78 protein-coding genes and 3 pseudogenes (1 of these 81 running past the window's edge) are annotated in these 115,343 nt (G+C 70.0%); 25 read left to right on the forward strand and 56 right to left on the reverse strand.

Going from position 1 to position 115,343, the window contains the following annotated elements; genetic code table 11:
- Nucleotides 1-238 (reverse strand): annotated as a pseudogene (locus tag ACWD5D_RS26475) (ABC transporter substrate-binding protein); the annotation flags it as partial.
- Nucleotides 239-504: 266 nt separating this feature from the next.
- Nucleotides 505-1,500 carry an ROK family protein gene (locus tag ACWD5D_RS26480; protein WP_451375242.1) on the reverse strand — a complete coding sequence of 332 codons (996 nt, stop codon included), beginning with the start codon at nucleotides 1,498-1,500 and terminating at the stop codon, nucleotides 505-507.
- Between ACWD5D_RS26480 and ACWD5D_RS26485 the strand changes: the two genes are divergently transcribed.
- A complete protein-coding gene (locus ACWD5D_RS26485) occupies nucleotides 1,399-2,601 on the forward strand; it encodes a cytochrome P450 family protein (RefSeq protein ID WP_451375243.1) in 1,203 nt (400 codons plus the stop codon). The two genes, ACWD5D_RS26480 and ACWD5D_RS26485, sit on opposite strands and share 102 nt — an antisense overlap.
- Before the next feature lie 88 nt (nucleotides 2,602-2,689).
- Here the strand turns inward: ACWD5D_RS26485 and ACWD5D_RS26490 are convergent.
- A pseudogene (locus ACWD5D_RS26490) lies at nucleotides 2,690-2,922 on the reverse strand (DUF308 domain-containing protein); the annotation flags it as partial.
- A 300-nt stretch (nucleotides 2,923-3,222) separates the two neighbouring features.
- Between ACWD5D_RS26490 and abc-f the strand changes: the two are divergent.
- Both abc-f and ACWD5D_RS26500 read left to right on the forward strand, forming a co-directional pair.
- A complete protein-coding gene (abc-f, locus tag ACWD5D_RS26495) occupies nucleotides 3,223-4,857 on the forward strand; it encodes a ribosomal protection-like ABC-F family protein (protein WP_451375244.1) in 1,635 nt (544 codons plus the stop codon).
- Nucleotides 4,858-4,935: 78 nt separating this feature from the next.
- Entirely contained in the window at nucleotides 4,936-6,618 is a 1,683-nt protein-coding gene (locus tag ACWD5D_RS26500; protein ID WP_451375245.1) for an ABC-F family ATP-binding cassette domain-containing protein, read from the forward strand.
- Here the strand turns inward: ACWD5D_RS26500 and ACWD5D_RS26505 are convergent.
- A complete protein-coding gene (locus ACWD5D_RS26505) occupies nucleotides 6,593-7,039 on the reverse strand; it encodes a VOC family protein (protein ID WP_451375246.1) in 447 nt (148 codons plus the stop codon). The two genes, ACWD5D_RS26500 and ACWD5D_RS26505, sit on opposite strands and share 26 nt — an antisense overlap.
- Before the next feature lie 134 nt (nucleotides 7,040-7,173).
- Nucleotides 7,174-7,380, reverse strand: a complete 207-nt coding sequence (locus tag ACWD5D_RS26510; protein ID WP_451375247.1) for a hypothetical protein — start codon at nucleotides 7,378-7,380, stop codon at nucleotides 7,174-7,176.
- 417 nt (nucleotides 7,381-7,797) lie between these two features.
- On the opposite strand from ACWD5D_RS26510, the gene ACWD5D_RS26515 reads away from it, so the two are divergent.
- Both ACWD5D_RS26515 and ACWD5D_RS26520 read left to right on the forward strand, forming a co-directional pair.
- Nucleotides 7,798-9,006, forward strand: a complete 1,209-nt coding sequence (locus ACWD5D_RS26515) for an Ig-like domain-containing protein (protein WP_451375248.1) — start codon at nucleotides 7,798-7,800, stop codon at nucleotides 9,004-9,006.
- Nucleotides 9,007-9,239: 233 nt separating this feature from the next.
- A complete protein-coding gene (locus tag ACWD5D_RS26520) occupies nucleotides 9,240-10,142 on the forward strand; it encodes an RNA repair domain-containing protein (protein WP_451375249.1) in 903 nt (300 codons plus the stop codon).
- 216 nt (nucleotides 10,143-10,358) lie between these two features.
- On the opposite strand, the gene ACWD5D_RS26525 is transcribed toward ACWD5D_RS26520, so the two are convergent.
- The 11 genes from ACWD5D_RS26525 to ACWD5D_RS26575 all read right to left on the reverse strand — a co-directional run bounded on the left by ACWD5D_RS26525 (nucleotide 10,359) and on the right by ACWD5D_RS26575 (nucleotide 28,547).
- The gene (locus ACWD5D_RS26525) at nucleotides 10,359-13,748 is read right to left on the reverse strand and encodes a S8 family peptidase (RefSeq protein ID WP_451375250.1); all 3,390 of its coding nucleotides are present in this window, start codon (nucleotides 13,746-13,748) and stop codon (nucleotides 10,359-10,361) included.
- A 229-nt stretch (nucleotides 13,749-13,977) separates the two neighbouring features.
- Nucleotides 13,978-15,006: a helix-turn-helix domain-containing protein gene (locus ACWD5D_RS26530; protein ID WP_451375251.1), complete on the reverse strand. Its 1,029-nt coding sequence runs from the start codon at nucleotides 15,004-15,006 to the stop codon at nucleotides 13,978-13,980.
- Between the two features lie 144 nt (nucleotides 15,007-15,150).
- Nucleotides 15,151-16,485: a hypothetical protein gene (locus ACWD5D_RS26535; protein ID WP_451375252.1), complete on the reverse strand. Its 1,335-nt coding sequence runs from the start codon at nucleotides 16,483-16,485 to the stop codon at nucleotides 15,151-15,153.
- 74 nt (nucleotides 16,486-16,559) lie between these two features.
- Complete coding sequence (locus ACWD5D_RS26540) at nucleotides 16,560-19,856, reverse strand: outer membrane protein assembly factor BamB family protein (protein WP_451375253.1); 3,297 nt, start codon at nucleotides 19,854-19,856, stop codon at nucleotides 16,560-16,562.
- 221 nt (nucleotides 19,857-20,077) lie between these two features.
- The gene (locus ACWD5D_RS26545) at nucleotides 20,078-22,069 is read right to left on the reverse strand and encodes an acetoacetate--CoA ligase (protein ID WP_451375254.1); all 1,992 of its coding nucleotides are present in this window, start codon (nucleotides 22,067-22,069) and stop codon (nucleotides 20,078-20,080) included.
- Between the two features lie 179 nt (nucleotides 22,070-22,248).
- On the reverse strand, nucleotides 22,249-22,833 hold the full coding sequence (locus ACWD5D_RS26550) for an RBBP9/YdeN family alpha/beta hydrolase (protein WP_451375255.1): 585 nt from the start codon (nucleotides 22,831-22,833) through the stop codon (nucleotides 22,249-22,251).
- Complete coding sequence (locus tag ACWD5D_RS26555) at nucleotides 22,830-24,161, reverse strand: MFS transporter (protein WP_451375256.1); 1,332 nt, start codon at nucleotides 24,159-24,161, stop codon at nucleotides 22,830-22,832. The genes ACWD5D_RS26550 and ACWD5D_RS26555 overlap by 4 nt, the downstream gene beginning before the upstream one ends.
- A gap of 31 nt (nucleotides 24,162-24,192) precedes the next feature.
- Complete coding sequence (locus ACWD5D_RS26560; RefSeq protein WP_451375257.1) at nucleotides 24,193-25,110, reverse strand: TauD/TfdA dioxygenase family protein; 918 nt, start codon at nucleotides 25,108-25,110, stop codon at nucleotides 24,193-24,195.
- Between the two features lie 43 nt (nucleotides 25,111-25,153).
- Nucleotides 25,154-26,125: a quinone oxidoreductase family protein gene (locus ACWD5D_RS26565; protein WP_451375258.1), complete on the reverse strand. Its 972-nt coding sequence runs from the start codon at nucleotides 26,123-26,125 to the stop codon at nucleotides 25,154-25,156.
- A 110-nt stretch (nucleotides 26,126-26,235) separates the two neighbouring features.
- Nucleotides 26,236-27,294: a 3-keto-5-aminohexanoate cleavage protein gene (locus ACWD5D_RS26570; protein WP_451375259.1), complete on the reverse strand. Its 1,059-nt coding sequence runs from the start codon at nucleotides 27,292-27,294 to the stop codon at nucleotides 26,236-26,238.
- Between the two features lie 242 nt (nucleotides 27,295-27,536).
- Entirely contained in the window at nucleotides 27,537-28,547 is a 1,011-nt protein-coding gene (locus ACWD5D_RS26575) for an AraC family transcriptional regulator (protein WP_451375260.1), read from the reverse strand.
- A 339-nt stretch (nucleotides 28,548-28,886) separates the two neighbouring features.
- Between ACWD5D_RS26575 and ACWD5D_RS26580 the strand changes: the two genes are divergently transcribed.
- Nucleotides 28,887-31,061, forward strand: a complete 2,175-nt coding sequence (locus ACWD5D_RS26580; protein ID WP_451375261.1) for an ATP-binding SpoIIE family protein phosphatase — start codon at nucleotides 28,887-28,889, stop codon at nucleotides 31,059-31,061.
- 66 nt (nucleotides 31,062-31,127) lie between these two features.
- Here the strand turns inward: ACWD5D_RS26580 and ACWD5D_RS26585 are convergent, their stop codons facing one another.
- Together ACWD5D_RS26585 and ACWD5D_RS26590 are read right to left on the reverse strand one after the other, a co-directional pair.
- Nucleotides 31,128-31,733, reverse strand: a complete 606-nt coding sequence (locus tag ACWD5D_RS26585; protein ID WP_451375262.1) for a class I SAM-dependent methyltransferase — start codon at nucleotides 31,731-31,733, stop codon at nucleotides 31,128-31,130.
- 63 nt (nucleotides 31,734-31,796) lie between these two features.
- Nucleotides 31,797-32,453, reverse strand: a complete 657-nt coding sequence (locus ACWD5D_RS26590; protein WP_451375263.1) for a GntR family transcriptional regulator — start codon at nucleotides 32,451-32,453, stop codon at nucleotides 31,797-31,799.
- Between the two features lie 287 nt (nucleotides 32,454-32,740).
- Here ACWD5D_RS26590 and ACWD5D_RS26595 point away from each other — a divergent pair, with 287 nt between their 5' ends.
- Entirely contained in the window at nucleotides 32,741-34,003 is a 1,263-nt protein-coding gene (locus ACWD5D_RS26595) for an MFS transporter (protein WP_451375264.1), read from the forward strand.
- Nucleotides 34,004-34,099: 96 nt separating this feature from the next.
- Here the strand turns inward: ACWD5D_RS26595 and ACWD5D_RS26600 are convergent, their stop codons facing one another.
- The 7 genes from ACWD5D_RS26600 to ACWD5D_RS26630 form a co-directional block, all read right to left on the reverse strand.
- Nucleotides 34,100-36,133 (reverse strand): glycosyl hydrolase family 28-related protein, encoded by a 2,034-nt coding sequence (locus ACWD5D_RS26600; protein WP_451375265.1) that lies wholly within the window; start codon nucleotides 36,131-36,133, stop codon nucleotides 34,100-34,102.
- A 118-nt stretch (nucleotides 36,134-36,251) separates the two neighbouring features.
- Entirely contained in the window at nucleotides 36,252-37,853 is a 1,602-nt protein-coding gene (locus ACWD5D_RS26605; RefSeq protein WP_451375266.1) for a glycoside hydrolase family 13 protein, read from the reverse strand.
- Nucleotides 37,854-37,879: 26 nt separating this feature from the next.
- A complete protein-coding gene (locus tag ACWD5D_RS26610) occupies nucleotides 37,880-38,746 on the reverse strand; it encodes a carbohydrate ABC transporter permease (protein ID WP_451375267.1) in 867 nt (288 codons plus the stop codon).
- Complete coding sequence (locus ACWD5D_RS26615; RefSeq protein WP_451375268.1) at nucleotides 38,743-39,684, reverse strand: carbohydrate ABC transporter permease; 942 nt, start codon at nucleotides 39,682-39,684, stop codon at nucleotides 38,743-38,745. Before ACWD5D_RS26615 ends, ACWD5D_RS26610 begins: the two co-directional genes overlap by 4 nt.
- A 51-nt stretch (nucleotides 39,685-39,735) precedes the next feature.
- Nucleotides 39,736-41,094, reverse strand: a complete 1,359-nt coding sequence (locus tag ACWD5D_RS26620; RefSeq protein WP_451375269.1) for an extracellular solute-binding protein — start codon at nucleotides 41,092-41,094, stop codon at nucleotides 39,736-39,738.
- Between the two features lie 198 nt (nucleotides 41,095-41,292).
- Nucleotides 41,293-42,312 (reverse strand): LacI family DNA-binding transcriptional regulator, encoded by a 1,020-nt coding sequence (locus tag ACWD5D_RS26625; protein WP_451375270.1) that lies wholly within the window; start codon nucleotides 42,310-42,312, stop codon nucleotides 41,293-41,295.
- Nucleotides 42,313-42,710: 398 nt separating this feature from the next.
- The gene (locus tag ACWD5D_RS26630) at nucleotides 42,711-46,322 is read right to left on the reverse strand and encodes a discoidin domain-containing protein (protein WP_451375271.1); all 3,612 of its coding nucleotides are present in this window, start codon (nucleotides 46,320-46,322) and stop codon (nucleotides 42,711-42,713) included.
- Nucleotides 46,323-46,991: 669 nt separating this feature from the next.
- Between ACWD5D_RS26630 and ACWD5D_RS26635 the strand changes: the two genes are divergently transcribed.
- Nucleotides 46,992-49,697, forward strand: a complete 2,706-nt coding sequence (locus tag ACWD5D_RS26635; RefSeq protein ID WP_451375272.1) for an ATP-binding protein — start codon at nucleotides 46,992-46,994, stop codon at nucleotides 49,695-49,697.
- Nucleotides 49,698-49,928: 231 nt separating this feature from the next.
- On the opposite strand, the gene ACWD5D_RS26640 is transcribed toward ACWD5D_RS26635, so the two are convergent.
- Together ACWD5D_RS26640 and ACWD5D_RS26645 are read right to left on the reverse strand one after the other, a co-directional pair.
- Complete coding sequence (locus ACWD5D_RS26640) at nucleotides 49,929-51,653, reverse strand: styrene monooxygenase/indole monooxygenase family protein (protein ID WP_451375273.1); 1,725 nt, start codon at nucleotides 51,651-51,653, stop codon at nucleotides 49,929-49,931.
- Between the two features lie 76 nt (nucleotides 51,654-51,729).
- The gene (locus ACWD5D_RS26645) at nucleotides 51,730-52,950 is read right to left on the reverse strand and encodes a styrene monooxygenase/indole monooxygenase family protein (protein WP_451375274.1); all 1,221 of its coding nucleotides are present in this window, start codon (nucleotides 52,948-52,950) and stop codon (nucleotides 51,730-51,732) included.
- 523 nt (nucleotides 52,951-53,473) lie between these two features.
- Here ACWD5D_RS26645 and ACWD5D_RS26650 point away from each other — a divergent pair.
- Nucleotides 53,474-54,454: an AraC family transcriptional regulator gene (locus ACWD5D_RS26650; RefSeq protein ID WP_451375275.1), complete on the forward strand. Its 981-nt coding sequence runs from the start codon at nucleotides 53,474-53,476 to the stop codon at nucleotides 54,452-54,454.
- A 291-nt stretch (nucleotides 54,455-54,745) separates the two neighbouring features.
- Here the strand turns inward: ACWD5D_RS26650 and ACWD5D_RS26655 are convergent, their stop codons facing one another.
- Nucleotides 54,746-58,297 (reverse strand): NACHT domain-containing protein, encoded by a 3,552-nt coding sequence (locus tag ACWD5D_RS26655; RefSeq protein ID WP_451375276.1) that lies wholly within the window; start codon nucleotides 58,295-58,297, stop codon nucleotides 54,746-54,748.
- An 11-nt stretch (nucleotides 58,298-58,308) separates the two neighbouring features.
- Nucleotides 58,309-58,698, reverse strand: a complete 390-nt coding sequence (locus tag ACWD5D_RS26660; protein ID WP_451375277.1) for a hypothetical protein — start codon at nucleotides 58,696-58,698, stop codon at nucleotides 58,309-58,311.
- Between the two features lie 308 nt (nucleotides 58,699-59,006).
- Here ACWD5D_RS26660 and ACWD5D_RS26665 point away from each other — a divergent pair, with 308 nt between their 5' ends.
- Entirely contained in the window at nucleotides 59,007-59,651 is a 645-nt protein-coding gene (locus tag ACWD5D_RS26665; RefSeq protein WP_451375278.1) for a hypothetical protein, read from the forward strand.
- Nucleotides 59,652-59,969: 318 nt separating this feature from the next.
- Here ACWD5D_RS26665 and ACWD5D_RS26670 read toward each other — a convergent pair whose 3' ends face one another.
- A complete protein-coding gene (locus ACWD5D_RS26670; protein ID WP_451375279.1) occupies nucleotides 59,970-60,368 on the reverse strand; it encodes a hypothetical protein in 399 nt (132 codons plus the stop codon).
- A 215-nt stretch (nucleotides 60,369-60,583) separates the two neighbouring features.
- On the opposite strand from ACWD5D_RS26670, the gene ACWD5D_RS26675 reads away from it, so the two are divergent.
- On the forward strand, nucleotides 60,584-63,427 hold the full coding sequence (locus ACWD5D_RS26675; RefSeq protein WP_451375280.1) for a BTAD domain-containing putative transcriptional regulator: 2,844 nt from the start codon (nucleotides 60,584-60,586) through the stop codon (nucleotides 63,425-63,427).
- Nucleotides 63,428-63,607: 180 nt separating this feature from the next.
- Here ACWD5D_RS26675 and ACWD5D_RS26680 read toward each other — a convergent pair whose 3' ends face one another.
- Both ACWD5D_RS26680 and ACWD5D_RS26685 read right to left on the reverse strand, forming a co-directional pair.
- Nucleotides 63,608-63,832, reverse strand: coding sequence for a hypothetical protein (locus tag ACWD5D_RS26680; protein ID WP_451375281.1), 225 nt, complete (start codon nucleotides 63,830-63,832; stop codon nucleotides 63,608-63,610).
- The gene (locus tag ACWD5D_RS26685) at nucleotides 63,829-65,190 is read right to left on the reverse strand and encodes a nucleotide-binding protein (RefSeq protein ID WP_451375282.1); all 1,362 of its coding nucleotides are present in this window, start codon (nucleotides 65,188-65,190) and stop codon (nucleotides 63,829-63,831) included. Before ACWD5D_RS26685 ends, ACWD5D_RS26680 begins: the two co-directional genes overlap by 4 nt.
- Nucleotides 65,191-66,682: 1,492 nt before the next feature.
- On the opposite strand from ACWD5D_RS26685, the gene ACWD5D_RS26690 reads away from it, so the two are divergent.
- The 4 genes from ACWD5D_RS26690 (at nucleotide 66,683) to qcrB (ending at nucleotide 71,202) form a co-directional block, all read left to right on the forward strand.
- A complete protein-coding gene (locus tag ACWD5D_RS26690) occupies nucleotides 66,683-67,825 on the forward strand; it encodes a globin domain-containing protein (RefSeq protein WP_451375283.1) in 1,143 nt (380 codons plus the stop codon).
- 169 nt (nucleotides 67,826-67,994) lie between these two features.
- Nucleotides 67,995-69,128: a nitric oxide synthase oxygenase gene (locus tag ACWD5D_RS26695; protein ID WP_451375284.1), complete on the forward strand. Its 1,134-nt coding sequence runs from the start codon at nucleotides 67,995-67,997 to the stop codon at nucleotides 69,126-69,128.
- A gap of 239 nt (nucleotides 69,129-69,367) precedes the next feature.
- On the forward strand, nucleotides 69,368-69,667 hold the full coding sequence (locus tag ACWD5D_RS26700; RefSeq protein WP_451375285.1) for a hypothetical protein: 300 nt from the start codon (nucleotides 69,368-69,370) through the stop codon (nucleotides 69,665-69,667).
- Nucleotides 69,664-71,202 carry a cytochrome bc1 complex cytochrome b subunit gene (gene qcrB, locus ACWD5D_RS26705; RefSeq protein ID WP_451375286.1) on the forward strand — a complete coding sequence of 513 codons (1,539 nt, stop codon included), beginning with the start codon at nucleotides 69,664-69,666 and terminating at the stop codon, nucleotides 71,200-71,202. The genes ACWD5D_RS26700 and qcrB overlap by 4 nt, the downstream gene beginning before the upstream one ends.
- 520 nt (nucleotides 71,203-71,722) lie before the next feature.
- On the opposite strand, the gene iolD is transcribed toward qcrB, so the two are convergent.
- From iolD to ACWD5D_RS26755, 10 genes are all read right to left on the reverse strand, one after another.
- On the reverse strand, nucleotides 71,723-73,624 hold the full coding sequence (gene iolD / locus ACWD5D_RS26710; protein WP_451375287.1) for a 3D-(3,5/4)-trihydroxycyclohexane-1,2-dione acylhydrolase (decyclizing): 1,902 nt from the start codon (nucleotides 73,622-73,624) through the stop codon (nucleotides 71,723-71,725).
- Nucleotides 73,621-74,505 (reverse strand): 5-deoxy-glucuronate isomerase, encoded by an 885-nt coding sequence (gene iolB, locus ACWD5D_RS26715; RefSeq protein ID WP_451375288.1) that lies wholly within the window; start codon nucleotides 74,503-74,505, stop codon nucleotides 73,621-73,623. Before iolB ends, iolD begins: the two co-directional genes overlap by 4 nt.
- Nucleotides 74,505-75,356: a Cgl0159 family (beta/alpha)8-fold protein gene (locus tag ACWD5D_RS26720; protein ID WP_451375350.1), complete on the reverse strand. Its 852-nt coding sequence runs from the start codon at nucleotides 75,354-75,356 to the stop codon at nucleotides 74,505-74,507. The genes iolB and ACWD5D_RS26720 overlap by 1 nt, the downstream gene beginning before the upstream one ends.
- Nucleotides 75,357-75,409: 53 nt before the next feature.
- Nucleotides 75,410-76,387: a 5-dehydro-2-deoxygluconokinase gene (gene iolC, locus ACWD5D_RS26725; RefSeq protein ID WP_451375289.1), complete on the reverse strand. Its 978-nt coding sequence runs from the start codon at nucleotides 76,385-76,387 to the stop codon at nucleotides 75,410-75,412.
- Nucleotides 76,384-77,199 carry a 6-phosphogluconolactonase gene (locus ACWD5D_RS26730; protein ID WP_451375290.1) on the reverse strand — a complete coding sequence of 272 codons (816 nt, stop codon included), beginning with the start codon at nucleotides 77,197-77,199 and terminating at the stop codon, nucleotides 76,384-76,386. Before ACWD5D_RS26730 ends, iolC begins: the two co-directional genes overlap by 4 nt.
- A gap of 5 nt (nucleotides 77,200-77,204) precedes the next feature.
- Entirely contained in the window at nucleotides 77,205-78,035 is an 831-nt protein-coding gene (locus ACWD5D_RS26735) for a carbohydrate ABC transporter permease (RefSeq protein ID WP_141364950.1), read from the reverse strand.
- 3 nt (nucleotides 78,036-78,038) lie between these two features.
- Nucleotides 78,039-78,917 carry a carbohydrate ABC transporter permease gene (locus ACWD5D_RS26740; protein ID WP_376543484.1) on the reverse strand — a complete coding sequence of 293 codons (879 nt, stop codon included), beginning with the start codon at nucleotides 78,915-78,917 and terminating at the stop codon, nucleotides 78,039-78,041.
- Between the two features lie 101 nt (nucleotides 78,918-79,018).
- Entirely contained in the window at nucleotides 79,019-80,413 is a 1,395-nt protein-coding gene (locus ACWD5D_RS26745; RefSeq protein ID WP_451375291.1) for an ABC transporter substrate-binding protein, read from the reverse strand.
- Between the two features lie 94 nt (nucleotides 80,414-80,507).
- Nucleotides 80,508-81,503: a sugar phosphate isomerase/epimerase family protein gene (locus ACWD5D_RS26750; protein WP_451375292.1), complete on the reverse strand. Its 996-nt coding sequence runs from the start codon at nucleotides 81,501-81,503 to the stop codon at nucleotides 80,508-80,510.
- Nucleotides 81,500-82,654 carry a Gfo/Idh/MocA family protein gene (locus ACWD5D_RS26755; RefSeq protein WP_451375293.1) on the reverse strand — a complete coding sequence of 385 codons (1,155 nt, stop codon included), beginning with the start codon at nucleotides 82,652-82,654 and terminating at the stop codon, nucleotides 81,500-81,502. The genes ACWD5D_RS26750 and ACWD5D_RS26755 overlap by 4 nt, the downstream gene beginning before the upstream one ends.
- A 307-nt stretch (nucleotides 82,655-82,961) precedes the next feature.
- Here ACWD5D_RS26755 and ACWD5D_RS26760 point away from each other — a divergent pair, with 307 nt between their 5' ends.
- Both ACWD5D_RS26760 and ACWD5D_RS26765 read left to right on the forward strand, forming a co-directional pair.
- Nucleotides 82,962-83,759: a GntR family transcriptional regulator gene (locus ACWD5D_RS26760; RefSeq protein WP_451375294.1), complete on the forward strand. Its 798-nt coding sequence runs from the start codon at nucleotides 82,962-82,964 to the stop codon at nucleotides 83,757-83,759.
- Nucleotides 83,760-83,791: 32 nt separating this feature from the next.
- Nucleotides 83,792-84,772 carry an ROK family protein gene (locus ACWD5D_RS26765; protein ID WP_451375295.1) on the forward strand — a complete coding sequence of 327 codons (981 nt, stop codon included), beginning with the start codon at nucleotides 83,792-83,794 and terminating at the stop codon, nucleotides 84,770-84,772.
- Between the two features lie 681 nt (nucleotides 84,773-85,453).
- On the opposite strand, the gene ACWD5D_RS26770 is transcribed toward ACWD5D_RS26765, so the two are convergent.
- On the reverse strand, nucleotides 85,454-87,757 hold the full coding sequence (locus tag ACWD5D_RS26770; RefSeq protein ID WP_451375296.1) for a CHAT domain-containing protein: 2,304 nt from the start codon (nucleotides 87,755-87,757) through the stop codon (nucleotides 85,454-85,456).
- Between the two features lie 166 nt (nucleotides 87,758-87,923).
- Here ACWD5D_RS26770 and ACWD5D_RS26775 point away from each other — a divergent pair, with 166 nt between their 5' ends.
- Both ACWD5D_RS26775 and ACWD5D_RS26780 read left to right on the forward strand, forming a co-directional pair.
- Nucleotides 87,924-88,889: a hypothetical protein gene (locus ACWD5D_RS26775; protein WP_451375297.1), complete on the forward strand. Its 966-nt coding sequence runs from the start codon at nucleotides 87,924-87,926 to the stop codon at nucleotides 88,887-88,889.
- A 234-nt stretch (nucleotides 88,890-89,123) separates the two neighbouring features.
- A pseudogene (locus ACWD5D_RS26780) lies at nucleotides 89,124-89,273 on the forward strand (ATP-binding protein); the annotation flags it as partial.
- 582 nt (nucleotides 89,274-89,855) lie between these two features.
- On the opposite strand, the gene ACWD5D_RS26785 reads toward ACWD5D_RS26780, so the two are convergent.
- The 5 genes from ACWD5D_RS26785 to ACWD5D_RS26805 form a co-directional block, all read right to left on the reverse strand.
- Nucleotides 89,856-90,776, reverse strand: a complete 921-nt coding sequence (locus ACWD5D_RS26785) for an ROK family protein (protein ID WP_451375351.1) — start codon at nucleotides 90,774-90,776, stop codon at nucleotides 89,856-89,858.
- A 62-nt stretch (nucleotides 90,777-90,838) separates the two neighbouring features.
- The gene (locus ACWD5D_RS26790; RefSeq protein WP_451375298.1) at nucleotides 90,839-92,617 is read right to left on the reverse strand and encodes a dipeptide ABC transporter ATP-binding protein; all 1,779 of its coding nucleotides are present in this window, start codon (nucleotides 92,615-92,617) and stop codon (nucleotides 90,839-90,841) included.
- Nucleotides 92,614-93,513, reverse strand: a complete 900-nt coding sequence (locus ACWD5D_RS26795; protein ID WP_451375299.1) for an ABC transporter permease — start codon at nucleotides 93,511-93,513, stop codon at nucleotides 92,614-92,616. The genes ACWD5D_RS26790 and ACWD5D_RS26795 overlap by 4 nt, the downstream gene beginning before the upstream one ends.
- Nucleotides 93,510-94,469, reverse strand: coding sequence for an ABC transporter permease (locus tag ACWD5D_RS26800; RefSeq protein WP_451375300.1), 960 nt, complete (start codon nucleotides 94,467-94,469; stop codon nucleotides 93,510-93,512). The genes ACWD5D_RS26795 and ACWD5D_RS26800 overlap by 4 nt, the downstream gene beginning before the upstream one ends.
- Nucleotides 94,470-94,656: 187 nt before the next feature.
- Nucleotides 94,657-96,474: a peptide ABC transporter substrate-binding protein gene (locus tag ACWD5D_RS26805; RefSeq protein WP_451375301.1), complete on the reverse strand. Its 1,818-nt coding sequence runs from the start codon at nucleotides 96,472-96,474 to the stop codon at nucleotides 94,657-94,659.
- Between the two features lie 311 nt (nucleotides 96,475-96,785).
- Between ACWD5D_RS26805 and ACWD5D_RS26810 the strand changes: the two genes are divergently transcribed.
- The 3 genes from ACWD5D_RS26810 (at nucleotide 96,786) to ACWD5D_RS26820 (ending at nucleotide 100,688) form a co-directional block, all read left to right on the forward strand.
- Nucleotides 96,786-98,036, forward strand: coding sequence for an ROK family protein (locus ACWD5D_RS26810; protein WP_451375302.1), 1,251 nt, complete (start codon nucleotides 96,786-96,788; stop codon nucleotides 98,034-98,036).
- Nucleotides 98,037-98,289: 253 nt separating this feature from the next.
- Nucleotides 98,290-99,813: a M81 family metallopeptidase gene (locus tag ACWD5D_RS26815; protein WP_451375303.1), complete on the forward strand. Its 1,524-nt coding sequence runs from the start codon at nucleotides 98,290-98,292 to the stop codon at nucleotides 99,811-99,813.
- The gene (locus ACWD5D_RS26820; protein WP_451375304.1) at nucleotides 99,810-100,688 is read left to right on the forward strand and encodes a copper homeostasis protein CutC; all 879 of its coding nucleotides are present in this window, start codon (nucleotides 99,810-99,812) and stop codon (nucleotides 100,686-100,688) included. Before ACWD5D_RS26815 ends, ACWD5D_RS26820 begins: the two co-directional genes overlap by 4 nt.
- Before the next feature lie 149 nt (nucleotides 100,689-100,837).
- On the opposite strand, the gene ACWD5D_RS26825 is transcribed toward ACWD5D_RS26820, so the two are convergent.
- The 4 genes from ACWD5D_RS26825 to ACWD5D_RS26840 all read right to left on the reverse strand — a co-directional run bounded on the left by ACWD5D_RS26825 (nucleotide 100,838) and on the right by ACWD5D_RS26840 (nucleotide 105,187).
- On the reverse strand, nucleotides 100,838-101,011 hold the full coding sequence (locus ACWD5D_RS26825) for a hypothetical protein (protein WP_451375305.1): 174 nt from the start codon (nucleotides 101,009-101,011) through the stop codon (nucleotides 100,838-100,840).
- Between the two features lie 164 nt (nucleotides 101,012-101,175).
- A complete protein-coding gene (locus ACWD5D_RS26830) occupies nucleotides 101,176-103,362 on the reverse strand; it encodes a M64 family metallopeptidase (protein WP_451375306.1) in 2,187 nt (728 codons plus the stop codon).
- Nucleotides 103,363-103,480: 118 nt separating this feature from the next.
- On the reverse strand, nucleotides 103,481-103,828 hold the full coding sequence (locus tag ACWD5D_RS26835) for a hypothetical protein (protein WP_451375307.1): 348 nt from the start codon (nucleotides 103,826-103,828) through the stop codon (nucleotides 103,481-103,483).
- A gap of 24 nt (nucleotides 103,829-103,852) precedes the next feature.
- Nucleotides 103,853-105,187: a S28 family serine protease gene (locus tag ACWD5D_RS26840; RefSeq protein ID WP_451375308.1), complete on the reverse strand. Its 1,335-nt coding sequence runs from the start codon at nucleotides 105,185-105,187 to the stop codon at nucleotides 103,853-103,855.
- A 122-nt stretch (nucleotides 105,188-105,309) separates the two neighbouring features.
- On the opposite strand from ACWD5D_RS26840, the gene ACWD5D_RS26845 reads away from it, so the two are divergent.
- A complete protein-coding gene (locus ACWD5D_RS26845; protein WP_451375309.1) occupies nucleotides 105,310-106,233 on the forward strand; it encodes a LysR family transcriptional regulator in 924 nt (307 codons plus the stop codon).
- 4 nt (nucleotides 106,234-106,237) lie between these two features.
- The gene (locus ACWD5D_RS26850; RefSeq protein ID WP_451375310.1) at nucleotides 106,238-106,876 is read left to right on the forward strand and encodes a hypothetical protein; all 639 of its coding nucleotides are present in this window, start codon (nucleotides 106,238-106,240) and stop codon (nucleotides 106,874-106,876) included.
- A gap of 209 nt (nucleotides 106,877-107,085) precedes the next feature.
- Here ACWD5D_RS26850 and ACWD5D_RS26855 read toward each other — a convergent pair whose 3' ends face one another.
- Nucleotides 107,086-110,862 (reverse strand): endo-alpha-N-acetylgalactosaminidase family protein, encoded by a 3,777-nt coding sequence (locus ACWD5D_RS26855; protein WP_451375311.1) that lies wholly within the window; start codon nucleotides 110,860-110,862, stop codon nucleotides 107,086-107,088.
- 471 nt (nucleotides 110,863-111,333) lie between these two features.
- A complete protein-coding gene (locus tag ACWD5D_RS26860) occupies nucleotides 111,334-112,461 on the reverse strand; it encodes a GntR family transcriptional regulator (protein ID WP_451375312.1) in 1,128 nt (375 codons plus the stop codon).
- 636 nt (nucleotides 112,462-113,097) lie between these two features.
- On the opposite strand from ACWD5D_RS26860, the gene ACWD5D_RS26865 reads away from it, so the two are divergent.
- Nucleotides 113,098-113,313, forward strand: a complete 216-nt coding sequence (locus tag ACWD5D_RS26865; protein WP_451375313.1) for a hypothetical protein — start codon at nucleotides 113,098-113,100, stop codon at nucleotides 113,311-113,313.
- Between the two features lie 198 nt (nucleotides 113,314-113,511).
- Here ACWD5D_RS26865 and ACWD5D_RS26870 read toward each other — a convergent pair whose 3' ends face one another.
- Both ACWD5D_RS26870 and ACWD5D_RS26875 read right to left on the reverse strand, forming a co-directional pair.
- Nucleotides 113,512-114,696: a Gfo/Idh/MocA family protein gene (locus ACWD5D_RS26870; RefSeq protein WP_451375314.1), complete on the reverse strand. Its 1,185-nt coding sequence runs from the start codon at nucleotides 114,694-114,696 to the stop codon at nucleotides 113,512-113,514.
- 65 nt (nucleotides 114,697-114,761) lie between these two features.
- Nucleotides 114,762-115,343 carry the 3' portion of a hydroxyacid dehydrogenase gene (locus ACWD5D_RS26875; RefSeq protein ID WP_451375315.1) on the reverse strand. The gene runs 468 nt beyond the window's last position, so the window shows 582 of its 1,050 coding nt (coding positions 469-1,050); its start codon lies beyond the right edge, outside the window; it ends in the stop codon at nucleotides 114,762-114,764.

Genomic DNA, 115,343 nt, shown 5'->3' on the forward strand with positions numbered 1-115,343 from the left:
TGCCGGAGGAGTCCTTGAACTCGACCGGGGCGTACGCGATGTCCGAGCCGACCTTGATCTCACCCTTGTCACGGACCGACTGGGGCAGCTTGTCGAAGAGCGGAGCCTCGGATCCCTTGGCCTGCCCGCCTCCGCTGTTCCCACCCTTGGTCTGGTCACCGCACGCGGTCAGCAGCAGAGCGCCTGCTACCGCGACGGCACCGGCGGCGGCCAGGCGACGGGTGGAGTGTGCGGTCATGTGTGGTTCCTCCTGCGGGATGAGGCTCGGGGGGCGCGCCGTCGAGGAAGACGGTGCCGCGCGATCGGGACGGCGGTCGACGCCGGCGGTCCGGGGCCGGAACGAGGCCGTCGCGGGGCAGGCCCCACCGTGGTGACGATGGTTCTTCGGGTCCCGACGGCAGACGACACCCCGGGACCGATGGGACGAGCAGGCCGCGCCGGACGCGGCCGTGAGGCGCTCTCGCAGGGTGAGGAGAGCACGGTCAGGCTAGCTATCGAATGGCTTCATGCATAGACCCTCGGCCATGAATACCTTTCAACAGTCGATCTCGCCGGCGCGTCCGCCGCGGTCGGAGCCATGGGCTGACCAGGGAAACGGTGCCGATCGCCCGATCGGTGCGGCGGCGCGAAAGTGCCGGCCGGGATGTCTCCCGGCCCGCACTTGGCCGGCGTCCGAGGAGGGCCTGAAGGCGGCGGGCCGGGTCCGCGGCACCTGCGTACGCCGGCCTGCCTCACCCGGAGCCGCCGGGAGGACGGTGACGCCGCGCGCGGATCTGAGGCCCGTGACGCTGTCCATGTAGGAGGGGAGGGGGCGGACCAGGACGTCGCCGACGCGGCCGCACCGCCGCCGATGACCGCGAGCCGGGCCTCGGTGAGGTTGGCGACGGCGCCCGCGGCACCCACGGCGACCGCGACGGCTCCGGCGGGGCGGTCGAAGGCCGCCAGTGCGACGGGGTCACCCGCGGGTGCGGATTCCGCGACCGCCTCCGTGGTCGCGGCACCCCGGCCCCTCGGTGTGCCGACCGTGACACAGCGCCCACGCGAGGATCGCCGGCCCCGCCGCCGTCTCCACGCACCCCTGGCTCCGCAGGAGCACGGCTCGCCGTCCGGCTCGGCGATGACGTGGCCCAGGTGACCCGCGTCGCCGGTGGGCCCGGCGCACAGGAAACCCCGAGGATCAGGCCGCCGCCGCCACCCATCGAGCCCACCGCGGCTGCGTCGCCCATCGCATACGACCGACTCTGTACATGCCGGTCGAGGGGTGCACGCCGGCTCACTCCTCCTGACTCTGCGCGCTGCGCGGGCAGTTGTTTCCCGTCCGGTGCGGCTGAATGCGACCTTCGTCCGAGCGTCGCCCACTGCTAGCGTCGGGACGAATCGGGAGACGGGGGACAAGCGATGGCGGCAGCCGAAGTGATCGATCTGGTGGCGATGGGCGAGGACTTCGTCCGCGATCCGTATCCGGTCTACTCGGCGCTGCGTGAGCGCGGCCCCGTGCACAAGGTGCGGATCCCGGAGGGTGCGGAGGCGTGGCTCGTCGTCGGGTACGAGGCCGGCCGGGCCGCTCTCGTCGATCCTCGGTTGTCCAAGCGGTGGGAGAACGCATCGCCCTCGTTTCCGATCTCCCGCCCGTCCGCGGGGCCACACATGCTCAACTCCGACCCGCCGGACCATGAGCGGCTGCGCAAGCTGGTCGTCAGCGAGTTCACTCCGCGCCGGATCGAGCAACTCGCGCCACGCGTAAGGCAGATCACCGACGAGTTACTCGACGCGATGACGGCGCTTCCGCAAGGGCGGGCCGATCTGGTCGAGGCACTCTCGTTCCCGCTGCCCATCTCGGTGATCTGCGAGCTGCTCGGCGTCCCGATGCTGGACCGGGCCGCGTTCCGCGCCTGGACCGGCACGATCCTCACCGACCCGGACCCGAAGGCGCGGATGGCGGCGACGGGTGAGGTGGCCGCGTATCTCGTCGAGTTGCTGGAGCGCAAGCGCCTCGCCCCGAGCCAGGACCTGATGAGCGCCCTGATCAGGACCACCGACGAGGACGGCGACCGGCTGTCCGCGGACGAACTGCTCGGTACTGCCTGGCTGCTGCTGGTCGCGGGGCATGAGACCACGGTCAATCTGATCTCCAACGGCGTGCTGGCCCTGCTGACCCATCCCGACCAACTCTCCGCACTCCGCGAGGACATGACGCTCATGGACAACGCGGTCGAGGAGATGCTGCGCTACGACGGGCCGCTGGAAACGCCGACATTCAGGTTCACCACCGAGCCGGTCGAGATCGGCACCACGGTCATCCCCGGCGGGGGTGAGCTCGTCCTTGTGGCGCTGTCGGACGCGAACCACGACCCGGCGCGCTTCCCCGACCCCGGCCGCTTCGACGTCCGGCGGCCCGCAGGCGGTCATGTCGCCTTCGGCCATGGCATCCACTACTGCCTCGGCGCACCGCTCGCCCGCCTGGAGGCCCGGATCGCGATCCGGGCCCTGCTGGAGCGCTGCCCCGACCTCGCCCTCGACGCCCATCCGGCCGCCCTGACCTGGCGCCACGGCATGCTCATCCGCGGCCCGCATCAGCTGCCGGTCCGGTGGAATTCCTGACCTTGCGCTTGCGGAGTACCTCATCCGTGCCGGCCAACCATCTGCGGCGCTGTCGTTCGCCCCTGCCGGTGCAGAAGGGGTACGGCCGTCAGACGGTCCGGGTGCGCAGCCGGCGGGTCTTCCAGCCGAGCAGGCCCGCCTGAACGATGACACCCCGCCGCCCGTGGCGTAGACCGACAGCACATCGAGCGAGGGATCGCCGCTCGCGGCCTGGATGTCGTAGAAGATGCTGACGACGAAGGACGGCCCGCCCGCGATCAGAATCGGCCACTGCCTGCCCAGCTCGGGGCCGCGCCGACGGAGACCGACGGACACGCGAGAGATGTGTCAGGCCATTTGACGGCCCGCCGGTGACGCACGACCGCATCAGCCCGGCCGGCCGCACCGCCGACCGAGCGGGAGGACAACGCCTGCTAGGCTGCCGACGACGTAGACCGTGCATCGAGGAGTCACAGACGTGGTGGGTGAAGACGACATCTCCGGGTGAGATCCGGATCTGACGGCCACCGGCCGGCGCTCGGGAGCGCTGCCGACGTGGTCCGTCTCGTCGTACCCCCTTTTCCCACGTCTGCCCAGGGCAGAAGTCTGTTCTCTGCCCTCAAGCCGTTCGAGGTCACCTCCATGTCCGACGCGTCCATCGTCTGCTCGAACCTCTCCTTCGCCTGGCCCGACGACACCCCGGTCTTCCACGACCTGTCCTTCACCGTGGCCCCCGGCCGCACGGGTCTGGTCGCCCCCAACGGATCCGGCAAGAGCACCCTGCTCAAGCTGATCGCCGGCGAACTCACGCCCGCCACCGGCTCGGTGTCCGTCGGCGGCACCCTCGGCTACCTCCCGCAGAGCCTTCCCCTGACCAAAAACCTCACGGTCGCCGAGGTGCTCGGTGTCGATGCGGTGATCCGCGCCATCGACGCCGTGGAGTCCGGGGACGTCGGCGAGGAGCACTTCACCACCATCGGCGACGAGTGGGACATCGAGGAGCGCACCCGCGCCCAGCTCGACCGCCTGGGCCTCGCGGACCTCACCCTCGACCGCAGCCTGAGCACGCTCAGCGGCGGCCAGGTCGTCTCGCTCGGCCTCGCCGCCCAACTCCTCAAGCGCCCCGACGTGCTGCTGCTGGACGAACCCACCAACAACCTCGACCTGGAGGCCCGGCACAGGCTCTACGACGTGCTGACGGACTTCGCCGGCTGCCTGCTGCTGGTCAGCCACGACCGCGCGCTGCTCGACCGGATGGAACGCATCGCCGAGCTGAGCGGCGACGAACTGCGCTTCTACGGCGGTGACTTCACCGAATACGAGGAGGCCGTGCGCGCCGAGCAGGAGGTCGCCGAGAAGAACGTCCGCAGCGCCGAGCAGGAGCTGAAGCGCGAGAAGCGGGAGATGCAGCAGGCCCGCGAACGCGCCGAGCGCCGCGCGAGCAACGCCGCCCGCAACCTCAAGAACGCCGGCCTGCCCCGCATCTTCGCCGGCAACATGAAGCGCGGCGCGCAGGAGTCCGCCGGCCGGGCCGGCCAGATGCACGCGGCCCGGGTCGGCGAGGCCAAGGCCCGGCTCGACGAGGCCGGACGCGCGCTGCGTGACGAGCAGCGCATCACCCTGGACCTGCCCGACACGCGGGTGCCCGCCGGACGCAACCTCTTTCTCGGCGAGGGGATGCAGGTCCACCTCGGGGGCGAGGCCGTGTTCGCCGCCGGCGGTGTGGACCTGACCGTCCGAGGCCCCGAGCGCATCGCGCTGACCGGGCCCAACGGCGCGGGCAAGACCACCCTGATGCGGCTGGTCACCGGTGAACTCGCCCTGGACAGCGGGGAGATCAAGCGCAACGACGGCCGGATCGCCTACCTCTCACAGCGCCTGGACCTGCTGGACCCGGACCGCACCGTGGCGGAGAACTTCGCCGCGTTCGCCCCCGAGCGGACCGAGGCGGAGCGTATGAACCTGCTCGCCCGCTTCCTCTTCCGGGGCGCCCGCGCACACCTGCCGGTCGGGGTACTCTCCGGCGGCGAACGGCTGCGCGCCACCCTGGCCTGTGTGCTGTGTGCCGAACCGGCCCCACATCTGCTGCTGCTCGACGAGCCGACCAACAACCTCGACCTGGTCAGCGCGGGCCAGTTGGAGAGCGCCCTCAACTCCTATCAGGGCGCCTTCATGGTGGTCAGCCACGACGAGCGGTTCCTCGCCGAGATCGGCGTGAACCGCTGGCTGCGGCTGGCCGACGGAACGCTCACGCAGACGGGAGCCCCCGCGGTGTGAGCCGCCGACGTGTGAACCGGCCCGCGTCCGAGGCAGCGCGCCCCGCGGGCCCGACACCGATCACGTCGGAGGTTCCCCATGTCCCAGCCCGCTCTGCTCGCCCACGACCTCGTCCGCAACCTGGGCGGCCGACGCGTCCTCGACGGCATCTCCCTGACGGCTTCCCCCGGCCACCGCATCGGCCTGATCGGGGAGAACGGCGTCGGCAAGTCCACCCTGCTGCGCGTGCTCGCCGGCGTGGACGAACCCGACGCGGGAAGCGTCACCCGCCCCGCCGACCTCGGCTTCCTCCACCAGGAGATGCCGTTCGACGTCGGCTCGACCATCGCCGCGGTGCTGGACGAGGCGCTGCGCGAGGCCCGCGAGGACCTCGCCGAGCTGGACCGGCTCGGCGAGGAACTCGCCCACACCCCGGAGGACGAGCCCTGCCACCGGCAACTCCTCGACGCCTACGGCAGGCGGCTGGAACAGGCCCAGGACCGGGAGTCCTGGGACGCCGACCGCCGTGCCGCCCTGGTGCTGGACGGGCTGGGCCTCGGCGCGCTGGGCCACGACCGGCCGCTCGGCTCGCTCTCCGGCGGGCAGCGCGGCCGGCTGGCCCTGGCCGCGCTGCTCGTCCGGCGGCCGTCGGCGCTGCTGCTGGACGAGCCGACCAACCACCTCGACGACGGCGCCGCCGCCTTCCTGGAGGAGCAGATCCGCGGCCTGCCCGGAGCCGTTGTGGTCGCCGGCCACGACCGGGCGTTCCTCGACGCCGTCTGCACCGACGTCATCGACCTCGACCCGGCGGTGGACGGCCCCGCCCGCCACGGCGGCAACTACAGCGCCTACCTGTCGCACAAGCGTGCCGAGCGGGAGCGCTGGGAGCGGCGGTACGCCGAGGAACAGGGCGAACTGGCCGAGCTGCGGCACGCGGCGGGCGTGACCGCACACCGGGTCGCGCCGGACCGGGGTCGCACCGACAACGAGAAGATGGGCTACGGCCACCGGGCCGGCCGTGTGCAGAACCAGATCTCCCGCCAAGTGCGCAACGCCACCCGGCGGTTGGAGGAGCTGGAGCGCACCCGGGTCACCGAGCCGCCGCGCCCGCTGCGGTTCACGGCCGGGGAGCCGGCCGCGCCCGCGCAGGAGGGCCCGCAGCCCCTGGTGACCCTGCACGACGTACGGGTGCCCGGCCGGCTCGCGCTGGACGGCCTTGAGGTGTCGGCGACGGACCGGCTGCTGGTCACGGGCGGCAACGGGGCGGGCAAGTCGACGCTGCTCGCCGTGCTCGCCGGAGGTCTCCCCGCCGAGGGTGAGGTGCACCGGCGGCGCGGGCTGACGGTGGGACTGCTCACCCAGGACACCGCGTTCGACCGGCCCGACCGCACGGTCCGCGGCACCTACGAACTGTCGCTGGGGCCGGAGCGGGCCGAGAAGGTGCCGCTGGGCTCGCTCGGCCTCCTGCACGAGGCGGACTTGGACAAACCGGTGGGACAGCTGTCCGTGGGCCAGCGTCGGCGGCTCGCACTGGCCCTCCTCGTGGCCCGTCCGCCCCAGCTGCTGCTGCTCGACGAGCCGACCAACCACCTCTCGCCCGTGCTGTGCGACGAGCTGGAGGCCGCACTGGGGCCGGGTCCCGGCGCGATCGTCGTGGCGAGCCACGACCGCTGGCTGCGCCGCCGGTGGCAGGGGCGCGAACTGACTCTCGAACCGGGACGCGGCCGACGGAGGGAGGCCGCGCCGGGACCGGGTCTCAGCGGCCGGGGGCGCGCTGGGTGACCTCCTGGAGGAACCACTCGTTGCCGTCGGGGTCCTTGAAGGCGGCGAAGGTGCCGTAACTGGCCCGCTCGGGGTGCGGGCCGGGCACGCGGTGGGAGTCGCCGGCGTGGTGGAAGGCTCCGGTCTCGTCGCGGAACGGGCCGGAGACCTCCACACCGCGGGAGGTCAGCTCCTCCTGGGCCTCGACGATGTCGGTGACGGTCAGCTGGAGGCCGTGGAGCGTGCCCGCCTCCTGCCGGGTGAGGCCCTCCCCGAAGATGATCGAGCACTCGGAGCCGGGCGGGGTCACCTGCACGATCCGGTAGCCGTCGGCGATCGGGAAGTCGGCGTCGAGACGCCAGCCGAGCTGCTCCGTGTAGAAGCCCTTGGCGCGGTCCACGTCGGAGACGGGCAGGATGACGACTTCGAGTTTCATGTCCATGGCTGTGATCTCGCTTTCGATGGTTCGGTCATGGGTTGGGGGTCGGTGGGCGATGCCGCCGAGCCATGGGCACCAGGCACCAGGCGCCGGGTCCTCGACCCATCCGGCTCCTCAGGCACCACGCGTCCCGCCCGTCAGGCGAAGTTCGACGCCGCCGGGCCATACCCCGACAGCACCGCGCACTCCGCCCAGTTCCACACCTGCGTGTCCGTCGGCCCGGCTCCTCGGTCGGCGGTTTGGGTACGGCCGAGATCCACGGAGAGGGTGAACTCGCCTGCGCCGCCGCGCTTTTCGGGGAGGGCGCCCCCTCCGTCGACGTCGACAACGGCGCTGACTGCCATGGCTCGTGCTCCCCGTCTGGGCCGAAAGGCCTTCGCTCGCCTGCCGACCAGGACACCGCGTCACCGGTTCAAGCGGTGATCAGATCGTGGCGGACATCGACGTAACCTGACAAGACGGTGACGAGGCTGATGAAAACTTTCCGGGGCGGCGACCTTCAGCCGTGCGGCGTCCCCGCCATGGCCGGCACCGAGCCGCGAGAGCAGATCGACTTCGCGCCGTCCGGCCGTCGAGCAGAGGATCTGCGACGGTCGCGCGGCGCGTGGAATTCGCCACAATTTACCCTCATCGATGAAGATAAGTGCATAAATAGGACTCCAGGGCTGGCTGCACCCCTTCGGTGGCCGGCTCCAGGAATTCAACGATGAGTGACATGGGAGCAGCGTTTGATTACGGTACGTAAGCGACGAACCGGGCTGATGGCTACGGCGGGCGCACTCGGCGGCGTACTCGCACTCACGGCTTTCGCTGGTACCAGCAGCGCTGCCACCAGCGGCAACGACACCGGGAGTCATCCGAAATCCCAGGCGCAGGAAGATCAGGCGGGCGCCCAGGACGTTTCCGACGCCCGAATAAAGATCACGACCGGGCACGGTGCCTACAACGTCGGAGTCAACGACCCCGTCGAAGTCACTGTCAGCAACGGCAAGCTCACCAAGGTGACCATGACCGCCGTCGCGACCGGTGCCGAGACTCCGGGCACCCTGTCCGCGGACGGCACGTCCTGGAAGCCGAACGGCTCGCTCGAGCGTGCCACCCGATATCAGGTCGCCGCAGAGGCCGAGGACGCCAAGGGCCGCGCCGCCACCGGGAACGAAACGATCACCACGGTCTCCCCGGCCAACAACTTCATCGGGCACCTCTCCCCCCAGAACGGCTCGACCGTCGGCGTGGGCATGCCGGTGACGATCAACTTCGGCAAGGCGATCGGCGACAAGGCCGCCGTGGAGTCGAAGATCCAGGTCAGCTCCAGCAGCGGGCAGCAGGTCGTCGGCCATTGGTTCAACGACAACCGCCTGGACTTCCGCCCCGAGAACTACTGGCAGTCCGGCTCCACCGTCACCGTCAAGCTCACCCTCCAGGGCGTCCAGAAGACGGTCACGTTCAAGATCGGCCGGAGCCAGGTCAGCACCGTCGACGCCAAGACGAAGCAGATGACCGTCGTACGGGACGGCAAGACGATCAGGACCATCCCGATCTCGTCCGGCAGCCCCGAGCACACGACGTACAACGGTCAGATGGTCATCTCCGAGAAGTTCAAGCACATCCGCATGAACGGTGCGACCGTCGGTCTCACGAAGAAGGACGGCAAGCCCGCGTACAACATCTCGAACGTGCCGCACGCCATGCGCCTGACCGACTCGGGCACGTTCATCCACGGAAACTACTGGGGTGCCGACTCGATCTTCGGCAAGGTCAACACCAGCCACGGCTGCGTGGGCCTGAAGGACGTCAGGGGCGGCGGCGACGGCAAGCAGCCCGCCGCGTGGTTCTTCGACAACTCGATGATCGGTGACGTCGTGATCGTCAAGAACTCCGGCGACAACACCACGCTGGCCCCGGACAACGGCCTCAGCGACTGGAACATGCCGTGGGCCGAGTGGGTCTCCGGCAGCGCGACCGGCTGACGCCACGGGCACTCCACGCATCCGCACCTGAATCCGTTCCGCCAGGCGGCGGCCGACACCATGTCGGCCGCCGCCTGCGGCGTCAGGGCGCTCGAACAGCCCTTGCCCCGGGGGCCACACTTCTCACGCACGCTCCGCACTTGACCGGTGACGGTGCGCGAGAAGCGACGTCGAGGGCAGGACGAGCGGCACCCTGGAGGAGGAGACGGTGTGACCGCGGGAGAGGAGGCGGGATGCGAACCAGCGACGAGATCTATCACCAGGTCCGCTGGGACCCGCGGTTCGACCCGGCCCGGTTCGTGCTGGGGATCAGCCGGCGCGGGGATGCCTTCACACGCGTCCCGCTGTCCTCCTTCGTGCCAGGGGGCGACATCCCGTGGCACCGGGTGGTGTTCATCGAGGCGGACGGCGAGGTGGTCTGGGACCGTGCCACGGGTGTGGACCGCGTCGACACGTCGGGCGCCGGCCGGGTGCGGGACCCGCGAGCGGATCTGAGCTCCGGCCGGGGCGAACCCGCCGGCGTCCTCGACGTGTCCCCGACGGCCCGCACGGCGGTGGCCTGGATCCCGCCTGCGGAGCTGTGGCCGCCGATCCAGGACATCCGCCGGGACTACGATCCGCAGATCCACCGCTGGCCGCCGCACGTCAATGTGCTCTTCGGCTTCGTGCCGGAATCCGACTTCGAGCGGGCCGCCCCGCTGCTCGCCGCGGCGGCGGCCGAGACGCCCGTCTTCACCGCCCGGCTGGACGGGGTGCGCGCCTTCCGGCACAGGGCGTACTCCACCGTGTGGCTCGACCCGACGGCGGCCGGCGAGGCACCGTGGGCGGACCTGCACCGCACACTGCGGCAGCGGTTCCCGCGCTGTCGTGGCCCCGCCGAGAACTTCACCCCACATCTGTCCCTGGGCCGGACCCGGGATCCGCAGCGGGTCGGCGCCGACTGCGCCACCCGGCTCGACGCCATGACGGCGACGGTCTGGGAACTCGTCCTGCTCTCACGCGGGGGCCAGGGCCCGATGCGGCCACGGGCCACGATCGCGCTGCGCACGGGCACGGTCCGCTGGCTGCCCGCCCCCGGCCCCGAAACACCGGGCCCGGAGGAGACGGCATGGCTCTCCGAGATCACCGACAGGTGAGGCCGTCGCCCGCGGCTGCTGCCACCGGAGCCCCTCTGCGAAGTCCTGGGCATCACGATCACGTACGACAACGCGACGAGGACCCCGACCGTCAGGTCGAGGCCCTCGCTTCCGTATCGCCAGGAGCGGTGTCCCGGCACCAGTTCCTGGTGAGGCAAGGACAAGCCGGCCGGGCGGGCCGCCCGTTGAGGGAGACCGCCCGGCCTGACCATGTGGTTACCGCACGTCGTAGGCGCGCTTGACGGTCTGGGTGACCGCGTTGCCGTTGGCGTCGGTGAAGGTGGCCTTCATCGTGACCTGCTTGCCGGAGGCGCCGGTGTGGTCGAGGACGGCCGTCCACTTGCCGTCCTGCTGCTCGATCGGCGCCTGGGTCCAGGTGGCGCCGTCGTCGTAGGAGTAGGACAGCGAGGCCGACTTGATAACGCCGGGGGTGTACCCGGCGTGGCCCTCGACCGACAGGCCGACCTTGATGCCGCTCTGTGCGGGCAGGGTGTTCAGGCCGTCCACCGGCAGGTCGTAGGCCGGGAAGAGGATCGGCAGACCGCGCGAGTAGACGTCCGGTTCCCGGTGGGAGCGGAAGCTCCAGGTGGTGGTGACGGCGGTCGAGCGCAGCCAGTTCCGGTCGGAGGACGGGATCTTCTCCAGGTTCTGCGTGAGCTCGTACGCGGAGTCCTCGTCCGGCACCTCGAACACGCCGTAGGGGTCGATCCTCCGGGCGATCTGCTCACCATTGCGCTTCAGCACCAGGTTGCCGAGGTCGCCGAACGACCCGCCGTAGGACCAGTGGTCGCCGGAGCCGTCGACCCAGAGTGCGTTCTGGAAGCCGATCAGGTTGCCCTGCCGCTCGGCGGCCAGCATCAGGTTGCCGTCGGCGTCGCGCGGCGCGGCCGGCCGCAGGGGGCCGCCGTACCACTCCTCGGCGCCGCGCTGTCCGGCCTGGTAGGTGCGCTCCTGGTCGCCCATGAACGCGGCGAACGGGAAGCTGGTCATCGCGCCGTGGTACCAGGCGTCGTCGCCGGTCGTGTAGTAGGCGGTACGGGTGACGGGCACATGGATCGCGCCGTACGCGCTCACGGGGACGTAGGCGCTGTCGCTCCAGGTGGGGCGGACGAACAGCGCGTCGATGTAGTCGCCCTCCTTGCCCATGGCCTTCCACGTTTCCTTGACCTGGGCCAGCTCGGAGTCCCTGGGCTTGTAGACCTGGTCGGACTGCAGCGGACCCTGGGTCGGGAACGACAGGTTGTAGACGTAGGACGAGCCGTTCTCGGAGCCCGTCGCGCGCCAGGTGGGCCGGAACTCGAAGGTGCCGTTCTTGGCGCGTCCGTCGACGTCCGCGTAGAACTTCCCGACGGCGCCGGTGGCCGTGAGCGTTCCGCTCAGCAGCCAGGTGTCGTCCCACGAGCGGGCGTAGCTGAAGGTGGTGTTGTTCACCGTCGAGGGTCGGTCGGTGTGCAGGCTCAGCCGGTGGGCCTCGCGGGCGTCGAGGACGACGGTGGTGTCACGCGTGATCCGCAACTGCGGGCGTGCCAGGTAGCTGATGGATTCGGGCTTGTTGTTCGCGTCGTACGTGCCCACGAAGCTGCTGAGGGCATAGTCGCCCGGACGCACGCTGTACGTCTGCTCGGTCGCGCCCCGGTTGCTGCGGCGCTCGCCCTTGTCGGTGTCGAGACTGGCCAGGTCCAGGGAGGAGGTGCCGGCCGCGGGCTTGCCGTTGCGGTCGATGACCTTGACCCGAAGGGTGACCGTTTCCGGCTGGACGTAGAGCGTGACCGGCACGGAGACGTGGACGTCGTCGCCGGTGGCCAGGATCCGGCCGGTGACGGCACCGTACTGGGCGGCCTTGAGCTGGGCGGTGGGGTCGATCCGCAGCGGCACCTGGACGGTGGCCCCCGCGGGGACGGTCACCTTGCCCTCGGCCGGCTTGACGATGTCGGAGTGGACATCGCTGCCGTCGTTGCCGTGCACACCGCTGATCCGCAGACTCAGCTTGAGGTCGGTGTCGCCGGTGTTGGTGAGGGGCACCTGCACGGTGGTGCGGTCCGCCGCGCTCTGCGGCCAGTTGTAGGTGCCGGCCTGGACGGCGGGTGCGGAGAGCACCTTCTGGCGCACCGCGGAGTACACGTCGAGGACGCCGCCGCCGGTCTGGTCGGCACCGGCGACCTGGCCGCCGGTGCGGGCGGAGGAGACCAGGGCGGCCTTGATCTGCTGGGCGGTCCAGTCGGGGTGGGCCTGACGGACGATGGCCGCGGCGCCCGCGACATGCGGGGTGGCCATGGAGGTTCCGGACATCGTCCGGTAGGCGTAGACACCCCGGCCGCCCGCGCCGGCCGCCGAGATACCGACGCCGGGAGCCGCGATCTCGGGCTTGAGGGTGTGGGTGACGGCCACGGGACCGCGGCTGGAGAATCCGGCGGTGGTGTCGTCGCGGTCGACGGCACCGACGGTCAGCACGCCGGGCACGCAGCCGGGCGAGGAGACGGTCTCGTTGTTCGGGCCGGCGTTGCCGGCGGCGACGACGAACAGGGTGTGGGTGTTCTGCGAGAGCTGCTTGGTGGCCTGGGCCATCGGGTCGGTGCAGTCGCCGATCCTGGGGTTGCCCAGGCTCATGGAGACGACGTCGGCCTTCTGGTCGACGGCCCATTGCATACCCGCGATGATCCAGGAGTCCTGGCCGTAGCCCTGGTCGTTGAGGACCTTGCCGATGAGCAGGGAGCTGCCGGGGGCGACGCCCTTCTTGAGGCCGTCACTGGCCGCTCCGGAACCGCCGACCGTGGAGGCGGTGTGGGTGCCGTGACCCTGCAGGTCGTCGGTGGTCTTGGAGTCCGTGAAGTTCTTGGACTCGGCGACCCGGCCCGCCAGGTCCGGGTGCTCGGCGTCCACGCCCGTGTCCAGCACGGCGACCTTGGTGCCCTTGCCGTCGTAACCCTCCGCCCAGGCCTCCGGCGCGTGCACCTGCTTGGTGGACCGGTCCAGCGTGGCCTCGACCTTGCCGTCCAGCCAGAGCTTTTCCAGCGAAGAGGCCGAACGTGAGCGGGGGTTGGTGACGTCCTGCCAGAAGCTGGCGGCGTCGGCCTTGTCGGCCTTGAGGGCGACGCCGTCCACAGCCGGCAGGCTCACGCCCCGCTCGGCCCCTGCCGGGGCAGCCGGCGCACTGGCGGCGACGTTCACGCTGTTCTGGTAGGTGGCGATCAGCGGCAGCGTGTCGGTGTGCGCGTCGTCGTATCCCTGGCGAATGAGCCCGGTGACGTTGAACAGCTGGTCGTCGACCTTGCCCTCGGCGATCGCCTGGGAGGCGTCATCGGGGTAGACGTAGAGGTCCTTGCCCATCTGATAGGTCTGCACCGTCGGCTGCGTGCCGTCCTCGTGGGGCAGCACGGCCGCCGTGCTGCGGCCGGACGCGTCCGTGGTCACCAGTACCTTGTCGCCGGTGACGAGGGTAACTGTCGCTTGTCTACCGCCCGTTGCTGCGGTCCGGCCGCCGATGACGGGTCTCTTCCCCGAGGTCCCGTCAGGTGGCGTGTCCGCCGCTCCGGAAGGTGTGACCGCGGTGACGGCCAGGACGGTGGCGGTCGCCGCGCCCAAGGCTATGCGGGTTATGGGGCGCATGAATCTCCTAGTCGCCGCAGTGAACATGCCGTGTTGGGGCTGCAGCCTGGCAGACATGCGGATGACGTGGGGACGTCAGGCGTGGCGGGTTCCCCGCATGACGGGTCTCCGTCATGCGGTCAGATCACTTGACTTGTGGGCTCGTTGAGGCTTCGAGGGCCGGTCGGCGGCGACCCGCGCGGGGTGAGCACCGGCAGACGCGGACTCCTCTGCGCTCAGGCCGAAGAGGTCAGAGCCAGCCCGCACGTGCGGCGTGCCACCCGAGTTGCAGGCGCGAATCCGCTCCGGCGAGGTCCATCAGACGGCGTGTCCTGCGCTCCACCGTGCGTATGGATACGCCGAGTTGGGAGGCCGCCCGCCGGTCGGAGAAGCCTGCCAGCAGCAGGGCCAGGACTTCCAGTTCCCCCGTGGTCGGCCGCTCATCGGCTGCCGGCTCCGCACACACACCCGTAGTGGTGGTGCGCAGCGGCCGGGCCTGGGCCCATTCCTTCTCGAAGAGATGGACCAGGGCCGTCAGCAGGCCGCTGCGGTGCACCACGATCGCGCTCGGCTCGCCACCGGAGTCCGCCATGTCCAGCGGCACCATGGCGCGCTCCCGGTCCGAGACGACCATCTTCAGCGGCAGCGAGTCGACCAGGCGAAGCTCGAGGCCTGCCGTGATGGCCGCACGCACGTCCCTCGCCACACCGGGACCGTCGAGGTAGTCCTTGGCGGCCACGACCCGGAAGTCGACTCCGCGGTCCAGCGCGACACTCTCCGACATGTCGGCGTCCTCGCGCGGCACCGCCACGGGTTCGCCGACGAGGAAGAGGAGCAGCTCCCGCTGGGCCCCGCGCTCCAGTTGATGGAACCGGTGGGCGACCTGCTCCACACCGACCACCACCTCCACGACACCGCCCGCGGAGTGTACGGCGCTACTGCGGTACTGCTCGATGAGGATCGAGAACGCGCTCTCGGCCTGGTGCAGCGCATTGCGCTGCTCGACCAGGAACGGGGCCAGGGCCACCGAGGGCGGTGTGAGCCGGTAACGGGCGGGCTGGGGGCCGACCCCGCGGTCGGCCGAGTCGGGTGCCCCCCTCTCGGCTTCGGTGCCGGCCGAGACCAGACCTCGTGTCTCCATGTCCGCCAGGACGCGGGCGGTCTCGGCCGCCGCGAGTCCGGTCTGCCGGGCGAGTTCCCGTGCGGAGGCCGTCGGTTGGGCCAGCAGTGCCGTGTAGACGGCCTCCTCGGCCGGCCCCAGTCCCAGCGCCTGCAGCATCCGGATCCTCCTCGCGGGGCGACTGCGGTGTTCGGTCCTTGCCTCAGGTCATGGGGACCGAGCGGACTTCCCTCGGCCGAACCCTAACCCGCTGTCCTTGTGTCACCACCGGCCGTTCACGCTCGCCGCCGTCCCCACCCCGGTTCACGAGGTGATGACACGGCCGGCGGCGACGGCGGATGCCGCGGTGCCGCCGATGACGACGGCCCAGGCGGCGACGACCGGGATGCGGGTGCTCCAGGTGCGCAGCGCGGGCGAGTTCGTCGCTCGGGCGAGGAACGCGTCACGACCGCGCAGTACCGCGAGGCCGACGCCGGTCAGGGTCAGCGCCATGCCGGCACCGAACGCCGCGACCATCGCGATCGACGCGCCGACCCGGCCGGTCAGCAGTCCGCTGAGAAGGACGAGGAACGCCGACGGGGAGGGGAGCAGCCCGCCGGATGTGCCGAGCAGCAGGATGCCGCGCCAGGTGAGCAGGGACTTGGACGTCGGGATGTGGTGACTGTGGCCGTGGTGTTCATCGTGGTCGTGGTGGTGATCGTGGTCCTGCCCGTGGTGGTGGCCGTGGTCCTGCCCGTGGTGGTGGCCGTGGCTGTGGCCGTGCTCGCGGTTGGTCAGGTGGCGCCGGAGCAGGCCGGTGCCCACGGCGACCACGACCAGGGCTGCGATCAGCTGCAGCCAGTTCGTGACCGCTGCGACGTCCGGTGCGTGCTGGGCGGCGAGCCACCAGCCGACGGCGAGTACGGCGACCGATGCCGTGTGCATGATGGCCACGACGGTGCCGAGCCAGACCGCGTCCCGAGCCCTGCCCTGGCCGCCTACGAGGTACCCGGCCGCGAGTGACTTCCCGTGGCCGGGGGCGCAGGCGTGGAAGGCGCCCACCGCCGCCGAGACGAGAAGGGCCAGTGGCAGTACGACTCCGTGGTCCAGCAGTGCCGCGAGGTCTGTGGTCCACACGGTCATGGGTGCCGTGGACGCGGTGGCGGCGGAGCTGTCGGCTTTGCCGAGGGCGAGGGTATGGGTGGGGTCGCTCGCCGTGTGCAGGCCGCCGCCGCCCTTCTCCGTCACCGAGATCGTGCGATAGGCCTGGTTGACGTCGGTCAGCGCGGTGATGGTGAGGGCGACCGTGTCCACGGGTTCGGGGCAGGTGTAGTGGATCAGGGCGCCCTTGCTCGCGAGGCGCAGGGTGTCCACCGTGCCCCGCCGGCACTCGTGCCCGTCCTGGTGCACGGTGACGCGCGAGCCGAGGTAGGCCGCCTCGTCTCCCTTGGCCGCCTGGTGCAGGACGTCCAGGTCGTTCCGCTGGGCGGACCAGGCGATCTCGACGCTGCGGCCTTCGGCCGTGACCTTGGCGACCGGCGGCGTGCCGAAGGGATGCGCCTCGGCCGTGCCCGCGGCGCCGAGCAGCGCCAGCGCGGCGGCCAGGCCGATCAGGAGGAGTCGGGCGGCGTGGGTGCGGGTGGTGCGGAGGGTGTGCACAGTGGTGGTCCCGTCGGGAGTGGAGTGCCGCGAGCCGCCTCCCCTGGCGGGGGAGGCGACTCGCGGACGGTGGATCAGTGCTCGCGCAGGTGGCGGGCGGCCAGTGCGTGGAGCGTGCCGTCGTCGGTGAGGGCGAACACGTAGTCACCGCTGACGGAGAGCGCCGAGGTCACGCCGGCGCCGAGGTTGTACTCGGTCAGCAGCTTGCCGGTGGCGCGGTCCAGGACGACCAGGCGGCCGTCGCGGGTGCCCGCGTACACCCGGTCCTTGGTGACCAAGGCGTGCATCGCGGGCGAGTTGAGGTCCCCGGTGCACCCCACGGGGCTCCTGCCGGGCTGGTAGCCGACCTTGGTCTCCCAGACCGGCTTGGACGGGTCGGCCGTGCTGGTGTCGTAGGCGCGGACGACGCCGTCACGGCTCGCGACGTAGGCGGTGGTGCCCCGGATCGCGGGGCTGGTCAGCGGGGCGGGGCCGCTCTCGCCGCAGCCGCTGCCGCCGCCCAGCGGGGACTGCCACAGCACCGCACCGGTGCTGAGGTTGTGCCCGCGGACGCCGCTGTTCGTCATCGTCACCAGCTGCGGGTCGCCCGTGGCCGGGTCGGTCAGGGCCGGGGAGGAGTGGCTGGCGATGTCGCCGCCGGTGTCCTTCGCCCACAGCTGGCGGCAGCCGGCGAGGTCCATGGCGACCACGGTGTTGCTGGACCCGGTGTGCAGGTAGGCGATGTCGGAGCCGGGTTGGCGGACCGCCGTGCTGTGGAACTGGCCCCAGCTCGCCGCGCCCCCGAAGCCGCCCAGCAGGTCGCCGGTCTTGGCGTCACGGCACTCGATCTTGCTCCAGTTCTGGTAGACGGCGACCGTGCGCGGCTCGGCCTTCAGGTCGAAGACGGTGACCGGACCACCGGCCCGGCCGTACCGGCGCACGGTGTCGCCGTGCTGCTGCTCGTCCTCGATCTTCTGCCAGACGACATGGCCGTCCTCGGCGTCCAGCGCGTAGATCCGGCCGACGGCGGTGGTCAGGTAGACCTTGCCGTCGTGGTAGGTCGGCGCCGACTCGGCGTCACCGTCCAGGTAGGTGCGCCAGATCTCGCGGCCGGACTTGATGTCGTAGGCCAGCATCATGTGGTTCGGCGAGTCGAACGCCCTGGAGGAGACGATCACCTTGCCGTCCACCACGACCGAACCGTTGAGGTTGAACTGCTCGCCGGTGTTGGCCGCCCACTGCAGGTCGAGCTGGGTGCCCGGGTCGTCGTCGCTGTCGAAGCGACCCGCCTCGTCGCGGCCCTGACGCAGCCAGTCCTGCCCGGTCTTCGGCGCGGCGATCTCGCCTTCGGGCACCACCGTGAAGGTGTTGGTGACGGTCGGCCACGCCTTGCCCCGTGTGTCGAGTGCGGTCATCTCGGCCGTGTAGGTGCCCGGCCGCATGCCGGGGAGGTTGTCGCTGACCCGGGTCCAGGAGGTCCGGGCGGCCGGGCAGGGCTCGGGGCTGCCACCGGGGGCCGTGTAGCAGTTCTCGACACCGGTCTTGCGGACCTCGGTGCCGAACTCCATCCGGTCCTCGTGCCAGCGGATGTGGCCGCGGGAGTCGCGAACGGTCAGCGAGGCCGTGGCCGGGGTGCGCCCGGCGTCCTCGGTGTACAGCTCGACGGGGATTCCGGCGTTGTTGCCGTGCACACTGCCCTGGGCGGGGCTGACCAGCGCGACCGCGTTGCGGACGTCGAACTGGCGATGGGTGCCCATGACGTAGCCGGTGTCCTCGTTCCGCTTGGTGTCCGGGTCGTCGTAGATGCCCTTGAAGTCGAGGATCTTGAAGTCCGGGCGGGCACCGTCAATGCCGTACTCACCCTGGTTGTTGACCTCGACCGAGCGGTCGAAGGCACCACGGCGGTACTCGGCCTGCTGGTTGTGGCCCGCGGCGAAGAGCCGCACATCGTACTTGGACAGCTCGTCGACGGTCGGCTGCATGCCGGCGCCGGGTCCCCATACGGTGAACAAGGACCGGTGTGCGAAGACGAGCACCTGCTTGCCGACCGCGTGGCGCTCGAGGTCCTCACGCAGCCACTCCAGCTGCGGCTTCAGGCCGCTGGCGTCGTAGTTGTCCTCGAGGACGACGATGTGCCGGCCGTTGCGGTCGAAGCTGTACCACTCGGGGCCGAGGTTGCGGCGGTAGTACTCCAGGCTGCCGCCATAGCCCTTCGAGGTCGCGGTGCCGCCGACGTCGTGGTTGCCGACCACGGGGTAGAAGGGCATGCCGAGCTTGCCCTCGGCCAGGCCCTTGCGCAGGATGTCGTATCCGCGCTGGCGGCGCGGCTCCGCCGCGTAGTCGGTCACGGTGTTGTCACCGGTCGTGATCGCCATGGTGGCGCCGTCGACCTCGGACATCGCCTCGACCTGCTTGGGCCACCACTTCTCCGCGCTGAGGGCGGCGGCGTCCGAGGTGTTGGACACCTCGATGTCGGAGTTCATCACCCACTTCTCGGTGGGGTTGGCGGCGTTCTTGTCCTTGACGAGGGCGAAGTCGATGCCGGAGCCGCCCTCCTCCGGGACCTTGTGGAAGAACTGCGGGACGGAGTCGTCGCGCAGCGCGGGGGTGTAGCCGTTCGGGGAGGTGACACTGACCAGGTCGGTCTCCCGGCGGGTCGGGTCCATCTGCAGGGTGTAGGAGCCGTCGGGGCCGGTCGTCGTCCAGCCGGCGCCGTCCGTGACATCGACACCGGGTATCGCGGCCTCGCCCTGCTCGCGCTTGCCGTTGCCGTTGGCGTCCTCGAAGACCGTGCCCGTGACGGTGACCGTGTTCGTGGTCGCCGCCGCTTCCCCGGCGAGCGGTGCCGCCACGGCCGCCTCGGGAACCAGGAAGGACAACGTCACCGCACCCGCGACGGCGAGCTTGATCCGCCCGCGGCCGGCGCGCACCCTGGCGGCCAGCCGGGCGAGCTGGAGCCGCCCGGTGCGGATCTGCCACACCGCGAGCAGCAGCGCGGCGGCCAGCACGATACCGAGGGCCACCGCTGCCCACGGGAAGACGGGAAGCGCGTGGGCGCCCGCCGCGTCGACGACGGGGGTCTGCGCGTTGGCGTTGACCGTGGTGCCGTCGAACTCGGCGACGACCTGGGTCAGCCCGCCCTGCTTCAGCATCGCGCTCAGATCGAGCTTGTCGACGTGGCAGCCCCACGCGAGCTCGATCACCACACCGCCGGGGACGCCGCCGGCGTCCCCGGCGACTCCGGAGCCGGTGGCGGGACAGCCCGCGCTCAGCAGGTGCGACGCCCAGGCACCCGCCTTCTGCGGTGACACCACGTCACGATGGACGATCAGCCGCCCACTGGTGGTGTCGTCCTCGGTCGCGATGACGAGTTCGGCGTGCTGCGGTGACACGTGCGCCGCAGCTGGCTGTGCACAGAAGAACAAGATGAAGGAGAGCAGCGCAAGGCCTAGACCTGCTGCTCTTCGAAGGAATCTCATGTGCACGGACGCTAGCTTGATCAGACAAGTTACCGATCAGGACCGAGTGATCGTCATCGAGCGGTCCGCAGGAATTCACGCAAGGGCGCGAGAGGCACCCGCACGAGATCGGCTTCCTTGTCCTGACGGCGGTGTCAGCGTCCGGCCGCAAGCCCCTTCGCGAAGTCCGCGAACCAGGCCAGCATCTCGGGGTGGGTGATGGCGCCCTCAGCACTCACCTCGGTGATGGACGCGCCTTGGATGATGCGCTTGACGGGCACCTCCAGCTTCTTTCCGGTCAGGGTGCGCGGTACGGCGGCGATCGGGACAACGGCGTCCGGTACGTGCCGCGGCGAAAGCTCTCTCCTGATGGACGTGGCGATGCTGTTCCGGAGCGCGTCGTCGAGGGTCGCTTCTTCGGCGAGGACCACGAACAGCGGCATGAAGTACCGGCCGTCCGGCAGTTCGGCACCGACGACAAGGCTGTCCGCGATCCGCGGGAGTCGCTCGACGACGGCGTAGATGTCGGCGGACCCCATCCGCACCCCCATCCGGTTGAGTGTCGAGTCCGAGCGTCCGCCCACCGCGACCGACAGGTCCGGGGCGACCGTGACCCAGTCCCCGTGCCGCCAGACTCCGGGATAGACGTCGAAGTAGCTCGCCCGATACCGCCGGTCTCCGGGGTCGTCGAGGAAACGCAAGGGCATCGAGGGAAGCGGTGAGGTCACCACCATCTCCCCCTGCTCGCCGGTGACCGGCCGGCCCGAGGAGTCCCAGGCGGCGAGGGCGACACCGAGCGCGGGGCACTGGATCCGGCCGACGCGCACCGGCAGGAGCGGGGATCCTCCGGCGAGCACGGAGCAGATGTCCGTCCCGCCGCAGATCGACTGGAGCCACATGCCGGAAGGGAGACGCTCGTAGACCCAGCGCCAGGTGCTCGCGGGAAGGGTCGACCCGGTCTGCAGGACGGATCGCAGTGCGCTCAGGTCGGTTTCGGCCGCAGGGTGTGCGTCCGCCTTCTCCGCGGCGATCAGATAGGCCGCTCCCACACCGACCATCGTCGCCCGTGTCTGCTCGGCGACCTTCCACAGGCCGTTGATGTCGGGGTGGGTGGGGCTGCCGTCGTAGAGAACGATCGTGGCGCCGTGCAGGAGGCCGCCGACCATGAAGTTCCACACCATCCAACTGGTCGACGTGTGGAAGAAGTAGCGGTCGTCGCCGCGCAGGTCGGCGCCGAGACCGAGTGCCTTGAGCAGCTCGACGACGATGCCGCCGTGGCCCTGCACGATGCCCTTGGGCACACCGGTGGTGCCCGAGGACCACAGGATCCACAGCGGATGGTCGAAGGGGACGTCGGCGAAGTCGAGTTCCGCCTGCTTCTCCAGCAGTGCGGACCAGGTGTGCTGCACCACCTCAGGACGCCGGGACCACGACGAGGTGCCGGATGACGTGTAAAGGTGGTCGACCGCGATCAGGTGCCGGAGCGTGGGCAGTCCGTCCGCGATCTCGGCGATCCGGGGACGCCGGTCGAACTCCTTGCCACCGTAGAAGTAGCCGTCGGCGGCCACCAGAACCGTCGGCTGTGCCTGCCGCATGCGGGCGAGCACGCTGGGCGTGCCGAAGTCCGGCGAGCACACCGTCCACACCGCGCCGACGGCGGCGGTCGCCAGCAGCGCGACCACGGCATGGGCCGTGTTCGGCAGGTAGCCGGCCACGCGGTCGCCAGGTCCGACGCCCATGTCTCGCAGGGACGCGGAGACTGCCGCGACATCGTGCTCGAGTTGCTCCCACGATGTCTCCGTGGGAACGCCGCCTTCTGCTACCGCGATCAGGGCCGGGCGCGCGTCCGTGGCGCGGGTGAAGCATTGCCGGGCGAAGTTCAGCCGGGCTCCGGGGAACCAGGCGGCTCCGGGCATCGACGGGTCGGGCAGCACGTCGTCGTAGCCGCTGACGGAGTCGAGGCCGTAGAACTCCCATATCGCCGACCAGAACGCGCTCAGGTCGGTGGTGCTCCACCGCCACAGCTCCGGGTAGCCGGGGAAGGACAGTCCCCGCGCCTCGTTCAGCCGGCGCATGAAGGCGGCGACGTTGGAGTTCTCGGCCGTCGAGCGGCTCGGGGACCACAGCAGGTCGGTGTCGGTGTTCATCAGCGCCTCCGGGGCGGGGTCGTGCGGTGGAGGTCCGGTCCGTGCTCGGCGAGCACGGCTCCCTCCTGCCCCGGACAGGACAGGAGGGAGCCGGCGGGACCGGCGTCGGGCATCAGGCCGGCGGGGACGGCGTCGGGCCGGCGGGGACGGCGTCGGGCCGGCGGGGACGGCGTCGGGCATCAGGCCGACGTGTCCGGCGGGGTCCGGCCGAGTTCGCGGACGAACTCCTCGGCTCGCGGCCATTCGCCGTACCCCGAGGCGGGGTTGAGGTGCCCGACCGGGCCCAGGTTCTCCAGGCGGCTGCCCCATGCAGCGGCGAGATCGGCTACGCGGTCGAAGTCGGCGAGGGGGTCGTTCGTGCTCGCCGCGACGATGCTCGGGAAGGGCAGTGGTGTCCGCGGTGCGGGTGTCCAGCCGTTCTCGGTCAGTGCTTCGAGGGTGGGGTAGCCCTCCGGGAGCGGGGTGTCGAAGTCGGGGGGTGCGGCCAGCAGGGCTCCCCTGACCGGACGCCGGTGGCGTCGCGCCCAGTGCACGGTGGTCATCACCCCGGCGCTGTGGGCGACCAGTACGACCGGCCCGGAGACGTCCGACAGCACCTCGTCCAGGGCGGCGGCCCGGGCGTCGCAGCTGAGCCGGCCGTGGGTCGGTGGTGGCACGGTACGGGCGTCGGTGATCTTGTCGGCGAGGATGGTCTGCCAGTGGTCCGGCACGTGATCGCGCAGTCCGGGGACGATCACGACCGTCGGCGGTACGGAGGGACTCATGGCTGCGGCTCCAGGGTCCCCAGCGGCATGTCGAGGAACAGGCCCAGGCGACGTAGATCCTTTTCGTAGAAGAGCCTGCCGATGGTGAACGCGGCGCCGGCCGCGATCGCGACGAGCGGGATCACCCGCAGTGCTCCGAGCAGGCCGAGGCGGTCCGCGAGCATACCCGTCACGGCGGGTCCGGGGGCGAGCCCGAGCAGGCTGTTGGCCAGGGTGAGCGTGGCCATGGCTGTCGCGGCGATGGCCGCGGGCGTCAGATTCGCCACCATGGCGGCCGAGGGTCCGGCTGTGGCATTGCACAGCAGTGCCCCGGTGCCGATCAGTACGAGTTGCGGCGCGCCGGGCGGCAGCTGGAATCCGGTCATGAGCAGGACGAGTGATCCGAGGCTGCAGGTGATGGCGACGGTCCACTTCCGGGCCGCGCTCCTGCGGCTGAGGCGGTCGGAGACGATGCCGCCGCCGATCATGCCGATACCGATGATCAGCGAGAACACCCCGGCGGCCACGCCCGCCTTCGCGGGAGCCATGGAGTAGTAGCGATTGAAGAAACTGGGTGCCCAGGCCATCAGGGCCATCGCGACGAACATCTGCAGTCCGCTGCCGATGTAGGCGCAGATCACCGAGCCCGACGAGAACAGCCTGGGCAGCAGCCTCCGGATGGCCGTGCGTTCACCCGGCGTACGTCCACGGCCGCCGGAAGCCGGAGCCAGCCTCTTGTCCGTGACCACGAGGGCATAGATCGCGGCCAGCGCCAGCCCGAAGATCCCCATGATGCCGAACGCCCAGCGCCAGCCCAGATGCTGAGCCGCCACGCCGCCGATCGACACGCCCAGCACCGATCCGAAGGCGCCTCCCCCGATGAACGCTCCGGAGAGCGTGGCCCGCAGGGTGACCGGGAAGACGCTGAGGACCACCGCGATACCGACGCTCCCGTACGCGGCCTCGCCGACACCGACCATGAACCGGCCCAGGAACATCTCGCCGTAGTTCGCGGACACCGCGCAGCCCAGGGTCGCCAGGCTCCACACCACCGCGGCGATCACCAGGCTCCTGACCCGGCCCCAGCGGTCCGCCAGGAGTGACAGGGGGAAGGTGAGCACACCCACCATCAGCGCCACGATGCCGCTGAGCGAGCCCAGTCGGGCGTCGGACAACAGCCACTCCGCCTTCAGCAGCGGAAACACGGCATTGAGAACCTGCCGCGACATGTAGTCGGACAGCAGAAGCCCGAAGCTCAGGGCGAAGACCAGCCACGCGTAGCCGCGGGATACGGCCGGCCCGGCAGGAGACGTTCCCGGCACGGCCGTGCCGGCAGTGTGAAGTCCCATCGGCGTCACCTCTCTCGTCTCTGGCGGGGGCTCAGAAGGTTCTGTCACCGACGATTCCGGCGCGCTCCATCTTTCGTACGGCGGGCCAGTAGTCCTGGACGGCGTAGTGCTGTGTGGAGCGGTTGTCCCAGATGGCCACGCTGTTCTTCCGCCAGCGCCAGCGCACCTGGTACTCGGGAACGGCCGCCTGGCTGGTCAGGTAGGTCAGGAGGTTGGCGGCGCCGGGCGCGTGGTCCTGGCCGAATCGCACGTTCTGCGGCGTGTGGTGGTTGACGAAGTGCGTGGTGAAGGAGTTCACGAAGAGGACCTGCTCGCCGGTCTCCGGGTGAGTGCGCACCACCGGGTGTTCCGCGTCCGGGTGCTGTGCCTTCAACTCGTGCCGCCGCTCCATCGGCAGGACGGCGCCGAAGCTCGCCTCGATGCTGTGCCGTGCGCGCAGACCCGCGATCTGCTTCTTGATGTGCTCGGGCAGCCTGCGGTAGGCCTCGGCCATGTTGATCCAGATCGTGTCGCCGCCCACCTCGGGCGTCTCCACGCAGCGCAGGACGGCTCCCATGGGCGGGCACTCGCGCCAGGTGCCGTCGCAGTGGAGCGCGTTCTCGTAGTGCTCGGGCTCGCTGTCCAGGTCCTTGTAGATGCGGACCAGCCCCGGATGGTCCGGGTCGCTGCCGAGCACCGGGTGGTCCTCCAGCGGGCCGAAGCGTGAGGCGAAGGCGACGTGCTCGGCGCGGGTGATGTCCTGGTCCCGCAGGAAGAGGACCTTGTACCGCAGCAGCAGCTGCCTGATCTCGGCGAACAGGTCGTCGTCGCGTGCGGCGTCGCCGAGGTTCACACCGGACAGTTCGGCACCGATGGTGCAGGTCAGCGGCTCGACATTGATCGACGTGCGCAGGACGCCCGGGTGCACCAGCGCGGGTGCGTCTTCCCTCGGGTGGACGGTCTGGGGCATGGTGCTCACTCCTTGGTGACGTGTGGTGCCGGTCGCGGTGGGCTCAGAGGACGAAGACCGAGGATCCGGTGGTCCGTCCCGCTTCCAGATCGCGGTGTGCCTGTACCGCGTCCTCGAGTGCGTAGCGCTGATTGATCTCGATCTTGATGCGCCGGGACGCGACGTGTCCGAACAGTTCACCGGCAAGGGCGTCCCGCTCCGCCGGGTCGGCGATGTAGTCGGCGAGCGCGGGCCGGGTCACGAACAGCGAGCCGTGGACGGCCAGTTGCATGGCGTCGAGCGGCGGCACCCCGGACGCGGTGCCGAAGCACACCAGCAGGCCGCGGCGCTGCAGCGAGGCCATGGAGCCGGCGACGGTGTCCTTGCCGATGCTGTCGAAGACGACCGGGACCCCTTTGCCGCCGGTCAGCTCGCGCACCCGCTCGGCGACGTCCTCGTGCCGGTAGTAAATGATGTGATCGCAGCCATGGGCGCGGGCGACCTTCGCCTTCGCCTCGCTGGAGACCGTGCCGATCACGGTGATCCCCAGCAGCTTGGCCCACTGGGAGAAGATCAGGCCGACGCCGCCGGCCGCCGCGTGGAGCAGCACGGTGTCGCCGGCCTTCAGCGGGTGGATCCGGCGCAGCAGGTAGGCCGAGGTGAGGCCGCGCATGGTCATCGCCGCGGCGGTCTCGCAGCTGATCTCCTCCGGCAGCTTGATCAGCGAGTCCGCGGGCATGACCCGCTCCGTGCTGTAGGCACCCAGCGGGCTCCCGGTGTACGTCACCCGGTCGCCCTCGGCGATGTGCGTGACGCCCTCGCCCACGGCCTCGATCACACCCGAGGCCTCCACCCCGAGGCCCGCGGGCAACGCGGCCGGATACAGGCCGGTGCGGAAGTAGGTGTCGGCGAAGTTGAGACCGACGGCGACGTGCCGGATCCGTACCTCGCCCGGGCCAGGGGCACCGACGGTGACCTCTTCCCACCGCAGGACGTCCGGGCCACCGGTTTCGTGGAAGCGAATGGCGTGTGCCACAAGTTGCTCCGTTCACTCATGTGTGGGGTGGCGGTCGCGGGCCGACGGTGTGAGTCGGCCAGGCCGACGCCGTACCGGTGCCGCGACCGCCGCCATCGGGTCAGGTCGGGTCAGCTCTTGACGTCGCGCAGCATGGAGCCTCGCCGGCCGGGACGGCGGTTGGGGACCATGCCGAGCCGGTCCAGGGTCTCGTCGGCGTCCGCGTACCATTCGCCGATCTTGTAGATCCTCTTCGCCTCCTGCCCGGTGGCGATCTCACGGTCGAGCGCGCCCGCGATCCGGACCATCTGCTCGACCTGCTGCACCGAGGACATCCGCTCGCCCTTGCGCCGCCACAGGTTGTCCTCGTTGCCGACCCGGACGTGCGCGCCCAGGGCGATGCCGATCGCGTTCATCGGCGCCACCGCGCGCATGGAGGCCTCGATGGTGAGCACGGCGCCGTCCGGGACGCGCCGGACGAACTCGATCAGGTCGGCCGGGTGCCGGCCGGCGAAACCACCGCCGATGGCAACGTAGTTGAGCGTCAGCGGGCCGCTGTAGACGCCCTTGCGGATCAGCCGCTCCACGGTCTCCAGCTGCGCCATGTTGGCGAGTTGGAAGTGCGGCTGGATGTCGCCCGCCCGAAGCCGCTCGAGGTGCTCCAGGTAGAAGTCCGGTCCGGCCTCGACCACCATGTCCCGGTAGGCCTTGTAGTAGGCCGGCTTGGCGATGGAGGTGCCCTCGATGTCCTCGTCGTCGAAGAGCTCGACGATGTTCATCTGGTTGGTGTTGATCGCGATGGTCACCTGGTCCGGCCGGGGGGAGATCTCGGCCAGCATGTGGCGAGTGTCGTAGCTGAGCCACTTGGCGTCGGCGCCCTCGTCCTCGGGGGCGAAGGAGATCGACCCGCCGATCTGCAGGACCATGTCGGGCACGGCCTCACGCAGCCGGGCCATCAGCTCGTTGAACATGGACATGCGCTTGGAGCCATGGCCGTCCGGTTCGCGTACGTGGATGTGGAGTACCGTGGCGCCGGCGTTGTAGCAGTCGACCGCCGCCTGTACGTGCTCGTCCATGGTGAGCGGGAGGTCGTCGGCGTCGCCGGGCAGCCATTCCGGCCCGTAGGGCGCGGCCTGGATGACCAGCTTCTCCTGGTTCTCCGGGTACAGGGAGTCGTCGAAGAAGTGCACGGTCCATCTCCTTTGGGAAAAGGTCTTCACCCGGTGCGCACATCGCTGCGGACGGCGTGGAGTGAGACTGCGGACGGCATTCCGGGGCACGAGGGCAGCCCGGACACGATCAAGGGGTGCCGGGAGTCCTGCGGCCGGGAGCAGGGTCCCTGCTCCTGTTCGTGCGGCCGGCGGTCTCCCTTGCGGTAAGCCAAAGTTAGGGCGGAGTTAGGCCAGGCGCTTTACCTGAGGTGACACCCGACTTATCGCTTGGGGACAGCCCTCCGCAGGCGCCACTGCCTGGGGCTGCAGCCGAACCGTTCGCCGAACCAGCGCGAGAAGGCACTCGGCGCGGAGAAGCCCAGCAGCCCGGAGATCTCCGTCAAGGAGCGGCGCGGGTTGGCGACGAGCTGCTCCGCGATCTGGACACGTGTCGCGTTGAGCAGGGACGAGAACGTCTCACCCGAGGCCGCCAGGTGCCGGTGCACGGTTCGCCGGTCGACTCCGAGGCTGGCCGCGACCTGCTCGATCGAACAACGGCCGGTCGGCAACAGCACTTCGATCAGGTCCCGCACGCGGTCCAGCTCGGTCGTGCCCCTCGAGACGGCGATGGACTCGAAGTACCGCCGCGCGTAGGTCCGCAGCAGTGGGTCGGACATGGGGTTGGGTGTGTCGAGATCGTCGGCGTAGAGGACGATGCCGTTGAACTCCTGGTCGAATTCGAGCACCGGGCCGAAGACGCGCCGATGGGTTCCGGTGTCCGCCGGAGAGCTGTGTGTGAAACACACGGACACCGGCTGCCACCGCGTACCGAGGAAGGCACGCAGGAGATGGTGGAAAGCTCCGACGGCCAGCTCCATGGACTGGCGGACCGCCATGGCCTCCCCCGGCTCGAGGCTCAGCTTGAGCGTGGCCAGGCCGTTCGCCTCGGAGAGCCGGCTGTGGAGCATCTCGTTGTACATGTACTCGTGGCGGACGAGGAGTTCGAGTGCGCTGCGCGCATCGGGCTCCTCGCGGACGACGAGGCTGATGGGTCCGAGGTTGGAGAAACGGCGGCGCTCGGCGAGGAGCAGTCCGAAGTCCTCGCGGTGCGAGGCCGCCGCCGAGAGCTCGAGCAGCTGGGTCACGGCGACGCCGGATATCCATCTGTCCTGGACCGTGAGGCCGACGGGGTCCAGACCCACGCGCTTCATCAGGGTCAGAGGGTCGATGCCGAGAGACTTGCCGAGTTCGACATAGCTGTTCAGCGCGGCGTTGCGGACAAGCGGCTTCATGGGCGCACTCCAGGCTCTGTCCCCGATTGATAAGTCGGATGTCACGCGTGGTCAAGCGCCGAGGGAGCTCGTGACCTAGCGTTGCACCACCGCTACGGAACATGCCGCCTGGATTCGGGCGCCCGGCCGATCGGACGCCCGACGGAGAACACCTTGGCAAACAGTCCAACCGTTGACCATCCCTGGAAGAACTGGATCGAAGCCGACGCCCGAGTCCGGGATGTCGACGGTGTTCGGCTCGGCTTCGAAGTCCTCTGATCTTGAGCCCCCAGACCCCCGCTCAGCCGTAGAACCCGGGGTATACGCTCAGATGGAAGTGCGTTACTTGCGGGAGCCGTGATGACAGGCGTCGGCAACCACGGGGCGGAGTCACCGAGCCCGGTGACGTCGCTCGACCACGAAGACCGGCTCTTCGTCAGGGTGCTGCAGCAAGCGGTACGAGAACTTGATGCGGCCGGCGGTTTCGCGCTGGTCCCGGTCGAAGCGAAACAGGCACTGGCCTGCGTGGTCGGCGTGGGCCATCCAGTGTCGATCTTCATGGCGGCCGAGGTCCTGCCGCTGGACAACGACCAGTACGCCGCCGTCGTCGCCTACCGCACCGGACGCCAACAGGTAGCCATCCGGGACCAGGCCGAGGCCGGAATGGACCTCACCTCGCCGTTCCCGTACACCGTGGTCGCCACGCCGCTGATCGGCCCCTCGGGACGACTGCTCGGCGTGATCACCTTCGTCTGGGACGACCCCTCCAGTCCTCACGCGGCAGCGCCCAGCGAGGTGAGGACCCGCTGCTGGGACTTCGCGGCCGGGTGCGCGCGAAGCCTGGAGGAGCAAGGCTCCCGCCGCCGCAGCACGTCCGCCGCCACGCCGCGATTCGTGCTGGGCCCCGTACCCAGCGGTCAGGAACTGCTTCCGAGGGCGGCAAGCATCTCCTTCCTCTACCAGATCTACAGGCTCGCCTCCCGACTCACCCGGCCGCTGACGTCCCGGGGCGTCGCCGAGGTCGCCGTCGCACGGATCATGGAGCCCTTCGGTGCCCTTTGCCTCGCCATCTCCGTCATGGACGAAGGCCGACCCCGAATGCTGGGATACAGCGGTTGTCCCCGCGATCTCGCCCGCCGGCTCGTCGGAGCGCAGGCGGCCCGGTCAGGTGACGACACTCAGGGCTTTCCGACCGCCGAGCGACCGCTCTTTCGCGCGAGGGATCCGATCGAGCCACCGATCGTCGCCTACTGCCTGCTGCCGCTGATCTCGGGAGACAGCAGGATCGGTACCCTCGCCCTCGGCTTCGACCGCCCCCGCCACTTCTGCCCCGACGAACGGGCGACCCTGGTCACCATGGCCGCGCTGCTCGCCCAAGCCGTCGAGCGCGTCCGCCAGGTCGAGGCCGAGCTCCGGCTGGCCCGCGGGCTTCAGCAGGGCTTGCTCCCCCACACGCTCCCGCACAGGGGAGAGCTGGACATCGCCGCCCGCTACGACACACCCGCGGCAGGCACAGCGGTCGGTGGCGACTGGTACGACGTCCTCAGCCTTCCCGACGGCAAGGTCGGTCTGGTCATCGGGGACGTCGAGGGCCACAGCCCCCGTGCGGCCGCGAACATGGGCCAGATCCGCAGCGCCGTACGCGCGTACGCCGCCGAGGGACACCGTCCCGCCGATCTGCTCGAACGCACCAACCGGTTGCTCGCGGACCTCGGCACCGACACGCTGGCCACCTGCTGCTGCGCCTGGCTCGATCCGGAAGCCGAAACCGCCGAGATCGCGACCGCCGGCCACCCGGCACCTCTGCTCCGTCTCCCGGACCGCCTGGAGGTGCCCGACCTCCCCATCGGGATACCACTGGGCATCGAGCCGGGTGCCCACTACCACTCGACCGAGGTGGCGCTCCCCGAGGGATCCACCCTCGTCCTGTACACCGATGGGCTGGTGCACTCCCACACGGTTCAGCTCGACGACGGCGTCAAGGCCCTGCACCAACTGGTGGCCGAACAAGGCGATCAGTCGCTGGAAGCCCTGGCCGACCGCATGCTCGCGATCACCGCCGACGCCGGTCGCGACGACGACGCCGCTCTGCTGATCGCCCAGCTCGTCGGCATGCGCGAGGCACTGCGCCACCGGGTAGGTCGCATGATCGTCCATCGGCACGACCTCGCCGCCGTGAGAAAAGTCCGTGGATTTCTCCGTGACCACGCCCACGACTGGGGTTGGGACGCCGTCCTGGACGAGTTGGAGCTGGCCACCACCGAACTGGTCACCAATGCGCTGATCCACGCCGACAGCGAGGTCGACGTGCGGCTCCGCGAGTACCCCGAGCGTCTCCGGGTGGAGGTACGCGACTTTGACCCGAGGCCGCCGATACCGGCTCCCGTCCTCGCCCAGGCCCCGGCGGGCACCGAGTCGGAGCACGGCCGCGGCCTTCTCATCGTCGACGCACTGGCCTCGTCCTGGGGCAACTCGCCCAGCGGACGGGGCAAATCGGTATGGTTCGAGCTGCGCCGTATGAGGGTCGAGCCTTGATCCACCGTGTGCATGGTGATGACGGGTGCCGGGCGGGCGCGGGTGCCCAGGGTGTCCCGCACGTCCTCACCGGCAGTGGACGCTCACGGCATACCCGCCGCCGTCGTAAGGGTCGGCGTCCCAGGTGGCGAAGCGGTCGACGAGTGTGAGACCGGCTTCGGCGCAGCAGTCGTCGTACTGTGCCAGCGTGATGCTGGGCGGCACGGGCAGGTGGGCTTCGTCCAGGCCGAAGCCGGCGACCAGCAGACCTCCCGGACGCAGGGCCGCGGCCAGGCGCTCGACCACCGTGATCTCGGTACCGGCGGCGAGCAGCGGGAAAACGTTCCCTGCGGCGACCACGAGATCGAAGTCCGCCGCGATGCCGAGGAGGGCCGGATCGAACCCGGTCAGATCGACCTGGAACCAGGGCAGCCCCGGCGCCTGTTCCCGCGCCATCGCCAGCATCGACGCATCAAGATCCACCCCGACGCAGTCGTACCCGAGCTCCGCGAGGCGGATCATGACCCGCCCGGTACCGCACCCGGCGTCGAGCACTCGCGCTCCGGCAGGCACGAGAGCGGCGCAGAACCGCGCCTCACCGTGCATGTCCTTCCCGCTGAGAGCCAGGGCCGCGAACCGTGCGGCGTAGTCCTCTCCGGACGTCCCGCCGGTCAGCTCCTTCCAACGGCTCATGGGAGCAACTATAGGTCGACCGTGTGCCGCTCGATGAAGCCGCTCCCGGCGAAGGGCCACCACTCAGCCGAAAAGCCAGTCGAGGGTGCGTTGCCGGGATGCTCGTACGTGGTCGCGCGCGGCGGTGGCGGCCCGGTCCGGGTCGCCACCGGCGATGGCCTCTGCCAGCGCCTGATGCTCGGCATGTATGAGGTCGAAGTCCTCGATCTTGCGGCGCAGCCAGTCGACCCGCCCCACGATGGGCTCGAGCGTCTCGGCAAGCAGCATGTTGCCGGAGAGGGCGGTGATCTCTTGGTGCAGTCCGGAATTGGCCGCATGTGCGGCCGGGACATCGCCCGCGTCGACGGCCTCGCCGGCTCTGCGCATCATGGCAGCGAGACGGTTCTGCGCGCCCTGGGCGACGCGTTCGGTCGCCTGCCGGGCGGCGAGGGCCTCGAGCGCCTCCCGGAGGTCGTACAACTCGGACACCTGCCGCTGGTCCAGCGCGCGCACCACCATCCCGCGGGTGGGCAGGTGTTCGACGAGGCCCTCGTTGTGCAGGATGCGCAGGGCTTCGCGGACGGGTAGCCACGACACCGAATACCGCTCGGCCAGTTCCTGTTCGATGAGCCGGGTGCCGGGCGGAAATGTGCCGTCGTAGATGCCGCCCCGAATGCCTTCTCCGACGATGTCCCGCAGCGGCTTCTTGTTTCGGTACAGCTTGGAAGACGATGTCGTCACTGGTCTCTGCCCACGCTCGCTCGACGGACCCGTACGGAGCGGCCAGTCTACGGCTGGCGAGCGCGCCTCCCGCGAGGCCGCGATCCGATGCCCGGCGGGGCCGGCCGCCCGAGCCGGCGTCGCGCTTTTGGTATACCATTTCCCATGACTTTTCACGTGCCCGACGCACTGGTGCGCGTCCCCGGGCCGGGGCTCGTCACGACAGGGGGCCGGGGCGTCACCCGCGACGCAGACGTCCTCCCGTGAACTTCCCGTCCAAGGCTTCTCCCGAAGGGAGCTCTCCTCAGGTGCCGTCGGCGACACCGTCTTCAAGCAACAAGCCCGGACTGCGTGCCGCGTTGGCCTCGCTGCGGGGGAACCGGCCCTTCCAACGGCTGTGGTTCTCCAATGTGTTCTTCTTCGGGGGTGTGTGGACGCAGACCCTGGTGCTCGGTTGGCTCGCGTTCGAGACGACGCACTCGGAGTTCCTCGTGGCCGTGTTCACCGCCGCGCGTCTGGCTCCGATGCTCCTCGGACCGGTGGCCGGTGCGGTCGCCGACCGGCACAACCGTGTCCGGCTGTTGACCATCGCCTGCGCGTGGGCCATGGGCGCCGTCGCAGTGGTCGCGGCACTGGCGACGGTCGGCCGACTGCCGTACTGGGGGCTGGTCGTCGGCGGGCTCGCCATCGGCCTCGCCCAGTCACCCTCGCAGCCGGCCCGGGCCTCGCTGGTTCTCGAGCTCGTGGGCCGGGAGAACCTCTCCAACGCCAACGCGCTCAACGCCATGGCGCTGAACATGACGCAGGTGATCGGCCCCGGGCTCGGCGGTGCGATGATCGCGGTGATCGGCGCCCCCGCCGCCTTGTGGGTCTCGACCGCTTGGTACGGCGCCTCACTCGTCCTTCTCCTGCCCCTGCACGAGTACGGGAAGGTCGTCCACGACGAGGCCCAGTCGGTCCTGGCGATGGTGGCCGGCGGCTTCCGGAGTGTCGGACGCAACCCGCTCGCGGTGGCGGTACTCCTCGTCACACTGGCGGCGAACACCCTGCTGTGGCCGGTGTACCAGTCCTTCATGCCGGTCTTCGCCGAGGAGTCCCTCGGGCTCGACGCCGCGGGCCTCGGCGCCCTTCTGACCTGCTCGGGCATCGGGGGCCTCGTCGGCTCGCTCGTCATCGCCGGACTGGGCGACTTTCGCCGCAAGGGTGCCCTGTTCGTGGTCGGCACCGCGGTCTGGGCCGTTCTCTGGGCGTTTTTCGCCCTGTCCCACACGGTGTCGCTGTCGTTCGCGCTGATGAGCGTGATCGGTCTGAGCAGCGCGGCGTTCGGCGTGCTGCAGACCACGCTGCTGCTGATGACGACCGACCCGGCCGTCCACGGCCGGGCCCTCGGCCTGCAGGAGCTCGCCATCGGCATCATGCCGGTCGCCACCCTCGCCCTCGGGCTGATAGCGGAACGGGCCGGGGTGGCCCGTACCGTCTTCGCCGCCGGCCTCCTCCTCGTCGTCGTACTCGGGCTCGTGGCCGTGCGGGTACCGGCGCTGCTCAAGTTCAGCGGACGGAGCCCCGTTTGACCGTCCGGCCGGGCGGTCTGCCCCCCGACCCCGGAGCCTGAGGCCCGGGGAAGGTGACCGTCGGAGGGCATTCGCCGCAGGGGATCCTCCGGACTCCTACGGCCAGGGACTGGGGGCGGGTGGGGGCACCACCGCAGGCCGGTCGTCGCAGGTGATGGTGTTGGGCAGTTCCCACGGCGCGAGCCAGGACCCGTTGCCGCCGCGGTCGGAGACGGAGAACTCCGAACCGGCAGGCGTGAAGTGGAAGGACCCGCAGTTGTTGACGCTCACCGCGCCGACGTTGCGGGCCCGCACGTTCTCGAAACTCGCCGACCCCGCGGCGCGGGCGCTGACCACGGACGTACCCGTACCGTCGACCTTGATGTCCTTGAAGTGCACGTCGGTGATCGAGTACTTGTCCTTGACCGGCCAGTCGGCGACGAGCATCACCGCGTTGTAGGTGTTGTCGAGGAAGGAGTCGCCCACCACCTCGACGTCCGCGCTGATGTCCTTCTCCAGGGCGTAGAACCAGATCGCCCCGAGCCCGATGTTCCAGTTGAGCTCGTAGGTACCGGCACGCACCGTGGTGTTGTCGGTGATCCACAGGTGGCCGGTGAAGGCTTCGGCGCCGAAACGGGAGCCGACCTGGATACCGCTGCCCTCCCGGACGGGGTCCGCGACGAGGTTGCCGGAGACGGTGTTGTCCGTTCCGCCGTACAGCGCGATGCCGTTGGCCAGCACCGGGGACTGCACGGTGTTGTGGTCGAAGACGTCGCGCGCGTCCTGCGTCTTCTCCGACCACATGGCCAGCCCGTCGTCGCCCGTGTTCCGGATGAAGTTTCCGGAGACGACGGAGTCGGTCACCCCGGTGTGGAAGTTGATGCCGTCGGCGATCTGGTCCGCGATGTGGTTGCCGGTGATCCGCAGGTTGCTCATGGGCCCGTCGAACCACATGCCCACCTTGGTGTGGTGGATGTACAGCCCCTCGATGGTCGAGTCGCTCAGTGCCCCGCCGATGCCGTTCACCTGATCGGTGTCGATCCGTTCGCGCACGTCGCCCTCGATGGCGAAGCCCGACAGGTGCACATGGTGGCTGCCGCCCGCCGAAGCGTCCTTGCCGTAGAAGCCGACGCCGGTGTGGACCGAGCCGTCCGGGGCCGGTGCCGCGAGGGTGACCTGGTGGCCCTTGATGATCGTGTACCAGCTGCCGGCACCCTCGATCGTGACGTCGTCGACGATGATGTGCCGGCTGACCTGGTACGTCCCCCGAGGGATGTAGACCTTCCGGTGTGCCCGTCCGGCGAAGGCGATGGCCTTGTCGAACGCGTCGGCGGAGTCGCGCCGTCCGCTGGGGTCCGCTCCGAAGGCCAGCACGTCGGCCGCGGACGGGTCCGTCTTCGGCGGAGCGACGAGCTGGGAGTCCATCAGGTCGATCACGGTGGTCGCGGCCGTGCTGCGCTGCGGCACGCGCAGCCGGATGTGGGCACCGGCCGGATAGGCACGGCCGAGCAGCAGCCGCTGCTCGTCGTAGAAGTGGTTCGGCCGAAACGGCTTGGCGATCACCGGGGCCGGGGTGGTGGCGCCCGGGACGCAGCCGCACTCGGTGATCCACCAGTCGGGGTGCAGCAGGTCGGCGGTGGGGTCGTCGGTGAACGGATACTGGTTGTACAGCCAGGCGTACTGCGAGGTCAGCGTCATGGTGCCGCTGTGGCGCCCGTTCACGCTGACGTCGAGCGGGGCGGTGATCCCGCCGCCGGTCGGGGCGTCCGGGATGCTGTAGCGCACGGTGATGGCGTTCGCGGCACGCGGCAGCGTGAACTCGACGTACTGGCCGGACGCGAGACTGACCGCACTGCGGCCCGAGGCCTCGGCGGCGAGCGTGTACGCGGTGCGACCCGGCCCGATGACGGTGCCGTCGGTCGGGGCGCGCTCCGCCTCCTGCTCCAGGAAGCCGAGGTCGGCTCCGCGACCGGCGACCAGGGCGGGGTCGAGTCCGGCACGGGTCACGGGCGCGGCCCGGGTCTCCTTGGCGGCACCGGCCGCCGCGGCATCGCCGGCCGGCACCGCGGCGAGACCGACCGACGCCGCCACGGCCGCGAGGGCTGCGACGGCTCTTCGCCGCGCGCCGGTACGTCTGCTTGTGCGGTTCACTGCGCCTCGATTCTGTGGTGGAAGGCGATGGATCCTCGCGGGAGCTGTGGGAAGGAACGGGCCGCGTCGCTCACCTCCGTGAGCGGCGCGGCCCGGTGCGGTCGGTGCCGCGTCCCGGTCAGGGCAGGCGCAGCCAGACCGCGGTATCGGTGGGCAGCTGTCCGTCCGTCAGCGGTGCGCTGCTCAGCAGGACCTGCCGGTGCGGTGGCAGAGGTGCCGGCTCCGGGCCCAGATTGACGACGCAGCCGAATCCGGTGTCGCGGGTGAAGGAGAGGACCTGGGGGCCGCTGGGAAGCCAGGTCATCTGCCCGTCGCCGAGTGCGGTCTCGCTCCGGCGCAGGCTCAGCGCCGTGCGGTACAGGCTCAGCATGCTGTCCCGGTCCGCCGACTGCCGCTCCGCCGTCAGCGCCGACCAGTCCCGGGGCTGGGGCAGCCAGGGCCGGGTGCCCTCGGGGCCGAAGCCGAACGGCGGGGCGTCGCCGCTCCACGGCAGCGGCACGCGGCAGCCGTCCCGGCCGGGGTCGGCTCCTCCGGTGCGGTGGAACATCGGGTCCTCGATGACCGAGTGCGGCAGGTCCTCGACCTCGGGCAGGCCGAGCTCCTCGCCCTGGTAGAGGTAGACGGAGCCGGGCAGGGCCAGGCTCAGCAGCGCTGCCGCCCGAGCACGCCGGGTGCCGAGTGCGAGGTCGGTGGGGGTGCCGTGGGCCTTGGCCGCGAAGTCGAATCCGGTGTCGGCACGCCCGTAGCGGGTGACGGTCCGGGTCACGTCGTGGTTGGCCAGCACCCAGGTGGCGGGCGCGCCGACGGGCGAGTGCACGGCGAGCGTGGTCGTGATCGCCTCGCGCAGCCGAGCGGCGTCCCAAGGGCAGGTGAGGAAGCCGAAGTTGAAGGCTGTGTGGAGTTCGTCGGGGCGCAGGTAGCGGGCGAAGCGCTCGGGGTCGGGCAGCCAGACCTCGCCGATCAGCGCGCGCGGCGGGGTGTAGGACTCGGCGACCTTGCGCCAGTCCCGGTACACCTCGTGGATCTCGTCGCGGTCCAGGTAGGGGTGCGGGTCCATACCGTCCACCAGGTCGGGAAGCGCCGGGTCCTTCATGACCTCGGCGGCGGAGTCGATGCGGACCCCGGCCGCGCCCCGGTCGAACCAGAAGCGCAGCACCTCCTCGTGCTCCCGGCGCACCTCGGGGTGCTGCCAGTTCAGGTCGGGCTGGGCGGAGGCGAAGCGGTGCAGGTACCACTGGCCGTCCGGGACGCGGGTCCAGGCGCTTCCACCGAACTGGGACGTCCAGTTGTTGGGGGGAAGCTCGCCGTTCTCGCCCCGACCCTCACGGAACCAGAACCGGTCGCGCTCCGGCGAGCCGGGGCCCGCGGCGAGCGCGTCCTGGAACCAGCGGTGCCGGTCGGAGACGTGGTTGGGGACGATGTCGACGATGGTGCGGATACCCGACGCCAGTGCTTCGGCGATCAGCTTCTCGGCCTCCCCCAGGCTGCCGAAGGCCGGGTGGATGGCCCGGTAGTCGGCCACGTCGTAGCCGCCGTCGGCCATCGGTGAGGCGTACCAGGGGGTGAACCAGAGTGCCTCGACACCGAGTTCGGCGAGATACGGCAGCCGGGACCGGACGCCCGTCAGGTCGCCCACCCCGTCGCCGTCCGCGTCGGCGAAGCTGCGCACGTAGATCTGGTAGATCGCGGCGCCACGCCACCACTCGTGGGGTTGGTGCACGGTAGAAGTCTCCTCGGGAGATGGTGTCAGCCCTTGAGGCTGCCGGCGGTGAGCCCGGACATGATGTTGCGTTGGAAGATCAGGAAGAAGATCACCGTCGGCACGGCGGAGATGGCCGAGGCGGCGATCAGCACGTTCTCCGGCACGCCCAGGGAGAGCGAGTAGATGCCGGCGTTGAGCGTCTGCCTGGTCGGGTCGGGCTCGGCCAGCAGCGGCCAGAGGAAGTCCTTCCACACGTTGACCAGGGCGAAGATGGACACCACGCCGATGATCGGCCGGGACATGGGCAGCACGATGGAGAGCAGTGTGCGCAGCGGTCCGGCGCCGTCGATGGCGGCGGAGTCGAGCAGTTCCTGGGGCACCGAGTCGAAGAAGCGCTTCAGCAGGTAGATGTTGAAGGCGTTGGCCACCGACGGGAGCCAGATCGCCCAGGGGGAGTTGAGCAGGTTCTGGTGGATCAGCGGCAGGTCCAGCACGGTCAGGTACTGCGGGACGACCAGCACCATGGCCGGGATCATCAGGGTGGCCAGCATCAGGCCGAGGATCGCGTTGCCCAGCGCCGGCCGTAGCTTGGACAGCGAGTACGCCGCGGCGACGTCCAGGACGAGCTGGAAGGCGAGTGCCCCGAAGGCGTACCAGAGCGTGTTGAGCAGCAGGTGGCCGATGTCGAGGCGAGTCCACGCGTCGCTGTAGTTGGAGGCCTCGATGTGGTGCGGGTAGAAGGTGGGCGGGGTCTGGATGGACTCGGTGGTGCTCTTGAGCCCGCCCGTCACCAGCAGGTAGAGGGGGCCCAGAAAGACCAGCGTGAAGGCGACGACGATCAGGATCAGCGTCACCCGGTAGAGCGTGCGGTTGAGCTGGGCCGGATTGACCAGGGTGCGGGTGTCGCTCATGACTCCAGCCTCCGGTTGAGTCGCACGTAGATCACCGAGAACCCGGCGAGCACCAGCAGCAGAAGCAGGCCGAGGGCGCAGGCGGCGCCGTAGTTGGAGAAGTTGAACGCGTACTGGTAGATCAGGTAGACGACGGTGGTGGTCGAACCCTCCACCCCCTGGCCGCCGTTGGTGAGGATGAAGGGCTCGACGAAGACCTGCATGGTGGCGACGATCTGAAGCATCAGCATCAGCGAGAGGACGAGCCGGGTCTGCGGGATCGTCACGTGCCAGACGCGCCGCAGCAGTCCGGCCCCGTCCAGTTCGGCGGCCTCGTAGAGCTCACCGTGTATGTTCTGCAGCGCCGCCAGGTAGATCAGCGTGGCGCTGCCCATGTTCATCCAGGTGGAGGCGATGACGACGGCGAGCATCGCCGTGTCCGGGGACTGCAGCCAGCCGGAGGTGGGCAGGTGCAGCAGCTGCAGCAACCGGTTGATCGGCCCGTACTCGGGGTTGTACAGGTACTTGAACAGCAGCAGTGAGGACACCGGCGGAAGCATCACCGGCAGGTACACCAGGATCCTCAGGTAGCCGCGCGCGTGCCGCAGTTCGTTCATCACCACGGCCGTGACGAACGGCAGCGCGAAGCCGAACAGCAGGGCCAGGCCGGTGAATTCGGCGGTGTTCCGCCAGGCCGGCCAGAAGCTGGGGTCGTGCACGATCTGGTCGAGGTTGTGCAGGCCGACCCAGGTGGTCGTGCCCGCCTTCGCCTTCTGGAAGCTCATGATCACTTCGCGGACCATGGGATACCACTGGAAGCAGGCGAAGCAGAGCACCGCGCCGATCAGGAAGCCGTGTGCGGTGAGGTTGCGCTGTACGGACCTGCGCAGTGCCCCGGACCGGTCGGCCGCCCTCGCGGGCGGCGCGTCGGTTCCGGAGGATGCGGTCGCGACCGCCATCGTCGATCTCCTTGGGAAGCTGCTCGTCCCGGGGCCTGGCGGCCCCCCCGACTACTGGGCGTTGGCGAGGACCTGGTTGACCTGCTGCTCAGCGGTGTTCAGCAGCTTCTGCAGGTCGGCGTTGGGGTTCGTCAGCGTCGACGCCATCGCGGTGTCGAGGATCTTGTAGATGGCCTGGGCGTTGCCGGGCTCGGTGACGCCGGGGACGTTGGCCTTCACGAAGGACTCGAAGGCCTTCACCGACATCGTGGCGTTGGCCGCCTTGAGCTGGGCGTCCTTGGTGGCTGTGGCTCCCTGGAACAGCTGCGGCTGGGGCAGTCCGACCGCCTGGCCGGAGGACTTGGCGCGGGCGTAGTTGTACTGCTGGCCCTGGCCCTGCGTCAGCCAGAGGTAGCTGAGCAGCTGGATCCCGGCCTTGTTCTGCTCGGGTGTGTTCTTGACGTTGAACATGTAGTCGTCGCCGCCGGTGAGGGTGCCGGCGCCGGGGCCGTTCTGGCCGGGGATCGGGCCCATGCCGAAGTCCTCGTAGTGGGCGCCGAGGCTCTGCACCATGTAGGTGATGTCGTCAGGTGCGGCGATGTACATCCCCAACTTGCCCGCTGCCATCTGCTTCTGGAGGTCGCCCCACTTGTACAGCTGGGTGCTGCCCATGACGTCGGCGCCGAAGCGGAGCTTGTGCAGGTTCTGCAGCACGGCCAGGCCCTGGGGGTTGTTGAAGGCCGCCTTTTTGCCGTCGTCGCTCACCATCCGGCCGCCCTGGGCGTAGATCTCGGCGGTGAAGTGCCAGCCGCCGTTGTTTCCCGCGCTGTAGTCGCCGTAGCCCGCGACGCCCTTGCCCAGGGCGGCTATCTTCTTGGCGTCGGCCTCGACCTCGGCCCAGGTCTGCGGCGGTTGGTCGGGGTTGAGCCCGGCCTTCTGGAAGAGCTTCCGGTTGATGATCATGCCCATGGTGTAGTTGGTGCGCGGAATGCCGTAGATCTTCCCGTCGGCCTTCTGGGTGTCCCACACCGCGGACATGATGTCGTCCTTGACCGGCAGGTTCTCGGCGGTGACGTACTTCGTGATGTCGGCCGCCTGGCCGGCGTCCAGGACCTGCTGCTTGTCCGTGAAGTAGGTGTAGAAGACGTTGGGCTGGGTGCCGCCCTTGAGCGCGGCCGTGAACAGTTCAGGGGTCTCGCACGGGAACGTGTCGATGCTCTTCACCGTGATGTTCGGGTGCAGCTTCTCGAAGGCCGCGATGTCGTCGGCCCACTGCTTGCGCTGCGTCGGGCGGCTCTTCGGCGGGGCACAGTCGATGGAGATGGAGACCTTGCCGTCGCTCGACTTGGTACCGCCGCTGGAGGAGTTGGAACAGGCGGCAGCGGTCAGGGTGAGGGCGCCGGCCATCAGCAGCGCTGCGGATCTGCGCATGGGTAGAAGACCCCTTCATGGGCGGAGTGCGTGGGATGTGACGCGCCTCACTTAAGCACCACCGCGTCTTCACCGCAATATCTCGACGGGAATTTGCAAGAACTCAACGCGAGACCGTGACGTGACGGGGCACGAACAACGCAAGGGCCGCACCCCATGGGGGTACGGCCCTTGCCGGAGCTACGCGTTGACGCGCCGTCAGCTGCCGGGCTCCCTCCGCGCCAGCCCGGTCGATCCGCGCACCACGAGCTCCGGCTCGAAGAGCAGCTCGTCGTGGGTGACCTTGGCGCCGGCCAGCTCTCCCACGAGCAGTTCCACGGCGGCGCGACCCATCGCCTCGATGGGCTGACGGATGGTGGTCAGCGGCGGATCGGTGCAGGTCATGAAGGAGGAATCGTCGTAGCCGATGATCGACACGTCCCCGGGCACATCGAGCCGACGCCTGCGGGCGGCGCGAACCGCCCCCAGGGCCAGCGGGTCCGAGGCGCAGATGATGCCGGTGACACCGCGCTGCAACAGGCGAGCGGCCGCGGCCTGGCCGCCCTCCAGGGAGAACAGCGCGTGTGCGACGTCCTCCTCCTCGAGCTCGAGACCGGCCCCCTCCAGTGCCGTACGAGCCGCCGCCAGCTTGCGCCGCGACGGCATGTGATCGGGCGGGCCGAGCACCAGGCCGATCCGTCGGTGGCCCAGTGACAGCAAGTGCCCGGCGCTCTGTTCCACCGCGACCGCGTCGTCGCAACTGACCTGTGGGAAGTCCAGGTCGGATATGGCGGCGTTCATCAGCACAGTCGGCAGACCGCGGCGGGACAGCCGCTCGTAGTGCTCGTGCGGGGACTCGGCCTGGGCGTACAGGCCACCGAAGAAGATCACGCCCGAGACCTGCTGCTGGAGCAGCAGTTCCACATAGTCGGCTTCGGAGACACCGCCCGCCGTCTGCGTGCACAGCACCGGCGTGAAGCCCTGCTGCGCCAGCGCACTGCCGACCACCTCGGCGAAGGCGGGAAAGATGGGGTTCTGCAGCTCCGGCAGGACCAGCCCGACCAGCCTCGAGCGCTCGCCCCGCAGCTGGGTCGGGCGCTCGTAGCCGAGCACGTCCAGGGCGGTCAGCACGGCCTCGCGGGTCTGCTCGGAGACACCGGGCTTGCCGTTGAGCACCCGGCTGACCGTCGCCTCGCTGACCCCGACTTTCCTGGCCACCTCGGCAAGTCGTCGCGTCATGGCTCAACCCTAGGGCATGTGCCGCAATCCACTTACAGTCTGACGTAAAAATTCGTCATTGTTTGCAGCAAGACCGTCGGGATGATCGCGGCAAGTAGATAGTGGGGATCGATAATTTACAGAAAAAAGTAATCATGGAACAGAGCAACCGTGGTGCGGGTGGCGGCTTCGGCCGGGGCGAAGGACATCCACACCATGCCGAGCGCGGCGACAAGGGCCACACCCAGGCGCGGGACGAGCTCCGTTACGGAAATTGTTCGCCATGACATCGGAAACAAGGTGGCGCGCACAGCGGTCCGGGGGCCGGCCCACGTGAGTTGTGGGCCGGCCCCGGGGATCCCGCACGGAGCCGATCGCGGACGACTCCTGGCGGAGGTCCGGCGGATGACGCGTTGCCGTCAGGGGTTGACGTTGATGGTGAAGGTCGTGGTCGGGTTGTAGACGTCGATGTGGTTGTTGGCCTGGGTCAGGTGGTTGAACGTCGCCGAGCCCACGGCCGGGCCCTGTCCCGATTCGGGCAGCGGGTTGGCCCAGACGCCGTAGCCGGACTTGGCGTCGTAGGCGTCTCCGCTCTGCTGTGCCCCGGTGATGGACGTGTTGGTGAAGACGGTGTCCTTGACGGGATTGAGCGCCGTGCCGCCCACGTAGTCGGTCTGGAACATGATGCCGGCGTACGTCGGATCGACGATGTCGGTGTCGTTCACCCGGATCCCCTGGAACGGCTGAGTCGCGGAGAACAGCCAGATCGCGGGGAACACCTGGCCGCCCCAGAAGTGACCACCGTCGCGCACCAGCGAGACGTTCTGGATGGTGGTCGGCTGGGTGCCGAATCCCTGGAAGGGATAGCCGAAGTTCAGCGAGCTGATGGTGATGCCCGAGTACGTCAGCGTGTCGGCCACGTACAGGTTCTGCAGGGTGTTGTTCTCACCGCCGTAGACGGCGACACCCGCCGCCCGCCACGGGGTCAGCGCGGTCAGGTTCTGGAAGGTGTTGCCGGTCAGGTCCGAGGAGTTGTGGTCCTGGGCCGCGAACAGCGCGAAGCTGTCGTCGCCGGTCGACCGGGCCTCGTTGTTGCTCACCAGGTTGTTCTGGCTGCCGTTGGTGAGGTTGATGCCGTCCGCGAAGGTGTCGCGGATCCGCATGTTCGTCGCCTTCAGCCCGTTCACGTGTGTGCCCCAGATGGCGCACACCTGGTGCTCGATCCAGACGTCGTCGACGGTGATGTTGGAGACGTCGGTCAGGTCGAAGACCTTGCCGGGCCCGTCGATGCGGGACGTGTAGTTGCCGAACCAGCCGAAGCCCTGGAAGGTCGAGCCGTTGGCGCTGCTCTGCACCGACCAGCCGACGTCCGAGTTGTCCGACGTGGTGGGCGAGTTGAACTGGGTGTACCAGGGCCCCGCGCCCACCACCTTGACGGCCTTGCCGTAGACGTTGAACTTGCCGGTGGTCTGGTACTGCCCGGCGGGCAGGTAGACGCCGACGAGCTTGCCCGTGGTGTCCTGGCGGACGGTGTCGAGCGCGTTCTGCACGTCCTGCTGGCCGAAGCCGGCCGGGGTGAGGTAGGCGTTCGAATCCGGGTTGGCGACCGGGGCGACCTGCTCGGTGTTGATGTAGTCGATCGCGTACCGCGAGGTGTTGGACGAGTCCTTCTGCAGCTTGACGACGCTGCCCTGGGGCACCGTCCGGTCGAGCATCACGTGCGCCTCGTCGTAGATGTGACGCGCCGGTCCGGCGCTGGGATCGTTGCCCGGCCCGGTCTCCGCGCCGTACAGCCAGGCGAACTTGGAGTTCAGCGTGATGGTCTGCAGGAAGGTGCCGTCAACGTAGACGTTCAGGGTGGCGGTGGCACCGCCGCCGCCTGGGGCGTCCGGGATGGAGAAGCGGGTCACCAGGGTGTTGGTGCTGGCCCGGGTGGTCCACTGGACGTAGGCGCCGGTGGTGTTCAGAGTGACGGCCTTGCGTCCGGACGCCTCACCGGCCAGGTCGCCGATGGTGCGGTTGGGGCCGACCACGGCGGCGCCGCCGCCGATCTGGCCGTCCTCGCCCTGGTAGACGTCATAGGGCATGTTGGCGCCGCGGCCGACGAACAACGAGGTGTCACTGGTGTTGTTGGCCTGCTTGACCGACAGCTCGTTGCTGTCGGCGGCGATCACGGTGTGCACCGTGTACTTGCCGTTGACGGCCGTCCAGCTGCCCAGGCTCACCGGCGGGGCGGTGGCGCCCGCGGCGATCGTGCCGCTGTAGGAGCCGGTGAGGGTGGTGAGTGTCCTGCCGGTGCTGTCGAGCAGGGTGAGCGTGACGCCGTGGGAACCGCTGCCCGAGGCGACCGTGCCCTGGTTCCTCAGCGTCACCGAGAACCTGACGGTGTTGCCCGCCGAGGGGTTGTTCGGGCTCCAGTCCACGGCTGCGACCAGGTCCGAGCTCTGTACCGGCGCGACGACGAGGTTGTTCGGGTTGGTGTAGGCGTTGTTGTCGTAGCTCAGCTCGATGAAGCTCTTCGCCTCGTCCACCTTGGCGGTGAGCTGGTACGTACCGGCCGGCTGCGTGCCGATCACCGTGGACACCGTGGTGGAGGCGCCGGCCGCCAGCGCGCCGACGGTGGCCGTGCCGACCTTGGTGCTGCCCAGGTAGAAGTTGACGTTGGAGGCCGGAGCAGCCGCGCTGCCCACGTTGGCGACCGTGGCCGACGCGGTGACCGAGTCGGTCTCCACCGGGGCGGACGGGGACCACGAGGACGCGGAGACCGTCAGGTCGGGGTTCGGGGCCGGCGTGCCGATCACCTGGAGCTCGCCGACCTGGCCGCCGGGGGCTCCGCTGTTGCTGGTGATGCTCAGCTCGACGTCCGCGACCCTGTCGCTCACCGGAATGGTGACGGTGTTGTCGGTGCCGGGGTCGAAGGTGTACGTCCGCGCGGCCGAGATGCTGGTGAAGTCCGTCGCGCCCTGCTCACGGCCGAGCACCTGGATGGTCTGGGTGCGGGTGGACCAGACCGAGGCCGGGTTCAGCTTCACCACGACGGAGGTGACGTCGGCGTTCGCGCCGAGCTGCACGGTGAGCAGGCTCGGGTACGAGGAGCCTTCGAAGTACGTGGTGAGGTCGCCGTCGTTCGCGTTCGTCGGGGCGTAGACGTACGTGTACGGGCTACCGGTGATCGGCTTGTGCAGCGCCAGGTTGGTGCCGCCGATGCCGGTGCCGGTGCGGGTGACGGTGTTGCCGGCGGGCGAGACGTTGCCGGCGGCGTCGCGCGCCTTGACGTAGTACGACACCGTCGCCGTGCCCGGCTGGTTGTCGGTCCAGGTCAAGGTGGTGCCGCCGACCGTTGCGGCCAGCGCGCCGTTGCGGTAGACGTCGTAGGCGGTGACGCCGACGTTGTCGGTCGACGCTCCCCACGACAGGGCGATCTGACCGGCCTGCGGCTGGGTGTAGGTCAGGGTGCCGGGCGCGGTGGGGGGCGTGGTGTCGGTGGTGCTCGGCCCGTACACCTGGAACTCGGAGACCTGGCCCGCCGGCCATCCGGTGTTGGCCGTGATCAGCGTTCGCAGGTAACGGACGCCGGTCGCCGCGAAGTTGATGGTGACCGTGCTGTTGGTGGCTGGATCGAACGTGTACGAGTCGGACGCCACGATGGTGGTGAAGTTGGTGCCATCGGTGCTGCCCTGGACCGACAGCGTCTGGGTGCGGGCGGACCAGTTGGTCACCGGCACCTGCAGCACGAGCTGGTTGACGCTGGTGGTCGCGCCCAGGTCGGCCTGCAGCCACTGCGGGAAGGCGTTGTTGGTGCTCTCCCAGTAGGTGGCCTGGTTGCCGTCGTTGGCGTTGGACGGCGTGTAGGTCTGGGTGTAGCTGCTGGCGCTCATGGTCCTGCCCGCCGCCAGGTTGGTCCCGGCGGCGTGGGCGGGTCCGGCCTGCAGCACTGCCAGCAGTGCTGCCAGCATGGCGAGCACTGCGACGACGGCGGTTCGCTGCCGGCCTGGCGCGGGCAGCGCGGAGGATCTTCCGGTAGTTCTCATCCTCGTCCTCGGCTCCTTGGAGGGGTGGGGGTACGGATGCGAGGGGGTGACGAACTCGGCGAGTTGACGGTTGCGCGAAAACCTCGCTGTCGATCTTCTGAAATTGCCCATGATTCAATGCAAAAACTGCAACCTAGACTGAAAAGAAGCTACAGAGCAGCCATGCACCCGTCAATGAATGTGGCAGCGCGGGGAGTTGCCGCCCCCGTGGCGAGCCGGACCGCGACCGCGGCGGGCGTTCCCCCGACCATGACGTGCACCACGGTCCGGCCGGTACGGGTTCGGGTGCCGATCCGGCGCGGCGCCACCAGCTGCCGGCGCCGCTACGCCGGGTCGCCAAGCCCGCGTTCACCGACACCGACCGCGTGACACTCCCCGGTCCGCTCCGCCCTCTGCCGAGGGAGAGGTCGCGACGGCTCCCGTTGCCGGACCGCACGAAGCGTGGCACGCACTGTTCGCCGGCCTCCGCGCACTGCGCCCGGATGTCCTCGACATCGCGGATCGGCGGCGGCCGTGGGGGACTCGACCCGTACGCCTCGCGACGGCGCTCACGCCCTACCACTTCGGATCCCTGCCGGGAAGACCGTCGACACGGTTCCTACACATTTCTACCGCGCGACGTCCCACTTCGCTAGGCTGACCAACAGGCTGGGGAGCGAGGGGAATAGCGTGCCGGAGCAGGAACGCAACGAGGGGCCGGCTGGTTCGGCAGGCCCCAGCCGGACGGGCACGCTGTACGAGCGTGACGATGAGGTGGCCGCCGCGCGGAAGGCGGTGGAGGCGCTCTGCAGCCGCTCGGCGGACAGCGGTGGTCGACGTGGCGGGCTGCTGCTCCTGAGCGGCAGCGCCGGACTGGGCAAGACGACTTTGCTGGCCGAGATCCGAGGCATGGCCGCTGCCCGAGGATGCACCATCCTGTCCGCGCGCGGCAGCGAGCAGGAACATACGGTTCCCTTCCACGTCGTCCGGCAGTTGTTGCAACCTGTCCTGGCGTCCTGCTCCGAGGCCGAGCGGCGCGAGATCTTCGGGGGCTGGTACGAGGTCGCGGGGCCGGCCGTCGGCCTCTTCGCCCAGCAGGCCGGTACCGCCGTGCCGGATCCACAGGGCGTCCGGGACGGTCTGGACTGGGTCCTCACACAGCTCGCCGTGCGCAAGGCGCCGATCGTCATGGTCGTCGACGATGCCCACTGGGGTGATGCGGAGTCCCTCGCCTGGCTGGCCACGTTCGCCGTGCGGGTGCAGGAACTTCCCGTCCTGATCGTCCTGGGGTACCGCCCGGACGAACTGCCCGCCGAGGCCGCGGCGTTCCGTGAAATGGTCGGCGGCCGCGGGTCACACCCCATCACCTTGCGCACTCTCAGCCCGGAGTCGGTCACGCAACTGGTCCGCGGCGCGCTCGGGCCGGACGCGGACGATCCCTTCTGCCGCGAGTGCTGGGCCGTCACCGGCGGCAACCCCTACGAGACCGTCGAACTCGTCGCCAAGGTCCAGGACCGGGGTCTGACCCCCTCCGAGGAGTCGGCTCATCTGTTGCGGGACCTCGGTGCGTCGTCCCGCGGCACCGGACTGGTCAAGCGACTGGAGAGACTCGGCAACCGGGCCGTGCGACTTGCCTGGTCGGCGGCGGTACTCGGTACCGAGATCTCCCCCGAACTGGCGGCTTCGGTGGCCGGGCTGCCACCGGCCGAGGCTCAGGACGCCACGGACACGTTGCGGGTCGCCCGGATCCTGACCGGCACCAGGACGCTCGAGTTCGTCCACCCCCTCATCGCCACCGCCGTGTATCGGGCCATCCCCTCGGCGATGCGCACCGCCATACACGGGCAGGCCGCCGACGCGGTGATCGACGCGGGCTTGAACGTCACCGTCGCCGCCCGGCACCTGCTGGAGACCCATCCGAGCAACGATCCGGCGACCGTCGAGCAACTGCGCGCGGCCGCGCGGGAGAACCTTCGTCAAGGTGCTCCGGACGCCGCTCATCGCTGCCTGGAGCGTGCGCTGCGCGAACCGCCCCCGCCCGAGGAACGGGCGGCCGTGCTCTACGAGCTCGGCTGCTCCGCCCTGCTCACCTCCCCGGCCACCACGGTCAACCACCTCTCGGCGGCCTTGGAGCTTCCCGACCTCGACCCCACGCTCCGAGAGGACGCCACTTTCCGAGTGGCCCAGGCTCTCGCCCACAACGACCAGCTCGGCGAAGCAGCCGCCGTGGTGGGGGCCGAGGCCGCCCACGCACGGTCGTCCGGGGCGCGGCTGCGGCTGCAGGCCGCACACCACCTGTGGCGGGTCTTCGACGCGCAGGAGGTGGAGGCGCCCGTCCGTTCCCGTCGGCTCGCGCGGCTCGCCGAGCATCTGTCCGGGCAGAACGCGGGAGAGAAGGCCTTGTTGTGCCTGCGTACCTGGGATGCCACGCTGCGCGGTGAGCCGGCCGAACGCGCGCTGACCATCGCCGCACGCGCCGTGGGGCTCGGCTACACCGACCCCGACTGGGGCTTCGAGCTGCCCAGCATCACCGCGCTCGGGTACATGTACGCCGACGAGTGCGACCGCGCGGAGGAGCTGTTCAGCTCCGCCATCGCCGAGTGCCAGCAGGTCGGATGGAGCGGAGCCCACCTCTCCTTCGGCTTCAGCCTCCTCGGGCTGGTCCACTTCCGGCGCGGACTGCTCATCGAGGCCGAGCGCTGCGCGCGTGAGGCGGTCCGGCTGGCCGACCGCGTCGGACCCAGGCTGCCCGCCAAGTGGTACGCCGTCGGTCTGCTGCTCGACGTCCTGCTGTCCCGCGGCCACACCGGGGAAGCGCTGAACGTCGCCGAGACGCACGACTTCGCGCCCCCTTACCCCAACGCGGTGGTCTTCCCGGACCCCCAGACGCTGTACGGGCGCCTGCTGCTCGTCCGTGGCCGGCGTGAGGAAGCCATCGCCCAACTCACCGCCGCCGGGGAACGCCTGGAGGCCAAGGGCACAATCAATCCGACCTGGTGTCCCTGGGCGGGACACCTCGCCCTCGCCCTGGCACCGGAGGACCCCGCACGCGCCCGCGCCCTTGCAGCACAGGCACTGCGCCGAGCGGAGCGTTACGACACGCCCACCGCCATAGGTGAGGCATTGCTCTTCAGCGCGGCGGTGTCCGAGGACGACGACGCCCTGGCCCTGCTGGGGCGCGCGGTGGAGACGCTCAGCAAGTCCCCGAATCAGTACCTGTACGCCGGGGCGCTGGTCGACTTCGCCATCGGCCTCAGGCGCCGCGGCCACACCGACGGGGTGGCCGAAATGCTTTTCGATGGTGCCGACTTGGCGGAAAGGTGCGGCGCGGACGACCTCGCGGCGCGAGCGCACGCGGAGATAGCCGCAGCGGGCTCACGCCCGAGTGAACAGTGAACCACGCACCAGGGCGCAGAGCGGAGCCCGGGGACCGGACGGCAGAGCCGGGCCGTACGGATGCCGAGGAACCACGGCACCGACCCCACCGAGCAGGGGCAAGGCGCCCGGGTCGCGACCACCGGTACTGCGCCTGCCGAGCCGCGGCACGAGGTCGCGCTGCCGCGCCGCCGGCTCGGGACACGGCCGCGGCTGTGCGGTCGGCCGGCAGGCCGAGGTGACCGTAGTCGTTCACAGATCCGGATGCCTCGTCGCCACGTGGTAGTACCCCGAGTGGAACACCAGAGGGGTTCCGCCGTCGGACTCGTACTGTTCGACCTCGCCGAGGAAGATGATGTGGTCGCCGGCGTCGAGGCGTTGGACAGTGCGGCATTGGAAGCGGGCGACCGCGCCGTCCAGGAGGGGGGTGCCGGCGATGCCGGGGGTGGTGGGGGTACCGCGGAATTTGTCGTCGGCCGGGGTGGCGAACTGGCGGGAGAGGTGGTGCTGGTCGGCGGCCAGTACGTGGACGGCGAAGTGTGAGGCGTCGGTGAAATCCGGGAGGCTCGGGCTGTTCTTGCCGGGGCACCACAGGATGAGGGGCGGGTCCAAGGAGACGGAGGTGAAGGAGTTCGCGGTCATTCCGACGTTGCGGCCGTCGGGGGCGCGGGCCGTCACCACGGTCACGCCGGTGGCGTACTGGCCCAGAGCGCTGCGCAGTTCGCGGCCGTCGAAGCGGACGGCGTGCTGGGCACGTTTCTCGGCGAGGAAGCGGTGTGCCTCGGCCTCCTCGAACCACCAGCGGTAGAGAGTGCGTGGGTCGTCGAATCCGGCGGCGAGGGCGCCTGCGACCGAGGGGATTTCGGCCGCCGCTGTCAGGAGGTCGCGGTGGTGGGGACTGAGGTCGGTCAGGAGGGAGTTGGTCCAGCCGACGGCCCATTGCGCCCAGCCGCGCCAGAAGTTGTCGAAGGTACGCTGCATCCACTGCGGGGTGAATTCGGCGGTGCCGTGGCGGAGGATGCTTTCGAGGTAGTGGGTCGCGGCCTGGGCCGCGTTGTTCGAACCCTGCCCGGTGATGGGGTCGTTGAGGACGACGGCGTCGGCCATGCCGAGGACGTGCCGGCCGGAGGGCAGGCGGGCGACGGGGTGCCGGACGGTCGGAGTGAGTCTCCCGCGCAAAATGCCGCCGTCGTCGGTGAGTTGGGCGTGCCGGCAGCGGTCGTACTCGTCGGGGAAGAAGCGGCGGAGGATTTCCAGTGAGCGGGCGAGGTGGCCTTCGGGCGTGCGGATGTCGTCCCAGCAGTCCAACGGGCCGCCGGGGACGCCTTCGAAGACCATGATGTCGCAGGGTCCGGTGGTGGTGAGGGCGGGGAAGGAGAAGTATTCGCCGACGCCGGGGACCATGCGGTAGTGGAGGGCGGCCTCCCCCTCCCACGGTGCCGTTCCCGTGACGTACGTCAGAGCCAGCGCACGGCGCGGCCGGTCGTACGGGGAGAGTTCGGCGTTGCGCGGGAAGAGTCGGCTCAGCTCGCCCTTGCCCGTGGAGACCACGACGAGATCGTGCGTACGGGCGTACCACTCGAGGTCGTTGACGCCCGCCTCGTGCAGCACGATCTCGCCGTGGCCGCCGGCAGCGAACTGCTCGATCCAGGCGGCACACTTGACCCGCTGGTCGACGGAGTGGGCGGGGCCTGCCAGCGGCGCGCGCCAGGAGACGTCCGGAGTGCCGTGCGGGCCGATGAGGGAGAACGCGATGCCGGAGATGTCCGGGGCCCGGTCCTCCCAGTGGTGCAGGCCGAGTTCGCGCTCGCTCTGCAGCGCGGTGTCGAACATGCACTGGCCGGACATGACCGGGCCTCGACGTATCTCGTCGGGGCCGCGGTCGGTGACCAGGGTGACGTCATAGCCTTGCGCCTGGAGTCCCAGAGCGAGTTGAGCACCCGCCTGCCCGGCGCCGATCACCGCAATCCTTCTCATGTCCTGCTGTTCCGCTCTCGTTACGTACGTATCGCTGACGCGCCGCCAGACGCGCGTTTCTACTCCTGTCGGCCGCTCAGGCGCTGACCTCAGTCAGGTAGTTCTTCGCGGCGATCGGGTCCATGAACCAGTGGAAGAAGTCACGCGGGTCATCGAAGCCGTTGACGAAGCGGGCAGCGATACGGGAGTTGGCGCTCGCGGCGGCGAAGAGCTCCAGGACGTGCTGCGGCGGGGCTCCGAGCATTGCGTTGGTCCAGGTCGTGGCGGACTGCGCGTTGTCCCAGAACCGGCCGAAGGCCAGCTCCATGAACGCGGCGTCGTACGGGCGCTCGCCGTGGTCCAGGATGGTGGCGAGGTAGGAGGCCGCGCACTTCGAGGCGTTGTTGGACCCCTGGCCGGTGATCGGGTCGTTGAGGACGACGACGTCGGCGAGGCCGAGCACCTGCGCGCCGGAGGGCAGCGTGACGACGGGCTTGCGGACGGTCGGCGCGAAGCGGCCCGCGAGGGTGCCGTTCCAGTCGGTGAGCGCGACATCGGTGCAGCGCTCGGCCTCCCAAGGGACGTACATCCGCAGCAGCTCCTGGAACTTCGCCAGCTGATGGTCGGGGGTGAGCCCGTCGAAGCAGTCGAGCGGGCCCCCCGGGATGCCCTCGAAGAACATGATGTCGCAGGGGCCGCTGGTGGTGAGGCTGGGCATGGTGAAGTACTCGCCCACACCGGGGATGACGTTGAAGCTGACGCCGGGGCGGTCGGGCAGGGGCGCCATGCCGGTGACGTACGCCAGAGCCAACGCGCGCTGCGGAGCGTCGTACGGGGAACGCTTGGCGTCCCGCGGGAACAGTCCGGCGATCTCGCCCTTGCCGGCCGCGACGATCACCAGGTCGGACTCGGCGGCGTAGCGCTCCAGGTCCTCGATGCCTGCCTCGCGGATGTCCAGTCGGCCGCCGCGGCGCGCGAACTCGCCCATCCAGATCGGCATTTTGACGCGCTGGTCGATGGAGCGGGCGGTGGCGTCGAGGCGGGCGCTGAAGGAGAGCGCCCTGCCACCCTGACCGTTGGCGATGTTCACGCCGAGCCCGGCAATCGGCGGGCAGGCGTCGCCCCAGAAATCGAGGCCGAGGTTGCGCTCGTGAGCCAGCGCGGTGCCGAACATGGCCTGGCTGGACATGACCCGGCCCTCGCGGATCTGGTCTCCGGTGCGGTTGGACACGACGGTGACGTCGTAACCGTGGCCGAGCAGACCGATACCGAGCTGGAGGCCGGCCTGGCCGGCTCCGACGATGGTGATCTTGCGCATGGGGGGGGACCTCCGGGGGTCGGTTTGTGCGGTTGCGAGCGGTGCCGTGCGGTGCCGTGCGCTGCCACAGCCTTTCGGCGACGTGGCGGCGTCAACGAGTGGGGAGCACGGATGTGTGGAATACGGCTCCCCGCCGGCGGGCAGCCGCGGGAAGCTGTGTCACCCGTGGGACCGGGGGATGGGTCCCGGGCCACCCGGCCGGCTCAAGGGGGCCCGGCCGACTCGGCGAGCCGGGGCGGCCGAGGCAAGGGTGCCGCGACGTGCGGGGGTACGGCCCCGGCGGCCCTCGCCTCACCGGTCGCGCGTCGCACGCGCGGCGCGCATGCGACGGGCTGTCCGCTGGGCGTGGCTCCGCTCCCGTGACGAGCGCAGTCCGGCCCGGCACTCCCTGCATCGTTGAATCCCTGGTTTCTTCTCGGGTCCGAAGCGGCCGGGGATCAACCTTGGTATGCAAAGATCATCTTTGCTATCCGGATCACGCGGGTCGCTGTCCTGATCGCGCGTCTCGGCGGTGGAGGTTCACATGCCCGCTGAAGAGCTCCCCCTCGCAAATCACCAGCGCTTCCATACAGCGGACATTTGGGAGGCGCGGGCCGAGGTCGGCCGCGCCTTCTGTCCGCATGAGTTGCGCATCACGCGGCGCTCGGCGACGCTCGACGCCCGGCTGCACGGTGCACCCTTTGATCAAACAGGTCTGTATTACCTCGATTACGGAACGGAAGTCCGGATCACCCCGGGCGACTTGGAGAGCTTTTTCCTTGTCCAGATCCCCCTCGCCGGTCACGCCGAGATCGCCTGCGGCCGCGAGGAGATCATTTCCTCCCCCGAACTCGCCTCTGTCCCCTCTCCGACCGGAAAGTTGGACATGCGCTGGGGTGCCGGCAATCCGCAGCTGATCGTGTGGTTCGACCGATCGTCCCTGGAATCTCACCTGGGTGGCCTGCTCGGCCGCACCGTGCGCCGCCCGATCTTCTTCTCGCTCGGCATGGACCTCACCACACCGGGCAACCGCTCCTGGCTCAACATCGTCGACCTCATGCGCCGGGAGGCGGAGGGGTCTGGCGGCATGACAAGCCGGCCCATCGTGACAAAACAGCTTGAATCACTCCTCATGACCCAGCTGTTGATGGCCCAGCCCAACAACTACACGTCGGCGCTGCTCGGCGAGCAGCCGCGCGTCGCACCGCCCGCGGTCCGCCGCGCCATGGAGGTCATCGAGGGGCACGCCGCCGAGCCGCTGACGGTCGCCGAGATCGCGGAATGCGTCGGCGTCGGCGTGCGGGCCCTCCAGGAAGGCTTCCGTCGGCACCTCGACACGACACCGCTCGCGTACCTGCGCGAGGTCCGCCTGGACCGCGTACGCAAGGAACTCCTGGCCTCCGACCCGGGTGCCACGACCGTCACCGCCGTCGCATCCCGCTGGGGCTTCCTGCACCCCGGCCGCTTCTCACTCGCGTACCGCCAACAGTTCGGGGAGTCGCCCTCGGAGACGTTACGGTCATAGAAGACATTCGGTGTCAGCTGGGGGCGGACAGACGGCCGAGGCGGCCGAAAACGCGCTGCCCGGGAGTGGACGTTTCGTGGTGGGGTGAGCATTTTCAGGCATACCGGACCGAGTACTCCAGCCGGACTTCTGTATTTGTGCTGATCAACGGCCTGCTGGTGGGAAGGGTAGCGGGGAGTGCGGCCTGTGCGGGATGGTCGCGGGCCGACCCTCCACCCAAGTGCGGCCTCAGCCACCGCGCCGCAGGGCCTGGCAGAGGTCGGGATATGGGCGTCGGGCCTTCCTCCCCGCTCAGTCGGACTTCACCTCGCGGAAGCCGCCGGTCTGCGTGAACATGTCGTTCACGATCTTCTGGGCCATGTCGTCGTCCTCCTCCGCAATGTCGACCCTGACCCAGAGCAGGTAGGTGTGCTGGGCATGTGCGCTCTTGTCCTGCCAGCCCCAGTAACGCTTCATCGCCACGCGGTAGCGCTCCGGCTCGCCGGACCGATCCGTCGCGTAGTACGTGGAGTCGTCGGCCTTCGTCCACGAGGTCTGCGCATGGTCGGGAATGCCGCGTAGGAACGCAGCCGTCTCCTGGTCGCTGCAGGAGCTGCCGCAGTAGTGGGACCGGAATTCGAGTCGCAGATCGGGCAGAAACCCCGCCTTCACATTCGCGCGTCTGCTCTTGCAGGTGTACGTGATCGGGTCGTCGACTTCCTTGCGCTCGCAGTCGAGGTGCTTCGGGGCCCGGAACACCAAGGGGAACCGCCAGAGATTCCAGAGGTAGGACCGCTCGTCACTCGCCCAGGTCGCTCCGTACACCGACTGCGCGGGGCGACGGGAGTAGTACGCGAACCTGTTGTCCTTCGCCGGTGTCTTCGCCGGGGGTGGCAGATCGGCGAGCGACCGGACGCTGATCGGCGTATTTTTGACCCCCTTCTCCTTGCCGGTAGAAACCGTACTTACGTCTTCGACATCGCCGCCGGTCAGCCCGGCGCGGCGCGCTGCCTCCCGGGCCAGGATCTGGGCGACCTCCCCGGCCCGGTCGGGGGATGCGAACTCCTCCTGGTAGTTGACGTACAGGACCGCGTTGCCGGTGCGCACACCGACTTGGGCGTACCCGCTCGGCGAACTGATCTCGTCGGTGTCGGTAGCCGAGGTGGGCAGGGCTGCCAGGTATGCCTCGTGGCCGAATCCGGTCAGCTCACGGAAGACGCCACCGCCCGTGACCACCGCGGCACGACCCTTCGCCGCGGCACGTACACGCCAGTACATCGACTGCGCCTTGCGCGCCCCCGTGAGAGCGCGCCCCTCCCCTGTCTCCAGTTGGGCGACAATACTGACCCGGGTGTTCCGGGAGAACGGCGCCTGCTCGCCCACGCTGCACTCCTCGCCGTCAGCGTCGGCGAGTTTGGCGGGATCCGTCATCAGCCGGTCGAGGTCCTGCTGCGCAAGCAGCCCGCAGGCATCGGGCAGCGAGCGGAACGGGGCCGGCAGCGGTTCCGCGATCAACGCTCCGGAGGCGACTGTCAGCACTGCCAGCATGGTCACCATCCCGATCAGGGTGGCCGGCACACCGTCTGGCGCGCCGAAGCGCCCATGACTGCGCCTGCTCGTGTCCGCGCCGCCACTCGCGCCCTGCGCCAGCCTGTCCCGCAGCTCGATGTGCCGGAAGCGGTACACACCACCGGACTGACGCAGCACCCCACGCGCATGGGCGTCCTCCAAGAACGCCATGAGCTGCCAGGGCAGCCTGCCCGTGGCCCAGAAGTACAGACGCGCGACGGCGAAGCCGCCCCAGGCGGACGCACCGAAGGAGTACAGCACCCAGGCGAGCGGCAGTCCGATGGCCAGAAGGAGCCAGTCGCGAGCGGAGACGACGTCCGAACCGGCGAACATCTGCCAGGCCATGAGCATGGCGAGCGGCAGCACCAGCACAGCCAGGGGTGATTCCTCCACCTCCTTTCTGACCGGTGCGAGCCAGCCGAGGGCCAGGACCCCGCGCCGGTCGGCGCGCAGCAGCCCGGCCGGGGTGTCGGCCAGCGCCGGGTCGGAGCTGCGCCAGACGAAACCGAGGACTCGCGCTCCGTACACCCACAGAGCCCACACTGTCGCCATCGCCATCAGCAAGGGACTCATGGCGTCGGTGGCCAGCACGGTGGCCCAGCCCGTCACCAGTGCGAGCGACGTGGGAACCGCCGGCACCTGGACGGCGCGCCTGCCGAGCACCGCGCGGATCTCGGCCCCGCCAGGCCGGGTCGGGCGGCGCGGCGGGAACCGCCAAGAGGCCGGAGCCGCCGCCGCCGACGTCAGCGCCAGGCCGCACAGCAGCGCGAACGCACGCTTCAACGGTAGCCACGTGCCCCACCAGGGCGGCCCGAATTCGATCGGTGCGACCAGCAGTGCGACCATGACGAACGCCGGAACCAGCGTGAGCGCGCGCACGATCCGTGGCACCATCTCGTCGAGTTTCCACCAGGCGAGGTCCTGCTCGCCCGCCTCCTTCATCCGCGCGGCGAGAAACGCCGCCCATGCGCGCGCCCGTTCCGGCGCCCATCCGCCGTGGGCGGCCCGTACGTCGTGCGAGCCGCTGTAGACGACATCGAGGAACGCGTCGTACAGATGCCGCTCGATGTCCCGCCGGTCGTCGAATCTGCCGGGCTCCAGCAGTTCCCCCGGGTCCGAGTCCCCGCGCGCATACGCGACCCGGGCGAGGCCCACCATGAGCGGCACGTTCAAAGCGTCCCGCAGCCGCCGTACCTCGGGCGTGTCGGCGGAGCGGTCGCCGAGCCGGTCGAGTACCGGAGTCCAGCGGGTACGGTTCCGTCCCGGGCTGAGATACGCCCGTACCGCGTCGTCGCTCAGTGGGCTCAGGCGGATCTCGGTGCGCTTGAACACACCCTCGTCCGGGGCGTGTTCCCGGAACTCGGGCTCACGGCTGGTGAGGACGAACGAGCGGCGGCCCACCATCGTCTCTGTGATCTGCTGGAGGGCGTCCGTGCGCCGGTGCTCGGGCAGTTCGTCGAAGCCGTCGAGTACGGGCAGAACCCTTCGGGCCAGCAGCAGATGGAAGGCGACGTCGACCGGGGGCGCACCCGCGACCGGAGTGCAGGCATCCGGATACTCGGCCGCCAACTGCCCTGCCAGCCAGGTCAGCAGGCCCTGTCCAGGATCCCAGGACGCCAGGGAGACCACGGCGGGTACGGGGTCCTGGGAGCCGCGGGTACGCCGGCTCAGGAGTTCGTGCGCGAGACGCAGGACGAGAACGGACTTGCCGGCGCCCGCGCCGCCGAGGACGACGAGGCGCCGGAAGGGGGTGGAGGAGAAATAGTCCGCGATGGAGGCAGGATCGTCGTCGGAACCGGAACCGGAACCGGGTTCCGACTCGGTCGTCCAGCTCACGTCGAGCGGATACGGGTCGTTGATCCTCGTCAGCCGTTCGTCCTGGTCGTATCGGAAGGCGAGGCCCTCGGCCAGGGCTTCGACCGCGCGCGAGAGATTCTTCTCAGACCGCCAGACGGCGCGGCGGCGCCGGGCGACCATGGCGCTCACCCTCGTACCGGCATCGAGCACGATCGCGCCCGCGACCAGGAGCCACCCGCCGATGACCGGGCCCGGGTCGAACCTTTCAGGGAGGGGCAGTTCGGGGCGGGCGAAGAGGAGGAAGAGACCGAGGAGCGCGATGCCGAGGCGGACGAGCGGGCCGGCAAGGCGGCGCGAGGACACGACGGGACCGAAGCCCGAGTGGATCTCGTAATCCCCGTGGATCTCCACGGTCTGGATGTCGCGCGTGAAAAGGACGTTCTGCTGTGTGCCGCCGGAAATCTCCTGATGAGAGCCGTCGGCGCCCCCGTGCTTCACAGCCGCGCCCTTCAGTCCAGGTTGATCGAACCGTGTACGTCCCTGGTGAAGACGACATTGCGCTGGGTGCCGCCCGACACCTCCTGGTGCATATCACCGCCGCCCCCACCGCTGTGGACCCTCTCGGCCTCCTGGCGCCACAGCTCAAGCGCCTCCGCGAAGGCCGGGTCGTGGCGGGCGCGCAGGACGAGGGCGTCGGCGAGTTCGCGGGCGCGCAGGGTGTTCCTGGCGTCCTCGTCGAGCGCGACCAACTCGCCTTCGGCGGCCTGCTGGTCTCCACCCTCACCTGTGGAGGCGTCTCTTCGTACGAGCCCACGAAGCCGCTCCCACAGGCTCTGCCCCGCGGCTCCCGCGGCCCCGCTCGCCAGGGCCATGAGAAGTTCGGCTGTCACAGGTTCCACGGACGTATCCCTTCGACACTCGACCCGAACCGGCTGCACAGGGGGTGGACTGAATAGTTCAACTGGGCGATCTCCCGGGCCACTTGACCAACATATCCAAAGAGCCGAACGTTTCCCCGGCCATTCGAAGCCAACCAGCCGGCCGAGGTGGAGCAATGAGCTGCGCCCGGCGGCCATGGCGGTCGACTCCGCAGTGGGTGCCTCGCCGGCCCGCAACCTGGGGCACCGACCAGGGCCTGACTGTCCCCTCCCGCACGCCGGTTCGGTGCGGCCCCCCGGTTGGGGAGTTGGGTGGTCATACTGTGCGCATGAATTCCGGGGTTCTTGTAGCGATCCTCTACTGCCTGCAGTTCAGCCGGGAACTGGCCGATGAGGAAGTCGAGCGCATCAGTCGCATGATCCTGGAGCGGCCGTTCCACGACCTCACCACAGAAGAGCAGTACGCCGGGATCGAGGCGGCACTCGCCGCGGACGCCTGGGCAACGGACCTCTCCTGGCAGCCGCATGACGAGCCGTCGGTCCGACGCTTCCTGCGGCGTCTGCTGGATCGTCTGGACGCGCTGCGGCCATGGCAGGAGCCGCCGTTCCGCAACCTTGGGCTCGGCCGCTGGGAGGAGTTCAAGCACGGGGCACTGCTGGCCCACGTACGGCTCTGCTCTCCGGCGCAGGACCAGTTGCACGCGCGCCTGCGGACCGTGCCCGGGGACGAGTACCGGCTGCGGGGACTGGTGCTGCGTCTGCGGTCTGGGGACGAAATAGCCCTGGTGGCACCACCGCTGCCGAACGGAGCCGAAGCGGTGCTGATGGCGGTGCGCCCGCACCGGCCCGCGCAGAAGGTTGTCGAGGCCTTCCTTGCCCATACGGGGTATCCGCGTGACCGGGTGTCCCCTGCGGGCCGACGGCGGTGGGGAAGGCGGAGCGGTGGAACGCTGCCTCCAGGGCTGCGCCGCTGAACGAGCGAGCCGGCAGCGAGTTGACCACCAACGATACGGTCGCGATCACGCCAGGGCGTGTCCGGATGCGAGATCCACCAGCAAGCCTCACCCGGAGTCACCCTCCGGGTTGACCACCCGGGGTCACCGGGTTCCCCTTCCCCGAGCGTCGAAGGCCGAGATCGTCAGGCTGGTCCAGGGCGCATTTGGCTTGAAGTGCGTTGCTGAGCGACAAGCGGCACTGGGCCATCCCCGGCACCACGAGCCGGAGTCGGCCCGGCCGGACAGCGGCGGTGCGCGTCGGCCCGCCCCGGTCAGCCGGGGCGGGCCGGGGCCGGGTCAGCGGACGCGGTAGACGTACTCGTAGGCCTGCAGGCCGTTCCACCAGCCGCTGATGTGCCAGGAGGTCCAGGTGCCGGTGGAGCAGTCCGTCACCCGCAGGCGCAGTCCAGCGGTGCTGGGGCTGTTGCCGATACGACCGTCTCCGCGGACGCAGTAGCCGTCCTTCCTGGTGTCCTCCACGCGCATCTTGATGCTGCTCTGGATCCGGCCGTTGTAGGTGCGCCGGCACTCGTAGTACTGCATCCGGCCGCCGGTGGTGGTGTGGGTTCCCCCGTACCAGCAACTCTGGCTCGCCGAAGGCATCGCCGGCGCGGCGGCGGCGGTCGGGGCGAGGCCCAGGCCGCCTGCCAGGGCCGTGCCGACTGCCGCCAGAACGACGCTGTTGCGGATGTTCACGATCTTCCCCCATCTCGTATGGACGAATGTCCAAGGAAGCCGACCAACGCTGTGTATTGCTCGGTCCCCCATGGCAGTCGACGTGTGGCCGTGCCGCACGTCGAGCTTGCGGAACCACGATGAAGGTTCGCTCGTGTGGGAAGTGTGCGAAGAACCTAAAACTCGCTGATCACGTTGGTAAACCGGAGTAGGGATGCCTCGGGGCGGGGGTTGTGATGGCGGTCAGGTACCGGTTGTTCGGTAGCGTCGAGGCCCAGTACGGTGGCGTGGAGGTCGACCTGGGGCACCCGAAGCAGCGCGCGGTGCTGGCTGTGCTGCTGGTGGAGGCCAATCGCCTTGTATCCACAGACCAGTTGCTCGACCGCGTGTGGGGCGAGCATTGTCCGCAACGTGGGCGGGAGACCGTATACAACTACCTGTCCCGGCTGCGCAAAGCGCTGCGCACCGTCGACGACGAGGTCCGCCTGGACCGCCGCTCCGGCGGCTATCTGCTCGCCGTTGACGAACAGACCGTGGACGTACATCGTTTTCGCCGCCTGCTCACCCAAGCCCGGACCGTCCGAGACAGTCGGCAGGCCTTGGAGCTCCTGGAGCAAGCCCTGCAACTGTGGCGGAGCGAGCCGTTGTCCGGTCTGGAGACACCGTGGGCGACCAGCCTCCGTATCGCCTTGGAGAACGAACGGCTGGCCGCTGAACTCAGTCACGCCGACGTCGCGTTGCGCTGCGGCCAGCACACGGAACTTCTCCCGAGCCTGTCGGCTCGCGCAACGCAGTACCCGTTGGACGAGTGCGTGGCCGGCCAGATGATGCTCGCCCTGTACCGCAGTGGCCGCCAGGCCGACGCCCTGGAGCACTATCAGGTGCTACGCCGTCGACTCGCCGATGAGTTGGGCACCGATCCCGGTCCGGATGTACAGCGCCTGCACCACCAGATACTCACCGCCGATCCGTCGCTGTCCACGCTGGGCACTCTGTCCGTCCTTGAGCCAAAGGTTGCGGTGGTTCCCCACCAACTTCCCGCTGCAGTCGCCCACCTCACCGGTCGGGTCCGCGAGTTGACCGCGCTCACCGAGCAGGTGGAGTCGGCCGCCGACGCGGGGACCGTGGTGATCACGTCGATCGGTGGGAGCGCCGGAATCGGTAAAACCGCGCTGGCGGTGCACTGGGCGCACCAGGTTCGGGACCGGTTTCCCGACGGACAGTTGTATGTGAACCTCCGAGGGTTTGACCCACGGGCGCAGGCGATGGACCCGGCCGACGCGGTGCGTGGCTTCCTCGACGCCCTCGGCGTTGCCCCGCAGCACATGCCGCTGAGCCCACAGGCGCTGATCGCCTTGTACCGCAGCCTGCTGGACGGCAAGAAAATCCTCGTGTTGCTGGACAACGCCCTGGACGCCCAGCAGGTCAGACCGCTGCTGCCCGGCACCGCGGGGGCAGTGGCCGTGGTGACCAGCCGCAACCGGCTGTCCGGCCTGGTCGCCGTGGACGGCGCTCACCCGATCAGCCTGGACCTGCTCACCGAGGATGAAGCGCGGGAGCTGCTGTGCCGTCGGCTCGGACCCGGGCGGGTGGCCGCAGAACCCCATGCGGTGCAGCAGGTCATCACCCAGTGTGCCCGGCTCCCGCTCGCGCTGACCATCGCTGCCACCCGCGCCGCCCAGACCGGCTTCCCCCTCGCCACCCTGGCAGCGGAGCTGAACGAGGCCAGCCAGCGGCTGGACGTCCTGTCCGCCGATGACCCGGCCAGTGAAGTGCGGGCGGTGTTCTCCTGGTCCTACACCGCGCTCACCCCATCGGCGGCCCGGCTGTTCCGGTTGCTCGGGCTGCATCCCGGACCGGACATCTCCGCTGCAGCAGCGGCCAGCCTGGCGGCCCTGCCCCCATCCCGTGTTCGGGGGCTGCTGGCTGAGCTGACCCGAGCCAGTCTGCTGACCGAGCACACCTTCGGCCGGTACGCCTTCCACGACCTGCTGCGCGAGTACGCCACGGAGCAGGCCGATTCCACCGACCCCGAAGAGGACCGTCACGCCGCTGTACATCGGATGTTGGATCACTACGTGCACACCGCGCACGCTGCCGCCCGGCTCCTGGAACCGGCCCGGGACTCGCTGACCCTGCCCCCGCCACAACCCGGGGTCTCCCCGGAACGCCCCGCCGACCACGAGCGGGCGCTGGCCTGGTTGACCTCCGAACACACCACTGTGCTGGCCGCCGTAGGCCACGCCGTCGCCACCGGATTCGACACCCACACCTGGCAGCTGGCGCAGGCCCTCACGGCCTTCCTCGATCGGCGCGGACACTGGCACGATCTGGCCGCCGTCGGCAGCGCCGCGATAGACGCTGCCAACCGGCTGGCCGACCCTCTCGGGCAGCCCGTCGCCCACCATATCGTCGCCCGCGCCCACCGCCGCCACGGCAACCTTGACGGCGCGCGCTCTCACCTGCGCCATGCCCTGGACCTGTTCGGCCGGGCCGGTAACCTGCCCGGGCAGGCTGGTGCCTACATCGACCTCGCCAGGGTGCAGGCACGACAGGGCCCCCGTGCCGTCCCCGAAATCCTCGCGCACGTCCGCCAAGCCCATGCCTTGTACCAGGCCACTGGCCACCGACTGGGGCAGGCCCAGGCACTGACCGCCATCGGCTGGTCCCACGCCCGCCTCGGGGACCATGGACAGGCCCTGGTCTGCTGCCAAGAGGCTCTGCCTCTGCTCGAGGAATTCCACGACCGCGAAGGGCAGGCCTATGCCTGGGACAGCATTGCCTACGCCCACCACCACCTCGGCCACCACTCCCAGGCCGTCACGTGCTACCAACACGCCCTCAGCCTGTGCCGCGACCTCGGCGATCGTTACCTGGAAGCGGACATCCTCGACCGCCTCGGCGACGCCCACCACGCCTCGCACGACCCCGATGCCACCCACGATGCCTGGCAACATGCTTTGACCATTCTCACCGAACTCGATCACCCCCACGCCGACCGGATCCGTGTCAAGCTCACCGCCCTCAACACGGCCCGTGAACCCGATCCGCCGGGAATCCGATCTCAGGCCGTACGTTGAGAACACCCGGTCAGCAACGCCGGAACCGAGCATTTCAACAAGCTGGACGCCGACACATCCGCCGACTTCGACCGTGTCTTCGCCATCAAGACACGCGGCCGGTTCTTCGCCGTGCAGAACGCAACATCCCCCACCAGTGGGCGAGCGGAGGCCGGTGCACGCACGACTGCGTCACCCGGCTCATGGGGCGCTGCTCAGGGGTCGCAGGGCGGCGGCGCCGGCCCGCGCCATCGCGGAGACCGTTGCCCCTGCCCATTGCACGAGGTCACGCGGCAAGCCGGCGTCGAGCTCGATGGTCACCCGCACGTACCGGGTGTGCAGCTGAGTGACTTTGACGGGACGTGGTACGCCGGCGTCCGGTCCGCGCTGCAATGCGGCTCGGTAGGTGTCCTTCCGCTGATTCATGCCCTGTCCTGTCGCTTGATGAGTTCGTCTGCGAGGTCCATGTACGCCGAGGCTTTGACTTCCACCGGACTTCCGAATGACTGGGCGTACAGATCGAGCCGCGGAATGTGCGTGGACAACACGTCGAAGCCCCGCTCGGTGAGAGCTTCGCGGGCGTCGGCATCGGGACCGGTACGCGTGGCGTCGGCACGATTCGTCCGGTTCAACAGAACGGCGGCGTGGGCCGGCTCAACGCGCAAGGACTGTACGTCGCCCATCTCGCCACCGATGGGCGCCATGCGATCCAGCTCGATGGGAGCCGGAGTCACCGGCACGATCCACTCGCTTGCGTACCTCATGATGCTGCGGGCGATGTGCGCGTGGTCCTCCAGCTGCGGGGCGTCGAATACGACAGCCTGCCGGTCGCCCAGGAAGTCGTTCACGCGCCGGTGCACATCGCCGACCGGAAGGGCGACCACAGGAAACGGGAAGCCACCTGCCAATTCGCTCCAGCGCAGCGCGGAAGAGGCGGGGTCGCTGTCGACCAGCAGCGGTGGGAATCCCGACTCGTGAAGTGCGTGGGCCAACCAGACCGCGCTGGTCGTCTTTCCCACCCCGGGCTTCAGGTTCACAAAGGCGTAGCTCAGCGACACACGAGTCAACTTATGGTCGCGAGCGGCTACCCGACCGTCGACTCGGGGCGCACAGTGCCATCGTTCACCCCGCGGCGCCCGTGAATCATTCGTATGGGTCAGTACGGAAGTCGTGAGGGCCTGGCTGATGCCCCTATGGATGTCAAGCGGCTGATTCACCGGTTCTGCCCCTACCGCGAAGGGCAGGAGATCCTCGTGCGAAGATCCGGTGTCGAGAATCCGACAGCCGCGGTCGAACGGGCCGTCGCCGGCGGCCACCGCACCGAGGGAACAGCGCATGCATATCACCGTGATCAGAGCCAGACGGGTAGTGACCGCCGCAGCAGGGGCGGTACTTGTCGCGGGATGCGGTGTCGGCGTCACGCCCTCCACCCGGACCGCTGCCACGTCCTCGGCGGTCATCAGGCGCTGCTTCGGCTGCGAGCCGGTGATGTCGCGGTCGCAGGTGCGCACCGGGCCGTGCCCGTCGATGATCATGGGGTAGTGGTCCGGCCTGCGTTTCTTGCCCAGGGTCAGCCCCTTGGCGCCGCAGAGCGCGTCCGGCTTCTCCGTGCGGGTGTAGCGGGCGGCCTTCGGCAGGCGTTCGACGGGATCGGCGATCGTGCCGGTGCAGCCCAGGTCCGCGCTGACCTTGTTGACGAGCTTCACGACCATGCGGGCCATCCCGTCCCGCTCCTTGGTGCGCGGCTCCATGTCGGTGATCCAGGTGCCCTGGGCGATGTCCACGACGGTCGGCCCGTCGAGGTCGCCGGGGCGGCCCAGGCAGCCGTCCCGGGACGGCGAGCCAGGCGCGGTCGTCCGAGGCCATGCCCAGCAGGCCTCCGTCGAGCGGGGTGAGGCGTGCGGAGAGGAGCTCGTCAGCCCACTTGCCGTCGTCGCCGGCCCGGTCGTCCAGCCGGTGCACCCGCGCGGTGAACGCCCACTCGTCGCCGTCGCTGTTCGTCAACTGGCAACTGCCGGTGGGGCCGTCCAAGAAGCGCCCACCGTGCAGCACGGGCGCCTCGGCCGCCTTGACGTCCTCGGGCTTGCGGAACGTCGGGGCGAGGTCATCGCGGGACAGCGCGCCCCACCACACCTCGTCCGGCGCGAACGGCCCGGCCTGGGTCTGCCAGGCCATGCCGCCGACGCCGAGCAGCACCCCGGCGAGACCCGCGGCCGGCAGCGGCCGGACCCGGCCGCGCAACAGTCTTCGCCAGTGCCACCGGTGCAGGAACCGCTCGCTGAGCGGCTCCTGCTCGGCGGGCAGGGGCTGCTCGTGTCGCTTCGGGACGATCGAGCACGCCCGTCACCGCGGGCCCCAGGGCAAGAACGAGCAGGCTGTTGGCCAGGGTGAGCGTGGCCGTGGCCGTCGCCGCGGGTAGGGATTTCCCAGAGCAGGACCGCAGCCCAGGAACCCGAATGCCCCGGATATCCGGATTTACTGACAGAGATCACGTTCAGCTCGGTGAATTCACCTGGTATTACGCTGTCGTAAGCCATGCCTTCTGAATCTACCGCAGCTCCCGAAACCGACTGGTTTTGCGGGGCAATTCAGAGCGGCTTCGACACCGCACCGGCAGAAGTGGACGCTGATTCCCTGGAGTTGCCGGGCTGCCGCGCCGCGGTGTGATTCCGGCCGGTTCCACACACTTTCTCCACTCGGTTCCGCGTCAACTCCCCCTCTTCGGCGCCGAATACGCGCCTCGCAGGCGAGTCTGCGGGACGAATGCACGCGAATGACGGCGAGGTTGTGCCTGTCCTTCGGTTGACGGGTGAAGATTGTGCATTAGGGTGAATGAGTTCCTGTCGCACGGCAGGACGTCCCAGGGAGTTCCGCCCCGTCCGTTCCCAAGTCGCTCCGAGTTGATCTGTGACGTCGTATCGCGACGGCGCCGCAGCCGAATGGCGGACCCTTTCTGGGCGCTGGGTGGGCATCCGGCACAACGGAACCCCGCGTCGGCCGTCGGCCTGCCCCCGGCAGCCGCGACCGGTTGAGCAGCGGTCGCGACGGTCCCCGCTCCCTACTGCTCTGACACCGAATTTCCCTCATGGTGATGACGATTCAATCTGAAGCAGGAGGCGCCCGGTGATATTTTCCCGTGCGCCGCGAGGACGCCGTGACGCAGCGGATGCCACGGCGCAGCCACCGGAATCAGCAGCGCCTGCTACCACTCCCCCACCCCCGGCGCCGCGTCCGCTGCCGGACCTCGTGCCGCTGACTGCGGAGGAAATCGCCCTGATGCGCGCGAGCGTCTCCGTGGTCGGCCCGCACGCAGCGGACATGACGGTATATTTCTACGCCATTCTCTTTGCGCGCCACCCCGAGGTGCGCGGGCTCTTCCCGGACAATATGGACGTCCAGCGCGACCGGTTGCTGCGCGGGCTGCTGCAGATCGTCGACCTCGTCGACGACCCGGAGAACCTGATCCGATTCTGCGGCCGGCTCGGTCGCGATCACCGCAAGTTCGGGGCGCTGGACGGCCACTACCCCGCGGTGGGCGAGTGCCTGCTCGCGTCCCTGGCCCGCTACGCCGGCCCGGCGTGGAGCCCGGAGTTGGCCGCCGCATGGACGCACGGATACGGCGTCGTCGCACAGGTGATGACGCACGCCGCGGGGGAGGACGCTCGCACGGCGCCCGCGGTGTGGGAGGCGGAGATCATCCACCACCTGCACCGCGGCCATGGCATCGCGGAAATCACCGTGCGGCCCGACGCGCCCTACCCGTACACGGCAGGCCAGTTCGCGAGCGTGGAGACGCCCTGGCGCCCCAAGGCGTGGCGCTACTACTCGCCCGCGAACGCGCCGCGACCGGACAACACCGTGACCTTCCACGTGCGTGCCATCGCCAAGGGCCAGGTCAGCCAGGGCCTGGTCTACAGCGCCAAGCCCGGGGACGTGGTGCGTCTGGGCCCTCCTCAGGGCGACATGACGCTCGACCCGCGCACCGACCGGGATCTGGTGTGCGTGGCCGGCGGGACCGGCATGGCCCCCATCAAGGCCCTGGTCGAGGACGCAGCCCGCAAGGGGACAGAGCGCTACGTGGACGTCTTCGTCGGCGCGCGGACCGCCGAGGAGCTCTACGGCCTGGACGACATGCTCAGGATGTCCCAGCGGCACCACTGGCTCTCTGTGCGGGCCGCGGTGTCGAACCAGCGTATTGCGGGGCTGGAGGGCACCCTGCCGCGGGTACTGAACGAGTTCGGGCCGTGGTACCGGCACGAAGCGTTCCTCTCCGGGCCGGTGGACATGGTCACACAGGCCAGCGCCACCCTGGCCCGGCACGGCATCCCGCAGGAACGCATCCATTTCGACCCCTTCGACGTGCCCGTACTCGAGGCCTCGTTGCTGCCCCGGCGATTGCGGGAACCACCCGAGGGCTGAGCGTCCGGCCTGATCCGGCCGACCCGGCCCCGGCCGTGCGGCCACTCGCGTGCCGCGCCCGCCCGCCGGACTCGGCTTCACCCCGTCCGCTCCCGGCCGAGCGGCCGCCGGACCACCCCCGGCGCCCCGGGCCCGTGTGAGCACCAGACCCCGAGCAGGAAAGAATCCGGTGCAACTACCCCCTTCGCCCGACCTGGCTCAGCGCCGCCCGTCTACGCACGAGGCCGTCCTGGCGGCCGCCGAGGTGTTCCTCCGCCAGTACGCCGCCGAGAACCCGGGTGACGGCGATCCGGGCCGGCGGCTCGCGGAGGTCACCGCGGAGGTGGAGCACTCCGGCACGTACGAACACACCCCGGCGGAGCTGGCGTTCGGCGCGCGGGTGGCCTGGCGCAATGCGGCGCGCTGCATAGGCCGGCTCTACTGGAACAACCTGATCGTGCGGGATCTGCGGCACGTCACGCATCCCGACGACATCGCCCGTGAGTGCTTCGAGCATCTGCGGATCGCGACCAACGGAGGCCGTATCCGGCCGGTCATTAGCGTCTTCGCCCCCGATCGCCCCGGCCGTCCCGCCGCCACACTGCTGGGCGAGCAGTTGGTGCGCTACGCGGACGACCCGCGCAGCGCCCACCGGGTGGCGCTGGCCAGGGACTTGGGCTGGAAGGGCGGCGAAACCCCCTTCGAGGTGCTGCCGTTGCTGGTGCGGCCCGGCTCCGGCCTGACCCCGGAGTTCTACGAGGTGCCCGAGGACGCCGTGCTGGAGGTGCCGTTGACGCATCCGCGCCATCCCGGGTTCGCCGACCTCGGTCTGCGCTGGTACTCGGTGCCGGCCGTCAGCGACATGTCACTGGAGATCGGCGGGGTCACGTACCCGGCCGCGCCCTTCAACGGCTGGTACATGGGCACCGAGATCGGCTCGCGCAACCTCGCCGACACCGACCGCTACAACCTGCTGCCCGCCGTCGCCGAGTTGTTCGGCCTCGACACGCGCAACGAGCGCACCCTGTGGCGGGACCGCGCCCTGGTCGAGCTCAATCTGGCGGTCCTGCATTCCTACGAGCAGGCGGGGGTGAGCATGGCCGACCACCACACGGAGTCGCAGCGGTTCCTCGCGCACGTGGACCGCGAGAAGCGGCACGGGCGCCCGGTGCCGACCGACTGGAGCTGGATCGTGCCGCCCCTGTCCGGAGGGGCGACCGCGGTGTACCACCGCTACTACGACCCCGAGGATCCCGACCTGCGGCCGGCCTTCGTGCACCGGACCGCACGGGCGCCGGAGGGATGCCCCTACGGCGCGGCCTGAGAGGGCATCGACGCCGTGGGACGGCCGGTGACCCACCAGCAGGCCTTCCACGGACGCAACCTCGCACGACCGGCCTACGACACCGCGGCGCGCTACGGCAGCGGCATCGCGCACCACCGGCTCTGGAACGAGCCCTGGTGGCGTGACGTGATGAGACCTGCGTCACTCGTGGCCACGTCATGTCACATTCAACTCCCTTCCGGGGTCTCAGGTGTGAGACCACGCAGGGAGGCACAGGCATGCCTGAGAGGACCGACACCGCGGCCGGCGACCGGGCCGGCACCGCAACCCAGGTGTTCGTCGACCACCGCGAGCTGCTCTTCGCGATCGTCCACAACATGCTCGGCCGCGTCACCGACACCGAGGACGCCCGGCAGGACACCTCGTTGTCGTGGACCGGCCGGACGGGGCGCTCCCGTTCCGACGGGATCGACAACCCGGTGTTGGAGTACGCCCACACGGAGATCGTGGACGTCCTGGACCAGCCCGCGCATGCACCACGGGAAGAGCGGGCCATGGCCGAGGAGGAGCGGGCATGACGGCGACTGGGAAACGGCCCGAGGAGGTTTCCTCCGGACAGCGCGTCGCCGACTGGTTCGACGGCCGGCTCGGCATCCACACCCTGGGCCGGCGGTACCTCCGCAAGGTCTTCCCCGACCACTGGTCGTTCCTGCTCGGCGAGGTGTGCCTGTACAGCTTCGTCGTGCTGATCCTGACCGGGATCTACCTCACGCTCTTCTTCCACCCGTCGATGACCGAGGTGACGTACCACGGCAGTTACGTGCCGCTGAACGGCATCCGCATGTCCGACGCGTACGCCTCGACGCTGCACATCAGCTTCGACATACGCGGCGGTCTGCTGATCCGGCAGATCCACCACTGGGCCGCGCTGATCTTCGTCGCGGCGATGCTGACACACATGATGCGGCACTTCTTCACGGGATCGTTCCGCAAACCGCGTGAGCTGAACTGGCTGTTCGGCTGGCTGCTGCTCGTCCTCGGCATGTTCGAAGGGCTGTTCGGCTACTCGCTGCCGGACGACCTGCTGTCGGGCACCGGGCTGCGATTCGTCAACGGCGCGCTGCTGTCGGTGCCGATCGTGGGCACATATCTGTCGATGTTCCTGTTCGGCGGGCAGTTCCCGGGCAATGACATCGTGCCCCGTTTCTACTCCCTGCACGTGCTGCTGGTCCCGGGAATCATGACGGCGCTCGTCGTCACCCATGTGCTGCTGGTCGTCTACCACAAGCACACGCAGTTCGCGGGTCCGGGGAAGACGGAACGGAACGTCGTGGGCTCTCCGTTCTTCCCTGTGTACGTGGCGAAGGCGGGAGGTTTCTTCTTCCTCGTCTTCGGGCTGATCGCGTTCGTCGCGGCGGTGGCATCGATCAATCCGGTCTGGGCGTACGGGCCCTACCGCGCCGACCAGGTGTCGACGGGCGCCCAGCCGGACTGGTACCTGGGCTTCGCGGAGGGGCTGGTCCGCATCATGCCGGGCTGGGAGGTCGACCTGTGGGGCCACACCCTGGTCCTCGGCGTGCTGATCCCGGTGGTCGTCTTCCCGCTCCTCCTGGTCCTCATAGGCGTCTACCCGTTCGTGGAGGCGTGGGTCACCAAGGACCGCCGCGAGCACCATCTGCTGGACCGTCCCCGCAACCGGCCGGTCCGCACGGCGCTCGGCACGGCATGGCTGAGCGTCTATCTGATCCTGCTCGCGGGCGGCGGCAACGACATCGTGGCCACGCGTCTCCATCTGTCGATCAACGCGGTGACGTGGATCGTCAGGATCGGCGTGTTCCTGGTGCCATCGGCCGTCTTCGTCGTGACGCGGCGCGTCTGCCTCGGTCTCCAGCTGAGCGACCGTGAGCTGGTGGAGCACGGTCGCGAGACGGGAATCGTCAAGCGGCTGCCGCACGGCCAGTACGTCGAGGTGCGGCAGCCGCTGTCCCCGGCCCAGCGGTACACGCTCACCGCCCACCAGCGGGAGCTGCCGTCAGCCGGACGCGACCTCCATGAAGGAGGCGGAACACCGGAACGCGCGGCTTCGACGGACGATGCGCACTCACAGGCATGACCGTGCGGACAATCACCGAGGGCCTACGCGACCTCACCCGGCTGCGGCGAGGGCTCGCACACCCGCGCGATCGCGACTGCGACGGGATCGCCGGAGAGACGGAAGTGCATGCCGTCCGGCTTGGTGGTCAGGGTGTGAGCGGTGCCGCAGGAACGCAGGCCCCGGGAGGGCGTGGTCGGCGCCGAGCATGACGGTCACCTACACGAAGGCCGGAAGTCCAACGCTGTTTGCGACCGGTACTGTTCATACGGCACCCCACACGGAAAGCCGTCCAGACAAGGGTTGATGCAAGAAACCCGACGCGCTGCCCGCCGTCAACCGGAAGAAGGCATCACCCCTCACCGCCGACCAGTTCAGGGCGATCACCGAGAGACTCGGTGACATCGCACAGCGCATCCAAGCCGCCGACGCCGACAAGAACGCTTACCCCCCTTGAAAGGTAGGACCAGTGCCATGACGGCACATTGGCCCGCGTCCTGCTGAGGGAGACTCAGGGGACGCGGGCCGGGGCCGGGCCGGGTCAGGCCGGCGGTGGGGTGAGCAGCGGGCGCTGGGTCTTCTTGTGCTGCTCGTAGGCGGCGCGGGCCGCGCTGGTCGACGGCAGCGCCGAGACCTCGGCGACCGGGACGTCCCACCAGGCGTCCGAGTCGGGCGCCGGCACCAGGGGGTCGGTCTCCACATGGACGACGGTGGTGCGCTCGGCTGCCAGCGCGGTGGCGAGCGCCTCGCGGAAGCCCTCCAGGCCCTGGGCGCGGATGACGTCCGCGCCCAGGCTCGCCGCGTTGGCGGCCAGGTCGACCGGCAGGGTGTCGCCGTCCAGGTGCCCGGTGGCCGGGTCGCGGTAGCGGTAGCGGGTGCCGAACCGGTCGGCGCCGACCGACTCCGACAGCGCGCCGATCGAGGCGTAGCCGTGGTTCTGCACCAGCACCACGACCAGCTTGAGGCGCTCGGCCACGGCCGTGGCGATCTCCTGAGCCATCATCAGGTACGAGCCGTCGCCGACCAGCACCACGACCTCACGGTCGGGCGCGGCCAGCTTCACGCCCAGCCCTCCGGCGATCTCGTAGCCCATGCAGGAGTAGCCGTACTCGACGTGGTAGCCCAGCGGATCGCTGGGGCGCCACAGCTTGTGCAGATCGCCCGGCATGGAACCGGCGGCGCACACCACCACGTCGCGCTCGTCCATGGCGTCCCGCAGCGCGCCGATGATCTCGCTCTGGGCGGGCAGCGGCCGGTGTCCGGCGGTGAAGGCGGCGTCCGCCACCGCGTCCCAGCCGCGGACCAGTCCGGCCGCGCGCTCACGCCACTCCGGGGCGGCCGACCAGCCGGAGAGTGCGGCGCCCAGGGACCGGATGCCGGCGCGGGCGTCCGCGACCAGCGACACCCCGGCCTGCTTGGCGGCGTCGAACGAGGCGATGTTGAGGTTGACGAAGGCCACCCGCGGGTCCGCGAACAGGGTGCGCGAGGCGGTGGTGAAGTCCTGCCAGCGGGTGCCGATGCCGATCACCACATCGGCGTCGCGGGCCAGGGCGTTGGCGGCGGCGCTGCCGGTGTGGCCGATGGCGCCGACTGCCGCCGGATGGCCGTGCGGCAGCGCGGCCTTGCCGGCCTGGGTGACCGCCACGGGAACGCCGGTGGCGGCGGCGAACTCCGTGAGCGCGGCGGTGGCGTCGGAGTGGATCACCCCGCCGCCGGCCACGATCAGCGGGCGCCGTGCGCCCCGCAGCAGCCGTACGGCGGCGGCCAGTGACGCCTCGTCAGGTACCGGACGGCGGACGTGCCACACCCGGCGGGCGAAGAACTCCTCGGGGAAGTCCCAGGCCTCCGCCTGCACGTCCTGCGGCAGGCACAGGGTGACGGCGCCGGTCTCGGCCGGGTCGGTGAGCACCCGCATCGCCTGCACGGCCGAGGAGAGCAGTTGCTCCGGCCGCCAGATCCGGTCGAAGAACCGGGAGACGGGGCGGAACGTGTCGTTGACGGTGATGTCGGCGGCGTACGGCTGCTCCAGCTCCTGGAGCAGCGGCGAGGCGGCGCGCGAGGCGAAGGTGTCGCCGGGCAGCAGCAGCACCGGCAGCCGGTTGACGGTGGCCAGCGCCGCCCCGGTGACCATGTTGGTGGAGCCGGGCCCCACCGAGGCGGTGCAGGCCAGGGTGGAGAGCCTGCGCCGGGTACGGGCGTAGGCCACCGCGGCGTGCACCATGGCCTGCTCGTTGCGGGCCTGGTAGTAGGTCAGGTCGTCGGGGTGTTCCAGCAGCGCCTGGCCGAGGCCGGCGATGTTGCCGTGGCCGAAGATGCCGAAACAGCCCTCGATCAGCCGCTGTTCGACGCCGTCCCGCTCGGTGTACTGCTGGGCGAGGAACGCCACCAGTGCCTGGGCGGTGGTCAGTCGGCGCACCTGCCCGAGAGACGTGGACGTGGTCATCGCGGTCCTCCCGCGTCGCAGATCGGCACCCGGGGGTCGGCGGCCTGGCCGTTCCACGAGGCGCGCACCCAGTGGTGGGCCGGGTCGTCGCAGCACGCCATGGTGCGCTGCGGGTCCGGCCCGGCCAGCACATTGAGGTAGTACAGAGGATGCCCCGGCGCGGCCATCGAGGGGCCGTGGTAGCCCCGGGGGACGAGCACCACGTCGCCGTGCCGGACCTCCGCCAGCACGTCCACCCCGTCGGCCCCTGCCGCGGCGGGCTCGTACACCCGCTGGTAGCCGAAGCCGTGCGGGCCGGGGCCGCCGATCTCGAAGTAGTAGATCTCCTCCAGCACCGCCTCTCCGGGGCGCCGCTCGTCGTGCTTGTGCGGCGGATAGGACGACCAGTTACCGCCGGGGGTGAGCACCTCGACGGCGACCAGGCGGTCGCAGGGGAAGCCTTCGGGGGAGGCGAAGTTGTTCACCTGCCGGGTGGCGGGGCCCGCGCCGCGGATTTCGACCGGCACGGCCTCGGCGGGACCGTAGGCGGGCGCCAGCCGGCGCTCGCAGCGGGCCGCGGGGAGCGCGAACCGCCCGCCGTCCGTCGAGTGGACGGTGAGCCGGGCGTCGCGCGGCGCGTAGGCGAAGTCGGTGACCCGGCTGAAGACGTCGGGGCGGCCGTCGAGGTCGAAGGGGGTGCCGTCGATCTCCACGCGGCAGCCGCCGGACAGCGGCAGCACGATCATCTCGCTGTCACCGGTGTCCAGCGTCCGCGAGGCACCCGGTGCGAGGTCCAGGACGCGCAGCGAGCTGTAGGCCCACCCCGCGTCCTTGGGGGTGACGGTGAGGCGGAATCCGTCCGCCGCGGCGGTGCCGTCGGGCAGGTGCAGCCGACGGGACATCAGGACTCCCGGCCGAGCAGCGAGACGGCGGTGTCCACGGCGCCGGCCACGTCGCCGTCGGCGGGGAAGAGCATCGTACGGCCGATGATCAGCCCTCGGACGTGCTCGATGTCCAGCGCGCGCTGCCAGGACGCGTACATGACGTCGGGGTCGCCGCCGCCCTCGCCGCCCAGCAGCAGGGTGGGCATGGTGGTGGAGGCCATCATCCGCTCCATGTCGGGGACGACCGGGACCTTCAGCCAGGTGTAGGCGGAGGTGCGGCCGAGCGCGGAGGCGATGTTGTTCACCCAGATCTGCGCGTCGGCCTCGAGGATGTTGCGCACCTTGCCGCCCTCGCGCACGGACTTGAACGGTTCGATCAGGGCGAGCAGCCGGCGCTCCGCCAGCTCGTTCACGGCGGTGGCGGTACCACTGAGGGTCTCCGCGGTTCCCGGGTCGGCGGGGTCGACACGCAGCAGCACCTTGCCGCCGTCCAGCCCCGCCTCCTCGATGCCTCGGGCGTCGTAGCAGGTGAAGCGGTCGTCGAGTTCGAACGAGGCGCCGGGGATGCCGCCCCGGTTCATCGAGCCGAGCACCAGCTTGCCGTCAAGGGCGCCGAGCAGCGTCAGGTCCTCGACCAGGTCGGGGGTGCCGAGGAAGCCGTCCACGCCGGGGCGGGAGAGCGCCTCGACGCAGCGGGCCAGCAGCTCGTGCCGGTCGCCCATGGCGGTGGGGTTGCCGCCGGCGGCCACCGCGCCGCGGGCCGGGTGGTCGGCGGCCAGGATGAACAGCGGCCGGGCCAGGTCCGCGCTGTCGAACTTCGGGCGGGCGGCGGCGGCCCGGCGGATCGCGTCCGGGTCGGTGAGCCGCATCCGGGTGACCTCGGCGAGGTCACGGGCGGCGGGAGCGGGGGCGAGGGCGGTGCTCAACGGGGTTCTCCGGTCATGGTGGTGGCGACGGCGCGCGAGGCGGGGCGGCCGGTCAGCTCGGCGATTTCTTCGGGGGTGGGCATCGCGTCGGCGCAGGCGTGCCGGGTGGCGACCAGGGCCCCGGCGGCGTTGGCGGCGGCCAGGGTGTCGCCCAGCGGCAGTCCGGCCAGCAGTCCGGCGACCAGGGCGCCGCCGAAGGCGTCGCCCGCGCCGAGGCCGTTCACCACCTCGACGGGGATCGGCGGCACCCGTACGTCCTCGGTCGCGGTGCGCGCCAGGACGCCGTGCGGGCCCTGCTTGACCACGGCCAGCCGTACTCCTCGGGCGAGCAGCAGGTCCGCGGCCCGGTCCGGGTCACGGGTGCCCACCGCGACCTCGACCTCGTCGCGGTTGCCGACCGCGACGGTGGCGTGCTCCAGCGCCTGCGCGTAGCGGGCGGGCGCGTCCTCGGGCCGGTCCCAGAACATCGGGCGCCAGTCCAGGTCGAGCACGGTGTCGGTGCCCGGGTCGCGCTCGGCGAGCGCGCGCAGCGTGGTCCCGCGCGACGGCTCGGCGCTCAGGCCGCTGCCGGTGGCCCAGACGACCCGGGCGCCGCGCAGGGCGGGCAGGTCCAGGTGCTCGGGCAGCAACCGCAGGTCGGGCGCTTCGGGCCGGTAGAAGTACAGCGGGAAGTCGTCCGGCGGGAAGAGCTCGCACAGCACCACCGGGGTCTGGGAACCGGGCACGGTCACCACATGCCGGTCGTCGACGCCGAAGCCGCGCAGCGCGTCGCGGACGAACCCGCCCAGCGGATCGTCGCCGACTCCGGTGACCACCGCGCTGCGCAGGCCGTGCCGGGCGGCGGCGACGGCCACGTTGGTGGCGCTGCCGCCGAGGTACTTGGCGAAGGTGCGCACCTCGGCCAGGCCGACCCCGGTCTGCTGCGGGTAGAGGTCGACGCCGACCCGGCCCAGAGTGATCAGGTCGTACGTCACGCGGCGTCCTCCAGGGCCATCGACGCCCGGTCGACGTAGAGGGCGGCGCCGGCGCACTCGATGACGAGGGTCGCGGGCCAGGAGGGGTCGTAACCGCGGGCGGCGGCCAGGCGGCGCACCGCCTCGCGCTTGTGGGCGCCGTGGACGGTCATCACCGCGCGCCGGGAGTTGGCCACGATGGTGTGCACGCCGACGGTGACGCCGTGCCGGGGCACCTCGTCGAGCGACGCGAAGTCGGGGAAGGTGCCCATGTTGTCGACGCGGGTGGTGTCGGCGAGCTCCACGATCCGGCTGGTGCTGTGGCGGTCGGTGCCGGGCGGGTTGAAGGCGATGTGCCCGTCCGAGGCGCCGCAGGCCAGGATGAACAGGTCGATGCCGCCGGCCTCGGCCAGGCGCCGCTCGTACGCGGACGGGTCCGCGGGGTCGGGGAACCACACCGCGTCGGCGGGGATGCCCCGGGTGGGGCCGGCCGCGGCGTTGAGGGGGGCGACGATCTCCTCGGCGGCGAAGCGGTGGCAGCTGTTGTGCGCGCCGTGGTCGATGTCGTGGAAGCCGCCCGGCGCGTCGGGGTCGGGCAGGACGTACTCGTCCATCATGGCGATGACGACGTGCCGCAGGTCGAGCCCGCGCTCGGCGGTCAGTTCGGCCAGTGCCTCGTAGACCGGCTTGGGGCTGCGGCCGCCGGGGCAGCCCAGGACGTAGCGCCGGCCGGAGCCTGCTGCTTCCGCGATCCCGTCCGCGATCTCGCGGGCCAGCTCCGCGCCCAGCTGGGCGGGGCTGTCGAAGACGCGCGGGGGAAGGGGGGCCGACATGGATGTCACTCCTTTACGGCGCCGGCCAGCATGCCGCTGATCATGCGGCGCTGGAGGGCGATGTAGCTGATGAGTACGGGCAGGGCGACGATGACGGCGGCGGCCGCGGTGACGCCCGGGTTGCTGTTGCGCCGGTTGCCCGCGAAGAACGACAGGGCCAGCGGTGCGGTCTGCACGCTGCGGTCGTCCGGGACGAGGACCAGTGCCAGCAGGAACTCGTTCCACGCGAAGAGGAAGAGCAGGGTGGCGAGGGTGCCGATGGCGGGTGCGGCCATCGGCAGCAGGATCGAGCGCAGGGTGCGGAACCTGGAGGCTCCGTCGACCGCGGCGGCCTCACGCAGCGCCGGCGGTGTGGACACGAAGAAGGTGCGCATCCAGAAGACGGCGAACGGCAGGGAAAGGCCGATCTGCGGCAGGATCAGCGCCCAGTACGTGTTGGTGAGGTGCCAGGAACGCAGCTGGTAGTAGAGCGGGATGACGGTCGCTTCGTACGGCATCACAAGGCCGACCAGCAGCAGTCCCAGGAGCAGTCCCTTGAGCGGGAAGGGGAAGGCCGCGAAGGCGTAGCCGGCCAGTACGGCCAGCACGATGGTGCCCACCACCACGGCGGCGGCCACGATCAGGCTGGACAGCAGCGCCTGGGAGAACAGTCCCCGGCTCCAGGCCTCGGAGAAGTTGTCGAAGCTGATGGAGGTGGGCAGGGTGAAGCCGCTCTGCCGGGTGCCGGGCTTGCTGAGCGCCAGCAGCACCACGGACAGGAAGGGGTACAGGGCGGCGATGGCCGCGACGGCCAGGACGGCGTGTCCGATGACGGTCTGGCGGCGGCTGGTGAGCATCCGTCAGCCCTCCTTTCCGCGCACCAGGCGCATGACGAGCCCGGTCACCACCAGCACCACGGCGGTCAGGCAGACGCTGATCGCGGCGGCGCCGCCCACCTCGTGGGTGAGGAAGGCGCCCTGGTAGATGAAGACGCTGGGCACGGTGGTGGAGGTGCCGGGGCCGCCGGTGGTGGTGTTCCACACCAGGTCGAAGTTGCGCAGGGCGTAGGTGATGGTGAGGACCAGGGCGATGGACATCTCGCCGCGCAGCGCGGGCAGGGTGACGGTGAAGAACTCGCGGACCGGGCCGCAGCCGTCGATGCGGGCGGACTCGTACAGCTCGGTGGGGATCTTCTGGGTGCCGGCGAGGAAGAGCACCATGCACAGTCCGTACATCACCCAGGTGCCGACGAGGCCGACCGAGGGCAGGGCGGTGTGGTAGTCGCCCAGCCAGGCGCGGGCCAGGGAGCCGAGGCCGACGGCGCGCAGGGCGGCGTTGAGCGGCCCGTCGATGTCGTAGACCCACCGCCAGGAGACGGCGACCACGACGGTGGCCAGGATCTGCGGCAGGAACAGCACCGCGCGGAAGAAGCTCAGTCCGTACACCCGGATGCGGGACATCAGGGCGGCGAGGAAGAGGCCGAGGGCGACCGGCAGCAGCGCGTAGAAGACCACGAACTCCAGCGAGTGGCCGATCGCGGCGGGGATACGGCTGTCGGACAGCAGGGCGCGGTAGTTGCCGAGACCCACCCAGCGGCCCTCGGTGAGGCCGTCCCAGCGGAACAGCGAGATCCAGGCGGTCTGGCCCAGCGGCCGCAGCACGAACAGCGTGTAGACGATGGCCGCGGGCAGCAGGTACCAGAGGGCGGGCCAGTACTGACGTCCGGCCCAGGCGCGCAGGCCGTTCCGTCTCCGGTGGGCCGGCGGCTTGTGGCCGGTGCGGACCGGCGCGGGGGACGCGGGCTCGGTGGCGGTGGCCCGTCCGGAGAGCGGAGCCGCAGTCACGGGGTGCCTCCGGCGGCCGCCGCGTCCTGGCGCTGCTGCTTCTGGAACGCCAGCCAGTTGTTCTGCAGGCCTTCGGCGAAGCCGCGGGGTGAGGTGCGGCCGGCCAGCAGGTCCTGGGTCTTGGAGCCGATGGTGTCGAGCATCGTGGTGGAGGCCCAGTCGAGGTAGAAGTTCTGCCCGTCGTCGGCGAGCAGCTTGAGCCCGATGCCGTTGACCTGGCCGACGACCTTGCTGTCGGCCTTGACGGTGCCCTGGCCGGTGACCGGGGTGCGGCCGACGTCCGCGAGGGTCTGCGCGAACCGGTCGCTCATCAGCATGTCGAGGAAGGCGACCGCGGCGGGCAGGTGCTGGGTCTTGGAGCTGACGTGCCAGCCGAGGCCGAGCGAGCCGACCGTGGCGCGGGTGCCGTCGGGCCGGGTGGGCAGGGTGAAGCCGACATGGCCGTTCATGCTCTGCTGGAGGGCCGGAGCGTTCCACGAGCCGGCGACCAGGAAGACGCCCTGGCCGTGGCTGAACTTGGCGACCGCGTCGTCGGAGCTGATGCCGTCGTAGCCGTTGCCGAACCAGCCGCGCTTGGCCCAGTCCTGCACGGTGCCGGCCGCGGCCTCGGTGCCCTTGTCGGCAATGGTGGCGCCGGGGACCCCGCTGATCCATGAACGGATGTCGCGGCTCGCCACGTTCTGCGCCTGGACCAGGCCGATGACCTGGCTGGCGGGGTACTTCTCGGAGTTGCCCAGCATGATGGGCTGCTGTCCCGCGGCCTTGGCGCGGGACAGCGCGTCGGTGAACTCGGCATAGGTCGTGGGCGGCTTGATGCCCAGCTTGGCCAGCTTGTCGGTGTTGTAGAACACGCCGACGTACTCGGTGGCGGGAGAGATGCCGTACAGGCTGCCGGAGCCGAAGACAGCGCCGTCCGGGGTCCAGCGGTACTGCTTGAGGGCGCCGTCGGTGAAGGTGTTCTCCCAGCCGTAGGCGCGCATCACGTCGTCCAGCGGACGGATCAGCCCGGCCTTGACCAGCGGGCCGTCGGTGCCGTAGCCCTGGTTGCCCTGCACCAGGTCGGGCGCGTCGGTGCCGGACGTCGAGTTGACGACGGTCTTCATCAGATCGTCGAAGCCCTTGGTGACGACCTCGACCTTGACGTTGGGGTACTTCTTCTCGTACATCGGCACGAGCGCCTTGAGAGTGGCGTCCTCGCCCGAGTCGGCGAGCACGCGCAGGGTGGTGGGCCCGGGCTCGGCCACCTCCTGGACGGTCACCGGCTGGGTGATCCGGGGTCCGGTGACGCCGGCCGAGGCGGTGCTGCCGCCGGCTCCGGGGACACCGCACCCGGAGACCAGCAGCCCGGTCAGGGCCAGCCCCGAGGCCCCGGTCCAACGCAGCTTGTTCATCCTTGCTCCACTTCGGGCCCGCCCGCGGGCGGACCGGGAACGGCGCCCGGAAGGCGCGGCGGTAGGGCCGCGTGCCTCCGGGGCAGCCGGGTGATCAGGAGTGGGCGGCCACCTTCGCGGCCAGCCAGGCGTAGTTGGCCGCCTGCTCGGCGGCGACCCGCGGGTACTGATCGGCCGGGGTCGGTGCCCGGTCCTGCTCGACCAGCAGCCAGTCGCGGTAACCGCCGCGCAGCAGCTCGGCCAGGAAGGCGTCGATGCCGACGTCGCCCTCGCCGAACGGAACGCAGACGTCCGCCCACCACTCGTCGAAGTCGGTGCGCCCGGCGGCCTTGGCGTCGGCGAGCACGGCCATCCGTACGTCCTTGACGTGCACGTGGTTGATCCGCTCGCGCCAGGCCCGCAGGCACTCCACGGGGTCGCCGCCGGCGAGCTGGATGTGCGCGATGTCGAGGGTGAGGCCGACCTCGGTCAGCTCCAGCAGCCGCTCGACCTCCCACGGCGATTCCACATAGGTGCTGATGTGGGGGTGGAAGGAGGGGCGCAGTCCGTAGGAGCGGGCCATCGCCACCGCGCGCTCGGACAGCCGGGCCAGACGCTCCCAGCCGGCCTCGTCCAGGGCCAGCGAGCGGTCGTCCCAGGAACGGGCGGGGTTGTGCAGGAGGGTCTGGCTGCCCTCGTCGGCCAGGATGGCCAGCGGCGCCCGGTCGGCGGGGGTGCCCGCCGCCTCGGCGCACGCCGCCAGTTCGCGGCAGGTCTGCTCCATCCGGGCCAGGTCGTGCTCCACGACGTCGTCGCCGAGGGCGTAGTGCACCGGGATGTAGGCGCCGACGGCGGCCAGCCGGTGCTCGGTGAACAGCGCGGCGGTCTGCTCGGGCGTGCCGAAGAAGCCGGGCGGGCCGAGCTCGCTGCCGTGGTAGCCGGCCTCGGCCATGGAGGCCAGCAGGGCGCCGGGGGAGGAACCGGGCCCGCCCGCGCCTTCGCCGTACACGCCGTAGCTCACCGGCGCGTTCCCGATCAGGATGCCGTCCGGCAGGCCGCCGGAGGGATTCCTGCCAGACGTCGTGGCGAGGTTCGTGGCGGGGCCGGTCATGCTGCGGCCCCCTTCGCGGCCTCGCCGCCGACAGCGACGCCCGCCCGCGCGGCGAGCGCGGCGACGAGCGCCTGGAGACAGCGCACGTCCTCGGCCGCCCCGGCGGCGCCGGAGCGGACCAGTGCCTCACCGTGCACCGCTGCGGCGAACTCCTCCAGCTGGCGCACGAACCCGGTGTCGTAGCCGTGCCGCGCGGTGGTGTCGCGGCGCAGCGCGCCCTCGGCGCGTTCCACGCGCAGGGTGGAGCGCACGTCCACCAGGTAGGGCGCGGCCATGTCCAGCCGCAGCCGGCCGTCGCGGGCGAGTACGGCGATCTCCTCGCCGTACTCGGGGTGGTCCGGGAGCCAGTTCCAGTTGAGGACCAGCTGGGCGCCGTCGCCCAGGGGCGCGGTGGCCAGCAGGCACGGCGGCTCGCCCTCGACCGGCCACGGCCACAGCTGGGCGCTGTCGAACGTGGTGGGCAGGGTGAAGCCGAGCGCGCGCAGTACGGAGAGCTCGTGGATCACCGAGCCGTTCAGCACGTCCCGGTAGTAGCGGCCCAGCTCGGCGGGCACCTCGCCCAGGGCGTCCAGGGTGCGCGCGTCCTCGTAGGCGAGGGACTCGGCGATCACGGAGAAGTCCGCGTCGTCGGTCGGCGGGGCCAGCCGCAGATGCTCCACCTGCGGTTCGTCGGCGGGGTGCAGCACGGTGACCCGGACCGTACGCGGGGTGTCCAGCTCGGCCAGCTCGGCTGCGGCGACCTCGGTGAGCGGGTCGTACATCTTCATGTAGCCGACCTGCAGCACCAGGCCCCTGGCCTCGGCGAGCGTGCCCAGTTCCTCGGCCTCGGCCACGGTCAGGCACAGCGGCTTCTCGGCGAGGACGTGCTTTCCGGCCTCCAGCGCGGCGCGTGCGGCCTGCGCGTGGGTGCCGGGGGTGGCCAGCAGCACGGCGTCGACGGTGTCGTCGGCCAGCACGCTCTCATAGCTGTGCGTGGCCCGGACGCCGACGCCGCAGCGGGCGGCCACCGCAGCCGCGCGGGAGGGGGACAGGTCGCACACGACCGCGGTCTCGAACAGCGCGCCCAGGCGCTGGACGGCGGGGAGGTGGACCGACTGGGAAATCGTTCCTGCGCCTATGACGGCGAGACGGACCGGTGGATGTGACGGCATCGAGGCTCCCTCGGCTCGGGTGCGGCGCGGTGTGCTGTCGCGGTCGCGGGTGGGTGGTGTCGCGGGTGGGTGGTGTCGCGGGTGGTGGTGTCGGGGGCGTGCCATCGGGCTGGGCCCTGTGGCCTGTTGGAGCGGGGGCCGGCAGTGGCCCCGTGCAGCGGCAGGCGGGCACACGCCGGGGAACGGAAGACGGGCTTCCGACTTTCGGCGTGGTGGGATCATGACGTACTTCAGTCCAGTCAGTCCAGTGTTTGGACCAGATTTTCATCTGGTCCATGAACTGGTTGCTCTGGTACGGTCCATGACCGTGACCACGCATGACGCACCGGCCTCACCATCCGTCCCCGCCCCCGCCACCGCCGTGAGCGCGACCTCCGCGACCTCGACCGCAGGTCCGGCCGTCCAGCTCGCCCGCCGCGCACTCGGGCAGCTGCTGGACCGCCGGGTATGGGCCCCGGGCAGCCAACTGCCCGGCGAGCGCGCACTGGCCCAGCGAGTCGGCGTCAGCCGCAGCAGCCTGCGCCAGGCCCTTGCCCTGCTGGAGGACGAGGGCCGGGTGCACTCCTCCCCGCAGCGCGGCTGGTTCGTCGCCACCGACGTGGTCAGCGAGCCGCCCAGTGTGCTGAAGAGCTTCACCGACATCGCCCGTGCCCGGGGCCTGACCGCCACCGCACGGGTGCTGCGCCGGGAGGTCCGCCCGGCGGGCTACGAGGAGTCGGCCCGGCTGCGCATCGCACCGGCAGCCGAGGTGCTGGAGATCGTCCGGGTGCGCGGCCTGGACGACGTACCGGTGTGCCTGGACACCACGGTGCTGGTGCGCTCCCGCGCGCAGGCGCTGGAGGACGTCGACCTGACGGATCGTTCGCTGTTCGCCGAGCTGGAGGCCAGGGCCGGGGTGCGTGTCATGCACAGCACGTACACCGCGCACGCCGACGGCGCCCAGCCCTTGGAGGCGGAGCTGCTGCGGGTGCCGCCGGGCACTCCGGTGCTGGTCGGCGAGGAGATCACCTACGACCAGAACGACACCCCGGTGCTGCTCGGCCGGGCCGTGTACCGCGGCGACGCCTACCGCCTCGAAGCCACCTTGCACCGCAGCTCCGACTGAACCCACCGCATCCCAGGCGAAGGCCAACTCCCGTGAACACCAGCCCGATCCCGGCGCCCGCCGGGGAACTGTCCGGCCGTGCCACCGTAGCGGCCCTGGACATCGGCGGCACCAAGATCGCCGCCGGACTCGTCACCGCCGACGGCACCCTGCTGCACCGCCGCGAACTGCCCACCGCTACCGCCCTCGAGGGAGGACTGCGCGACCCCGGTTTGGCCGGCACCGCCCGGGCGGCCCGCGCCCTCCTCGACGACGCCGCCCGGCTGGGCGTCACGGTGACCGCACTGGGCGCCGGGTTCCCCGAATACGTCGGCTCCGACGGCATGTTGACCAGCCGTGAGGTACTGGCTTGGGACGTCCAGCCGGTCACCGTGCTGACCGCCGAGGCCGCGCCCGGCCTGCCGGTGGCCGTCGGCTCCGACGTGCGCTGCGGGGCCCTCGGCGAGGCGCGGAACGGCGTCGGCCGCGACCTCCCCGACTTCCTCTACGTCTCCCTGGGCACCGGACTGTCCTCCACCCTCGTTTTCGACGGGCGGCCTGTCGCCGGACGGCGTGGGGAGGCCATCGCCCTAGGGGAGTTGGAGGTCCCGGCCTCCGTGGACCGGGACTGGCACGGAAGCCTCGAACAGTACTGCTCCGGCCGCGGCATCGGCGAACGCTACACCGCCTGCGGCGGCTCCCCGGTGCCGGGCGCCCGAGAGGTCACCGCCCTCGCCCGGTCCGGCGACCCGGCCGCGGTCCGCGTCCTGACCACCGCCGGACAGGCGCTGGGCACGGTGCTCGGCCATCTCGTCCGCGTTCTCGACCCCTCGGCGATCGTGCTCGGCGGCGGTCTCGGCACCGGCGACGGGCCGCTGCACACCGCCCTGTGCGAGGCCTACGCCCACACCACCCGCACCCGCCCGGCACCGCCGCCCCTCCACCGCGCCGCCCTCGGCCCCGACGCCGGACTGATCGGCGCCGCGGTACTCCCGACACTGACCGGACTCACCGCGTCGCTTTCCCGATCGTGAGTGCCGGCTCCCGATCCCGCGGGTCGGCCTTCGAGCAGCAGCGGGGAAGCGACAGCAGGTGGGGCGTGGACCGATGGAGAACATCCCGGTCCACGACTGATCATTCGGTGGTTTCGCGAAGCCAGAGGATGAGTGACGCGAGGTGAAGCCCGGCCCGATGGCGGGCCGGCGGCAGAGCATGCCACCTGGCACTGATACCGGACCGGTTCGTGGTGGGCCGACGTGCCACCCACCGACGCGGGAGCCGGGCCGACGATGGCGCGGGCCCGGAGCTACACCCAGGTGTAGCTCTCGTTGGTGACGGCGTCCATGGCGGCGTCGACGACGGGGCACGGGGGTCGGGGAGCGCCGCCAGCGCGGGTCCGATGGGCGGAAAGACCGGCAGTTCCGCGGCCTTGCGGTAGTCGACCCACTCGATGACGCCGACCTCGCGCGGGCCGTTCGCCGATCGCGGCGAAGCCGATCGCTCGGATACCGGCCCGGCGGCGCCCCGTGATCGCACGGATCGGGAATTACGTGACGCTGATCATGTAGATCGTGGGGGATTGCCTGACCGTCGGCGGAAGGCGGCCACGGCGAGGAAACGACGGCGTTCGACATCGGCCCGGCCCAGGTCGGTGGCGATATTTTCGCGATCACGCTGGTATCGGTGGATAGGCAGATTCTGGGGCGGGGCGCGGGTCAGGCGCCAGTGTGCAGGTGGGCGGCCCACAGGGACGGAGTGAGGGGCAGCCGGTCGCGCAGGGCGCGGGTGGTGGTGTGCAGTGCCTGTGCGGCCCGGTTGGGGTCGATGTTCTTCTTGCTGTCGATGAGATGAGCGTAGAAGGCGTTGGCGATGTCGGCGGCGTAGGTGTCGTTGATCTGCCAGAGGGTGCCGATGACGTGGGGAAATCCGGCGAGCTGGAATGCGGCGGTCAGATGGATGGACTCATCGAGCAGTTGCTGGGTGCGGATGAGGGTGGTGGAGCAGGCCGACAGGTAAGCCAGGCGGGCGCGGTCGAGGTTGACCGGAGTGAGGCTGGCGACGGTGAGGGGGTCCTCCTGCCAGTCGTGCAGGAGCAGCATGCTTTGGGAAGGGTCGGTGGGGTGGCTGGAGCCGTGGCAGGCGAAGTGCGCGATGGTGACCTCGCTGAGGCGGGCGAAGACCGTGGTCTTCGTGGGGATCTGATCTTCCGTCCCAACAGTGCCGGTGTCGATGGGGGCGGGGGGTTCGGGTTCGGGTTCGGTGAGCAGGATGGGGTGGGGCAGATGGGCCTGGAGCCAGGTGGCCTCGCGGGTCACCCCTGACAGTCGGCCCTGGTGGTGCAGGCCCGGGGTGGAGGGCATCGCGACGATGAGCGTCCGCTGCGGTGCGGGGGGCGGTGCGGTGTACCGGCGGGCATACCCGAGAGCGCCGATGGTGGGGGTGTATGAGGAGATGACCCGGTCCAGGGCTGTCTGGGTCTGGTGGCCCACGTCGTGGGACGGGGTGTGGTGGCCGGCTGCGTGCAGGGGCAGGAGGTTGAGCAGACCGCCAGGCGCCCACCACACGTGCGGCCACTCCCGTCCATCGGCGGGGGATGCAACGAAGCCGAGAGCGTCCAGGACCGGGCCGACGGCTGTGTCCCACAGCCAGGCCAAGATCTCGCGCAGCTGCTTTTGTGCACCTCCCCGGTCGGCGTCGGGACTGGGGTCGCTGCTGTCGGCCAGGGCCTGGTAAAAGGCGTTGATACGGGCGGCGACCGCTGTGGGGGTCAGGCCGGGCAGTGGCACGGCGGTGATGCTCTCTTCGGTGAGGAGTAGGGCGTCGCTGCGGTGGTCGTTGACATTGAACGTCACCACTGGTCCTTGCCCTGCTTGCCCTCGCAAGTCCTCTACAGCCGGCGGGAGCGCGAAGGAGGCGAACCCCTTCAGGTGGCGTATCTGTTCCATCAGCGCGCCCAGCTCAGCCGCCACCCGCCGTCGGTCCAGTGCCTGCCCACCCTGAAAAGGTGCCGGCCCGGCGTCAGTGCTGGTGGACCCCATTGGGCCAAATGCCGGCTGGTCGAGCAGATCTCGCAGCCTGATGAACCGCTCCGCCAGATCAGGATGCTGAGCATGCAGGTCCGTAAGATCACCCCGGACCTCCATCACCTGTGCCAGCAAGAGCGCGCGCCCCGACTCCAACAGCCCCAGCGCCCGGCCCGCCCGCTTGTCCTCGGGTACGGACGGGTCGGCCAGCGCCAACGCCGCCGCATCTCCGGCAAGCCCCGCCAACCCGCCCAGCAGCTCCTGCTGATCCGGCCGCTCCAGCCCCCGAGGCGCCACCTCCGGTAGCAACCGCACCGCCTGCTCCAACAACCTGGCGGCGCGTGCCGGATCCGATGCGGCCAGCAGACCACCCGCGGCACGCCCCGCCCGGACCCGCAGCGACGGCGCGGCCGAACCCACCTCCGCGGCCGTCACCAACGCCCGCACAGCCGCCTTAAGATCGGCCGCGCTCCTGGACCTTTCGAACCGTGTCCGCAGAGCGTTCCCCAGTTCGTCGAGGTACATGGCGACGTAGGGGTGGTCGGCAGGAGCGGCCTCCACCGCCTGGCGGCCGACCGCGATGGCCTCATCCAGATCCGCCACCGACCCGGACCTCCCGAACCGGGTATGCAGCGCCATCGCCAGGCCGCCCAGGTACAGGGCGCGATCGGGATGGTCGGTCGGGGTGGCCTGGACGGCCTGTCGGCCGACCGTGATGGCCTCATCCAGGTCCTGTGGGGTCCCGAACCTCCTGAACCGGGTATGCAGCGCGTTGCCCAGGCTACTGCGGTACATGGCAATGTTGGGGTGGTCGGCGGGGGCACTCCGGACAGCCTGGCGACCAGTCACGATGGCCTCGTCGAGATCCGCCACCGACCCGGACCTCCCGAACCGGTTCCGCAGCGCGATTCCCAAGCTGTTGAGACACACGGCGGCGTAGGGGTGGTCGGCGGGGATGACCTCCAACGCCTGGCGGCCGACCGCGATGGCCTTCACCTCCCTGGCATCCCCGGCGACGCTCCCTTGGAGATCCGCTTCCTATGTCCGATCGGCAGGTGCGCGGGACGGCACCCCGACCAGTCCACTGTGTTCCCGGTGACCTGCACCATCGCCGGACGGGAACTGAAACGGACGATCCTGTGACCCTACCCGAGCCGACGAAATGAGTGGCTTCTGGTCCGGGCTGACCGGCAAACTCGCCGAACGATGGCTCACCCTGCTCGTCCTGCCCGGCGCTTTTTACCTCGCCGCCGCTGTCACCGCTCACACCCTGGGCTGGACGCATGCCCTGGACCTACACCGGCTCACCAGCGCCATCACCGCCCGGACGAAGAACCCCACCGCAACCACCGTCGGCGGACAGATCGTCCTGCTCGCCGCCGCCCTCGCCGGCGCGGCCGCCGTCGGCCTGGCAGCCCAGGCACTCGCCTCCGTAAGCGAACGCCTCGCCCTCGCCACCGACTGGCCGACCTGGCCACATCCCCTGCGCGCGATCGCCGAACAACAGACCAACCGACGTAGACAGGCATGGACCGACTCTCACACGACCTACCAACGACTTCTCATCGCCGCCGAAGCCCGCGCCACCGACACCGCTCAACCTCCCCCGACCGAGGCTGAGATCACCGCGGCCCGTGACGAGCGGTACACCGCCTACCGAACGTGGTTGCGCATCGGGCCGGAGAAGCCCAACCGGCCGACCTGGAGTGGCGATCGCCTGAACGCCGTCACCGTGCGAATGGACCGCGACCTGCACCTCAACCTGCCCACGGTCTGGCCCTACCTGTGGACCGTCCTGCCCGAACCGGCCCGCGGCGACCTGACCACCGCCCGCACCGCCCTCACCAGGGCCACCACCCTCACCGCCTGGGCCCTGCTCTACCTCCCCCTCACCCTGTGGTGGTGGCCCGCCTTCCCTCTCTCCGCAGCCATCGCCCTCACCGCCTGGCGACGCACCCGCGCCACCGCCGACACTTACGCCCAGCTCCTCGAAGCCACCACTCGCCTCCACCTCACCACCCTCGCCGCCCAACTCGGCATCCCCCACACCGGCGCCCCCACCCCCGCCCTCGGCGACACCCTCACTCACCACCTCCACACCCAACCCCCCTCACCCAACCCCCACTGACACCGCCTTGGCCGGCCGGTGCCTGTGGCGAAGAGGCCCTGCCTGCCCTGCTGCACGCCGGGGAGAGCGACCGCAACGACGATGGGAACACCATGCGGCTCGATGTCCACGACCTGTTCCACGCCTGGCCCGAGACCTCATGGTTATGACGGCGCGCTGGACCGCACTGGAGCGCTCGCTCTCTTGACGGGCCGTCCTGTTCCCCGCGTCACGTCCATGCCGGCGGCAGCAACCGATCCCAACGTGGATCCGGCCGTCATCCATAACCTCGCGACCTGCGACCGGATCACCAAGGGCTACCCGCTGTGTCTGATCGGCGACTCCGGCACCGGCAAGTCCCACCTGCTGATCGGCCTGGGCACGGCGGCCTCGGCGGGCGTACGGAACCGTAGTGCCCGGCCCTCCACGTACGCTGCGGCGGACACGACATCCGCCTCACAGGACGGTCGCAGTGCCGCCTGCTCAGACCAACGGAACTATGGTCTGCCCCAGGTCACAAGCAGGTCGGAGGCCCTTTCCGGTCTAAAGCCGCAGGCGAGGGCAGACGAGTCGGGCTGTACGCCGGGTTCAGATCGAGACGGCCGCCATCGCCACCAACGGCCCGCCCCACGTTCGCGACGGTTCCACTTCGCCCAGTCCTCGGCCGGCGCAGGATGGCAAAGCGGCCGTGCAACATCCCTATGAGGGATGTGTCAGCATCGAGAGGTTATCTGGTCCCGGCGCCAACAGTGCATGCTCCAGCCCGCATCCGAAGGATACTCAAGTCCGGACGCCCGTCAGAAGATCAGCGTGTCGCTCCCCGACGAGCCACCCGAAGTGGCTGACTCCGTCGCTGCCGCCCTTCTGCACCTCCTTCACGCCTTGGTCGCCGATTCCGCCCACGCGTGCCTCCACGCGTACCGGGCCGCCATGCCGGTGTGGTCCGCGGGTCGGGCCCGCGGACTTCGGGGGCCGGTGGTCCTGTCCCTACGTCGTCGCTCTCACCTCCGTGCCCAGTTCGCGTCGGGCGCGGGCGGCGGCACCGACCGGGACTGCGTCCGAGGCCAGGGCGGCCTGGACCAGGCGGACGGGGTGGCCGCTGACCGGGGGGTCGACGGCGAGGGCGGACAGGATGATGGGCTCCAGCAGGGGCCAGGCGCGGCTGACGCCGCCGCCGACGACCACCGTGGTGATGTCGACGACGCCCGCCGTGATGACGATCGCGCGGGCGATGCCCGCTCCCGCGGCGCGGTACACCGCGAGAGCGTCCTCGTCGCCGTGGGCGGCGGCCTCGGCGACTTCGCGGGCGGTGAGGCGGTGGCCGGTGCGGTCGGCGTAACGAGCCCCGATGGAGCGGCCGGAGGCCAACGTCTCCAGGTGGCCCCGGCCGCCGCAGGAGCAGCGCAGGTCACCGAAGCCGGGGATGTGCCCGATCTCGCCGGCCGCGCCGTGCGGACCCGCGTACAGGGCGCCGTTGGTCCACAGAGCGCCGCCGACGCCGGTCCCCAGGGTCATGCCGAGGACGTCGGCCTCGCCGCGCACCGCTCCGCCGTAGACCTCCCCGTAGAGGAAGGCGTTGACGTCGTTGTCCAGGAAGGCCGGGACGCCGAGGGCCTCCTCGACGGCGGCGGTGACGGCGAAGCCGGCCCAGCCGCGGAAGGAGTCGCTTGCGACCAGGATGCGGCCGTTCGCGGAGTCCACCACTCCGGCGGCGCCGATTCCGGCGCCCACCAGGCGGCCCGGGGTGCGGGCCAGCAGCGGGGCGAGCGCGTCGAGCGCGGCGCCGACCATGGCCCGGCCGCCCTCGAGCGCCGGAGTGGCGGCCTCCGCGCGGTCGAGGACGGTCAGGTCGTCCGAGCAGACCACCACCTGGGTGGTGGTGCCGCCGATGTCGATGCCGGCGAACAGCGGCCGGAGGGTGGTGGGAATGGCTGTGTCCTGCGGGGTGTAGGGAAGGAGAAGAGGTCCGGTCACGCCTGGGCCTCCGTACGGCCGGCCGCGAGGGTGGCCAGGCGTTCGGCCCTGCGGCCCCGCTGCACCACCGGGTCGGGCACCGGCACGGCGGCCAGCAGACGGCGTGTGTAGTCGGTCTCCGGACGCAGCAGGGTCGTCCCGGTGGAGCCCTGCTCCTCGATGCGTCCGGCGCGCATCACGACGACGCGCTGCGCGAAGTGCTGCACGACGGCGAGGTCATGGGAGACGAACAGGCAGGCGAAGCCGAGTTCGCCCTGGAGTTCGGTGATGACCTCCAGGACCGCTTCCTGCACGCTCACGTCGAGCGCGCTGGTGGGTTCGTCGGCGACCAGCAGTCGGGGTTCCAGGATCAGGGCTCGGGCCAGGCTGACCCGCTGGCGTTGTCCGCCGGAGAGTTCGCGGGGCGCGCGCCGGGCGAGTTCGCGGGGCAGCCGGACCCGGTCGAGGACGGCGGCGACCTTGGCCTGCCGGTCCTTGGCGGACAGGTCGCGACGGTGCACCCGGAGGGGTTCGGCGATGCACTCGCCGACGGTCATCCGGGCGTCGAGGGAGGCCACCGGGTCCTGGAGGACGACACCGATACCGGCCCGCAGGGCGCGGCGGGCCCGGGCACGGGCGTGGCCGAGGTCGGCGCCGAACAGGGAGACGGTGCCGGAGGTGGGCGGGATCAGGCCGAGCGCGACCCGGGCGGCGGTGGACTTGCCGGAGCCGGACTCGCCGACCAGGCCCAGGGTCTCCCCCGGCCCGACCCGGAACGACACTCCGTCGAGGGCGCGTACGGCGGCCTTGCCGCGGCCGAACACCACGTTGATGTCCCGCAGTTCGACCACCGCTTCGCCCTCGGGGCCGCCAGACCCGGCAGGCGAGGCCGACGACTCGGCCGCGGAACGGTTCGTCTGGGCCGGCACGGACGTGGCAAGCCGGCCGGTGCTGTCTGCGGCCTCGGCGACGGACAGCCGGGGCACGGCGGCCAGCAGGCGCCGGGTGTAGTCGTGGGTGGGGCGCAGCAGGACGTCCTCGACCGGTCCGGTCTCCACGATCGCGCCGTGGTACATGACGGCGACCCGGTCCGCGAAGTCGGCGACGACGCCCATGTTGTGGGTGACGAGCAGCACGCCGGTGCCGGTCTCGACGGCGAGCCGGCGCAGCAGGTCGAGGATCTCGGCCTGCACGGTCACGTCGAGGGCGGTGGTCGGCTCGTCGGCGATGAGCAGGCCCGGCTCGTTGGCGATGGCCATGGCGATCACGACCCGCTGGCGCTGTCCGCCGGAGAGCTGGAACGGGTAGGCGTGGGCGCGCTTCTCCGGTTCGGGGATGCCGACCCGGCGCAGCAGTTCGACGGCCTCGGCGGCAGCGTCCTTGGCGGACACCTCGCGGTGGTTGCGGATCACCTCGGTGATCTGCTTGCCGATCCGGGTGAGCGGGTCGAGCGCGGTGGCCGGCTCCTGGAACACCATGGAGACGGTCTTGCCGCGCAGCCCCGCGAGGCCCTTCTCCGAGGCGCCGACGATCTGGGTGCCGGCGATGACGGCGCTGCCCGTGGCTCGGGCGTTCCCGGCGAGCAGGCCCATCGCGGCGAGCGCGATGGTCGACTTGCCGGAGCCGGACTCGCCGACCAGGGCCAGTGTCTCGCCCGGCCGGACCTGGAGGGACACGTTCTTGACCGCGGGTACGTCGCCGGTCTCGGTGGTGAAGACGACGCCGAGGTCGTCGAGTTCAAGGATCGGGCCGGATGGGGCGGTGCGGGCGGCGGAGCCCTTGGTGGTGGCGGTCATCCGCGTCCCCTCACATCGAATGCGTCGCGGAGTCCGTCCCCGATCGCGTTGAACGCCCACACCACCAGGATGATGGCCAGGCCGGGCGGCAGGATGAGCCACCAGTAGCCGGAGTAGGCGGCGGTGAGACCGGCGGAGAGCATGCCGCCCCAGTCGGTCTGCGGCGGCCGGACTCCCATGCCCAGATAGGAGACGTAGGCGACCAGCAGGATGGCGTCGGCGACCTGGAAGGTCGCGGCGACGATGATGGTGGAGACCGAGTTCGGCAGGATGTGACGCAGGATCGCCCGGGCGTGCGTGCCGCCGATGGCGCGCAGGGTCAGGACGTAGTCCCGGTTCTTCAGGGTCAGCGTCTCGGCGCGGACCAGCCGGGACGGCACCAGCCAGGACACCAGGCCCAGGATGACGACGAGACCGGTCAGCCCCGGCGTGGTGATGGCGGAGACCACCAGCAGGATGAACAGCGCGGGGATCGCGATGCCGGCGTCGACGATCCGCATCATCACGGCGTCGATCCAGCCGCCCGCGTAACCGGCGGCGGCGCCCCACAGAGTGCCGATGACGGTGGCGAGGACGCCCGCGGCGAGGCCGACGATCAGGGAGACCTTGCCGCCGTACATCAGCCGGCCCAGCTCGTCGTGGCCGACGGCGTCGGTGCCGAGCCAGTGCGCGCCGCTGGGGGCGAGGTTGACCTGCTGGAGCATGGTGTGGGTCTGGTCGGTGGAGTACACCAGCGGACCGGCGAAGCAGAACAGGAAGAAGAGGACCACGACGGCGAGTCCGACGACGGCCAGCTTGTTGCGCAGGAAGCGGCGGACGGCGAGTCGTGCGCCGGAGGCCTCGCGCGGCTCGGCGGCCTTCGTCGGGGCCATGTCCGGCTGGATGACGGCGCTCATGCCCGGCCTGCCTTCACTCGGGGGTCGATGATCCGCTGGACGATGTCGGCGAGCAGGGTGCCGACGACGGTGGCGACGGCGATCACCAGGACGCAGCCCAGCAGGACCGGGTAGTCGGAGGATTGCGCCGCGGTCCAGAACAGCAGCCCCATGCCGGGGTAGTTGAAGAGCTGCTCGACGACCAGGGCACCGCCGAAGAGCACCGGCACGTAGTAGCCGAGCATGGCGACCACGGGCGTCAGCGAGTTGCGGAACACGTGCCGCCACAGGATGGCGCGGGCGCGGGAGCCGCCCGCCCTGGCCGTGCGGACATAGTCCTCGGAGAGGTTCTCCAGGGTGGCCGCCCGCATGTAGCGGCTGAACACCGCGACCATGGAGGCCGCGCCCGCGACCACCGGCAGTACCAGGGCCTGTGGTTCGGAGAACACCTGGCCCAGCGTCTCGCCCTGCGGAGCCTGCGACGGGAACCACCCCAGCCCCTGGCTGAAGACCAGCACCAGGATCAGCCCGAGGAAGTACACGGGCGTGGAGTAGGCGATGAAGCTCAGCGTGGTGATGACGTAGTCCACCGGCTTGTTGCGGCGCACGGCCTGCCACATGCCCATCGGGATGGCGAGGGCGAGGCCGACGAGAGCCGACAGCACGGTGAGGACCAAGGTCTTCGGCAGCCGCTCGGTGATGAGCTGGGAGACCGGCTCGTTGAGGGTGTACGAGGTCCCGAGGTCCCCGTGCAGCAGTTGGCCGAGGTAGTAGAAGTACTGCACGGGCAGGGGCTTGTCGAGGCCCTGTTCGTGGTTGAAGTGGGCGATCTGCTGTGCGGTGGCCTGCGGCCCGAGGATCCCGCGCGCGGGGCCTCCGGGCAGGGCGTGCAGCAGGCCGAAGACGACGATCGTCACGATGACGATCACCGCGACGGCCTGGAGGACGCGTCGTATCAGGTACGAGGAAGTGGTCATGTGTTTTCCGGTCGCTTCGTTTCTGTGGTGCGCGCGGGCGTCACCCGGACAGGGACGTCACGGCGACGTGGGTGTCGGCGTGGCGGGTGCCGGTGTGGCGCGGGCGCGCGAGGGGTGCGCGCGGGCCCCGGGACGGCCGGCCGGGTGGCCGGACGACTCCGCAGGCCCGCGCGGGCACCGACCGGGCTTACTTGGTCCACTTCCACATGGCGGGGTGGAAGTTGGCGAGGGAGTCCTGGGCGAAGCCGCTGAGGCCGTTCTTGACCACGGAGATCTGGTAGTCGGGCTCCGGCAGCCAGATCACCGGGAGGTCCTTGGCGAGCGCGGCACTGTACTTCTGCACCGCTTCGCTCGAGGAGGACGTGGTGGTTTCGGTGATCAGCTTGTCGACCTCGGCGTTGGAGTAGTTGCCGAAGTTGGAGCCGCCGCCGGTGGCGAAGAGCGAGTCACCGCTCGGGTAGGCGGGGAAGTACCAGCTGCCCGCGGTGCCGAAGAAGGACAGCTGCCACTTGCAGCCCGGCTCGTCGGCGGTGCACTGGCCGGACTGCGACAGGACGGAGTTGACCGGGGCGGTCTTGATGCCGAACTTGATGCCGGTCTTCGCGAACGACGACTGCAGCGCGCTCATCATGTTGTCGGTCACGGTCGAGCCGGACTGGGACAGCACCTGCATCTCGAACTTGGTGCCCTTGTCGACGCCCTCGCCGCACTGGTTGTCGCCGGTGCCGGGGCTGTTGCACACCATGGTGCCGCCCTGCTCGGTCCAACCGTGGTCGGTGAGCAGCTTCTTCGCCTTGGCCGTGTCGAACGGGTACGGGTTGCTCTTCTGCTCCGGGGAGACGAAGGAGGAGTCCTGGCCCTGCGGGATCGGGCCGTAGGTGGAGACGGCGGTGCCGTTGAAGACCACCTTGGAGAGGGTGGCCTGGTCCACCGACATCTGGATCGCCTGGCGGGCGTACAGCTGCTTGAACACCGGGCCCATGGCGGGGTTGTTGAAGTTGTACGGCATGTAGGTGATCGCCCAGCCGGTCCACGGCTTCACCGAGTAGCCCTTGGCGTTGAAGGACGACTCCTGGCTCAGGTCGGTGGCGTTGATGTAGCCGTAGTCGACGGTGCCGGCGCGGAGGGCGTTCTCCTCGGCGTCGGTCGTGGTGAACGGCAGCAGATTGACGTTCTTGATGTTGGCCTTGCCGCCGCCGTCGTACTTCGCGTTGGCGGTCAGCTCGACCTTGCCCGCGGTGGAGAACGACTTGATGGTGTACGGGCCGCTGACCGTCTTCCACAGCGGGTCGGTCGCGTAGCCGGAGATCTTCTTGGCGGCGTTGTTGAGGTACGTCCAGACCTTCTTGGCGCCGGCGGCGGTGCGGTCCAGGTCGGAGACGGCGCCGGAGTCGCTGGTCTTGTCCCAGACGTGCTGCGGCATCGTGCGGATCATGCTCAGCTCGTTGGCGAGCATCCACTCCTGGTTGTACGCCTTGTCGAAGGTGATCGTGAAGTGCGTGTCGTCGACCGTCTTGAAGGAGGTCCAGTTGTCCGGTGCCTTGCCCGGGCTATAGCTTGCCCAGTCCGCCTTGTTGGCCTTGACCAGGTTGAACCAGAACTCCACGTCGCGTGAGGTGATCTGCTTGCCGTCGCTCCAGTGACGATCGCCGAGGGCGATCGTCACGCTCTTGCTGTCGGCGGCGAACTTCGCGTCGGTGGCCAGCGAGTTGTCCTTGTTCCAGCCGACCTTGCCGGTGGAGCCGTCGTACGCGATCAGCGGCTCCCAGACGGCCTGGGATATGGAGGAGTTGTTGGTGTTCAGGTGCGAGGCCGTGCCGACCGGGAGGATCCAGTTCGGCGTGAAGTTCGCCGGGAGGGCGTAGTTGATGGTGTCCGACGATGCCGAGCCGGAGGACGACGAGGTACCGCCGCCGGAACAGCCGGTGAGCAGCGCGCCGGTGGTGACGGCGGCACCCGCGACGAGGGCCCAGCGGCGGCCGGCCGCCGTGTGAGCAAGGAACATGGCTCTCCTCAGAGTGAAAGGACCCGTCCCGGGAGACCGGGTCGACGCCGCGGGGTCGGCGCTGTGTACGGCCGACAGTCAACGACGGACGCACCGAACAAACAAACAAGAATTAATAACAAGTAAGTTTCTGCAATATCGACAAAAGTCCCTCCCCTCCACTCCAGGCGCCTCAGGCGGTATCTATGCGCCAATTTGAGGCGATTTAACTTGCATCGACGCTCTCCACTTTCTTCATGGAGCTGTTCCCCGCCCACCTGGACGGGCGTACTGTCTCCGTCACACCCACCGTTGCGGAAGTTACTTCGTACATGACAGAAATAAGTGCACGGGACCGCAAGACCACCAAGGGCGTGTCCCCGAAGAGCACGACCACCCTCGCCACGCGGGTCCTCGAACTCGTCGCCTCGGGCCAGGCGTCGTCCCGCGCCGAACTCGCGGAACTCCTCGGCACGGCCGCCTCCACCATCTCCCTCACCGTGGCTCAGTTGGTCGAGCGCGGGCTCATCGCCGAGGAGGGCACCCAGTCCTCCACCGGCGGCCGCCCCCGCAGGGTCCTGAGGGCGGGCAGCAACGACGAGTACGCCGTCGCCGCCGACGTCGGCGGCCGCCATGCCCGGATCGGTGTGGTGCTCCCGGGCGGCGGCGTCCGTGACGTCGCCAACGTCCCGTTCGAGGTCGCCGACGGTCCCGAGGCCGCCTTGCCGAGGCTCGTCGAGCACCTTGAGTCCCTCGCCGAGCAGCGCGGACGCGACCGGCTCCGGGGCGTCGGGCTCTCACTGCCCGGGCCGGTGGACGTCGCCTCCGGTGCCGTCGTCCTGCCGTCCCGGATGCCCGGCTGGAACCGCTTCCCGGTCGCCGCTTGGCTGGAGGAGCGCTTCGGGGTCCCGGCCGCCGTCGACAACGACGCCAACTGCATGACGGTCGGCGAGCAGAGCGTCAGGCCCGCCGACCACCGGCAGTCGATCATGGTGAAGATCGGCTCGGCAATCGGTGCCGGTGTCATCGCCGACGGTCGCCTCTACCGGGGCGCCACCGGAGCCGCCGGCGACATCACCCACATCCGCATCGACGGCGGCGCCGACATCCCCTGCTCCTGCGGCAACACCGGCTGCCTGGAGACGGTGGCTTCCGGCGCCGCGCTCGTCCGCATCCTGCGCGAACGCGGTCTCGACGTCGCCAGCCCCGAGGACGTGGTACGGCTCGCCACCGACGCCGACCCGGAAGCCACCCGCGCCGTCCGCAGGGCAGGCGACCACCTCGGCCAGGTGCTCGCCGCCAACGTCAACTTCTTCAACCCGGACGCCGTCTACCTCGGCGGCATCCTCTCCACCCTCGAACCGTTCGTCGCCGCGGTGCGCAGCAAGCTCTACGAGAGCTGCCACCCGCTGGTGACCCAACACCTCACCATCGAGCGGGCCAGTCTCGGCGCCGACGCCGGCCTGGTCGGCGCCGGACTCTTCGCCCTGCAGCGCGCCCTGACCCGCGCCCTCGGCGACATCGGCCGCGCCACCCCCGGCGCCGACCGGCAGCACACCGCCGCGGGCCGCGGAGGGATCTGACGCCGCTGCAAAAAGCCTGACAGCCGCGGAAATTACTCCGCGCACACGGCGACGTACCCGCCCGGGCGCCGCGGCCCGTACCCCGGCTCCCGGGCGATCCCCCGGTCTGCGCCCCCCGAGCCCTGAACCCAGGGGCCTGTCCAGGGGCCACTCCCGAAGTCCCCGCACCCGCCCAGATATCGAAGTCCGCGGCACGCCCCCTCGTGGCGGGCCGCGGAACGAGCCTCACGCACCACACCCCGCCCGAGGAGCTATGTCGCACACCCGCACCCCCGCCGCCCGCCCAGTCATCGCCGTCGCCGGGCTCGGCATCGAGTCCTCCACCTTCTCCCCGGCCCGCACCGAAGCCCCCGCCTTCCACCCCTCGCGCGGCGCCGAGATCTTCGACCGGTACCCCTTCCTCGCCCCTGGCGAGGAACTGCGTGAGGCCGCCGAATGGCACGGCGCTCTGGTCGGCAAGTCGCTGCCAGGCGGCACCGTCACCGCCGCCGCCTGGACCGCGCTCACCGACGAGCTCATCGAGCGCCTCGCCGCGCTGCCCCGGTTGGACGGCCTCTGGTACGACATCCACGGCGCCATGACCGTGGAGGGGATCGACGACGCCGAGGCCGTGCTGCTGGAGCGGATCCGCGCCACCGTCGGCCCCGACGTGATCATCTCCACCTCGATGGACCTGCACGGCAACGTCTCCCGCGAACTCACCCACCGCAGCGACCTGATCACCTGCTACCGGATGGCCCCGCACGAGGACCACATGGAGACCAAGGAGCGTGCCGTCCGCAACCTGGTCGACCTGCTGGCGTCCGGCGTCCCCCGCCCGGTCAAGGCGTGGGTCCCGGTCCCGGTGCTGCTGGCCGGCGAGCAGACCTCCACCCGGATCGAACCCGCGAAGAGCGTGTACGCGGCGGTCGACGAGGTCGAGGCCGCAGACGGCGTGACGGACGCCGCCATCTGGGTCGGCTACGCCTGGGCCGACGAACCCCGCAACCGCGCCGTCGTGGTCGTCACCGGCGGCGACACGGCGGCGGTTTCGGCCGGGGCCGAACGACTCGCCCGTGGCTTCTGGAACGCCCGCCACGACTTCGACTTCGTCGCCCCGACCGGCACCTACGACGAACTCCTCGACGAGGCCCTCGCCTCCGACCAGCGGCCGTACTTCATCAGCGACACCGGCGACAACCCCACCGCGGGCGGCGCCGGTGACGTCACCTGGGGCCTGACCCGGCTGCTGGAGCGCCCCGAGTTCCGGAAGGAGGACGGGCCGACCGTCATCTACGCCTCGGTACCCGGCCCCGCCGCGATCGAGACCGCCGTCGCCGCCGGGGTCGGCGCCACCGTCACCGTCAGCGCCGGCGCCGAGGTCGACGACCGGCACGCCGGCCCCGTCACCCTCACCGGCGTGGTCCACGCGATCCGGCACGGCGACCGGGACGCCGGGACCGAGGTCGTCATCCGGGTCGGCAGCGTGTACGCGATCCTCACCGGACTGCGCAAGCCGTACCACCACGAGCACGACTTCATCGACCTCGACCTCGACCCGCGCTCCGCCGACATCGTGATCGTCAAGATCGGCTACCTGGAGCCCGAGCTGTTCGACATGTCGGTCGGCTGGAAGATGGCCCTCACTCCCGGCGGTGTCGACCAGGACCTGGTACGCCTCGGCCACCGCCGCATCCGCCGCCCGATGTTCCCCTTCGACCGCGACATGGCCGACCCGGACCTGACAGCCCGTATCATCCCGGCCTCCAACCAGCCGCTCACCGGGGACGACGAATGACCGACCACACCACCCGGCCCCTCGGCCCGCCCCGGGCCGGCGGCGCGGGCCGGGCCCCGGCACTGGTGGCGGCCGACGAGGTTCCCGGACTCGGGCGGCCCGGCCCAGCCGGACCGGACCGCCGGCCCACACTGGAGATCGCCGTCACCTCACCGGCCGGTGCCCGTGTCGCCCTCGACCACGGAGCCGATCGCGTCGAACTCTGCACCGGCCTGGAACTGGGCGGTCTGACCCCGTCGGCCTCCCTCGTCGAGGCGGTCGCCGCCGTAGGCCTGCCGGTGCAGGTCCTGGTCCGCTGCCGACCGGGCGACTTCGTCCACGACGCCGAGGAGATCGCCCTGATGGTCGCCGAGGTGCGGTCCGTGATCGCCTCCGGCGCCGCCGGCGTGGTCGTCGGCGCGCTCACCGCCGACGGCGGCCTGGACACCGACGCCGTCACGCGCCTCGCCGCGGCGGCTCATGACGCGGGCCGCCCCGTCGAGGTGACCCTGCACCGCGCGATCGACCTGTCCGCGGACCCGGTCGCCACCGCCGCGCTGTTGCCCGCCCTGGGGCTCACCCGGGTGCTCACCTCCGGCGGCGCCCCGACCGCCGGAGAGGGACTCGCCGCGCTCGCCGCCATGGTCGAGGCCGCGCCCGGCGTACAGGTGATGGCGGGCGGCGGGGTGCGCCCCGCCGACATCCCGGCCCTGACCGCCGCCGGTGTCGCCGCCGTCCACCTCTCCGCAAAGCGCCGCGCCGAACCCCGGCGCGGGGGTGCGTGGATCCCCCTCGGCGCCTCCAGCGCCTCCGCCGAGCAGGACACGTACTTCGTCACCGACCCAGCGGTGGTCGCCGAGGCCAGGAGGATGCTGGAATCGCGGGCAACCGGCTGACCGGCCGTGCGCTCCCTGCCGGAGCGCGCCGCCCCGAGAGTCCGCAGTTCGCGCGGGACCGCGGACTCTCGGGGCGGCGGGCGGCGCCGGAAGGGGGTCTGCGCTCAAGACTTCGGATCAAACCCTGGAGATCCGCTGACGAGATCTGCTCAGCGGCACCCTTCACGAGTGCCGACATGCAGCCTGAGCAGGACGGATGAGGTTCTCGGCAGGCGCAAGGAGTCCGTCCTGATCTCCTGGCCGTCGACGGAGAGGGTCAGCGGCCGGTCACCCGAGAGGAGGGCGCAGCGGATGGCCAGGGCGTAGTCGCCCTGATCGGTCACGTCCACAGCCGACGAGCTCCGCGACACGATGATCGACCGTGCTGCTGCGACCGTCACACGGTTGACCGCGACGCCGGTGGACCGTGCCCAAAGCGAGCGCCTGCAACTGAACGGTGCTGGGCGGCGGTCCCCGGCGGGGACCACCGCCCAACCGCAGGATGGGCTCAGTCGCAGGCGAACCGGTTGTAGGGGACCTGATAGGTGGCTTCGAGCTCATGCTCGTTCGTGTCGTTGGTGCCCTTGACCTTCGCGTGCGCGGTCACCGTCGCGGTGCCGGTCTCGGTGGTCGGCTCGCCGGTGCGGAAGACCGCCGAGACCTTGCCGTCCGCGGGGACGTTCTTGAAGGTCCGCTCGCCGTAGGACGTCTTCACCGTGAGGTCGGCCTGGTATGCCGACCCGTTCCGGGCGGACACCTCGACCTGCGTCTGGTCTCTGACGCAGAGGGTCACCGCGCTCGATGTGACGGGTACGGAGCCCGGCGGTGTCGGGTCCTTGGGCAGCACCGTGACGGAGAACTTCTGGGGCGGTGCCACGTTGCCGGCGGCGTCCACGGAGCGGTACTCGATCTGGTGGGTGCCGTATCCGGGCAGCCGCTCGGCGAACGGTGAGGTGGACAGGCCTCCGGTGCCGAGGTTGCCGTAGATCAGATCGTCCACGTTCGTTCCGGTGGGAGTGAACAGGAACGGCTTGGAACCGTCCGTAGGCCAGCCGAAGTAGTGGAACCACCCGTCGCCGTCGACCCGGAATTCCGAGGTCAGCGCCCCTGGTTGGTCGTCGTGTGCCGAGAGGGTGAGGCTGAAGGAATCCTTGACGGTGTAGTGCGGCGTGCCGTCGCTGTTCTTCGAGACGCTGACCGGGTCCGACACAAGGTAGCTGGTGGTTGCCGCCGTGTTGTCGACTGTCCACTGTTCGGTTGCCGCAGGCGACGTGGGCTTGCGTGAATCGGTTACGGTGACGTCGACATGGTGGGTGCCCTTGCCGAGTCGGAGGCCGCCGAGATCAAGGCTCGTCGAGTGCCCCACGACATGGCCGTCCAGCCGCCACACCACGTTCAGAGCGTGGTCGCGCGGGTGACTCGGGTTGACCCACAGGACGTCAGTCGCCCCGACGGGCCGCTTGGCGGGCGTTGCCAGGGTGATCTTCGGAACGTCGTCGTCGGCGAGCGGTGCGGAGGGTGTTCCGACCTTCCACTCGCGCGTGGCCGTCATCTTGCTGCTGTTCCGAAGGGCGGGATCGCGGACGAAGTCCGTGTCGTCGACGACTTTCACGCCGATTGTGTCGCCGACGCGTGCGTGGAGGTCCCGCACATTGACGCTGCGGGCGTTGGCGACGGTGCGGACCGCTTTGCCATTGACGCTCCAGGCGGCGTCGAGCTCGTGATAGACCGGGTGAACGGTGTCGATCCACAACTCGTCCGTGAGACCTACGGGTTCATCGGTTGGCGTCGAGTCCTCGATGAGGTTGACGGCCCCCGACAGGCCCGCCGTCATCTGTTCACGACTCACCTGGTCCATGTAGTAGCCGAGCGACTTCATCATCGAATGCCGGCTCGGCCGCCAGACGCCCTCGGTGTAGTACATGCCGCCTTCGTACCGGCCGATGATGCCGCCCGATTCGCTCTTCTCCCCCAGCCAGCGCCACCACTTGGCCTTCTGGTCGCGCATCTGCCGCTCGGTCAGCAGGGTGTGATGGACCGACTTGGGTTCACCACCGCTGTAGGTTCCGCTGGTCACTCCCCGGGAGTAGTAGTCGTACTCGTCCTGGAGACCACCGAAGGAGTGGCCGAGTTCGTGCGGGGCGATCAGTGCCGACATGGCGTTGCCGCCGGTCGCCGTGGCGTACGAGCCGCCCGCGCCGCCGTAGGTGTCGCTGTTGGCCAGCGCGAGGATCTGATCCGCCTTCGGGGCCAGGGCCGCGTACTTCTTGGCCGCGCTGTGGTCCATCACGAGCAGCCGCTGGATGCCGTTCCCGGAGCAGCCGCTCCAGAGCTTCATCCCCAAAGGAGTGTTGCGCATCGGGGAATCCAGCTGAGGGTCGCAGCTGATCCCCGACTCCTGGGAGGGGGTCTCGACGGCGTAGACGTTGATGTAGTTCCGGTAGCTCTTGTAGGGCTCAAGGCCCCAGAGCACGTTCAGCTGTTGGTCGACCTGATGGAGGAATTTGGGCATCTCGGACGCGGTGTAGCCGTCACCGAGCACCACCAGGTTCCAACGATTCGACGGGTCGCCGGTCACCTGGATCGGAACGACCGTCGCGTCGTCGGCCGCGGCGCTCACCGGACCGCCGGCCGCCTGTCTTTCGGCACCCGTCGCGGCGGGCGCGGCGGCGATCGCGCCGAACGCTACAGCCACCGCAACAAGTGGAACCAATATACGTTTCACAAGGAAGCTCCTTGACCTGTTGGTTTCCAGACGGCACAGGATGTGGAGGCCGCCTTAAGGCGGCCTCCACATCCTGGTAGTCCAGGGATCAGTGCCGGACCGTCCAGGACTGCTCGTCCTTGACAGTCGTGGCGATCGCCGGGTCGCGCACGGCGTCCGTGCGGTCGGTGACGACGACGGTGAGTTGGTGGCTGGGGACGTCCCGCGAGTCCAGGTGGAGCGCGGCGACGGGCACGGCGGTCCGGCCTGACTGAGCGGTCAGCGACTTTCCGTCGAGGTACCACTGGACGTCAGGCGGCTGCTTGCTCGCCAGTCGCGGCACGTCGACCCGCGCAGTGGCGAGCTGGCGCAGCGTGCGGTCGGTGGGGGTGAGGGGGGTCGCGATGGAGGCGTGGCGGTAGAAGCCGGCGATCCCTGCGGGCCGCGGGGAACGCATGTCAGCCGCCCATGGGGCGAACTCTCACTGTCCGGCCCAGCGCTTGATCGTGGCGATGGCCTCGTCCCGCTGGCCGGCGGGCAGAGCGGAGATACGGGCGCCGTGGTTGGATCCGGGAACGATGTATTTGTACGAGTCGTGGGAGCTCGACTCGAACTGCTCGGCGCTCCACGGGTCGTTCTGCCCGTAGACGAACATCATGCGCTCGGAGTCGCTCCGCACCCACTTGTCGACGTCGGAGATGGCCTTGCCGTTGTAGTCGGTGCGCATGCCGGCAGGCAGCACCGAGTTGGGCTGGTAGATGTTCGGGTAGTGGCGGACGCCCTTGAGGTGCTTGAACTTCAGGTCGGCCCAGCCCAGTTGAGCGGCGGCCTGTCGGTAGTACGGGCCGGAGCCGTTGGCGCCGAGTGAGCTGTCCTCGTAGACGGACAGGCCGTGGCCGAGCGACCAGGTGTAGAGGTCGTCGTCGGACACGGTCTCGGCGTCAGGCACGGTCGGGCAGTCGGCGGCGGTACCGGACTGCCAGAAGTTCCAGACCTGGTCCAGGACGGCGAACTCATAGGCACGATCGGTGGTGCCGAGGGTGTTGGTGAAGGTGTAGCCCTTCTCCTTCGCCGTCGCCTCGAACTTGGGCAGCAGGGTGTCCCGGCGCTCAAGCATCTCGCGCTGGACCGCGTTCAGCGCGCCACGGCACTCCTTGGTTCCGACGGTCTCGAAGAATCGCTCGTAGCCCTTGTCGTCATGGTTGTTGGCGTCGTTGGGAGCGACGTAGGCGATGACCGCGTCAAGGTCCTCGGGGTAGTAGCGGCGGTGGTACGTCTGCGTCATGCCGCCCTTGCTGCCGCCGGTGCCGAGCCACTTGGAACTCTTGTCGTACAGCGGGCGGATCGCCTCGACGATGGCGTGCTCGTCGCTCGCCTCCTGCCAGACGGTCATCTTCGACCAGTCGACGTCGGCGGGGCGGGAGGGACCGAAGAAGCGGTGCTCGACGCTGAGCTGATTGGCGTCGAGGATGGTGGTGGGCTCACGGGTGGAGCTGGAGAGGCCGTAACCACCGGTGTAGAAGACGACCGGCTTGGTCACCGACTTGTGCCAGAGGGTGAACCGCTGCCCGAAGGTGCCGAGTTCGGGCTTGCTGTGGTCGATCGGCTGCGTGATGGTGAGCGAGTAGAGCGGGTAGCCGCTCTTGTCGGTGACGTCGGTGACGGTCACGCCGGGTATCGCGCGCAGCTGGTCCGCGAAGGACGCCTCTGCGGTGACGCCCGTGTCCGCGGCGGTGGCGGGTGCCGCGGTCGTGGCGAGGACGCCCGTGGTGAGCGCGGCGGACAGCAGCAGGGTCGGGATGGTGCGCGTACGCACTCTGGCCTCCGGTTTCTCTGGGCAGCGTTGGGGGGTCCGCTGACCTTGCCTCACCCACCTGTCGCATGAGTAATCCCAAACCGTCATAACACTATGACGTTATGGGAAGTTAGGGTTCTTCCGTGCAACTCGAAATACGACACCTTCGGGCGCTCAGCACCATCGCCGAGCACGGCAGCGTCACCCGGGCCGCGGCGGCGCTGGGCGTGTCACAGCCCGCCCTCAGCGCCCAACTCCGGCGTATCGAGGGTCTCCTAGGTGGAGAGGTGTTCACACGGGGGCGACACGGGGTGAGGCCGACGCCGTTCGGCGAGTTCGTGATGTCGCGCGCGCGTGCGGCTCTCGGCAACGTCGACGACCTGCTGGACCACGCCCCGGGGCGGGCCGGGCCGCAGTCGGTAGTGCGCTTCGGCGCGTACGAGAGCCCGCTGGCCCTGGAGATCGTGGAGCGGGTCGCTGCGCTGCTGCCCGGGGCCCGCACCGAGCTCCAGGTCGCCTACTACACCGGGCTGCTACTCGACCGTATCGCCACCGGCGGGCTCGACGGGGCGCTGCTCGCCGACTACCCGGGCTTCGAGTTGCGCCCGCAGCCAGCCGTACGGTACGCCGAGGTGGCCACGGAGCCCGTCCATGTGGCGCTGCCCGCCGGGCATCCGGCGGCCGCCCGGGAGGAGGTGCGACTCGCGGATCTCGCCGACGAGGACTGGGTGCTGTCGCCCTCGGACGGCACCGGCTGGCCCGAGCACCTGCTGGAGGAGTGCGAACGCGCGGGCTTCCGCCCGCGCGTCCGCTACCGACTGGAGCAGACCGGCATGCGGACGGAACTGGTCGCGGCCGGGCGCGCGATCTCCGCCTGCCAGGCCTCGTACAAGGGCAGCGAGGGCATCGCGGTGCGCCCCATCGCCGGCGGGTCCGTACGGATGCGGCTGCTGCTGGCATGGCACCGCGACAGCGTGCTCGCACCCCGCGCCCCGGTGCTGGTGGAGACCGTACGGGAAGCGCACCGGCGGGCGACGCTGCCACCGGAAGGGGCCGCCCGGGGCTGAACCGGTGGGGGAACGCAACCGCGTCAAGATCCGGGTGCGCACCGCTATGGGCTCCCAAGCCAAGCTGCAGGGTCGCTACCTCGGCGGGCGGGCGGAAACCGCCCTCTATCCCGGGCTCGACCACCCGCGGACCGTCAACCTGCGTGAAGACATCGTCTGCCAGGCACTGGATGCATGGATCGCCCGGGCCTTCGCGCCCGAACGGCTCACCGCCACCATCACCGCACTCAGCGCCGCGAGCATCGCAGCCAGCACCGCACCGGTCCACACGCCCGAGCAGGCCCAGGCACGCCAGGCGATCAAGGAAAGCGAGCGGCGACTCGCCCGCTACCAGGCCGCCCTCGACGCCGGAGCCGATCCAGCCGTCGTCACCCAGTGGATCAACGAGGCGCAGCGGGACAAGGACGCGGCGCACAAAAAGCTCGACGCACTACCCGCCGTCAACCGGAAGAAGGAATCACCCCTCACCGCCGACCAGATCAAGGCGATCACCGAAAGACTCGGCAACATCGCACAACGCATCCAAGCCGCCGACGCCGACAAGAAAGGGCCGCTCTACGAGGCCCTGGGGATCACCATCGCTTACGACAACGCAACGAGGACCGCGACCGTCAGGTCGAGGCCCTCGATTCCGTATCGTTAAAGCGACTGTCCGAGGGGCGAGTTGACGGCTGACGATACGGTCGTGGTCGTGCAAGGACGACTCTGGTGAACAGGGTCCACCCACCGGCCAGGGGCCGCGAGGCAAGGTCAATGACTCGCCGGGGTGGCCGGGTGTGTCGATCAACGACTCACTGCGACAGCGTCGGCCGTGAGCCCCTGCCGCCTCGTCGGCGGCAGGGGCCCTGGGGCTCAGCCGCGGGTGCTCGTGTCCGACGCCGTAACGGTGAGGTAGTCGATATTCGGCCCGTCGTCCTTGGCCGAGGTGAGGCGAACCGTGTTCGTGCCCGCCTTCAACGTCACCGGGGCCTGCGCGTCGGACCATTGCGACCACGATCCGGTGATGGGATAGGAGTCCGTCCTGATCTTCTGACCGTTGACCGAGAGGGTGAGCGGCCGGTCGCCGGACTGCAGGGCGTAATGGACGGTCAAGGTGTAATCGCCGGGCTCGTCCACGTTCACGGGCCACTCGATGAAGCCGCCCGAACCGGACGGGTAGTTGACGTAGCTGTCGCCGCTCTGTCCTCGTGCCAGGGACTCCATCGTCGCGCCACCCCCCAGAACCGCGTCCTCCGCTTCGCAGCGGACACCGGCCCGGCAGTGGAACGTGAGCCTCTGATCGGCGAGGGCCGTGACGCGCTGCCCGCCGTAGCTGCTCGTTGCCTCGCCGCTGACATGGTACGAGCCCGGCTTCGCTTCGGCCGGAGCCCGCAGGGTGTAGGAGACCTTCAGGGTTTCGCCGGGCGCGACGGTCTTCATGATGGTCGGCGATGTGGGTCGCAGGGTGAAGCCGGAGGGCGCGGCCAGTTCGACGGCGACGTCGGTTGCCGGCACGTCGGCGTGGTTGGTGAACGTCGCCGCAATCGGGACGTCCCCGCCCGCGTCAGCCTTGATGTCGTCGACCGACAGGCTCACCGCTCCCGTTTGCGGGCAGCCGGAGGTGGACCGGGAGGCAGGGCCGAGGTCGTCGACCACCAGGTCGTCCACGGTGACGGCGCCCTTGCCGCCCGTGGAGGTCAGCGCCAGATACGGGTCACCGCACTCGACACCACCAGTGCTGAAAACCGTGCCGTAGTCCTTGCTCGGCGCGCTGTCCTGCGGCGGCGCGCTGTCGTTCCAGCCCGCCGGCCGGGGGTCGTCAGCCGCCGGCCAGCTGTCGAGCGGCCGGTTCGTCGTGGTCGGCAGCGCGTCGTCGACGAGCGTCCGGCTCTCCTCGCCCGCGCCGCCCGAACGCACCTGCAGCCGGTACTGGCCTGCCGTGTCGGACTGGTACTTCAGCCCCACGCGGTAGGTGCGGCCGGGCTTGAACTCCAGGGTCTGCGGAACGGTCCGCCAGACGTCACCGGGACCGATGCGGAAGGACTTGAAGGAGAAGTCGCCGCTGATGGTGTCGCGGGTGTACCCCTGGTGGCGCTCGGCGCGGTGGCTGTGCGGGTTGTCACTGCCGGAGCCCTCACTGTTGACGAACGGTCCCCAGGCACGGTCGGCCGCCTCGAAGTCCTCGAAGAAGTAGTGATGCGCGCTCTCGGGGCTGACCCATGTCGGGTTGACCCGTACGTCGGCGAAGTCTGCCGCGGCTCCGTCGCCCCCCGCGTTGCCGGCCAGGCTGATCACGGCCGTGCTCCGGCCCCTGGGAACGGTGAAGGCCACCTGTATCTTCTGGAATCTCGTGCCGCTCCAGACGTTGACGGGGTCCTTCAGCTCAGCGGGCGAGGTGTGGGTGGACCTGTCCACGGGCGTGCCGCCGTATCCGCTCACCCCGAGGGTGGCGGTCCGCCCGCCGCTGACCCGTACGTAGGCGGAGGCTGCGTAGGTACCGGGCGTCAGGCCGTGCAGGGTCTGTGTCAACCGGCCGGCCCGGGACCCGTCGAAGCGGGCGAACTGCCATCCCTTGTCGCTGGTTTCGATCCGGGCGTCACCTTCCCGTGACCAGGCGTCGAGGGTGTGGCTGTTGAAGGACCCGTCCTTGACGATCGCCCCTTCGCCCCAGTGGGTCTTCTGCGGGGCCGCCTGGCCGCGGTAGAGGACGTATGCGGTGCGGGCGTCGGCGGTGATGGTGACCCGGCCGTCTGTGACCTTCAGGGTCTTCTTGTCCTGGCGGCCGGTGTCCGTGAGCCGGTAGAGGTTCACGGATTCGAGGTTGCGCCACTTCGGGGGCAACAGCCAGGTGGTGGTGCCTCCCTTGTCGTTCCAGTGGTAGATCTTCGTCTGACGCCGGGGATCCCAGGGCAGGAACATCGTGTCGCCCTCGGCGAGCTTGGTGGCGCCCTGGAACAGCTGCCAGGTCCCGGAGGTGTCGGTGGAGTACACCCCGTCGGTGAAGTCGACCCGGTGATCGGTCCACTTGGTGATGGGGAAGTGCTGCATGAACTTGGTCGGCAGGTTGTTGGTGAAGATCTTGCGCTGCCAGGCGTTCAGGTCGGTCTGGCCCATCCAGCCGCCATAGGAGAGGTTGGACAGACCCTTGAGCAGGGTCGCGTCCTTGCGGTACCAGATGTCGCGGTCGGTGTTCTGGATGAACCGGATGATCTGCGAGCGGACGCCGTTTCCCTCGTACTGACCCGACCGGTGGTACCAGAGTGCGTCGCGGTCGAGGTAGTCCTCGAACTCCGTGTGCACCATCCAACCGTGCTGGTGCTGGAGACGGGCCAGTTCGTAGGCGTTGTAGCCGCGCCCGAAGTACACGTCGTTGTAGATGAACGACAATCCCGGAACATCCTTCGCGAGCCCGTCCAGCCGCTTGCCGAAGGCACCCGACTGCACGTCCTTGTCGCGATTGATGTGGTAGGAGACATCCCGGTAGATCCAGCCGGTGTCGCCCGGGCCGTTGGTCATGTCCCAGCGAAAGCTCTTCGCGTCCGGGTAGGCCTCGGTGGAGTTGATGTGCACCCCGATCGCGGCTCCGTACTCCTTGGCGTGTTCGACCAGGAGGTTCAGGTCTTTCCTTCCTCCCGCGCCCTCGTTGATGTGGCCCCCGTAGTCGGGGTGGGCGTTGTCGTGGCCCTCGGCCTGGTACCCCTTCAGCTGCACGAGCTGGCCGAGGCCATCGGTGAGCAGGCTGCCCTTCTTGATGTCGTCGAGGACCCGGGTGAAGGGGTGGCTGGCGAAGCTGTTGGTGTTGTACTCGATGTTGGAGACCACGAAGTTCTTGGTCCGGTCCGCGCCCAGCGGCCGGTACATGATCTCCCCGTAGGCCATGGCGCCGTCCTGCCAGTCCACCGCGCCGTCGTCGTTGCGGTCACCGGTGAGCACGACCTTGGCGTAGGGCAGTTCGGTGGGCTTCGCGTCCTGGCCGGACACGAGGTCGGGCCGCCAGGTCCAGATACCACTCGACACCGAGGTGGTCTTCACCTCGCCGGTCTGTGCGGTACGGATCAGCAGTCGTGACTGGTCCTCGAGCGAGTTCGTCTCGACGGAGGCGGCGAGCCCGTCGGTGTTGAGGACGGCGTAGGTGGTGCCACGTGGAGCGCTGGCGACCGGAGCATCAGCGATCTTGGTGTGCTTGTCGATGTCCGGCTCGGTGTTGTATTCGCCGGTGAGGGACAGTCGGGCATCGGCCAGTTCGGCACCCGGCTGGTCGGAGCGTGCCGAAACAAGACCCTGATCGGGGATGGCCAGCGTACGGAGCTGGTGGGCGCTGCCCTCTTTGATGTCCGTGACCTTGAAGGTCAGGGCGTGGCCGCTGACCGCCAGACGGGCTCGGAGCGTCAGGTCCAGTTCGGCGACCCGCAGGGTGTAGTCGACGGCTTCGTCACCGACCGTGCTCGTGACCGTCGGCGTGTATCTCGTTCCGTTGACGACGAGCTCGTCGGAGCCGTTCGTGCGGCCGTACAGGGTCGAACCGTCGGCCGTCCAGGTATAGCGCTCGACCGCGGGGAAGTCCCGGTCGACCTGGACGGTCATCTCGGGCGTGGAGAGGGAGAGCGTACTGCTGTCCGCCTGGGCGGTGCCGGCCGTCGCGGTCAGCATCGGTGCGACCAGAGCGAGACAGGTCGCCGCAGTGGCCAGTCTTCGAGCCCGTGCCCTGTGAGGCATGGGTTGCATGCGGAACCTCCAGTTTCGGGGAGGGGGACAGCCGCTCATGCTCGGGAGTCCGGACAACAGGAATCAACAAGAACTGCGCGGTACACCGGGACGCGGTGGGACGACGCCCGGATCAGCGGCCGGCGTCGACGGTCATGTTCGTGAGCTCCATGTCCCGTGACGCCGTGAGGATGCCGACGACGGCGATGGACGGGCGAGGCCGGGAGGCCGGATGCACCGCTCGGCGACGTAGGTTCTGGCTTTCTGGCCACGGAGCTTCTGGTGCATGCCGACGGCGGTACGGCCCTGGTGAGAGCTGCTCGCTCGGTTCCCTGGAGCACGCTCCTGTGCGCGGCGCGCGTCCGCGAGTGCCCGAGCGACGAACTTGGTCGCCGAGTTCGGTGGGAGCCTGGACGCTCAGCGGTCGTCCAGGACGTGGGCCGTCCAGGGCGGCTTGCCACCGCAGGACGCACGAACCACCAGTCGGGGGCGGAGCAGCACCTGATGCACCGGTCCGGTGCCGTCGTCGGTGAGCCGCTGGAGAAGTATCTCGGCGGCGAGCCGTCCCAGTCGGTGCTTCGGAGGGGACACGGCGGTCAAGGGCACTTCGGCCACGTCGGCGACCTCGTTGTCGTAGCTGACCAGGGCCAGGTCATCCGGCACTCGCAGACCCGAACGGCGGGCCGCGCCCAGGAGCAGGGATGCCTCCCGGTCGCCGAAACACAGCGCGGCCGTGACCCCGGCCGCTCTCAGGTGTCCGATCGCCACCTCCGCGCATTCGACGTCCCACGCGTTCGTGGGTTCGCTCACCCGTACGGTCTCCGGGAGGCCGAGGTCCGCCGCTGCCACGTCGTAACCGGTCGCGATGGACGTCGCATGCGGTCCGTCAGCTCGCAATACCAGTGCGATCTCGCGGTGGCCGAGGCTGTGGAGATGTTGCACGGCCACATAGGCGCCGCTCTCGTGGTCGGTGCACACGTGCTCTGTCACATCACGTGGGCCCGCAGCGGTCAGCCGGCGTTCCATCAGCACGACCGGTACGGGCAGTTGGAGCAGTTCCCGAGCACGCCGTAGCGGGTCGGCGAGTTCATGGAGCAGGGGGACCAGGAGGAGCCCGTCGGCTCCGGAGTCGAGCAGCCGGTCGACCGCGTCGCGCTCGGTTGCCTGGTCGTAGTGCGAGCAGGCCAGGACCAGCCGAGCGCCGACTGCCGCAAGTGTCTCCTCGATGCCCTGGAGCACGCGTGGGTAGTACAGCGCGGTCGTCGGCACCAGCACGCCCACCACCTGACCGCGCGGGCGAGCGTCGGCTGACCGTATCGTCGCGAAGGTCCCCGCGCCCTGCCTCCTCTCGACCAGTTGTTGTTCGACGAGCACTTCGTATGCCCGCCGAACCGTGGTCACCGACAGGCCGGTCTCCGCGGCCAGGGCGTGCTCGGTGGGCAGCTTGCTGCCCTGCGGCCATGTGCCGTCGAGAACCCTTCGGCGCAGTTCGGCGGCGAGCCGCCGGAACTTCAGCTCCCGCGCCGTCTGCGGTCGGGCTTCCATAAGCGTTCTCCTCTCCAGCCTCGGCACAAGGCCGGCACGGCTTTCCCCCTTCCAGAGGGGGTCGTGACTCCCGACGTCCGCAGAGCCGAGCGCGGCTGACCAGAGAAGACGGACACGTCCCGATCTCCGCCGCCGGGTGGTCGAGGTCAGCGTGACCTGCGACGAAGCTACGTCTCGGATCCTCCGGTGCCCTCCCCTTCGGGTTGCCCGTGTCGATCCTTCCCCTGATCCCCGGCCTTTCCATGTCGTCTGCCGACTCCGGTCACCGGGCCGGACACTCACGCCCCGCGCCCCGGGCGGGTCGACGTCGCCCGGTACGGCACCACACGGGTCGGCAGCGCGAAACGCGTCCCGTGACGGGCCTGCCGAGCAGCTCCGGTGCCGACCCGTGGTCGGTGTACGTCGCCCGATCCACCGACTCCGGTGACAGGTACGCCCAAGGGCAGGCAACCGGCGCCGCGCTCGCTGCGAGCCGTGCACCCGGGGCGGCGACAGCAGCGATGCCAACCGCCACGACTCGTAGGCCACTTCGGCATCGCCGTCGGCCCCACAACCGGTTTGTGCTTGGTCGCCCGAATCGGCGGTCAACCGGACTGAGCCGGCGACCTGCCCCAGCCCGCCGTCACACTGACGCCCGTGCCTGACGCCGTCGCGGACGTGTCCCAGCCGGTGATGGCCCTCAACGGCACGTGGTCGCTCACCACCGAACCACCTGCGGATTTCCGGCGCGACGACACCGACATCTCAGACTGGCAGAAGGTCGTGGTGCCGGGCGAGCCCGCCATGCAGGGCGTCGATGTCTCCCAGCACCGCGCGCCATCCGTGGTTGAGCGACCACGTGACACGGGGTGAGTCGGTCGCCGCACAGGTTCCCGCAGCAGGCGCGAGCGCTGTTGTCCGACGGTGGGCCCGCCTGATCCCGGTGTGGTGACGTTCGGAGCGGTTCCCCAGGCCCGGGGTGGAAGTCGCACAACTCAGGAAGGTGGCCGATGCACTCGCCACCGGATGAGGAGACCCGTGTTCGTCGGCCGTTCTCGGGCGTTACCTCGTTTACCTGGGGCCAACGAGATGGGCCAGCGGCCGGGGCAGAGTCGGTACTTCGACCGGGACTCCCCCTCCGCGCAGCGACTCGGTGGCGGCGTATCCGGCTGCGACCGCCTGACGTGCGGCGACCGGTGAGGTGAGTGTGGGTACGTCGTCGCGTACGAAGTCCACGAACTCGGCAAGCGATTTCGGGTCCGCACCGCCGTGTCCGCCCTCCCCGCTCGGCACCTCCACAACGAGGTCCGCGTCCAGGCGGTAGCCGGAGCGCCGCGCGTTCCACACATTCACCACGGCTCCGTCGGTGTCGCCGAAGTTCTCCAGCCGGCCGCGGGTGCCGATGACGGTGTAGTTGCGCCAGTAGTCGGGTGTGTAGTGGCACTGCTGGTAGGTCGCGAAGACGCCGTTGTCGAGGTGCATGTTCATCACGGAGATGTCCTCGACGTCGACCACGTCGTTGAGTCCGGTCAGCGAGGTCGGCGGCCAGTTGCCGTCCGGGTCGAACCAGTCGAAGAGAGTCTTGTCGCCCTGGCCTCCCCGCGCGGTGATGTCGCCGTAGACCGTGAGCCCGCCCATCGCGTTGACCCGCGTGGTGTAGCCGTCGGCCAGCCAGTGGATCACGTCGAGGTCGTGCGCGCCCTTCTGCAGCAACAGTCCGGTCGTATTGCGCCGGTCGGCGTGCCAGTCCTTGAAGTAGAAGTCTCCGCCGTGGCCCACGAAGTGACGGCACCAGATCGCCTTGACCTCTCCGATCTGCCCGTCCTGAATGAGCTCGCGCATGACCTGCACGACGGGCATGTGCCGCATGTTGTGGCCGGCGTAGAGCTTGGTGCCGGTGCGCTGGGCCGCGGCGAGGATCCGGTCGCAACCGGCGGTGGTGATCGCCAGGGGTTTTTCGACGAACACCGCGACGCCGGCTTCCAAGAAGTCGACGGCGAGTTCCTCGTGCGTGTGGTCCGGCGTGGTGAGGACGACCCCGTCCAGGCCCAGGGCGAGCAGCTCGCGGTGGTCGGCGTACCGGTCGGCGTCCGGGTACAGCGCGCCTCCCGACTCGCGGCGCGAGGCGATCGGATCGCAGATCGCGGTCACCGCGGCCGGCAGTCCTCGCTCGGCGACATGTCTGCCGAGGCCGCCGCGCACGCCCAGTCCCACGACACCGAGCCGAAGCTTTCCCCGCGTGTTCCGCGACGACATGAGGCCTCCAGAGGAAAAGCAAGGTGAATGGTCAACGAAGGAGGGGTCGGGCGTAGCCCGGATCCCTATGCCGTACGGCCGAGCATGTGCGGGAGCACGGCGTGGCGCGGAGGCACCCCCGCGACGAGGCGCTCCACCTCGCTCACGGCCAGCTCTCCCATACGGAACAGCTCGGTGCCCAGGGAACCCGCGACGTGGGGCGTCAGCAGGACATGAGGGTGGTCTCGCAGGGGGCTGTCGAGCGGAAGGGGCTCGGGGGTCGTGACGTCGAGGACCGCGTACAGCTGCCCTCCCTGCACCGCCGCAGTCAGGGCGGCGGTGTCCACCAGGTCACCGCGCGCCGTGTTGATCAGCGTCGTGCCCGGGCGCATCATCGACAGCCGTCGTGCGTTGATCAGATGACGGGTCTCCGGCAGCGCCGGGGCGTGCAGCGAGACGACGTCGGCGGTCGCCACCAGTTCGTCGAGGTCGACGAGCTCCGCGCCGAGTTCGCCGGCTTCCGAGGCGGTGAGGTAGGGGTCGGACACGACGAGGTCGAAGGCGTAGTCGCGCAGCATTGTGAGGACCCGCCTCCCGATCGCGGATGCCCCGACGATGCCGATGCGTTTGCGGTAGTTGCCGAGGGACGGGTACCGGGCGCTCAGGTT

Source organism: Streptomyces sp. NPDC002520, from assembly GCF_053595235.1.

Coding starts and splice junctions, on each gene's coding strand:
- ACWD5D_RS26485 (WP_451375243.1), top strand. CDS start 1,399: ATGGCGGCAGCCGAAGTGATCGATCTGGTGGCGATGGGCGAGGACTTC.
- abc-f (WP_451375244.1), top strand. CDS start 3,223: ATGTCCGACGCGTCCATCGTCTGCTCGAACCTCTCCTTCGCCTGGCCC.
- ACWD5D_RS26500 (WP_451375245.1), top strand. CDS start 4,936: ATGTCCCAGCCCGCTCTGCTCGCCCACGACCTCGTCCGCAACCTGGGC.
- ACWD5D_RS26505 (WP_451375246.1), bottom strand. CDS start 7,039: ATGGACATGAAACTCGAAGTCGTCATCCTGCCCGTCTCCGACGTGGAC.
- ACWD5D_RS26510 (WP_451375247.1), bottom strand. CDS start 7,380: ATGGCAGTCAGCGCCGTTGTCGACGTCGACGGAGGGGGCGCCCTCCCC.
- ACWD5D_RS26515 (WP_451375248.1), top strand. CDS start 7,798: ATGGCTACGGCGGGCGCACTCGGCGGCGTACTCGCACTCACGGCTTTC.
- ACWD5D_RS26520 (WP_451375249.1), top strand. CDS start 9,240: ATGCGAACCAGCGACGAGATCTATCACCAGGTCCGCTGGGACCCGCGG.
- ACWD5D_RS26525 (WP_451375250.1), bottom strand. CDS start 13,748: ATGCGCCCCATAACCCGCATAGCCTTGGGCGCGGCGACCGCCACCGTC.
- ACWD5D_RS26530 (WP_451375251.1), bottom strand. CDS start 15,006: ATGCTGCAGGCGCTGGGACTGGGGCCGGCCGAGGAGGCCGTCTACACG.
- ACWD5D_RS26545 (WP_451375254.1), bottom strand. CDS start 22,069: ATGAACACCGACACCGACCTGCTGTGGTCCCCGAGCCGCTCGACGGCC.
- ACWD5D_RS26550 (WP_451375255.1), bottom strand. CDS start 22,833: ATGAGTCCCTCCGTACCGCCGACGGTCGTGATCGTCCCCGGACTGCGC.
- ACWD5D_RS26555 (WP_451375256.1), bottom strand. CDS start 24,161: ATGGGACTTCACACTGCCGGCACGGCCGTGCCGGGAACGTCTCCTGCC.
- ACWD5D_RS26560 (WP_451375257.1), bottom strand. CDS start 25,110: ATGCCCCAGACCGTCCACCCGAGGGAAGACGCACCCGCGCTGGTGCAC.
- ACWD5D_RS26575 (WP_451375260.1), bottom strand. CDS start 28,547: ATGAAGCCGCTTGTCCGCAACGCCGCGCTGAACAGCTATGTCGAACTC.
- ACWD5D_RS26580 (WP_451375261.1), top strand. CDS start 28,887: ATGACAGGCGTCGGCAACCACGGGGCGGAGTCACCGAGCCCGGTGACG.
- ACWD5D_RS26585 (WP_451375262.1), bottom strand. CDS start 31,733: ATGAGCCGTTGGAAGGAGCTGACCGGCGGGACGTCCGGAGAGGACTAC.
- ACWD5D_RS26610 (WP_451375267.1), bottom strand. CDS start 38,746: ATGAGCGACACCCGCACCCTGGTCAATCCGGCCCAGCTCAACCGCACG.
- ACWD5D_RS26615 (WP_451375268.1), bottom strand. CDS start 39,684: ATGGCGGTCGCGACCGCATCCTCCGGAACCGACGCGCCGCCCGCGAGG.
- ACWD5D_RS26620 (WP_451375269.1), bottom strand. CDS start 41,094: ATGCGCAGATCCGCAGCGCTGCTGATGGCCGGCGCCCTCACCCTGACC.
- ACWD5D_RS26625 (WP_451375270.1), bottom strand. CDS start 42,312: ATGACGCGACGACTTGCCGAGGTGGCCAGGAAAGTCGGGGTCAGCGAG.
- ACWD5D_RS26630 (WP_451375271.1), bottom strand. CDS start 46,322: ATGAGAACTACCGGAAGATCCTCCGCGCTGCCCGCGCCAGGCCGGCAG.
- ACWD5D_RS26640 (WP_451375273.1), bottom strand. CDS start 51,653: ATGAGAAGGATTGCGGTGATCGGCGCCGGGCAGGCGGGTGCTCAACTC.
- ACWD5D_RS26645 (WP_451375274.1), bottom strand. CDS start 52,950: ATGCGCAAGATCACCATCGTCGGAGCCGGCCAGGCCGGCCTCCAGCTC.
- ACWD5D_RS26650 (WP_451375275.1), top strand. CDS start 53,474: ATGCCCGCTGAAGAGCTCCCCCTCGCAAATCACCAGCGCTTCCATACA.
- ACWD5D_RS26665 (WP_451375278.1), top strand. CDS start 59,007: ATGAATTCCGGGGTTCTTGTAGCGATCCTCTACTGCCTGCAGTTCAGC.
- ACWD5D_RS26675 (WP_451375280.1), top strand. CDS start 60,584: ATGGCGGTCAGGTACCGGTTGTTCGGTAGCGTCGAGGCCCAGTACGGT.
- ACWD5D_RS26680 (WP_451375281.1), bottom strand. CDS start 63,832: ATGAATCAGCGGAAGGACACCTACCGAGCCGCATTGCAGCGCGGACCG.
- ACWD5D_RS26690 (WP_451375283.1), top strand. CDS start 66,683: ATGCGCGCGAGCGTCTCCGTGGTCGGCCCGCACGCAGCGGACATGACG.
- ACWD5D_RS26700 (WP_451375285.1), top strand. CDS start 69,368: ATGCCTGAGAGGACCGACACCGCGGCCGGCGACCGGGCCGGCACCGCA.
- qcrB (WP_451375286.1), top strand. CDS start 69,664: ATGACGGCGACTGGGAAACGGCCCGAGGAGGTTTCCTCCGGACAGCGC.
- iolD (WP_451375287.1), bottom strand. CDS start 73,624: ATGACCACGTCCACGTCTCTCGGGCAGGTGCGCCGACTGACCACCGCC.
- iolB (WP_451375288.1), bottom strand. CDS start 74,505: ATGTCCCGTCGGCTGCACCTGCCCGACGGCACCGCCGCGGCGGACGGA.
- ACWD5D_RS26720 (WP_451375350.1), bottom strand. CDS start 75,356: ATGCGGCTCACCGACCCGGACGCGATCCGCCGGGCCGCCGCCGCCCGC.
- ACWD5D_RS26730 (WP_451375290.1), bottom strand. CDS start 77,199: ATGTCGGCCCCCCTTCCCCCGCGCGTCTTCGACAGCCCCGCCCAGCTG.
- ACWD5D_RS26735 (WP_141364950.1), bottom strand. CDS start 78,035: ATGCTCACCAGCCGCCGCCAGACCGTCATCGGACACGCCGTCCTGGCC.
- ACWD5D_RS26745 (WP_451375291.1), bottom strand. CDS start 80,413: ATGAACAAGCTGCGTTGGACCGGGGCCTCGGGGCTGGCCCTGACCGGG.
- ACWD5D_RS26750 (WP_451375292.1), bottom strand. CDS start 81,503: ATGACCGGCCCCGCCACGAACCTCGCCACGACGTCTGGCAGGAATCCC.
- ACWD5D_RS26755 (WP_451375293.1), bottom strand. CDS start 82,654: ATGCCGTCACATCCACCGGTCCGTCTCGCCGTCATAGGCGCAGGAACG.
- ACWD5D_RS26775 (WP_451375297.1), top strand. CDS start 87,924: ATGAGTGGCTTCTGGTCCGGGCTGACCGGCAAACTCGCCGAACGATGG.
- ACWD5D_RS26790 (WP_451375298.1), bottom strand. CDS start 92,617: ATGACCGCCACCACCAAGGGCTCCGCCGCCCGCACCGCCCCATCCGGC.
- ACWD5D_RS26795 (WP_451375299.1), bottom strand. CDS start 93,513: ATGAGCGCCGTCATCCAGCCGGACATGGCCCCGACGAAGGCCGCCGAG.
- ACWD5D_RS26800 (WP_451375300.1), bottom strand. CDS start 94,469: ATGACCACTTCCTCGTACCTGATACGACGCGTCCTCCAGGCCGTCGCG.
- ACWD5D_RS26805 (WP_451375301.1), bottom strand. CDS start 96,474: ATGTTCCTTGCTCACACGGCGGCCGGCCGCCGCTGGGCCCTCGTCGCG.
- ACWD5D_RS26810 (WP_451375302.1), top strand. CDS start 96,786: ATGACAGAAATAAGTGCACGGGACCGCAAGACCACCAAGGGCGTGTCC.
- ACWD5D_RS26815 (WP_451375303.1), top strand. CDS start 98,290: ATGTCGCACACCCGCACCCCCGCCGCCCGCCCAGTCATCGCCGTCGCC.
- ACWD5D_RS26820 (WP_451375304.1), top strand. CDS start 99,810: ATGACCGACCACACCACCCGGCCCCTCGGCCCGCCCCGGGCCGGCGGC.
- ACWD5D_RS26835 (WP_451375307.1), bottom strand. CDS start 103,828: ATGCGTTCCCCGCGGCCCGCAGGGATCGCCGGCTTCTACCGCCACGCC.
- ACWD5D_RS26855 (WP_451375311.1), bottom strand. CDS start 110,862: ATGCTGACCGCGACGGCCGGCACCGCCCAGGCGGACAGCAGTACGCTC.
- ACWD5D_RS26860 (WP_451375312.1), bottom strand. CDS start 112,461: ATGGAAGCCCGACCGCAGACGGCGCGGGAGCTGAAGTTCCGGCGGCTC.
- ACWD5D_RS26870 (WP_451375314.1), bottom strand. CDS start 114,696: ATGTCGTCGCGGAACACGCGGGGAAAGCTTCGGCTCGGTGTCGTGGGA.